The organism is Aquincola agrisoli, from assembly GCF_036621135.1.
GTDB classification, from domain to species: domain Bacteria; phylum Pseudomonadota; class Gammaproteobacteria; order Burkholderiales; family Burkholderiaceae_C; genus Aquincola; species Aquincola agrisoli.
The window spans coordinates 55395-140615 of record NZ_JAZIBG010000008.1 but is presented as its reverse complement, the minus strand read 5'-3'; the positions used below and the strand labels follow the sequence as shown (position 1 = coordinate 140615).

Sequence of the window (85221 nt, the reverse complement as noted above, 5' to 3'; positions counted from 1 at the left end):
TTTCGACCTTCGCCTTGCGGCTTCAGGTACTCGCCTTCAAACGCCCACACTTATCGGCTGTAACTTTTTAAAGAACTCGACCTTCCGGTCGCATCACTAATCTCGTTTACCGTGATCAGCGAAGACAGTGATTATGACTTGATTTTTAAATCCCTGTCAAACACTTGGTCTTCCTGGCTTCTTTCTCTTATTCGCTCCTGTGAAAGCGAAATAACCGGGTCCGACAACATTTCTGCTGACAGGCCAAGCCAGGGGGGCGAACTGTACAGCGCCCGACGGGGAAGTTGCAATAACCGAGTGCATTCGTCCGGATATGAGCTCCGCTGCGCTCCCTGTGTTAATCCTGCGCCGGCCTCACGTTCGCGCGCTGCTACCGCTCCAGCTCCAGCGCGATCTGCTCGGCGAACGCCGCCGGCGCTCCCTCCATCGGCACGTTGTTCACCGCCAGCAGCCGCTGGCGCAGGACCGGCTCGCTCAGCGCCGAGTTGACCTGGCCGTTGATCCGCTCGATCAGCGCGGCGGGGGTCTGCAACGGCGCGAAGAGCCCGAACAACGACCCGAGGTTGGCGCGGGCGAAGCCCAGTTCCGCCAGGGTGGGCACCTCCGGCAGCACCGGCAGGCGGTGCGGGGAGCCGACGGCCAGCGGCTTCAGGCGGCCCGCGCGGATCGCGTCCAGCTGCGGGGCCGCCACGTTGGTCGACAACACTTCGAAATGTCCGCCCAGCGCGTCGTTCACCTGCTGGCCGCCCCCCTTGTAGGGCACGTGCACGATGCGCGCACCGCTGGCATGCCGCACACGGTCCAGCACGCGATGGCCCGTGGTTCCCTCGCCGGTGGTCGCCCACCGTATGCCTTCCGCTCGGCTGCGGCCCTGCCTCAGCATCCCGGCGAACGTGGTGGCCTGCAAGGCGCGCGTGCCCACGATGAGCACCGGCGTGCGCATCACACCGGCAACCGGCGCCACCGGCCACCGCTCGCCGGCGGCACCCCCGTGGCCCGCATCGAGGGCCCAGGCCAATGCCGTGGCGGCGGCGAAGCACAGCGTGTGGCCGTCCGGCAGCGCGCGGGCCACGGCCTGCATTGCCAGGGTGCCGCTGCCCCCCGGGCGGTTCTCGACCACCACCGGCACGCCGATCTGCACGGCCAGGCGGTCCGCCAGCGCGCGGGCCACCATGTCGCTGACACCGCCCGGTGGATAGGCGACCAGGATGCGGACCGGGCGGGCCGGCCAGGTTTCACTGGCCGCCGGCCCGTCAGCCCGCGCGGGAGCGGCCCGCCCCGCGAGCCACGGCAGTGCCGCGAGCATCAGCCACCGGCGCCGTTCGAGCCGTCCTGCGCCCATCGCCATCTCATTGCTTGCGCTTGCGGCCACGGTACTGCGCCGCGATCTCGCGCACCAGCGCCACGAACGTCCCGGTCGGGCCGTCGGCGTCTGCTCCGCGGTACGCCAGCGTGAGCGGCGCGACCAGCTTCATCGACGCCGGCAACGGCCGGTAGACGATCGCGTGCGGATGCGCCCCCTGCATGGACGCGGGCACCACCGAGAGCCCCACGCCCGCTGCCACCAGGTTCAGGTTCGTCATCATCCGGTCGACCTCCGCGGCAAGCTCGACCGCCACCCCGTGCCGCTCGCACGCGGCCAGCAGGTCGGCATACAGGCCCGGGGCGCCGGGCCGGCGCACCAGGATGAGCCGCTCGCCCTGCAGCTCCTTCAACTCGACGGGCCCCGGTTTGCCGCGTGCGAGGCGGTGGTCCAACGGCATGGCCAGCAGCGACGGCTCCTCCAGCAGGCGCTCGAAAACCACCCCGGGCGGACGCGACACCGGGGCCCGCAGGAAGCCGCAATGCAGGCGTGCCGCGGCCACCTCCTCGATGATCTCGGCGGCGTTGTTCTCGCTGATCACCAGTTGGATCTGCGGATGCCGGCCGCGGCACACCCGCAGCACTTCGGGGGTGAAGGCGTGGGCCGCGGCGGAGCTGGTGAAGCCGATGGCCAGGCGGCCTCGGTGTCCCTGCGCGAAGGCCAGCATCCGCTCCTGCATCGCCGTGAAGTCGCCCAGCAGCCGCGCCGCCTCGGTGCGCAGCTGGCGTCCCGCGTCGGTCAGGTCGACGCCCTTGGGATGGCGGCGGAACAGGGTGACGCCCAGCGCCGATTCGAGCGCCTTGATCTGCTGGCTGAGCGGCGGCTGCTGAATGCCCAGGGACTCGGCCGCGCGCGTGATGTGGCCGGCCTCGGCCACGGCCATGAAGTAGCGCAGATGCCGGATCTCGATATTCATAACGTATGAAGTCGAGATTCTAGACATCTTTGTCATCTAGATTGGGTCTTCGCAGAATCCGCCGCACACACACACGACGGAGACATCATCTTGAAGCCCACCCTTGCCCACCGCTGCTCGCCGCTGGCCGCCGCCCTCCTCATCATGGGCTGTGGCGGCGACGACGAGGACCGGACCGAGGCCGCCCCCGTGGCGACCGCATGTCCGCAAGCCGTGCCCGCCACGACCACCTGCCTGGCCGGCGTCGATTCCCGGGGCGCCTATTACCTCATCGCCAAGCCGGCCGACTGGAACGGCCGCCTGGTGCTGCACGCGCACGGCGGCCCCGACCTCGCCACGCCCACCGCGGAGCGCGCCGTCGAAGACCTGACCCGCTGGGCCATCATGGTGAAGGCGGGCTACGCCTGGGCCGGCTCGACGTTCCGCCAGGGCGGCGTCGAGGTCCGCGCGGCGGCCGAAGACACCGAGCGGCTGCGCGGCATCTTCCGCACCCACGTCGGCGTGCCCACGCGCACCATCCTGCACGGCCAGTCCTGGGGCGCCGGCGTGGCCGCCAAGGCGGCCGAGATGTTCACCGCCGAGACGCGCGGATCGAAGCCCTACGACGCGGTGCTGCTCACCGCGGGCGTCCTGGCCGGCGGCACCCGTTCCTACGACATCCGGACCGACCTGCGGGTGGTGTACCAGTACCTGTGCAACAACCACCCGCGCCCTGAAGAACCGCCCTACGCGCTGAACATCGGCCTGCCCGTGGGCACCGAGATGACGCAGGCCCAGCTCGCCATGCGTGTCAACGAATGCCTCGGCCTGGACAAGCCGGCGGCGCAGCGCACCGCCGATCAGCAGGCGCGGGTGCAGACCATCGAGCGGGTCATCAAGATCCCCGCCAGCTCGATCCAGGCGCACCTCAACTGGGGCACCTTCCACTTCCGCGACGTGGTGAGCAAGCGCACCGGCGGTGCCAGCCCGTTCGGCAACATCGGCGCGAACTACACCGGCTCCGCCGACGATGCAGCGCTCAACGCCGGCGTGCTGCGCTACCGGGCCGATCCCGGCGCCGTGCAGCGCTTCGCGGCGGACACCGATCCGACCGGCCGCATCCCGGTGCCGGTGCTCTCAGCCAAGTGGATCAACGACCCGACGGCGTTCGTGGAGCTCGACGCCTACTTCAAGTCCGTGATGCAGCAGGGCGGCAGCGGCGACCGGCTGGTCCAGACCTTCACGACCCGCGCGACCTCCCACAGCTACATCAGCGACGCGACCTACCCCACGCTGCTGTCGGCGCTGCTGCAGTGGGTGGAGCAGGGGACCAAGCCGACGCCAGCGAGCGTGGCGGCGGCCTGCCCCGCCTTCGACGCCACCTTCGGTGGGGGATGCAGCTTCGCGCCCGACTACACGCCGGCGCCGCTGGAGTCCCGGGTGCCGGCGCGCGAGCGGCCCTGAGCGGCCGTCGGCCGCACGCCGCGGTCACACCGCCGCGGCGGCCGGCTCGCACCCTGCGTGGCAGGCGGCCATCCACGCGGCGAACGCCCGGGCATCGAGGGGCCGGCTGAGCAGGTAGCCCTGGATCTCGTCGCAGCCCTTTGCGCGCAGGAAATCGACCTGCGCCTGGTTCTCCACGCCCTCGGCCACCAGCGTCAGGCCCAGGCCATGGCCAAGCGCGATGACGGCGGCGGTAATCGCAGTGTCCTCCGGATCATCCGGGGTGTCCTTGACGAAGGAGCGGTCGATCTTCAGCGTGTCCACGTTGAAGCGCTTGAGATAGCGCAGCGACGACTGGCCGGTGCCGAAGTCGTCGATCGCGACGCGCACCCCCATCGCGCCGAGGCGCACCAGCACCGCCTGCACGGAGTCCGAGTCGTCGATGAGCATGCTCTCCGTCAACTCGATCTCCAGCCGCCGCGGGTCGACCCCGGTCTCTTCGAGCGTCTGGGCAATGGTGTCGATCAGCGCCGCATCGCGGAACTGCCGCGCAGACAGGTTCACCGCCAGGCTGATCGGGGGCATGCCGTCCAACTGCCACGCCGCCATCTGGCGGCAAGCCTCCCGCAGCACCCAGGCGCCCACGGGCACGATCAGGCCGGTCTCCTCCAGGATGGGGATGAACCGGTCGGGCCCGATCATCGCCTCGCCGGCCGGATGCCAGCGCAGCAGCGCCTCCACGCCGGTGACGCGGCCGGTCATCGCATCGGCCTTGGGCTGGTAGTGCAGCAGGAACTCCCCGCGCTCCAGCGCATGGCGCAGCCGGGCCTCGCAGTCGTGCCGCTGCCGCGCCTTCTTGTTCAGCTCCTCGGCGAAGAAGCAGTACGTGTCGCGCCCCAGCTCCTTCGAGCGGTACATCGCCAGGTCGGCCTGTTTGACGAGGCCGTCGAGGTCGGTGCCGTCGTCGGCATACACGGTCACGCCAATGCTGGCCGACATGAACAGCTCGTGTTCGCCGACGGTGACGGGCTGGCTGAGCGCCGCCAGGATGCGCTGGGCCACCACGCCCGCGCTCTGCGCATCGGCCAGATCCTCGGCCAGGATGGTGAACTCGTCGCCCCCGAGCCGGAAGACGCCGCCGGCCGCGCCCTCCTGGCCGCCGCGTGCGACGGCGTCGATGTCCCGCGTGCAGCGCACCAGGATCTTCGATACGGCCACCAGCAGCCGGTCGCCGACGTCGTGGCCGAGGCTGTCGTTGATGTTCTTGAAACGGTCGATGTCCAGGAACATCAGCGCGAACGGCCGGCCCGAGCGCCGTGCACGGCCGATCGCGCCCTGGAGCCGGTCGCGGAACAGCGCGCGATTGGGCAGGCCGGTCAGGCTGTCGTAGTTGGCCAGCATCGACAGGCGCGCCTCGTTCTGCTGCCGGGCGCTGATCTCGCGCAGGTGCGCCTCCCGCAGTTGCAGCCCGAGCGCCTCGATGGCCTCGCGCTGCTGTTGCAGCGAATCGGCCGTGCCGTTGAGGACCGCCATCAACCCGCCCAGCTCCCCGCGCGGATACGGCGGCGCGATGCGCGCGCTCAGGTCGCCCGCGCCCAGGTGGCGCGCCATTTCGGTGATGCGCTCGACCTGGCGGCGGATCCCCCGCTCTGCCAGCGTCCAGACCCCGGCGAACAACAGCAGCGCCGCGCCGGTGACGACCATCAACCCCTGCTTCAGGCGCAGCTTCGACGCCGCCACCAGGGCGGGCTGCGGCAGGCCGAGCATCACCGTCAGGCCGGCCGACTGCAGCATGGGCGAAGCGCCCAAGGCCCACACCTGCGCCCGGTCCTCGTCGCCGTCGGCGCCGGGCAGCTCGCCGATGCCGCCGCTCGGATGGTCATGCACCAGGCTGAAAAGCGGCGTACCGTCGATGGAGGTTCCCGGGTCGGCCAGCGCCTCGCCCGGGCCGGCGATCGCCATCACCATGCCGTCTGCGTTCACGAGCATCAGCATCGCGCCCTGCACCGCGAGCTGCTTGTAGGATTCTTCCGCGAACTTACGCAGGTTGAGGGAGGCCACCAGCATGAAGCGCAGCTCGTTGGCTTCGCCCCGGGCCGGCAGCACGATCTGCAGCACCGAGTTGCCCGTCAGCCTGCCGAAGGCGGGCTCGAGGATGAGCCCCTTGGCGCCCGCCAGGCTGCGCTTGACATAGGCCCGGTCCCGGAGGTCGAGGTTGCGCCCGCTGCTCAGCGAATCGCAATGCAGCCAGCCATTGGGCCGCACGGTCAGGATGCCCGTGTATTGAGGGTAGGCCTCGCGCACGTCGGACAGGTAGGCCGAGCACGCGGCACGGTCGGCGCTGTCCAGCATGCGCGAGTGGGCCAGGCCGTAATGAAGCTGCGCCGTGCCCTGGACACGGTGGTCGAGGTCCGCGGCGATGTTCTCCGCCGAGGCGGCCAACGCGCGGCGCGCCGCGTCGATGTCGGCCTCCGCTTCCCGGAAGAACCGCCATCCCAGCAGCAGGGCCGGCATCAACGTCGCCACCAGCACCAGGCTCAGCAGCCGAGCGCGCAAACTCACTGTGGCCGCTCCCCGTGCCACGCGGGAGGGAAGCCTTTCCCAGACAACCTCATCGCCGCCCCTCGCCGGCCTGGGCTGCCCGATGCAACCCTGCCTGCCGTCCATCTTCACTGCACCTGCAGCGGTCGTCCCTGGTTTTCGGCGCGGCGCGCCGGACATTGAGCAGCGGCGCATCACAGGGGCGTTTCGCTTCCGCTTGGCGACGCGCGCGCCTCGCACGGGCACGTCGATTGCCGCCGGGCAGGCTTCCCCCTCGGAGCACCCCATGGCCAACGACACGCGATCCCCCTCGCCCGCCCCCTGCTGCGCGGGCGCCTCGGCCCCGCCCGGTCCGCCGCTGAAGCCGGCAGCCGACATCGCCATCCCCAGCCGCCGCGTTCCGGGCGAAAGCGAGGCGTACCGCCGCGCCCGGATCGAGCTGCTCGCGCAGGAGATCGAGCTGCGGCGCCACATCGAGCGCGTCGCGGCACAGCGCCGTGCCTTGCCCCCGGGCGGCGTGGTGCCGCAGGACTACCGGTTCCAGAGCGAGGACGGACCCGTCATGTTCTCCGGCCTCTTCGGCAAACACGACACGCTGATCACCTACGTCTGGATGTTCGGCCCGCAGCGGGAGCGTCCCTGCCCGATGTGCACCTCGATGCTCAGCGCGCTGGAAGGCGAGATGCCCGACATCCTGCAGCGCGTGTCCTTCGCGGTCGTCGCGTCGTCGCCGATCGAACGGCTGATCGCGTTCAAGAAGGAACGCGGCTGGCGCCACCTGCGGCTGTATTCGTCCGCGGGGACCGACTTCAACGCCGACTACGCCGGCGACACGCCGGGCAACGACGACAACCCGGCCTTCAACGTCTTCACCCGCCGAGACGGCACCCTGCGCCACTTCTGGGGCGACATGATGGGCATGGAGACGGCTGATCCCGGCCAGGATCCACGCGGCGCGCCCGATCCGATGCCGCTGTGGACCATGCTCGACCTCACCCCGGAGGGCCGTGGCACCGACTGGTACCCGAAGCTCGACTACACGCCCTGACTGCCGCGCCGCGCGGCCCGCCTTCAGCGGCAGAGGCGGTAGGCGCCCCGGTCGAGGTGGAAATGGTCGGCGTGCGCGCGGTTGTAGGCCGGCCCGAGCACCCCGTCGAAGAACAGGCACGCGCCCGCATGCACGCTGCGCAGGAAGCGCGCCTCGGGGGCGTCGCCCTGCCAGTCCCGCGCCACCGTGATGCGGCGGCCGCCTTGCAGCACGAAGCCCGCCACGTCGAGCGCGTTGGCCGTGGCGTGCTCGCTGCGCCTGCCGGCCTCGCGGCCGTACACATTGCGGCAGGCATAGCTGCCGAAGTGCTCCAGCCGCCGCACCGGCGTGCCCAGCAGCGCCAGCGCCTGGGGCTGCACCACGTGGCGCTCCCACAGGGCGAGCGACACGGCGGCCGGACAGGTCAGCGAGAAGGGCTCGCCGACCTCGACGGCGGTGCGCCGTATCCGCACGGCATCGCGGAAGCCGCAGCCGTCCGCCGTGTCCCGATCGGGCAGCGGCTGCGCTTCCAGCGGCGTCGTGCCCAGCAGCGCGCGGCAGGCCTCGGGCTGCGCCTGCAATCGCCCGAGCTTGTAGCGCGTGAGCCAGCCGGGCGCCTCGTCGAAGGCCAGCGGGGCCCAGGGGTTGTGCCGGTCGGGCAGCGTCCACAGCCGCCCGTGCGCGGCCCAGGCGGCCAGGCCACCGGCGAGCAGCAGCCAGGCCAGCACCTTCACGGCGCTCAGGCGATGAAGTCCGCCAGCGACCTGCCGTCCGCCAACGCGGCCTTCAGCCAGCCGGGCTTGGGGCCCATGCCGGACCAGGTGTGGCCGGCTTCGTCCCTGTACTTCACCTTCGCACCTTTGGTCACGGCGCCTCCTCGACGCTCGGGCTGCCTGCCCTGCGCCACGTCCCCTTGCACGAACCCCAGGTCGGCGGCCACCAGGCCATAGGCCTTGATCGCCCGCTTGATCCGGCTGACGACGCCGGCGACCTCCTTCTTCCTGGCGGCTTCGGCCTGCACCTTCAGGCTGGCGATCTCTTTCTGCAGTTGGACGAAGGTCTTGGACATGGGCAGGGTCATTTGGCGCGAGGAGCGGAAAGGCACAGCTTAAGCCATCCCCCCGAGGCGGCCGCCCTGCAGTCGATGAAGGCACTCAGTGCCGCGTCGTTCAGGCGCTGCATCCCGCCTGCATCGCCCTGTCAGCCGGGCACGCACAGGTGGAGGCTGTGCTCGAGGGCGTCGTAGACGCGCCATTCGACGGCCAGCGCGAGCGCCCCGGCCGCCAACATCAGCATCCAGGCGCCCGCGGCACGGGCCAGCCGCCGGGCCGTGGGAAGGCCGCGCTGCAACGGCGTGCCCGCCGTCCGCGGCGGCAGGGGGGTGGAGAGGTTCATCAGTCGCTTTCCAGGGCCAGTGCCTCGGCGTCCAGTGCGGCGCCCGGCGCGCCGCGGTGGACCGATGCTCGGGGCCCCGGATGAATCTGCGCTGAAGCCGCGCCGGCTGCGCAGCCGCGCGGATCGGCTTCAGCCTGCCTTCATCCTGCCGCTGCACGATGCATCACCCCTGCCCTTCGGCGGGACCGAGGGAGATGGCATTGACGATGGCGACCTCCGCGCCCTTCGCGCCGCGGCCTGCGCCGCCCGCGGCACCCGTGCTGCAGGTGCATGACGAGACCGACGCGCGGCGACGCGCGGTGGAGGCCTTCATCCAGGCCGTCTACCACCGCCGCTACGGCGCGCGCATCACGCGCTTCGCCCCCACGCTGGTGGCGCTGTGGCACGAGGGCTGCATCACGGCGGCAGCGGGCTACCGGGCCGCCAGCACCGGCCCACTGTTCCTGGAACGCTACCTGCCCGAGCCGGTGGAGCGCCTGCTGGCGACGCCCGCTCCCCCGCGCCGCGGCATCGTCGAGGTCGGGCACCTGGCGGCCGGCCGGGCCGGCGAGGGGCGGCGGCTGGTGCTGATGCTGGCGGCCCACCTGGCGACACTCGACTGCGAATGGGTGGTGAGCACCTTGACGGCCGAGTTGCGCCAGCTCTTCGTGCGCATCGGCGTCGTGCCGCTCACGCTCGGGGCGGCCGATCCCGCCCGGCTGGGAACGGAGGCGGGCGACTGGGGCAGCTACTACGACCATGCCCCGGTGGTGCTGGCCGGGCACCTGCCCCGGGCGATGCGCCACATCGACCAGTACTCGGCTGCCACGGGGGCGAACCGGTGAGCCCGCCACCGGCTTCGGACGCGCCTTCGGCGCCTGCCCTGGGCGACGGCCTGCGCAGCCTCTCCCGCGCGGCGCTCGACGCCGAGGTGGTTGCGCTGGCCGCCGTGCTGCGCGCGTCCCGCGTGCACGTGCTGGCCAGCCTGATGGACAACTCGCCGGCCTGGGCCGTGGCCGACCTGGCTGCCGCCAGGGCGGGCATCGTGCACATCCCGCTGCCGCTGTTCTTCACCGCCGCGCAGATCGGCCATGCGCTGCAGGCGGCGGGCGCCGACGCGCTGCTCGCGCCGCGCGAGGCGGCAGCCCGCTGGCCCGGCGCGCCGCAACGGCCGTGCAGCGTGGCCGGCGAGGCGCTGTGCCTCGTGCGCCTGGCCGCGGTGCCGGCCGCGATGCCCGCAGGCACGGCGAAGATCACCTTCACCTCCGGCTCCACCGGCACGCCCAAGGGCGTCTGCCTGGGCGGGCCGGCGCTGCAGGCGGTCGCCACCGGGCTGGCGCAGGCGCTGGCGCCGCTTGAGATCCGGCGCCACCTGTGCGCCCTGCCGCTGGCCGTGCTGCTGGAGAACATCGCCGGACTGCTGGCCCCGCTGGCTGCCGGCGCCGAGTGCATCGTGCCGCCGCTGCAGCAGGCCGGCCTGAACGGCTCGTCGGGCTTCGACCCGGCGCAGTTCGATGCGGCCGTGGCACGCCACGCGCCGCACAGCGTCATCCTGCTGCCGCAGATGCTGACGGCCTGGGTCGCCCATCTGGCGCACAGCCGCCGGCGCGCGCCGGTGTCGCTGCGCTTCGTGGCGGTCGGAGGCGCCGCAGTGGGCGCGCCGCTGCTGGCCGCGGCGCGGGCGCTCGGCATCCCGGCCTACGAAGGTTATGGGCTGTCGGAAGGCGCCTCGGTGCAGACGCTGAACCTGCCCGGGGCCGACCTGCCCGGCAGCGCCGGGCGGCCGCTGCCGCATGCCCGCCTGCGCATCTCCAGCAGCGGCGAGATCGAGGCCGCCGGCAGCCTGATGCTCGGCTACCTGGGCGACGACGCCGGCCCGCCGGCCTGGTGGCCGACCGGGGACCTCGGGCGCATCGACGACGACGGCTTCCTGCACGTGCAGGGTCGCCGCAAGAACGTGCTGATCACGGCCTTCGGCCGCAACGTGTCGCCAGAGTGGGTGGAGACCGCGCTGCAGAGCGACCCGGCGGTGGCGGCGGCAGCGGTGTTCGGCGACGGCCAGCCGGTGCTCGGCGCCGTGCTGTGGCCGATGCCGGGCGCCGGCGACGCCGAACTGCAGCGCGCGGTGGACGCCGCCAATGCCACCCTGCCCGACTACGCGCGCGTGGTCCGGTGGACACGGGGCATCGCGCCGTTCAGCGCCACTGCCGGATTCGCGACGGCCAACGGCAGGCCGCAGCGCGCAGCCATCTTCCAAGCCCATGCCGCCGCCCTGCTGCCGGGCGCCGCGGCACAACCTGCATGACACCCGGAACCCCTCCATGAGCTTCTACGAACGACTCGTCAGAGACACCCAGGCCGCACGCGCCGGCATGCTCGCGGCACCCATCATCCAGGGCTGCCTGCGGGGCGTGGTCTCGCTGCCCAGCTACGTGGCCTTCCTGACGCAGGCGTACCACCACGTGCGCCATACCGTGCCGCTGCTGCGCGCCTTCAAGGCCCGCCTCCCGGCAGGACGCGAGTGGCTGGCCGGGCCGCTGCAGGAATACATCGACGAAGAGCAGGGCCACGACGAGTGGATCCTCGACGACCTGCGCGCCTGCGGCGCCGACGCCGATGCGGTGCGCCACGGCCGGCCGGGCACGGCCACGGAGCTGATGGTGGCCTACGCCTACGACCTGATCGCTCGCCGCAATCCGCTGGGCTTCTTCGGCATGGTGCATGTGCTGGAGGGCACCAGCGTTGCGCTGGCGCTGCAGGCAGCCGACCAGATCCAGTACCACCTGGGGCTGCCGGACAGCGCCTTCAGCTACCTGCGCTCCCACGGCACGCTGGACCAGGCGCACGTGGCGCATTTCCAGCTGCTGATGGACCGCATCGACGATACCGGCGACCAGGCGGACATCGTGCATGCCGCCCGGATGTTCTACCACCTGTACGGCGACGTCTTCCGCAGCCTGCCGGTGCCGGCCGACGCGAAGGTGGCCGCATGAAGCCCGGCGACGCAAGGGTGCTGCTGACCGGCGCCGCCGGCGGCATCGGCCAGGCGGTGGCCGGCGCGCTGGTGGAGGCGGGCGCGGCGGTGCTGCTGGCCGGCCGGTCGGCGGCCGCGTTGTCGGCACAGTCCCGGGCGCTGCAGCCACAGCCCGATCCGGCGCGGGTGCACTGGCACCAGGTCGAGCTGGAGGACTTCGGCTCGATCGCCGAACTGGCGCGGGTGGCCTCGGACTGGCGGTGCAACGTGGTGGTGCACGGCGCGGGGCTGCCCGCGTTCGGGCGGCTCGAAGCCATCGACCCGGCCGAGATGCACCGGCTGCTGCAGGTCAACCTGCTGGCGCCGATGGTGCTGACCCAGGCCTTGCTGCCCCATCTGCGCAGCCTGCCGCAGGCGCAGGTGCTGTACGTCGGCTCGGTGCTGGGCGCCCTCGGTCTGCCGGGCTACAGCGTCTACGGAGCCAGCAAGGCCGGCCTGCGCGGCTTTGCGCAGGCCTTGCGCCGCGAGCTGGCCGACGGGCCGGTCCAGGTGCAGTACCTCGGTCCGCGCAGCACCCGCACCCGCTTCAATTCGGCCGCGGCACGGGCCCACGCCGAGCAGACCGGCACGGCATCGGACACCCCGCAGCAGGTGGCCCGCGCCCTGCTGCGGATGCTGGGCGACGGGACGCCCGAGCGTTTTCTCGGTACCTCCGAGCGGGCTGCCGTCCGCATCAACGGCCTGGCCCCGACGCTGCTCGACGCGGCGTTCTCCGGCCACCGCAGGCACCTGCCGCCCGCGGCACCCCCCTCACCCCCGACCCCCGCCACCGCCACTGCGCCGCGAGCCTGACATGTCCAGAGATCCTTTCAAGACCCGCACCCTTGCGAACCCCCTGCGCCGCCGCATGGCCGGCGCCCTGCTCTGCGCCGCCGCCGGGCTGGCCCTGCCCCTGGGCGCCGGTGCTGCGGCCGTCGACGACGGCGTGATGCAGCTCCAGCGCGAGTGGGAGGTGATCCAGTACCAATCGCCCGCACAGGCGCGCGAACGGCAGTTCGAGGCGCTGGCGGCCAAGGCGCACCAGCTGAGCGAGACCTACCCGGCCGCCAGCGCGCCGCTGATCTGGGAAGGCATCATCGTCAGCTCGTGGGCGGGCGCCAAGGGCGGCCTCGGGGCGCTCGGCCTGGCCAAGCAGGCGCGTTCGCTCTACGAGAGGGCGATCCAGATCGACGGCCATGCGCTCGACGGCTCGGCCTACAACAGCCTGGGCGTGCTGTACTACAAGGTGCCCGGCTGGCCGCTGGGCTTCGGCGACAAGGCCAAGGCGGCCGAACTGCTGCAGAAGGCCCTGGCCATCAACCCCGACGGCATCGACCCGAACTACTTCTACGCCGAATACCTGGTCGAGACGCACCAGGCCGACCAGGCCATCCCGTACCTGGAACGCGCGCTGCAGGCGCCGCCGCGCGCGGGCCGGCAGATCGCCGACAGCGGCCGGCGCGAGGAAGCGCGCCAGCTGCTGGCGAAGATCAAGCCGCGTTAGCCTTCGGCGCCAGCACGGCGCGCACGCCGCGGCCGCCCTCGCCGGCACCGATGCGCAAGACCAGGCCGTGCAGGTCGGCGATGCGTTGCACGATGGAGATGCCCAGGCCGCTGCCCGTCTCCAGCTGGCCCGGCGGGCGGTGGAAGCGCTGGCCCAGCGCGGCGAGTTGCGCATCCGGCAGCGGCTCGCCCGCGTTCTCCATCACCAGCTGCGACGCCTCCATGCGCAGCGTCACGGCCGAGCCTTCGGGCGCATAACGCACCGCGTTGTCGAGCAGGTTGCGCAGCACGACGGCGATCAGCTGCGGGTCGCCGCGCAGGGGCATCGCGGGGCGGCCGCCGGCAGGCCACTCGCAGGCCAGTTCGATGCGGCGCCGCTGGGCCAGTGCCAGGCAGTCGTTCATCACCCGCTCGACCACGCCCGGCCAGTCGATCTGCGTGGTGAGCAGCGCGGCATCGGCGCTCTCGGCCCGAGACAGCGCCAGCAGCTGCGTCACCAGACGGTCCATGCGCTCGAGCCCGGCGTCCAGCCGCGCCTCGGCATGGGTGCGCTCGGCCACGTCGCGCGAGCGGCGCACCACCTCCCACTGCGCGCGCAAGGTGGCCAGCGGCGTGCGCAGTTCGTGCGCGGCGTCGGCAACGAAGCGCCGCTCGCGCATCAGCAGCTCGGCCACGCGGCCGAAGGAGCCGTTGATGGCGACGACCAGCGGCGCCAGCTCGACCGGCACCTGCTGCGGCGCGGCCAGCGGCGCCAGGTCGTCGGCAGCACGTGATTTGAGATCGTCGGCCAGCGCATGCACGGGCGCCAGCGCGCGGCGTACCGCCCAGGCCATGACGACCAGCAGCACCGGCATCATCAGCAGCCAGGGCACCAGCTGGCTGAGCGTGAGCCCGGCGACGACCTCGTCGCGCTCGTACACGCGCTGCCCCGCCGCCACCAGCCGGCTCCCGTCGCTCGACTGGAGGTAGTAGATGCGCCAGCGGCTGCCGTCGATCGTCTGGTCGACGAAGCCCACGGCATCGGGCAGGTGCCGCAGCTGCGCGCCTTCGCGGTCGTTGAGGATGCGGGAGCCCTGCCCGTCCCACACCGCGATCGCGAGATCGCCGAGATCGGCGGCGCCCTCGCTGGCGCCGTGCCGCGGCGCCGGCGGCTCCACCGCATGGGTGTCGCCGGCCATCACCAGCGTGGACTGCACCTCGCGCGCCAGGCGGATCAGCTCCGAGTCGTACAACTCGTCGACCTCGTGGCGGGCGCGGTCCACCGACACCAGCATCGCCAACGCCCACACCAGCGGCGCGCACAGGAGCAGCGACAGCAGCAGCCGGCGCTGCAGGCTCATTGGATTCCCCTCCGCACTGCGGCGGTCATGCCGGCTCCGCCGCACCGAGCGAGTAGCCCACGCCGCGCACCGTGCGCACGACGCCCGGATGGATCTTGCGCCGCAGGTGGTAGACGTGCACCTCGAGCGCATTGCTCTCCGGCTCGTTGCCGTTCCAGTCGTAGAGCTTCTCGAGCAGCGCGGCCTTCGACAGGATGCGGTCCGGATCGGTCATCAGCGCCTCCAGCAGCGCCAGTTCGCGTGCCGTGAGGTCGACGGTGCGGCCCTGCCACTGCACACGCTTGGAGGACGGGTCGTAGGTCAGCGCGCCGTGCTGCCACACCGGCTGCGACCGACCGGCCGTGCGCCGCAGCAGCGCACGCAGCCGCGCTGCCAGCTCGTCCACGCCGACGGGCTTGACGAGGTAGTCGTCGGCGCCGGCATCCAGGCCGGCGATGCGCTGCTCGACCGCATCGCGCGCGGTGAGGATCATGATCGGCACCTCGACGCCGCGCGAGCGCCACTGCGCCAGCCAGGCCATGCCGTCGGCGCCCGGCAGGCCCAGGTCGAGCAAGGCGACGTCGTAGGCCGCGCCGGCGATCGCGCCATCGGCCTGCGCGCCCAACTGGAACCAGTCCACCGCATGGCCGGCCTGCCGCAGGCCGGTGGCCAGGGCCTCGCCCAACAGGAAATCGTCTTCGACGATGAGGACCCGCATCGGCCTATCCTACGCGGGTGGTGGCGGGCGTCCGCCTCGGCGAAGCGGCATCCGTCGCAACGGCCCCATCGCCGTTACGATGGGGCGCCCCACCCGCACCGCCAACCCATGACCACACGATGATCCGACTGCAGCTCGACCTGGAGCTCAACTACGAAGTCGACGCCCACGGCGCCGACTTCATCTTCAACATCCACGCGGCGCAAACGCCCTGCCAGAAAGTTTCCAACGAGCGTCTCACGCTCAGCCAGCCGGTCGCCACGCACATGCACACCGACCCCGCCAACGGCACGCGCTACATGCGGCTGCGCGGCGAGCCGGGCCCGCTGAAGGTCTCCTACTCCGCCACCGTGGACATCGCGCACCACCGTGCCGACCCGGCCCAGGTCGCCGAAGTGCCCGTGCGCTCGCTGCCACCGCATGCACTGAGCTATGTCTACCCGAGCCGCTACTGCGAGTCGGACCGGATGGTGCAGTTCGCGATCCAGGAGTTCGGCTCGCTCTGGCAGGGCTACGGCCGGGTCAAGGCGATCGAGGAATGGGTCCGGCGGCGGGTGACCTTCACGTCGAACACCTCCAACTCCAACACCTCGGCCGTGAACACGCTGGTCGATCGCGTCGGGGTCTGCCGGGACTTCGCCCACCTGATGATCGCGCTGTGCCGCGCGGTCAACATCCCCGCGCGCTTCGCCACCGGCACCGACTACGGCGCCGACCCGGCGCTGGGCCCGCCCGATTTCCACGCGTACGTCGAAGCCTACCTCGGCGACCGCTGGTATCTCTTCGACCCGTCGGGCACCGCCATCCCGATGGGGCTGGTGCGCTTCGGCACGGGCCGCGATGCGGCGGACGTGGCCTTCGCGACCATCTTCGGCGCCGTGCGCTCGTCGCCGCCCGTGATCACCACCTTCGCGGTCGAGGACGCCGCCAAGGGCCTGCGGCGGCCGGAACGCTGCACCGACGCGCTCTCCACGCAGTCGTAGGCGGCGCGCAGGTACGGCGCTTGCCCTGGCGGGGCTCCACTCACGGAGGCCGTCCCATGAAGCAGCTTGCAAGCGTCGTCCTGACAGCAACCTTCGCCGCATCCGCGGCGGCGGGCGACTTGTACCTCGGTGCCGGGCTCCCCGGCCTCTCCGTCGGCTACGCCCATCCGCTGAACGACCGCTTTTCGCTGCGGGCCGACCTGACGACGATCGGCCGCCTCAGCAAGGGCAAGACCGAGGACGGCCTGCGCTACGACGGCGACATCCGCGCCGACCGGCTCGGCCTCTTCGCCGACTGGTTCGTGGCCGGCAAGTTCCGGTTGACGGGCGGGCTGACGCTGCACGACGCACGCGCGAGCCTGGCCGGGCGCGGCAACGGCGGCACGATCACCATCGGCGACACCACCTACGTGGCCGGGCCGGACGACCGCCTGCGGGTCAAGGTGAAGTACCCGACGGTGATGCCCTACCTCGGCGTCGGCTTCGGCCGCCCGCCCCGCGCCACCGGCGGCTGGGGCTTCATGTTCGATGCAGGCCTCTCGATGGGCAAGCCGAAGGTCACCGGCCGCGCCACGGGGCCGCTGCTGTCGAACGCGGTGGCGCAGGACGACATCGATCGCGAGCTCGAGGACATCCGCGACGACTTCGAGCGCATCCGCGGCATCCCGCAGTTGAACTTCAGCGTGCACTACCGGTTCTGACGGCCATGGCCCGAACCGCCCAGTCCCCTGTCCGCCGGCATGCTGCGCACGCCGCGCTGGCCGCTCTGCTGGCGGCAGCCGGCCTGGCAGGGGCGCAGCCCACCGCCGACAGCGCCTGGGCTGCGCTGCAGGACGGCACGATCGTGCTGCTGCGCCATGCGCAGGCACCAGGCGTCGGCGATCCCTCGGGCTTCAAGCTCGGCGACTGCAGCACCCAGCGCAACCTCAGCGAGGCCGGACGTGCGCAGGCGCGCGGCATCGGCGAGCGGTTCCGCACGCAGGGCGTGGCCGTCGGTGCGGTCCTCACCTCGCAGTGGTGCCGCACGCGCGACACGGCCGAGCTGGCCTTTCCGGGACAGGCCCGCGACGACCCGGACTTCAACTCGTTCTTCGGCGACGGCGCCCGCGAGGCCGCGCAGAGCGCCGCGGCCGCCGCCACGCTGAGCCGCTGGCGCGGGCCGGGCGTGATGGTCGTCGTCACCCACCAGGTCAACATCACCGCGCTGACCGGCATCGTGCCCGCGTCCGGCGAGGCGGTGGTGGTGCGCCCGAAGGCCGGCGGCATCGAGGTGGTGGGCCGGCTGCACCCTTGAACGCCGGCTAGGGCGTGGTGCAGCTGTAGCTGGCGGCCTGCTTCGGATCGCCCGCGACGTAGCGGGGATACGCCGGGTAGCGGCACATCGGCCTCGTCGCGCCCACCGTGAACGGCGGCAGCCGCTCCATCGTGCTGACGACCGGGGCGTCGGGCGGCACGACGTTCTTCTCCACCCAATCGGTCGACATGCCGATCAGGTCGATGTACTGCGGCTCGGCCGTGCCGGCAGGCAGGCTCTGCACCGTTCCGCCATGATCCCCGTTGGGCAGCACGTAGAAGCGGATGTACCGGTCGACGGTCGGCTGGCCCGATCGCGCCACCACGCGGTCGTACCAGCGCATCACCGTGTTCGGGTGCGACGCATAGTCGGAACCCTGGACCTTGACGATGAGCTTGCCGCCGCGCGCGAAGAAGCGGCTCAGGTCGGTGTTCAGCGAATCGATGATCGCCGATGACGCGACGATCTGCTCCCTGAAGGCAGCGATCGAGAAGTTGACCAGGTTGAACGCCGGGTCCTTGAGGATCCCGTAACTGACCGTGGCGCCCGGCTGGCCCAATGCCGGCTGCACCGACGGCGTGGGTTGCGGCGTGATGTTGAGCCAGCCCCCCTGGGCCTCGCGGCCCACGCCGTAACCCGGGAACTCCGACCAGCCGTTGGCCAGTTCAAAACCGAAGCGCGTCGGTGCGTGCATCTGGTTCAGCGTGGCGATCTGCGCGTCGGAGACGCAGGTGTTGCCGGTGTCGGCGCCACCGTCGCAGCGGATCGCCGCGTAGGGCTGCGCCGCGCGTTGCGGATCGAACAGGGCACCACAGCCGAGATAGTGGTTGATGACGCCATCGGTGAGTCCGTCGAGCCCATCGCACTGGCGCAGCACTTCGGCGCCGATCGCGGCTTGTTTGGCGGGCGGAATCCACCCGCTTCCGGTCTGCACGGTCGCCAACAGCGTCTTGTGGATCACGTGCGCCGAATAGCCGATCAGCGGTGCGGTCGCGACGACGCCGTCGTAATCCTCCGGGTAGCGCTGCGCGACCTCCATCGCTTCCCGGCCGCCCTGCGACTGGCCCATGAAATAGCTGACACGCGGCCGCGAGCCGTACAGCCGCTCGATGATCGCAAACGCCGTGTCATGGGTCTTCTTCAAGGCAGCATGGCCGAAGTTGACCCAGGCTTCCTGGTTCAAGGCCCAGGTCGCCGTGGTGCTCGGGTCCTGGTGGCCGGAGTCGCTGCCGAACATCGCATAGCCGCTGAGCAGCGGGTACGGCGCATTGGGCGGATAAGCGCCGCTGATCGGCGAACCCGAAGCGCCGATCGCCGCGAGGTTCGACGGAATGGAGCCGTTCAGACCCCCGCCGCCGACCTGGATCGCCTTCTGGTTCCACTGGGTCGGGACGTTGAGCTGGAAGTTGATCGGCGGCGCCGCAGGGTCCACGGGACGGATCGAGCCGAGGATGCGGCAGTATTCCGGCAGCGCACGCGTGACGCTGGTGGCCCCGACGGTTTCAGGGGCGGCGGCCACCACGGTGGCCGCCGTGATGGTGGCGCCCGTCGTCGGCAAGCCGATCGACGCCGCATCGATGCCCTGCCCCGTCAACGAGGCGCACGAGGACGAGGGCGTCTTCAGCGGGAGCGCGCTGGTATCGACGAATGCGGCGTCGGGATCCTCGTCGCTACCGCTGCATCCGGCGCCGAGCAGGGCCAGCGTTGCCGGCAGGACGAACAGGGCGAGGCGTGAGCCGGCCGAAGTCCACATGCATGTCTCCTGTCATTGTGATGCGCCGGAATCTAGCGACGCCGGCGGCACCTGCCTACGCCAGACGGGGCAATCCAGATATGGTGTTCCACGCAAGGCCGCGGGCGGCCCGCGACGTGCCGCTGCGCGGCCTACCCGGGCGGCAGCGCCTGCCGGGCCATCGCCAGCCGCCGCCGGCTGACGAAGCGGCGCGGCAGGCCGCTCAACGGATCGGCGAAGGCCATCTCGCGCGCCAGCAGCTGCAGCGGCCGGGCATGGTCGGGCGGCGTGCCCGGGGCGGGCATCGGCCACAGCACGGGGTAGATGCGGTCGCCCACGATGGGCAGGCCGAGCGCGTTGAGCTGCGCGCGCAGCTGGTGTTTGCGGCCGGTCAGCGGCGTGAGCCGGTAGTGCGCGCGCTCGCCGGCCTGCGGTTCGCCGGGCGGCACGCCCAGCCGCTCGATCAGCTCGATGCGGGTGTGGGCGTTGGGCTCGCCGTCGACCACCGCCATCTGCATGAAGGCCTCCCCCGGCCGCTCCTGCAGCCGGCTGCTGGCGGTGAACGGCAGCGCCAGATCGGCGCGCCATGGCGCCACGGCCTCGTAGACCTTGTGCACCTGCCGCTCGCGCAACAGCGACTGGTAGGCGTGCCGCGTGGCGGGCTGCACGGTGAACAGCAGCACGCCGGCGGTCTCCAGATCGAGCCGGTGCATCGGCACCAGCGTGTCGATGCCGAGCTGGCGCTTGAGCCGCACGAGCACCGTCTCCTGCAGGTAGCGGCCGCCGGGCGTCACCGGCAAGAAGTGCGGCTTGTCCGCCACGACGAGGTGCTCGTCCTGGTGCAGCACCTCGACCTCGAACGGAACACGCGGCTCCGGCGGCAGGCTGCGCCAGTACCAGAACACCGCGCCCGGCCTGCAGGGGGCATGCGCCGGCACCGGCTGCCCGTGCAGGTCGAGCACGTCGCCCCGGGCGAGGCGCGCGGGCCAGTCGTCGACGGCGGGCAGCCGCGCGGCCAGGAACGCCGCCACGTCGGGCCACGGCCCGTTGCCCACGGCCACGCGGCTGGGGCTGACGCCATCGCGCGCCGGGGGCGTCCAGTCCGGGCGGGGTCGGCTCATCGGGCGGGCCTGCGTGGGGTCACGAGGCGTCGAGCCGCCGCGCACGCGCGAGCCGCCAGGCTTCGCCAGCGTCGGTGGCGTCGAAGACCTGGTCGGCCGTCGTCGCGGTTTCGCGCAGGCGGCTGTCGAGCGCGAGGCGATTGTCGAAGACGAAGCATTCGCCCTGCCAGTCGCGGTCGGCGTCCGGGAGTTGCTGGAAGTAGTTGAGGATGCCGCCCTCGAGCTGGAACACGTCGAGCCCGAGGCTGCGCAGCCACGGCGCGGTCTTGTCGCAGCGCACGCCGCCGGTGCAGTACATCGCCACCGGCGTGCCCGCGGCCCGCCAGGCGGGCGCGTGCGCCTGCACGTAGGCGACGAAGTCGCGGAAGTTGCGCACCTGCGGATCGGCCGCGCCGCGAAAGTGCCCGAGCCGGAACTCGAAGTGGTTGCGGTTGTCCAGCAGCACCACGTCGTCGCGCGCCAGCAGGGCCCGCCAGGCGGCCGGTGGCAGGTGGCTGGCGTCGCGCTCGTCGGGCGGGGGCAGCGCATCGCCGCCCGGCAGGCCGAGCGCCACGATCTCGGGCTTGACCACCACCTTCAGGCGGCCGAACGGCGCGGTGGTGCAGGCGCTGTGCTTGAAGGCCATGCCCCGCAGCACGCCGCCGAGCGTGCCGGGCTGCTGCAACGCGGCCTCGAAGGCATGCACCGCGGCGGCCGTGCCCGAAACGGCACCGCTGAGGCCTTCGGCGGCCAGCGTGATGCTGCCCTGCAGGCCGGCTGCCAGCCGGCGCACGGCGGCCGCCGCCGCGGCCGGGTCGGCCAGCGGCGTGAAGCGGTAGAAGGCGCTGTGCAGCAGCGCTGCCGGGGCGGTGTCGGGCATGGAGTGCGATTTTCGCAGGCCGGGCGCAGACGGCCGGCCCACCGGGCGCGGCTCAGGGCCGCTTGCGCGGGCCCGGGCTGCCGGCGCTGCCGCTGCCCGCCTGGTCGAGCCACAGCAGCGCGTCGACATAAGGCATGAAGCGGTCCAGGTAGTCCGGCGACAGCGTGCGCATCAGCGTGAGCGCGCGGTGCACCAACTGGTGCGAATGCAGCGGACCCGCGTTCTCGGGGACCTTCGCCAGCGACTGCGTCAGGCGCTGGTCGGCGCTGAGCCGCGACCAGGTGCGCCGGAAGTAGCTGAGCGCCTTCAGCTCGGGCGGCGCGGACGACAGGCCGGGCGCAGCCGGCTCGCCGCCCTGCACCGCGACGGCGGCAGCGGGGGCGTGGCAGGCGATGTGCTCGACCAGTTCGGCGAGCGGCCCGCGGGTGGGCGCGCGTGGCAGGCCGCGCGCCTCGGCCGCGGGGGCACCGGCCTGCCCCCGGTGCTCGCCATACGCCGCCAGCAGCCGCGCCACCCTCTCGTCCAGCAGCCGCCGGGCTTCGCCTTCCTGCGCCGCGGCGCGCCGTGCCAGTGCCTCGATGAAGCGGAAGCGGACCGGGTCGGCGTGCTGCGCACCGCGCGACCGCCAGGCCTCGATCGTCGCGAGGTGGCCGGGAGCGTGTTCGTCACCCACGGGGCTTGGCGCTCTCTGGCTGGCCCGGCCGCGGCATCGGCGCCATCTCCACGCGCCGGTTGCGCGCGCGGCCCTCGGCATCGGCGTTCGAGGCCACCGCCTGCTCCGAGCCGAAGGCCGCGGCGAACACCTCGGACGACGGAATGCCCTCCTCGATCAGGGTGCGCGTGACGGTCAGCGCCCGCTGGGCCGACAGCTCCCAGTTGTCGGCGAAGCGCCGTGCGCCCTCGCGCACCTGGCGGTTGTCGGTGAAGCCGCTGACCATCAGGATCTCGCCGCGGGCGCCCAGGTAGGCCGCGAGCGGCGCGGCCAGGCTCTTCAGCAGCTGCCGGCCCTCGGGCTGCAGCTCGGCGGAATTGAAGGCGAACAGCACGCTGCCGCTGATGCCGATGCGGCCGTCGGTGAGGGTCACGCGGCCCGCCGCCAGCGGACCGGCCAGCGCCTGCTCCAGCGTCTGCAAGCGCTTCGCCTCGGCCTGCCGCTGCGTGACCTCGGCCTCCAGCCGGCCGACGAGGTCCAGCTGCATGCCGAGCGCGCACACCAGGATCAATGCAAATGCACCGACCAGGCCTGCCATCAGGTCGCCGAAGACGGCCCACACGGGCACCGCGGGCTCGGCGCCGGCGTCGATGTCCTCGGTCATCACGCCTCGCTCGGTTCCGGGGCCGGCCTGCGCGCGAACTGCTGCAGGTCTTCCACGATCTGCTTCTGCGACATGATGCTCAGGTCGATCACCTCGCGCGCCTGCGCCACGTAGTAGGCGAGCTGCTCGTCGCTGCGTGCGATGGACTTGCCGAGCGCGCCCTCGATGCGCTGCAGGTGCGCCGCCAGCTTGTCGTTCGACTGGCTGAACAGCTCGACCGCGAGGCCGAACGCCTCGCCCAGGCTCGCGACCTCGGCGGCGCCGCCGGCCACCTGCGCGGCGGCGGCGGCCATCCGGCTCGCCTCCGCCTCGGCCTGCGCGGTGAACCGCGTGCCCGCCCGGTCCAGCGCCTCGGCCGCCGCGGCGACCAGCGTGTCGATCGCCGTCCGTTGCTCCGACGCGGCCTGGTTCACCGCGTCGAGCAGCGTGGCCAGCGTGCCGAGGATGCGGCTGCGTTCGTCCAGCATCGCGTTGTCGCGCGCCATGCCGTCGGAGAGCTGCTGCCGCAGCTCCCCGATCACCTCGGCCGCGGCCTGCGGCGCCTGCGCGGCGGCCTGCATCAGCCCGGCGATCTCGGCGACCGTGCTGCGCGCCTGCGCCTCGGCCTGCGCGCTCATCTCGCGGGCCGTGAGGGCCAGCGTGTCGCAGACCTGCTGCTGCTGGCGTGCGGCCTGGGCGCCGGCCTGCTGCCACTCCTCACGCAGCGAAGCGGCCATCGACGCCAGTGCCGAAGTCCAGGCCGCCAGCCGCTGCTCGTCACGCGACGCGATGGCGGCCTGCAGTTCGCCATGGGCCCGGTCGACGCCGCTCAGCAGCGAGGCCGCCCGCTGCTCGAAGCCCGCCGCGGCGGCGGACAACGCCTGCCGCGTGTCGGCCGTCAGGGCCTGGCTGGACTGCGCATGCTGCGCCAGCGACTCGCGCCACGTGGCCGACACGCCGTCGACCGCCGTCTCCAGCCGCGCGGCCACGCTGGCCACCAGGTCGGCGGAGCGCTGCTCGAAGGTGCCGGCGAAGCCGTCGAGCGAGGTGCGCCACCGCTCGGCCTGCTGCTGCGTGGCACGCTGGTGCTCGTCGAGCGCGGCCTTCCAGGTGACAGCCACCGCGGTGCTGCCGGACTCGATGCGGGCGCTCAGGCCGTCGAGCTGCTGCTGCACGCCGCGCGAGAGCATCTCGTGCAGCGAAGCGGTCTGCTGCACGATGCCGCCCATCGTGGCCTCGACGGCCGGCCGGATCGCCGCGCCGGCCAGGCGGGCACTCTCGGCCAGGCTGTCCTTCAACGAGCGATCGACCGATGCGGCCAGCCCCGCATAGGCCTGCTCGGCCTGGCCGTGGAAGCGGTCCTGGCTGGCGGCGAGCCGCTCGTTCAACACCTGGTGCTGCTGCGCCATCGCTTCCATCATGGACTGCAGGCGATCGACCAGCACCGGCATCGCCTGGGCCTGCTGCTGGAGCAGCCTCAGCGATTCGTCCCGGTGGTGCGCCCGCGAGAAGGCGCGCAGGCGGGTCGCGACGTGCGCATCGAGCCGCTGCGAGGCCTGCAGCCGTTCCCGGCGGCACAGGGCCGAGATGAGGCCCAGCATCGCGGAGGTGGCCACGCCCGCGACCGAGGTGCCGAACGCCAGCCCCAGGCCCTTGACCGGCGCCGACAGCGAGGCGCGGATGCCCTGCATGTCCGTCGCGCTCTCGAGCGCCAGGCCGGTGCCGTTCAGCGTGACCACCATGCCCAGGAAGGTGCCGAGCATGCCCAGCAGCACCAGCAGCCCCGACAGGTACGGCGCCAGGGCCGGGCCGGGCAGGCCCGTGCGCTCCCCTTCGATGCGCAGGCGCACCGCGTTCTGCAGCGACGGGTGCAGCCGGCCGAGCCAGGGGCCGAGGGTGTCGGGGGCCGGGCCCGTGTCGGCCAGCGCCGCCGCCAGCGTGGCGGTCGCCGCCCGGTATCGGTACAGCTCCAGCGCGCCCGCGACGTAGAACGCGCCGATGAGCAGCGTCATCGCCAGCGCCAGCGGATTGGCGCCGACATAGCCCGAGCCCACCCAGCACAAGGCGGCCAGGCCTGCGACGAAGGCGACGTGAGGGAGGTGTCTGGTCATGGCGGACGGCCCGTTCAGGCAGGCTGCTGGCGAAGGGCCGCAAGCAGCCCTTCGATGGGTTGAAATCGAACGTCCAGCTCCGCGAGCAGCACGGCCTGCATGTCCTCGCGGAAGCGGGCCGGCCACGCGGCATCGGGCGGCGCTTCGCCACCGCCTTCGGGCGCCAGACCGGCCTGGCGCAGGCGCTCGAAGTGCTTCGCCAGCATCGCCGGCACGGTGGCCAGCAGGCTGCTCTCGCGCACGGCCAGCACCTGCTCCATCACCGCGTCCACCGCGGCCAGCCGCGCGAGCTCGGGCGACCTGGCGCCCAGTGCCGAGCGCAGGCGGCCGCGCAAGGGCGCGATGCCCGCCTCCATGGCCTGCTGCCGCGCGAGATAGCGCCGGCGGTAGGCCGGGAAGCCGGCCTCGGGGTCGTCGTCCGCGGCGGCGCAGGCCTGCACGATCGCCCTGGCCATCGCGGCACGCACCGCGGTGCAGTCGGCCTCCTCGCGGCCGGCGGCCGGTGCCTCGGGTGCCGCCGCGGCGGGCGTACCGTTCAAGGCCGCCGAGAGCGCGATCGCATCGACCCAGCCGAGCCACTGGCTCAACCGCTCCGCAAACCCTTGTTTGGCGCCAGGAACCTCGACCTCGGTCAGTCGGCCCAGCAAGCGAATGAGCGCCAGGCCGGTCAAGTCCGTGCGCCTCGGCCCCCGCACCATACCGCCAGCAGACATTCGGCTAAAAAAGCCGGGCAGTCTACTACCGATCACTTTTCCGGCCCGGTGGCACCCCGCCCCGCCGGCAGCCGCCACGAGGCCGCCGGCTCACGGCCGTTCGAGCACGGCCATCGCTTCGTCGACGAGCAGGGGGCCTTCGACGGCCACCGCGGGCTGGGCAGCCGCCAGCACCTCGGCGCAGCGCGCACCGAGCGAAGGACCGCCCAGCACCGCCGTCATCTCCGGGGTGGGCGCGCCGTAGACGATGCGCGAGATGCCGGCCCAGAACATCGCGCCCGCGCACATCGCGCAGGGCTCGCCGCTCGCGTACACCGTGGCGCCGCGCAGTGCCTCGGTGCCCAGCGCCTGCGCCGCCTCGCGGATCAACACCACCTCGGCGTGGCCGGTGCAGTCGGCCGTGGTGAGCTGGTTGTTGCGCGAGGTCCAGACCGCCTTGCCGCCGCGCGCCAGCACCGCGCCGAAGGGCATGTCGCCGGCAGCACGGGCCTGGCGCGCCGCATCGATGGCCTGGCGCATGTGCCTCGCGTCCTCGTGGTCGAAGGGCATCTCTTTCTCCATGTAAAGCGGTCGTCGTCAGATCTCGTCGATCGCGGTGCTGCGGGCGGGCGCGCCGCCGATAGCGAAGCGGTCGCGCGAGCGCAGGTAGAAGCTCGCGCCGAAGCGCGCGACGGGGAAGTATTCCTGCAGCCGCACGCGCCAGGCCTCGGTGTCGATGAGGCCGTCGCGCGCATGCAGCCACTGCACGCGGCCAAAGAACACGTAGCGGCTCTCGTTGACGAGCTGCTCGTGCAGCACGCACTCGAAGGCCACCGGCGCCTCGGCGATGCAGGGCACGTCGAGCGTGCGCGCAGGGCGCGTGGTGAAGCCGTTGACCTCCAGCTCGCTCACCTCGGCCGGATGCACCTCCGCGCAGGCATGCATCTGCTCGGCGATGGCCTCGTCGGGCAGGTGCACCACGAACTGGCCGATGCGCAGGATGTTGGCGGCCGTGTCCTTCAGGCGTCCCGGCGCGTGCTGGCGGTTGATGCTCACCATCACCAGCGGTGGGTCCTCGCCGACCATGTTGAACATGGAGAACGGCGCGGCGTTGACCACGCCGGTGGGCCCGAGCGTGGTGACCAGCGCGATCGGCCGCGGCACGATCAGGCTGGCCATCAGCTTGTAGCGCTGGTAGGCGGTGAGCTGGGGGAAATCGATGTCCATGCGGTTCCTCTGCGGCTGGCGGCCCGATCATGCCTTCGTCCGCCAGACCGGCTCCCGCGGACACGCATCGGTCATCATCAGTTTTGCGGTTGCACGGCCCGCGCGCAGCTGCAAGAGTCTGCCGGCAGTGCTCCACTCCGCCAGGCAAGACATACCGCAATGAGACGAAGCGGCTACCTGTTCCGGCAGCTCCTGCGCCTGGCCGTGGTGTGGCGCTGCCGCTGGTGGCGCTGCTGGGCTACAACCTCTGGCGCGAAGCCTCCCATGCACGCCGGGCGGCCTACCAGGCCGTCGAGAGCCATGCCGCCGGCATCGCCCACGACACCGACGCGCTGCTGACGGGCACCGCGCAATACCTGGACTTCCTCGCGATCCGCCCGCAGGTGGTCGCCCTCGACCCGGTCTGCGACCCGGTGCTCGACGACGTCGTACGCCGTCGCCGCCACTTCGCCGACGTGGTCTTGGTCGACCTGGCCGGCAGGCTGGTGTGCTCGGCCGTTGCCGGCCCAGGCGGCCCAGGCGGCCTCGCCGAGGGATACGCGGACCACGCCTGGTTCCAGCAGGCCATGCGGCAGGACCAGCCCGCCCTGGGCAAGCCTTTCCTCGCGTCCATCGTGCGCAGGACCGTGGTGGCCGTCAGCCGCCCGGTAATGGCGCCCGGGCGGGGCCGGATCGGCACCGTGGCCGCGCTGCTGGACCTGGAGAGCCTGCAGGCGGATTGGCAGGCCTACCGTCTGCTGCCGAACACGCGTCTGGCCATCGTCGACGAGACCGCCCGCATCGTCGTCATCCGTCCCGGCTTTGCCCGCTGGGTGGGCGCCGATGCCGGGCCCGCCCTGCGAGCGGCCCTGACCGATAACCCTGCCGGCGTGGGCGTGGCCACCGGCATCGACGGCGTGGCCCGCGCCTTCGCCCGCATGCCGGTGGGCAGTACAGGCTGGTACGCACTGGCCTCGGTGCCCGCGGTCCAGGCCTTTGCCGACTACCACGCCGGGCTGCTGCGCAGCCTGGTGCTCACCGGGGCACTGATGCTGGTGGTGCTGGGCGTGGCCGTGGTGCTGGCGCGCCGGCTCGCCGCGCCCCTGAATGCGCTGGCCGCCACGGCCCGTGCCGTGGCGGGCGGCGACGATTCGGTGCGTGCCGACGAAGCGCTGCCGGGGGAATACGGCGACGTGGCCCGCGAGACCAACGCCATGCTCGAAAGCCGCCAGCGCACCGAGGCCAAGCTCCTGCACCGCGAGCGCCAGCTCGCCGGCCTGGTGGACACCGCGATGGACGCCATCGTGTCGATCGACGCGCAGCACAAGATCAGGCTCTTCAACCGCGCGGCGGCGGAGATGTTCCGCCTGCCGGCCGAACAGGCCATCGGCGAGGACCTCGACCGCTTCATCCCGACGCGCGTGCGCGAAGCCCATCGGCAACACGTCCGCATGTTCGCCCGCACCGGCAGCACGGCGCGACGCATGGGCCTGCTGCAGACGCTCACCGGCCTGCGTGCCGACGGCGAGGAGTTCCCTGTCGAGGCCTCCATCTCGAAGCTGGGTGACGCCGGGCACATGCTCATGACGGTCGTGATACGCGACGCCACCGAACTTCGCCGCGCCGAACGGGCCAGGCTCGCACAGGCGGCCGCCGAATCGGCGAGCCGCGCGAAGACCGACTTCCTCTCGCGCATGAGCCACGAGCTGCGCACGCCGCTCAACGCGATCCTGGGCTTTTCCCAACTGCTGCAGGCCCGTACCATCGACCCGCTGAGCGACGCGCAGCGCCAACAGGTCGAGCACATCCGCCTGGCGGGCTGGCACCTGCTGGCGCTGATCAACGATGTGTTGGACGTGTCGCGCATCGAGGCCGGCCGGCTGACGCTGTCGCCGCGCGCCGTCGATCTGCTCGCGGCACTCGACGAAGCCCTGCGCATCAGCGAAGCCACGGCAGCGCAGCAGCGCATGCGCGTCGAGGCCGACTATCGCGACAGCGGCGGCCTCTGGGTGACGGCCGACCCGGTTCGCCTGCGGCAGGTGCTGCTCAACCTGCTGTCGAACGCCATCAAGTACAACCGGCCCGAAGGCAGTGTGCACCTGCAAGCCAAGCGTGCCGCGCAGCAGGTGCACGTGAGCATCGAGGACACCGGGCTCGGCATGACGGCCGAGCAGCTGGCGCACCTGTACGAGCCCTTCAACCGGCTCGGGCGCGAGCACCACGGCATCGAAGGCACCGGCCTGGGCCTGGCGCTGACCCGGCAGCTGATGGAGCTGATGCACGCCCGCATCGACGTCGAAAGCACCGCGGGCGAAGGCACGCGCGTGACGATCACGCTGGCGGCTGCCGAGGAGCCCACGGCAGCGGCAGGCGCCGCCAGCCCGGCCCCGTCCGTGCCGCAGTTGCCGACGGATGCCGAACCGAACGGCAGCGTGCTCTACATCGAGGACAACCCCTGAACCGCCTGCTGGTGGAACAGCTGCTCCTGCGGTGGCCTCGGGTCACGCTCGCGCAGGCCGACAGCGGCGAGGCCGGTATCGCGCTGGCGCGGTCGATGCGGCCCGACGTGGTGCTGCTCGACCTGCGGCTGCCCGACATGGACGGCCTGGAGGTGCTCGCGGCGCTGAAATCCGACGATTCCACACGAGGGCTGCGCGTCATCGCGCTGTCCGCGAGCGCCATGACCGAGGACGTGAGGGCCGTGCGCGACGCCGGCGCCGCCGACTACTGGACCAAGCCGCTCGACTTCCAGCAGTTCCTCGGCGACATGCAGCGACTGCTGACGTCCGGCGATGCCCGGCCTTAGGCCGCCCGGGCGCGCAGCCGTTCGATGTCGAACCCTGCCACGCGCTTGTAGCGCGCCGCAATCTCCTCCAGCTCGGCGCGCGGCACCACGTCGTCGATGTGCGCGAAGCCGCCCGGCGCGCGCTCGTGCGCGATCTGCATCACCTGCTCGGGCCCGTTGAGCCGGTTGCGCAGCACGATGCCGGTGGTCTTCGGCAGGCGGTCGGCCTCGTATTCCAGCAACGCGTGCGCAGGCGAGCTGAAGCGCCCCTGCTGCAGCAGCCCCATGCATTCGGCGAAGTAGTCGGCATCGAGGATGGCCTGCGCGCTGCCGTTGGAGCCGACGGGATACATCGGGTGCGCGGCGTCGCCCATCAGCGTGACCCGGCCGAAGCTCCAGCGCGGCAGCGTGTCCCGGTCGACCAGCGGGAACTCGTAGATCGCCGGCGCGCCGTCGATGACCGCGGGCACGTCGATCCAGTCCCAGCGCCAGTCCGCGAACCGGCCGGCGAACACCGACTTGTCGACCACCTTGTTCCAGTCGCTGCGCGGCGGCGTGCCGCCGGGCACGCGCAGCTCGGCGATCCAGTTGATGCGCGAGCGGCCTTCGCGGCGCAGCGGCTCCGAGATGGGGTAGCAGACAAACTTCTGGTCCTGGTGGCCGGCCATGAACATCGTGCGGCCGTCGAGGTACGGCGGCGCCTCGGTCACGCCGCGCCACAGCATGCGCTGCGCGAAGCGCGGCGGCGCCTCGTCGGGGTAGTAGAAGCGGCGCACCGCCGAATGGATGCCGTCGGCGCCCACCAGCAGGTCGCCGCGCGCCTGCACCGTGCTGCCGTCGGGGCGCGCGAAGGTGGCGACGACCTCGTCGTCCGACTGCTCGAGCGACACGAAGCTGTGCCCCAGCCGCACGGCCGATTCACCGCACAGGCGCTGCACCTCTTCGAACAGCAGCATCTGGAACTCGCCGCGGTGCACCGAGAACTGCGGCACCGGGTAGCCCGCCGCCAGGCCGCGCGGCTCCTGCCAGATCGGCTGGCCGAAGGCGTTGTAGTAGTGCAGCGCCGAAGTCTCGATGGCCCGCGCCGCCACCGCCTCGCGCAGGCCCAGCGATTCGATCACCGCCACCGCATGCGGCAGCAGGTTGATGCCCACGCCCAGCGGTCGCATGTGCTGCGTGGTCTCGAACACCTCGCTCTCGATGCCCAGGCGCCGCAGCTTCAGCGCCAGCACCAGCCCGGCGATGCCGCCGCCTGCGATCAATACTTTCATGGATCGATCCTTCCAAGCAGCACCCATGGATCTGGCTTCGCCAGTCCATCGGGTGCGCCCCCTCGAGGGGGAGCGCCGAAGGCGCTACGGGGGTGGGCCATCAATCAGCCTTGAAGCCCGTGGCCTTGACGACCGCGGCCCAGCGGGCGGTCTCGCTCTTCAGCATCTGCTCGCTGTCGGCGCGGCTGGTGCCGGTGACGGTGAAGCCCGCGTCCTGCAGCAGCTTCTTCACGTCGGGCGCCTGCAGCGACGCGACCGCGCCGCGCTGCAGCGCATCCAACACCGGCGCGGGCGTGCCGGCCGGGGCGAACAGCGCGAACCAGGCCGAGAAGTCGACCTTCGGCAGGCCGCTCTCGGCGAAGGTGGGCACTTCGGGCAGCAGCGGCGAACGGGCCTGCGCCGTGGTGGCCAGCGCGCGCAGCTTGCCGGCCTTGACCTGCGGCACCGCCAGCGCGGTGGTGACGAAGGCCGCTTGCACGTCGCCCGAGACCAGCGCGGTGATCGCATCGCCGGTCGCGCGGTAGTGCACCGGCTCGATCTTGAAGCCGCCCTGCTCGGCGAACACCTCGGCGCCGAAGTGCCCCGGCGTGCCGGCCCCGAAGGTGGCGAAGTTGACGCGGTCCGGCCTGCCCGCCGCCGTGCCGACGAAGCCCTTCACGTCCTTCGCGGCCGACTGCGCCGGCACCACGAGGATGAAGTCGGAGCGCACCACCTCCGTCACCGGCATCAGTTCCTTCGCCGGGTCGTAGGGCAGCTTGCTGTAGGTGGCCGGCGCGATGCTGATCGAGCCCACCTCGCCCAGCAGCAGCGTGTAGCCGTCGGCCGGGCTCTTGGCCACGGCCTGTGCCGCGATCTGGCCGCCGGCACCGGCGCGGTTGTCGACCACCAGCGTCTGCTTCAGCGTGTCGCCCAGCTTCTGCCCGACGGTGCGGGCGACGATGTCGGGGCCGGTGCCGGGCGGGAAGCCCACCACCAGCTTGAGCTGCCGGTCGGGGAAGCCCTGCGCCGCCGCCGCCAGCGGCACGGCCGACGCGAGCAGCGCCAGCGGCGCCAGGGTGAGGGAACGGCGGCGGACCATGTGTGTCTCCATTGTCGTGATGGCCTCAGTGTGCGCGCGGGCACGGCGGCGGGCTGTCGGCCGAGAAGACGACAACCGCCGCCCGGCCGTGCTGCGCAGCGGCCCGTGATTCTTCGCTACGATCGGCCCCCGCCCCGGAAGGAAGTGATCCTATGACGAAGCTGGCTGAGTTCATGCAGGGAGATTTCGGCACCGACAACGTGGCGGGCTACCTCAGCGGAGGCAAGACCAACCGCAGGTTCAACTACTTCCGCTCCAGCAGCGCCGCGCTGCCGGCCTTCGTCAACGCGCTCGAAGCGGCGGGACGGGCCAAGGTCTACACCAACCTCGATCCCGCCCCCTGGCCCAAGCACATCGTGCAGAACATCAAGGGCAAGGCCTCGCTGCAGCTGCACGAGGGCGACGGCGCGCTGGAGGTCACCCCCGCCGAGCAGGCCGTGCGGAAGTGGCCGTCACGCGTGATCTCGACCAGCGGGGCGGCGCCGGTCGGCGGCGGCGGCCTGCACGCGGCCGCCCGCGGTCTAATGACCAGCGCCACGCTCGCCGCGGAAGGCAGCCGGGAGCGCGGCCTGCAGCGTGCGCTGCGCTACTACATGCTCGCGACCTACGCGCTGGTCGACATCAGCGGGGAGGAATCCTTCAAGGGCCTCAACAACTACATCGGCGCGATGCTGGTCGGCGACGACGGCGCCATCCTGGCGGCGGGCATCAACACCGGCTCCTACCGGCACGCCGAGGTCAGCATGCTGCTGTCCTACTTCCGCAGCCACCCGACCGCCACGGCGCTGCCGGCCAAGAGCGTCGTGTTCTCCACCCTCACGCCCTGCAAGCAGTGCACGGCGTACCTCACCGCCGTCAAGGCCAGCGACACCGTCATCTACTTCGGCCAGAAGGACACCGGCAAGGACGGCCGTGCCGGCGAGAAGATCGGCAAGCAGCTGAGCGAGAAGACGAGCGCGCCGCACGGGCGCAGCAAGACCGCGCTCACCGGCACCGTGCCCGACGAGGGCGGCCTCGGCGTGGTCGCCACCGGCACGGCCAGCGGCATCCACAAGGTGGCGATCGACCAGGGCCTGACGAGCTGCATGGGCTCGGGCTCGATCGCCGGGCAGATCGGCGAGGCCGGCGATTCACGCGAGATCCTGCGCAGCACCAGCGATGCGCTGATCCACAAGACGGTGAAGGACCGCAGCGGCTCGGATGCCGAGGCGCAGCTCAAGCAGGCGGTGCTGACCTACGTCACGGGCTGGCTGGGGCGCGTGACGCTGGCGGCCTGAGCGGCCCCGGGGCGGGGATCACGCGGCGCAGGCCGGCAACATCGGTGTCCGTGTCAGAACCCCGGGGTGGCGACCTCGGGCGTTGCCGGGGCGAGGCCGCCCTGGCGGGCCAGCTCGCCGAGCCATTGCCGATCCACCTCGTCGAGCACGTACTCGGCCATCACGGCCTCGGCATCCGATTCGAAATCGGCGCGCAATCCGGGATCTGCGCGCAGGGTGTTGACAAGGGCCTGGGCACGGGCAGAAGGCATGGCGTACTCCGTCAGTGATTTCGCCCCAATCTAGCCGAGCCGGCGGGCCGCCGCAATTGGCATCGGCGGAGCACCGGCCGGTATACATTTCGGAACGACAGCACACGGACAATGCCTGGAGGGGCAATGGGTATCAACCTCGACGCGCTCGTTTCACTGGCCTGGACGCAGTGGGCAGCCGTCAACTGGGTGGAAATCGGCATCCCCTTGGCCCTCACGGTCATCGCCTGGTGCCTCGGCAGATTCTCGTCGGCGCTGCTGGCAGGCCTCAACCCGCGGCTTTCCAATTACCTCGGCGAATACCACTGCTACCACGTTTCATGGCGGCGCCAGCGAAACATCGTCGAAAGCCGCTTCAGGGTCTACAGGACCATCTTCGGCACGGTACGCGTGAGAGAAAAGTACCTGGACTTGGCCGATGCGTACGTGGGGATGGCCTATGCCGTCGGGAGCTCCGTGCATTTCCGACTGCGCGACAAGAAAAACAAGTTCGAATCGCACTACATCTTCCCCGACCCGATCATCGCGCGCATCAACATCGTCTGCGGGTCGTTCTGCTCCACGACGATGGACAGCCACCCGGTCGCCGGCATCAAGCTCCTGTCGGCAAAGCCGCTGGAAGACAGCGAGATCCGCAGCCTGATCGGCAAATGCCCCGCCCTTCAGGCCGCCAGGTTCCAGGACTGCATCGAGCTCGGCGAGGCCCGGGCCGGGACGAGCCCGATGCCGAGCTGACCCGGCCGGTGCAACGCGCGAGCAACGAAGTTGGCGAACAATTGGGGGTCCATGACCCAGACCCCTGATTCCCCGCGCCGCATGCCGAGCGCATGGTGGCGCCGCCGCCCGCTGCTCTGGGGCGCGGGCGTGCTGAGCCTCCTCGGCATCGCCCTGGCCGCCTACATGCTCGTGCTGGTCCGCAGCACGCCCGACTTCGCCGCGCTGCAAGCCGCGCAGCAGTCGCGGCCCAGCCTGATCGTCGCGTCCGGCGGCGAGCGGATCGGCGACTTCTCGGCCGCCGGGCACCTGCGCACGGTGTCGCTCGACCAGGTGTCACCCGAACTGGTCAACGCGCTCATCGCCACCGAAGACCGCCGTTTTTACGAGCACCACGGCATCGACGCCCGGCGCATCGTCTCGGCCGCGTGGAGCACGCTCACCGGCGAGATCCAGGGCGCTTCCACGCTGACGCAGCAGCTCGCGCGCAACCTCTTCCCGCGCGAGATCGGCAACCGCCGCTCGATCGACCGCAAGCTGCGCGAGGCCATCACCGCGCTGCGCATCGAGCAGGCCTACAGCAAGCGGCAGATCCTCGAGAGCTACCTGAACAGCACGCCGTTCCTCTACAACGTGCGCGGCATCGACATGGCCGCGCGCACGTACTTCAACAAGCCGGCCGCGCAGCTCGACGTGCTCGAGAGCGCCACCCTGGTCGGCATGCTGAAGGGCAACCATCGCTACAACCCGGTGCGGCACCCCGAGCGCGCGCTCGCGCGGCGCAACGTGGTGCTGTCGCTGATGGTGCGCGAAGGCATGCTCGACGAAGCCTCCTACGAGCGGGTGCGCGGCAAGCCGCTGGCGCTCGACTTCAGGCGGCCCGATGCGGCGGGCGGCCTGGCGCGGCACTTCATCGAGCAGGTGCGCGACCAGGTGAACGAATGGGCCGACGCGCAAGGCATCGACCTCGACACCGACGGCCTGACGGTCGAGACCACGCTCGACCTGAACCTGCAGCGCTTCGCCGAGGAAGCCCTGGGCGAGCAGGTGGCGCTCATGCAGCGCGTGGCCGGCCTGGAATGGAGCCAGCGCGCGCTGCAGGTGCCCAGTGCGGCCAAGGTGCCCGAGGCGCGCACGCCGTTTGCATACTTCTGGCAGCAGCACCCGGAGCTGCTCGACGAGCTCGCCCGCAGTTCGGAGGCCTACCGCACGGCGGGCGGCGATGCCGCGGCCCTGGCCCAGGTGCGGTCCGACGCCGCGCTGATGCAGCGGCTGCGCGACGAGAAGACGCGCCTGTCGGCCGGCTTCGTCGCGCTCGAGCCCGTCACCGGCGAGGTCAAGGCGTGGGTCGGCAGCCCCGACTTCGCGCGCGAGCCCTTCGACCACGTGTCGCAGGCTCGCCGCCAGCCGGGCTCGACCTTCAAGCCCTTCGTCTACGGCGCCGCGCTCGCGAAGGGCCTGTCGAGCGGGAACGAGTTCATCGACGAACCGGTGCACGTGGCCCTGCCGGACGGCGGCTCCTGGTCGCCCACCGACGCCGGCGGCCCCACCTACGACGTGTTCACGATGCGCCAGGGCCTCGCGCAATCGCGCAACGGCATCACGGCGCAGGTCGCGCAGATCGTCGGCACGCAGCCGGTGATCGATTTCGCGCAGGCCGTGGGTGTGCGGCAGTCGACGCTCGAGGCCGTGCCCTCGCTCGCGCTGGGCACCAGCCCGGTCACGCTGCTGGAGATGGCCGATGCCTACGCCACGCTGGCCTCGATGGGCGAGCGCCAGCCGCCGCGGCTGCTGCGCCGCATCGTCGACCGCAGCGGCCAGGTGCTGGCGACGTTCGAGCCCGCCGCGCCCGAGCGCGCGGTCGATCGCCGAGTTGCCGAGCAGCTCGTCGACATGATGCGCGGCGTGATCGAGTCGGGCACCGGCAGCCGGCTGCGCACCGAGTTCGGCGTGCGCGGCGACTTCGCCGGCAAGACCGGCACCACGCAGCACGGCACCGACGGATGGTTCCTGGCGATGCAGCCAGGCCTCGTCGCCGGCGCGTGGGTGGGTTTCAACGACCAGCGCGTCACCTGGCGCAGCAACTGGTGGGGCCAGGGCGGCCACAACGCGCTGCGCATCGTGGGCGACTTCTACCGCCGCGCCCAGCGCGCGCAGGCGCTGGACTTCGCCGCACGCTTCCCCGACGTCGAGCGCCCGGAGCCGATGGCGGTCGACGCGAGCTGGCCCGTCGCGGCGACGCAGGCCGAAGCGGGCGAGGCCGCCCTCCCCGTCGACGGCGGCGCCCCCGCCCCGCGCTGACGCCTTTCAGCGCACGCCGTGCGCGGCCCCCGCGGTTCTACCGGTTCCCGCGGCCGCTTTTCGACCGACCGGCGCCCCGCGCCGTGCGCAGAATCGCGGTGCCCGATCCAGCCCATCGGCTCGGGTGCCGCGGCCGCGAGCGGCCTGCTCCGAGACCGAGGTGTGAATGAGTGTTGCGCCGCGTCCGAGTTCCGAGCGTCAGCGCCTGACAGCGCTCGAGCAGCTGGAACTGCTGGATACCGAACCTGAACCGACCTTCGATGCGCTGACCCGCCTCGCCGCACGCCTGCTGCGCGCGCCGATGGCGCTGGTGTCGCTCGTCGGCGAGGACCGCCAGTGGTTCAAGTCGCGCGTCGGGGTCGAGCTGCCGCAGACGCCGCGCGACGAGGCCTTCTGCGCCCATGCCATCCTGCACGAGGCGCCGATGGTGGTGGCCGACGCCACGCTCGACGCCCGCTTCGCCAGCAACCCGCTGGTCCTCGGCCCCCCGGGCATCCGGGCCTACCTGGGCATTCCGCTGCGCACCAGCGCCGGCCATGCGCTGGGCACGCTGTGCGTGCTGGACCGCCGGCCACGATCGTTCTCGGCGCAGGACATCGCCTCGATGGAGGACCTGGCCTGCCTGGTCCGCCGCGAGATCCAGCACCGCGAGGCGATGGTGCGCGCGCGGCGACTGGCCGGCGAAAGCATGAAGGCCGTGTCCGCCAGCGAAACCCTCTACCACGCGACCTTCGACCGCGCGGCGGTCGGCATCGCCGTGGTCGGCCTCGACGGAAGCTGGCTGCGCATCAACCCCTGCCTCGCCCGGATCCTGGGCCGCACGCAGGACGAACTGTCGTCCCTGACCTTCCAGGACCTGACCCACCCCGACGACCTGAACGCCGACCTCGGACTCGTCGAGCAGCTGCTGGCCGGCGAGATCGACCACTACACGCTGGAGAAGCGCTACCTGAAGCCGCACGGCGAGGTCGTCTGGGCGAACCTGACGGTCACGCTGGTGAAGCAGGACGGCGGCACGCCGCTGCATTTCGTCTCCGTCGTCGAGGACATCACGCGCCGGCACCACGGCGAGCAGGCGCTGCACCGCCTGCGGCTGGAACTCGAGCAACGTGTCGTCGAGCGCACGCAGGCGCTGCAGGAGGCCAACGACGGGCTGGCCGCGTCGATCCGCCAGCTGCAGCAGTCGGAGGAGGCGCTGGCGGAGCGCACCGCCGAACTGAACGCGGTGCTGACCAACGCCCACGACGCCTACATCTGCATCGATGGCCAAGGCCTCATTGTCGAGTGGAACCGCCAGGCCGAAGCGACCTTCGGCTGGTCCTGCGGCGAGGCGATGGGCCGGCCGCTCGATGCGCTGATCATCCCGCCGGCGTTCCGTGCCGCGCACCGCGCGGGCGTCCAGCGCCTCGCCAGCACCGGCGACGAGCGCGTCGTGAGCCAGCGCCTGGAAATGACCGCGTTGCGGCGCGACGGCACGGCGTTCACCTGCGAGGCGACGATCGCCGCATCGCCCTCCCGGTCGCGGGGACCGCTCTATGCCGCGTTCCTCCACGACATCTCGGCGCGCAAGGAAGCCGAACGCCGCCTCGCCGACGCCAACGCGCGGCTGGAAGACCTGTACCAGAACGCCCCCTGCGGCTACTACTCGCTCGACCGCCAGGGCGTCTTCGTGCAGATCAACGAACGCTCGCTGGAGCTCTTCGGCTGCGCCCGCGAGGCGCTGATCGGCCGCAAGGGCCCGCGCGACTTCTTCACCGAGGCCGGGCGTGCACGCTTCGCGGAGGTCTACGCCCGCTTCCTCGTCGAGGGCCGCTTCGGCCCGGAAGAATTCGATCTGCTGTCGGGCGACGGATGCCAGCGCCGGCTGAGCGTGATGGCGACGGCGCTGCGCGACGAGCACGGCGCATTCCTGCGCAGCCGCACCGTCGTCTTCGACGTCACCGAGCTGCACCGCGTCCGCCAGGCGCTGCAGGAGGCCAACCGCCAGCAGCACCTGATGCTGGACAACGAGCTGGTGGCCATCGTCAAGCTCAAGGACCGCCGCGCCGTGTGGGTCAACCGGGCGTTCGAGCAGATGTTCGGCTTCGCGCCCGGCGAGTTCGACGGCGGCGCCATGCGCACGCTGTACGACGACGAGGACTCCTTCGAGCAGATCGGCCGCTCGGCCTACGGGGCGCTCGCCCGCGGCGAGACCTACCGCACCCAGGTGGGGATGCTGAAGAAGACCGGCGAGCGGCTCTGGGTCGACATGAGCGGTGCGCTGCTGTCCTCGGACTCCGGCGAATCGCTCTGGATGATGCACGACATCACCCACATGAAGCTGCAGCAGCAGGAGGTGGAGGACCTCGCCTACCACGACGCGCTGACCGGGCTGCCCAACCGCACGCTGCTGAAGAGCCGGCTGGTGCAGGCGCTGGGCGCCGCGCAGCGCGCGGGCAACCACGTCGCGGCCTGCTTCCTCGACCTCGACGGATTCAAGGCCGTCAACGACGTGCACGGCCACGAGGCCGGCGACCGCCTGCTGTGCGAGGTGGCGCGCCGCCTGGCGGGCATCGTGCGAGGCCACGACACCGTCGCGCGGCTCGGCGGCGACGAGTTCGTGCTCGTGCTGACGCAGCTGGCGTCGCCGAACGACGTGCACGTCGTGGTGGAACGCGCCGAGCGCGCCATCGCGGCGCCGGTGGAGATCGGCCCGGGCCTCCAGGCGCGGGTCGGCGGCAGCTTCGGGGTCGCCGTGGCCACCGCGGGCATCGATGCCACCGCCCTGCTCGCGCAGGCCGACGTGGCGATGTACGAGGTCAAGCGCCGCCGCAAGCAGCAGCCCGCCGCAGCGCCGGCGGCCTGAACCGGCGCCGGCGGCGCTTCGACTATTCGACTATTCGACTTTTGTCGTATAGTCGAAACATGAACGAAGACCACGTCATCCGCGCGCTGGCCGCACTGGCCCATCCCGTCCGGCTCAAGGTGTTCAGGGCCCTGGTCGTCACCGGGCCGGGCGGCATGACGCCCGGTGTGATGCAGGAAGGGCTGGGCGTGCCGGCCACCACCCTGTCCTTCCACCTGAAGGAGCTGGCAGCCGCGGGCCTGGTCACGACCGAGCGTGCCAGCCGGAACCTGGTCTACCGGGCCGCCTACGACCAGATGAACGGCGTGGTGGGCTACCTCACCGAGAACTGCTGCGCCGGCGCCGCGTGCGCCGTCGAGCCCGCATCGGCAGCCTGCGGCTGCTGAACCTCACTTCGCAACAGGAGCAAGCCATGAAGCGCTTCCATGTGCACGTCCACGTCGACGATCTCCAGGCCAGCATCGCCTTCTACTCGAAGATGTTCGGCGCGGCGCCGGCACGCGTCGAGGCCGACTACGCCAAGTGGATGGTCGACGACCCCCGGCTCAACTTCGCGATCTCCACGCGCGGCAGCAAGCCGGGCGTGGACCACCTCGGCATCCAGGCCGACACCGAGGAGGAGCTCGCCACGCTGAAGGCGCGCGCGGAAGCGGCGGACCTGGCGCTCGAGCGCGTGGGCGAAACCACCTGCTGCTATGCCCGCAGCGACAAGTACTGGGTCACCGATCCGCAGGGCATCGCATGGGAGCAGTTCCACACGCTCGGCAGCATCCCTGTGTTCTCGCAGGCGCCACGGCCGGTGCAGACCCCGGCCGCGGCATGCTGCGCGCCCCGCGGAAAGCCCGTCGGCATCCCCGTCGAGCCGGCCTCCTCCTGCTGCTGAAGGACGCACCGTGAGCCGCCCCTACAACGTCCTGTTCATCTGCACGGGCAACTCGGCCCGCTCGATCCTGGCCGAGGCCCTGCTGAACGCCGCCGGCCACGGCCGCTTCGTCGCCTTCTCGGCAGGCAGCCATCCCAAGGGGGCCGTGCACCCGATGGCGCTGGCGGAACTGCGGCATCTCCGCATCCCGACCGACGGCCTGCGCAGCAAGGGCTGGGAAGAGTTCGCGGCGCCCGGCGCACCCGAGATGGACTTCGTGTTCACGGTGTGCGACCAGGCGGCCGGCGAGACCTGTCCCGTCTGGCCGGGCCAGCCCATGACCGCGCATTGGGGCATGCCCGACCCGGCCGCGGTCGAAGGGCCCGAGGAGCTGAGGCAGCAGGCCTTCCACGATGCGGCCGTCACGATGAAGCGCCGCCTCGACCTGATGATGGCGCTGCCGCTCGCGAGCCTCGACGCGATGGCCATCCACCGCCAGATCCACGACATCGGAAAGCGCTGACATGACCACCAACGTGCTGATCCTGTGCACCCACAACTCGGCGCGCAGCGTGTTGAGCGAAGCCATGCTCGGCCACTGGGCGAACAAGCTCGGCAAGGACGTCCGGGCCTTCAGCGCCGGCAGCGCCCCGAGCGGCCGCATCAACCCCTACGCCCTCGAGGTGCTGGGCAACGCGGGCATCGCCACCGGCGCCTTCCGTTCGAAGAGCTGGGACGAGTTCACACAGCCGGGCGCGCCGGCCATGCGCGCCGTGATCACCGTGTGCGATGCGGCGGCGGCCGAGGCCTGCCCCTACTGGCCCGGCAGCCCGGTCCAGGTCCACTGGGGCTACGCCGACCCGTCCAACGCCCCCGAACCCGAGCGGGCCGCCGCCTTCGAACTGACCCGCCAGGCCATCGGCTACCGGATGCTGCAGCTGCTGCAGCTGCCCCTCGGCACGATGAGCAACGCCGAGTTGCAGCGGGCCCTCGAAGACATCGCCAAGGCCTGACCGTGACCGCATCCCCACTCGCCCCCGACGCCGCCGCCCGACCCACCGCGCCGGCGATCGGCTTCTTCGAACGCTACCTCACCGTCTGGGTGGCGCTGTGCATCGTCGCAGGCATCGCCCTCGGCCAGTGGCTGCCTACGTTCTTCCAGGCCGTGGCCGCGCTGGAGGTGGCGCAGGTCAACCTCCCGGTGGGCTTGCTCATCTGGGTGATGATCGTGCCGATGCTGCTGAAGGTCGACTTCGGCGCGCTCGGCCAGGTGGCCTCGCACGCCCGGGGCATCGGCGTCACGCTGTTCATCAACTGGGCGGTCAAGCCCTTCTCGATGGCGCTGCTGGGCTGGATCTTCGTGCGGCACGTCTTCGCGCCCTGGCTGCCGGCCGACCAGCTCGACAGCTACGTGGCCGGCCTCATCCTGCTGGCCGCCGCGCCCTGCACGGCGATGGTCTTCGTCTGGTCCCAGCTCTGCAAGGGCGACCCGCTGTTCACCCTGTCGCAGGTGGCGTTGAACGACGCCATCATGGTGGTGGCGTTCGCCCCCATCGTCGCGCTGCTCCTGGGCCTGTCGTCGATCACGGTGCCGTGGGACACGCTGCTCACCTCGGTCGGCCTGTACATCGTGGTGCCGGTGGTGCTGGCGCAGCTGTGGCGGCGGTCGCTGCTCGCCAAGGGGGCCGGGCACTTCCAGTCGGTGGTGGCCCGGCTGGGGCCGTTCTCGATCGGCGCGCTGCTGCTGACGCTGGTGCTGCTGTTCGCCTTCCAGGGCGAGGCCATCCTGCGGCAGCCGCTGGTGATCGCCATGCTGGCGGTGCCCATCCTCATCCAGGTCGTCTTCAACTCGGGCCTGGCCTACCTGCTGAACCGCAGGCTGCGCGTGCCACACTGCGTGGCCGGGCCCTCGGCGCTGATCGGCGCCAGCAACTTCTTCGAGCTGGCCGTGGCCACCGCCATCGCGCTGTTCGGGTTCCAGTCCGGCGCGGCGCTGGCGACCGTCGTCGGCGTGCTCATCGAGGTGCCGGTGATGCTGGCGGTGGTGGCCCTCGTCAACCGCTCGCGGGGCTGGTACGAGCGCGAGCTCGCCGAGGCGCGCTGAGCATGGCGGCCCCCTCACCACCGCGCCCCATGGACACGTTTCCCGCCCTCGACGCCGCGCTGTTCGATGCGCCCACCCTCGAGAAGCTGGCCGTGCGCCAGCCCGCCCGCCACCCGCCCCGCTTCCTGATGCTCTACGGATCGCTGCGCGAGCGGTCCTACAGCCGCTTCGCCACCTTCGAGGCGGCGCGCCTGCTGAAGGCGATGGGCGGCGACGTGGAGGTGTTCGACCCGACAGGCCTGCCCTTGCCCGACGGCGCGCCGGAATCGCATCCGAAGGTGCAGGAGCTGCGCACGCTGGCCGCGTGGTCCGAGGGCATGGTCTGGTGTTCGCCGGAACGCCATGGCGCGATGACCGGCATCATGAAGGCGCAGATCGACTGGATCCCGCTGAGCGTCGGCGCGGTCCGGCCCACGCAGGGCAAGACGCTGGCGGTGATGGAGGTCTCGGGCGGCAGCCAGTCGTTCAACGCCGTCAACCAGATGCGCGTGCTGGGCCGCTGGATGCGGATGGTGACCATCCCCAACCAATCGTCGATCGCCAAGGCCTTCAACGAATTCGACGAGGACGGGCGCATGAAGCCCTCGGCCTACTACAACCGCATCGTCGACGTGATGGAGGAGCTGTTCAAGTTCACGCTGCTGACGAGGGACGCCAGCCCGTACCTTGTCGACCGCTACAGCGAGCGCAAGGAATCGGCCGAGGCGCTGTCGGCGCGCGTGAACCAGCGCGCCCTCTGAAGGCCCGCGGCCGCCGGCCGCTATGGCGCCAGCCAGCGCCGCGCGCGGTCGACGATGGGTTTGTCGACCATGCGGCCGTCGACGATGAGGGCGCCCTGCCCCTGCGCGCGTGCGGCGGCGTCGGCCTCGACGACACGGCGCGCCCAGGCCAGTTCGTCCGCGGTCGGCGAGAAGCCCTCGTTCACCACGGGCACCTGCCGCGGATGGATGCACACGGAGCCGGTGAACCCGATGGCACGTGCATGGCGCACCGTGGCGGCGAAGGCCTCCATGTCGGCCACCTCGGCCACGCTGGCCGCCAGCCCCCAGCAGGGCAGGCCGTAGGCGTGCGCACAGGTGACGACCTGCGACGCCGGCCACGCCAGGGCCTGCGGCGTCGGCGCCACGCCCAGCGCCGCCGCATGGTCTTCGGCACCGAAACCCAGGGCCGCGAGCCTCGGATGCCGCGCGATCTCGGCGCTCGCCAGCACACCCAGCGGGCTCTCGATCAGCGCGGCGACGGGCAGCGCCGCGGCACCCGCCGCATCCAGCGCCTGCGCCAGCGCCGTGACCTGCCCGGGCCGCTCCACCTTCGGCAGCATCACCGCGGCCAGCGCCTGCAACGGCATGGCCGCGATGTCCTGCAGCCAGGCCTCCCGTCCGGCGTTCACCCGCAGCAGCACCGGCAGGCCGCTGCCGGCCAGCTGCGCCAGCGCTTCGGCCGCGAGCACCCGCGCCTCGGCCTTGCGCTCGGCCGGCACCGCATCCTCCAGGTCGAGGATCAGCGCGTCCGCGCCGCGGCCGGCCGCCTTCGCGAGCAGGTGCGTGGCGGTCGCCGGCAGGAACAGCAGCGAGCGCAGCGCCGACAGGCCCCCTGCCCCGTTCGGCGGCGGCCTCATGCAGCCGCCCCGCCCGCGCCGATGCGGCCCAGCGCCGCCGCATCGGCCCCCAGCTCGGCCAGCACCTCGGCGGTGTGTTCGCCCAGCGCGGGCGCTGCGCGGCGCAGGGCGCCCGGCGTGCCGGCCAGGCGCGGCGTCACGTTGTGCATCGTGACAGGCCGGCCGCCGCCGGCGGGCTGCAGCTGCACGTAGACGCCGCGGGCGCGGACGTGCGGATCGGCCAGGATCTCCGCTGGCGACTGGATCGGGCCGATGGTGACGCCCAGGCCGCGAAACCGCGCCAGGCAGTCGGCGAGGTCGAGCTGCGCGATCGCGCCGGACACCAGGCGATCGACCTCCGCGTCGTGGCGCAGCCGCGCGGCATTCGACGAGAAGCGCGGATCGTCGAACAAGGCCCCGTGGCCGAGGGCCTCGAACACACGGCGCGCCATCGTCTGCGTCGAGCCGGACAGCGACACCCAGCCGCCGTCGCGGCAGCGGTAGGCGCCGCGGGGCGACGCGATCTTCTCGTGCGCCGGCGGCGCCGCGCCGGTGGCGGCGTACTGCGTGACGTCCGGACCCATCACCGCCGCCATCGGCTCGAGCAGCGACAGGTCGATGACCTGCCCGCCGCCGCCGCCCACCTCCACCGCGCGCAGCGCCGCCATCACGGCGAAGGCGCCCGTCAGACCGGTGACCATGTCGGCGAGCGCCATGTTCGGCAGGCCCGGTACGCCGTCGCCATCGCGGTGCTTGTGGGCATAGCCGCTGAAGCCCTCGATCAGGCTGCCGAAGCCCGGCAGGCCGCTGTAGGGGCCGTCCTGGCCCCAGCCCGAGATGCGCACGATGACGAGCGAGGGATGGGCCTCGTGCAGGCGCGCCGGTGCCAGGCCCATCGCCTCCAGCGTGCCCGGCCGGAAGCTCTCGACCAGCACCTGCGCGGTGGCCAGCAGCCGGTGCAGCCACGCCATGGCCTCGGCGTCGCGCAGGTCGAGCGCCACGCTGCGCTTGTTGCGGCCGTAGACCTGCCACCAGGCATCGAAGCCTTCCGGATGATCGGCGTCCTGCGCCCGCCAGGCGCGCAGGGTGTCGCCGCGGCCGGCGGCCTCGACCTTGATCACGTCGGCGCCGAAGTCGGCCAGCTGCAGGCTCAGCATGTTCCCGGCCACCAGCCGCGACAGGTCGACGACGCGCAGGCCATGGAGCGGCCCGATGGCGCCCGGGCGCGGCTCCACGAGCGGCACAGCGTGTGTCATCCGCCGCTACTCCACCTTGACGCCGAGGTCGCGCACCAGCGGCGCCCAGACCGCCGCCTCCTTGCCGAGCAGCTTGACGAACTCGTCCGCCGGCATCGTGAGCGGCTCGCTCTCCATGGCCGCGAAGCGCTGCTGCACCTCGGGCATCGCGAGCACCTTGGTCATCGCCGAGGCGATCCGGCCAGCCACGTCCTGCGGCACGCCCTTGGGCGCAAACAGGCCGCCGATGACCGCCACCTGCACGCCGGGCAGGCCGGCTTCGTCGAAGGTGGGTACGTCGGGCAGCGACGGCTTGCGCTGCGCGTCGGCGATCGCCAGCGCCCTCAGCTTGCCCGAGCGGATGTGCGTCATCTCGGCGGTGAGGGAATCGGTGGCGAACAGCGTCTGGCCGCCCATCAGGTCGGTCAGCGCCTGGCCGCTGCCCTTGTAGGGGATGTGCGAGGCGGACACGCCCGCCTTGCGCATCCAGAGTTCGGAGCCCAGGTGCGTCATCGTGCCGATGCCGGCCGAGGCATAGCTCTGCGGGCCGGCACGCAGGCGCTGCAGCAGCTCGTTGAACGACTTGGGCGCACCCGGCTCGTTGGCGACGACCACCGCGAAGGGCGCGCGCAGGATCGGCGCCACGGCGGTGAAGTCGCCCATCGTGTACTTCGCGGCGGGGTTGATGAGCGGCACGACCAGCAACTGCGCGGTCGACGTGAAGAGCAGCGTGTAGCCGTCCGGCGCCGCGCGCGCGACGGCCTGGTGGGCCACGATGCCCGAGCCCCCGGCGCGGTTGTCGACCACGACGGTCTGGCCGAGCACCGGGCCCAGGTAGTTGGCCACCAGGCGCGCGGTGACGTCGCTGCCGGAGCCGGGGCCCTGCGGCACGACCAGGGTGATCGGCTTGGCCGGAAAGGGCTCGGCGACGGCGGGCGCCGCGCCGGCAAGCAGCGCCAGGGCCAGCAGGCCACGTCGCATAGCAGAATGCATCGGTTGTCTCCTTGTTGCAGGTTGCCGCCTTCGGCACGCCAGCATGGTAGGCGCAATCGTGTGCTACAGCAAGTTTTGCCATGACACAGAAAACGAAGAAGATCGCCTCCGCGTCCGAGCTGCGCCATCACGATCCGGAAGACCTGATCACGTTCAGGATGTCCGCGCTGTCGCAGCTGCTGGGCCGCGTGGTCGAGGCGTCGGTGAGCGGCGAGCTCGGCCTGTCGAGCCGCCAGTGGCGCGTGCTGGTGATCCTGAACCGCCTGGGCGAGGCGACCTCGGGCGACGTGGCGCGGGTCTCGCGGCTGGACCACAGCCAGGTCAGCCGCGCCTCGCACGAACTGGTCGGCAAGGGGCTGATCGCGATGCACACCGACGGCGCCGACAAGCGGCGCCAGATGCTGAAGACCACCCCCGAAGGCATCGAGGTGCTGCGGCGCGGCATCGTCGGCTCGCAGCACCGCCAGCAGCGGCTGCGCGCGCGCATCAGCGACGAAGACTACGCCGTGTTCAAGCGCGTGATCGAGGCGCTGACCGACGAATCCCAGCGGCTGCTCGAAGAAGCGAAGGACGGGGGCGGCGCGCCGTGAGCCCTCAGTGCGACATCAGCACCGGCACGGTCATCGAGCCCAGGAGGCGCAGCGTGGCGCCGCCCAGGATGCGCTCGGCCAGGCGGTGGTGGCCGTAGGCGCCCATCACGATCAGGTCGGCGCCCACGTCGCACGCGCGGGACAGCAGCGCGTCCCCGACGCCGATCGTCGTGGTCTCGACCCGCACCTCGGCCGGCACGCCCTGCCAGGCCAGCCAGCGCTGCACGGCATCCAGCCGCGACTGCAGCAAGGCATCGGGCTCGTGGCGCTCCTCGTTCCAGCCGACCACCTGGACCTGCTCGGCGCGGCGCAGCAGCGGCAGCGCATCGGACAGCGCACGCGCCGCCTCGCGGCTGTCGTCCCAGGCCGCCAGCACGCGCCGGCCGTTGATGCCGGGGGTGCCCACATGCGGCAGCAGCAGCGTGGGCCGGGCGCTGTGCAGCACGACCTGCTCGACGACCTCCTGCACCTGCCGGTGGCCGGGGCTCTGCGGGTCGGCCTGCGTCAGGATCGTCAGGTCGCTGCAATGCGCGTGGCGCACCAGCGAGGCCGCCTTGTCGGCCTCGTCGACCACCGCCTCGAAGGACTTCAGCCCGGCCAGCCGGCACGCGTCGCCGAAGCGGTCGGCGGCCTTGCGGGCCTGCTGGCGCAAGGCATCCCAGGCCATCGCGGCCAGGTCGCCGAAGGCGCCGGCTTCCGGCATCGCGGGCACCTCCAGCAGGCCGGTCGGGGCCAGGCCGGCGAGGTGGCAGTCCAGCGCGCGGGCCAGCTGCACGGCGACCTGCGTGCGCGTGTCGCTGCGTGGATCCTGGTCGAGCAGCACGAGCAGGCTTCGGTAAGTCATGGGACGTCTCCTGTAGCGGACGAGGTGAAGGCCTCAGCCGTCGATCGGTACGCCGCCCTGCCACCAGCCCGTCCACTGGCTCCAGGCCGCCTGCTGGCTGGCGGTCAATGCACGCTGCCACGCCATCAGCGTCTCCCATTGCAGGTTCTGCGCACGCAGCAGCATGTCGGAGGCCAGTGCCGCGGGCAGCGTGAACAGCGGCAGCAGGTCCGGTGAACGGTCAGGTGTGGCGGCTTGGGGCATGGCAGTCCTCCGGGGCAGGCTTCGCAATCTAGGCCTCCTGGCCCGGCCGTGTTTGACGCAGCGCAAGCGCGGCTTGCGCCGGCGCACGCGGCTTGACACACCTCAAGGCAATGCCAAGGGCCGTTCCTAGACTTTGGATGTCGGCGCCCCGTTGAGCGGCCGCCCGGCATCCCACTTCTCCCATCACCTTCCCTTCGACGAAAGGCATCGCCATGAACAGCCTGACCCGCCGCGACCGCTTCGACGATCTGCTGCCCGAGTTCTTCCGCCGCTTCGCGCGGATCGCCCCCTTCGGGGACGAAGCACCTGCCGACATCCGGATCGACGTGACCGAGAACGACAAGGACTACGAGGTCCTCGCCCAGATGCCGGGCGTGAAGAAGGAAGACATCCGCATCGCCGTCGACGGCAACTTCGTCTCGATCAGCGCCGAGGTGAAGAAGGACCAGGAAGGTCCGTCGAACGGCGGCCGCGTGCTGCTGAAGGAGACCTACCACGGCAGCACTTCGCGCGGCTTCTCGCTCGGCCACGAGATCGACGACAAGGCGGTCGTCGCGAAGCTCGAGAACGGCGTGCTGCGGCTGACGCTGCCGAAGCGCGAGGGCGCCGGCGCACGCACGATCGCGGTCCAGTGAGGCGGCCGCGGCGGCTCAGGGCACCAGCACCGCGGCGCCCACGAGCCGTCCGCCGCGCAGGTCGTCGAGCGCCTCGTTCGCGCGCTCCAGCGGATAGACGGTGGTCCGCACGTCGAGCGGCATGCCGGCGATCGCGCGGAAGAAGCCGCGGGCGTCGCGCCGCGTGAGGTTGGCGACCGACACCAGCTCGCGCTCCTGCCACAGCAGGGCGTAGGGGAACGACGGGATATCGCTCATGTGGATGCCGCCGCAGACCACCCGCCCGCCCTTGCGCACGGCGCGCAGCGCCTGCGGCACCAGGTCGCCGACGGGCGCGAAGATGATCGCGGCATCGAGCGGCACCGGCGGTGCCTCGTCGGAGCCGCCCGACCAGGCCACGCCGAGCGCATCGGCCCACTGCTGCGCCTGCCGGTCGCCGGGACGGGTGAAGGCATAGACGCGCCGGCCCTCGCGGGCCGCGAGCTGCGCGAGCAGATGCCCTGCCGCCCCGAACCCGTAGAGCCCGAGTTCGCGCGCCGACGCCCCGGCGGCCTGCAGCGCACGCCAGCCGATCAGCCCGGCGCACAGCAGCGGCGCGGTGCGCACCGGATCGAGCGGCGCCTCGGGCAGCGGCACGCAGAAGGCGGCATCGGCGACGAGGTGCGTCGCGAAGCCACCGTCGCGCGTGTAGCCGGTGAACAGGGGCGCATCGCAGAGGTTCTCGCGGCCGCGGGTGCAGAACGCGCAACTGCCGCAGGTGTGCCCGAGCCAGGCGACGCCGACCCGCTCGCCCAGGCGCAGGCCGCACGCGCCGGGGCCCAGGGCCTCGACCACGCCGACGACCTCGTGCCCGGGCACGAGCGGCAGGCTGGGCTGCGGCAGGTCGCCGTCGACGACGTGCAGGTCGGTGCGGCACACGGCGCAGGCCAGCACCGCGAGCCGCACCTGGCCGGGGCCGGGCACCGGCACCGTGCGCGACTCGGGCACCAGCGCACTGCGCTGGCGCCGCAGCACCATGGCCCGCATGGGGCCCCTCAGGCGGCCGGCGCTTCCGGCCGGCGCACGACCAGCACCGGGATGCCGGCGTGCCGGACGACCTGCTCGGCGTCGCTGCCGAGCAGCACCCGGCTGGCACCGCGCCGGCCGTGCGTGCCGATGACGACGAGGTCGGCGGCCCAGGCGCCCACCTGGGCCACGACTGCGTCGCACAGCCTGCCGCCCGGGCTGTCGCCCAGCACGGTGTCGACGGCGATACCCGCTTCGACGACACGCGCCCGCGCCTGCTGCAGGATCTTCTCCCCGGCTTCGCGCAGCAGCGCGATGACGTCGGTCGACATGCCGCCGTAGCCCTCGGCACCGAAGACGAACGGCAGGTTGTCGACGACATGGAGCAGGCGGATCTGGCCGCCGGTGAGCCGCGCCAGGCGGATCGCCTCGGTGAGCGCAGCGTCCGACGGCGGGCTGCCGTCGACGGGAACGAGAAGGCGCTGGTACATGGAAAACTCCTGGTGTCAGTCGATCTTGCGGGGGCAGGTGTTGATGTGCAGCAGCGCATAGAGCGGGCAGATGCCCACGAGGCTGGTCAGCACCGGCACGGCGCCGATGACCCCCCACGTGCCGATGAGCCCGGCCGCCGTGGCCCCCAAGAGCGACATGCCGATGGCAAAGCGAAGCAGGCGATCCAGGCGCCCCATGTTCCTGTTCATGCAACCTCCATGCGGTGATCTCCGCATGGCGAGAGGCTAGGCCTTCGTGCGCACCACGGCTTGACGCCGATCAAGCGGGATGCGTTTGCCGGCGTGCGCGCAGCAGCCGCCGGCCGGCAAGCGCGGCGGGCGGCGCGAGGCACAGGACGACGAGCCGCCAGTCGAGATCGGCCGGCAGGCGCAGCGCGGCGCTGACGGGCGGCATCAGCAGGCTGGCTGCGGCCACGCCGCACACGGCCAGGACGAGCCCGTCGAACAGCCGGTTGCCGGCGGCCGCGCCCGCCGCGCCGGCGCGGAACCACTGCAGCATCGCGAGGTTGCCGGCGACCACCGTGGCCAGGCCGGCCAGGCGCAGCGCATCGTCGCCGAGCCCGGCACGGTGGCCGAGCCACTGCCCCGCGGCGACCGCCGCGAACGCCACGCCGCCCACGCCCAGCGCCTGCGCGACGGCCGCGGGGCCGAACAGCGGCGCCGACGCCGGCCGCGGCGGGCGGCGCATGCCGTCCGGCGGCAGCGGCTCGGCCTCGAAGACCAGCGAACACGCCGGGTCGATGATCAGCTCCAGCAGCACGACGTGCAGCGGCAGCAGCAGCACCGGGCCGCCGAACAGCGGCAGCAAGGACAGGCCGACGATCGGCACATGGACCGCGAACAGGTAGCCGAGCGCCTTCTGCAGGTTGACGAAGATCCGCCGCCCGGCCCGCACCGCATCGACGAGCGACCCGAAGCGGTCGTCGAGCAGCACCAGGCCGGCCGCCTCGCGCGCCACGTCCGTGCCGCGCTGGCCCATCGCGACGCCGATGTCGGCGGCCCGCAGCGCCGGGCCGTCGTTGACGCCGTCGCCGGTCATCGCGACCACCTCGCCGCGCTGCTGCAGCGCCTGCACGATGCGCAGCTTCTGCGCCGGCGTCACCCGGGCGAACACCGCCACCTCCGGCAGCCTGCGGGCGAACGCGGCATCGCCGAGCGTGTCGAGCGCGGCGCCGGTGAGCACGGCGCCGTCGTCGGCGCGGGCGTCGACGAGCCCCGCCCCGCCGGCGATCGCCAGTGCGGTCTCGGGCGCGTCGCCGGTGATCATCACGACGCGCACGCCGGCCGCACGGCACTCCGCCAGCGCGGCCGGCACGTCGGTGCGCAGCGGATCGAGGAAGCCGATCAGCCCGACGGCGGCATGGCCGTGCACCGGCACCGCCTCGCCCTCGCGCCAGGGCGCCTGCGCGACCGCGATCACCCGCAGCCCGCGGCGCGCCCAGACGCGTGCCGCCTGCCGCAGGCCTTCGATGCGGCCATCGCCCGCGTCGGCGCAGAGGGCGAGCACCGCCTCGGGGGCGCCCTTGACGGCCACCGTGCCGATGCCGCCATCGTCCGCCCAGCCGTGCACGACGTACGGACGGCCCGGCCGGGTGCCCTCTCGGAAGCGAAGCGCCGCGCCGCCGCCGCGCGCCGGCGCCAGGCGCGCGATCGCGCTGTCCATCGGCTCGATGCCGCCGTCCACGCTGGCACGCGCCGCAGCCCGCAGCAACGCGTCGAACGCCGGCCCGGGCGGGCTGCCGCCGGCCCGGGCCCATTCGGCGGCGCCGTCGTGCAGCGCGACGACCTCCATGCGGTTGCAGGTGAGCGTGCCGGTCTTGTCGACGCACAGGACGGTGGTGGTGCCGAGCGCCTCGATCGCCTGCGGCTGCCGCGTGAGCACGTTCAGGCGCGCGAGCCGCCAGGCACCGAGCGCGAGCATCACGGTCCACACGACCGCGAATTCCTCCGGCACGACGGCCATCGCGAGGGTCAGCCCGACGAGCAGGCCCGCCGTCCAGGAGCCCGAGCGCGCCGCGAAGAAGACGGCCGCCAGCAGGCAGGTCAGCATCGCCAGCAGCGCGACGATCCGCACCAGGTGGCGCAGCTCGGACTGCAGCCGGCTGGCCGGCGGCCGCAGCCCGGCGATCGAGCCTCCGATGCGGCCCAGGGCGGTCCGCACGCCCGTGGCCGTCACGCAGGCCACGCCGTCGCCCTGCACGACCAGCGTCCCCGCGCGCAGCGCATCGTCGCCGTCGGCCGCGGCCTTCGCGACAGGCGCCGACTCGCCGGTCAGCAGCGACTCGTCGACCTGCATCGCGTGGGCTTCCAGCAGGCGGGCGTCGCAGGCCAGGCGGTCGCCCTCCTGGACGACGAGGCGGTCGCCCTCGACGAGCTCCTGGCTCGCGATGCGCACCGGGGCGCCATCGCGCACCACCGTGCTGCGCGGGCTGGAGAGATCGCGCAGGGCCTCCAGCACGCGCTGCGTGCGCATCTCCTGGTACACCGAGATCGCGACCACCGCCACGATCGAACACGCGAGCACGACGCCGTCGAGCGCCTCGCCCAGCAGGGTGTAGACCGTCGTCGCGGCGAGCAGCAGCAGCACCATCGGCTGCAGGGCGGTGGCGGCGATGGTCGAGCGCAGCGTCTTGTGGTCGGGCGGCGGCAGGCGGTTGGGGCCGTCGCGGGCGAGGCGGCGCCGGGCCTCGTCCGAGCTCAGCCCCTGCGCCGGCTCCGGCGGCGCCTGCGGGAGGTCTGGAGTGATCACGATGGCCCGTCAGCGCACGGTCGGCACCGCGGGGCTACCTCACGCCGGCCGGCGCTGCCCCGCCGCGGTCCGGCGACGTTCGAGCAGCTCGAAGAGGCCCATGCCCAGCAGCATGGCCACGACGAAGACGAGCGCCTTTGCCTCGCCCATCGCGCTGGCCACCAGCCCCGGGCCCGGGCAGAAGCCGGCCAGGCCCCAGCCCAGCCCGAACAGCACGCTGCCGCCGATGAGCCGGCGATCGACCTGGCGCGCGGTCGGCAGCTGCATCGGCGCGCCCAGCCAGGCGGTGCGGCGGCGGCGTGCGAGCGCAAACGCGGGCAGGCCGACCGCGACGGCGCCGCCCATCACCAGGGCGAGCGAAGGATCCCAGCTTCCCGCGAGGTCGAGGAACGCCAGCACCTTGGCCGGGTCGGCCATGCCGGAGACGATGAGGCCCAGGCCGAAGACCAGGCCGGCCAGCAAGGCGGTGAGGTTCATGCCGACTCCTTCAGATGCCGAGCACGTGGCGCAGCAGGAACACGGCCACGAAGCCCGCAGCCATGAAGGTGGCGGTCGCCGCCAGCGAACGGGGCGACAGCCGCGACAGGCCGCACACCCCGTGCCCGCTGGTGCAGCCGGCGGCGTAGCGCGTGCCCACGCCCACCAGCAGCCCGGCCGCCAGCAGGCGGCCCCAGCCCGCGTCGATCACCGGCACCGGCAGCGCCGAGACGAGGCTGAACACCACCGGCGCGGCCAGCAGGCCGGCCAGGAAGGCCAGGCGCCAGGCGACGTCGCCCGCCGAGGGGCGCAGCAGCCCGCCGACGATGCCGCTGATGCCGGCGATGCGCCCGTTGAGCAGCACGAACATCGCCGCGGCCAGGCCGATGAGCAGCCCGCCGGCCAGCGAGGCCCAGGGCGTGAAGGCGTTCCAGTCGATGTCCATGGATCACTCCGCAGGACAGTAGAGCCGGTACAGGACGTCGAGCACCTCCAGCACCTTGGGATCGGCGACGCTGTAGTAGATGCGCTTGCCCTCTCGGCGCGTATCGACCACGCCCTCGGTGCGCAGCACGCCGAGCTGCTGCGACAGCGTGGGCTGGCGGATGTCGAGCTGGGCCTCCAGATCGCCCACGCACATCTCGCCTTGCGACAGCTGGCACAGCAGCAGCAGGCGGTCTTCGTTCGCGAGGACCTTCAGCGCACCGACGGCCTGCCCGGCCGCTTGGCGCAGCGCTGCGGGGTCGATGGGGGGCGGCGTGCGTTTCATCGTTCGTGGTGCTCGTTCGGCTTGACTTCATTATATTTACAAACATAATGTTTTCAAGGATATTGACGAGGACCCCCGATGAGCCGCACCTCCGCCATCCAGCCGTTCTTCGACGAAGCCACGGGCACCGTCACCTATGTCGTGCACGACCTCGCCACACGCAGCGCGGCCGTCATCGACCCGGTGCTGGACTTCGACTTCAAGTCAGGGCGCACCGCCACGCGCTCGGCCGACCGGGTGCTCGCCCACGTGGCCGGGCAGGGTCTGCAGGTCGACTGGATCCTCGAGACACACGCCCACGCGGACCACCTCTCCGCGGCCCGGTACATCCAGGGGAAGCTCGGCGGGCGCATCGCCATCGGCGAGCGCATCCGCGACGTGCAGGCGGTGTTCAAGAAGCTCTACAACCTGGAGCGCAGCTTCCTGCCCGACGGCTCCCAGTTCGACCACCTGTTCCACGACGGCGAAACGTTTCGGATCGGCGAGACAGAGGCCACCGCCCTGCTCGTGCCCGGCCACACCCCGGCGGACATGGCCTACCTGATCGACGGCGCGGCCTTCGTGGGCGACACGCTCTTCATGCCGGATGTGGGCACGGCCCGCGCCGACTTCCCCGGCGGCGACGCCCGCACGCTCTACCGGTCGACCCGGCGCATCCTCGACCTGCCGCCGCAGACGCGGATCTTCGTGTGCCACGACTACCCGCCCGCGCACCGCGGCGCGGCCTGGGAAAGCACAGTGGGCGACCAGCGCGCGAACAACATCCACGTCCGCGACGGCATCACCGAAGAGGCTTTCGTCGCGCTGCGCACGGCCCGCGACGCCACGCTCGACGTGCCGGCGCTGATCCTGCCGTCGCTGCAGGTCAACGTGCGCGCGGGGCAATTGCCACCGGCAGAGGAGAACGGGGTGCGCTACCTCAAGATCCCGCTCGATGCGCTGCCGAGGAAGGCGGAGCCCGCCCCGCGGGCATGAACAGCGCGAACAGCTCGTTCTTGAAATGGATGTCGAGCCGCTCGAAGGCCCGGGCGCGGTAGGTCTTGACCGTGCCCACGCCCAGTTCCATGTCGGCGGCGATGCCGTCATAGGTCATGCCGCGCAGCATGCGCTCCAGCACATCGAGCTCGCGCTCGGTGAGCGCGGGGCAGTGCCGGCGCAGCTGCGCCCGGCGGTCGGGCACCGCAGGCGCGGCTTCATCGCCGTGCCACTGCAGGTGGCGCGCGACGGCGGCGATCAGCGGCAGCGCCAGCGTGCCGAAGGTGCCCACGTCGGCCTCGCCGAAGCAGCCCTCGTCGTCGTGCCGGTAGACGTTGACGGCCAGCACCGAGTCGTCCTGCTCCGCGCGCGCGACCGACAGCCGCTCCAGCATGCCGTGGCGCCGGTAGATGGCGTGGCGGTGGGCGGCCGGCGCGTCGTCGGCATGCATGCGCAGCATCACCGCGCTGCCGGGGCCCGAGCTGCGGGCGGGCTCGAAGCTGCGGTCGCCCAGGTACAGGCCGGCGTCGCGGTAGGTGGCGAAGCAGTGCACGGTGCAGTCCACCGCCGCCCGCGCCGCCGACAGGTGCAGCACCGGGGGCCGGTCGGGCCACACCTGGTACACGGCCCACGAGCCCACGCGCAGGGCCTCGGCCAGGAGGCCCAGCGTGCGCTCCCCGAAACGCTCACGTCCGATCGCCGAGATCACGCCGGCCACGGTGCGCTCGGCCTGCGGCTGCGCCGCGTTCTCCATCAGCCACGACTGCATGGCGGTCTCCTCGATGCAGGCCGGTCATCCTTTCGGCTGACCGGGCGGCGCCGCGGGTGGTCTAAGGTGCGAAGCAACACCCAGACCGGACCGACGACGCCATGGATCCATTGTTTCCCGAACCGCCCCCGCTTCTCGCGATGTGCCGCATCGTCTGCGACGTCGGCGAGCTGGTCTCGCTGGGCGAAGCGCCCGGCGGCGAACGGCGCTACGTGCCCCTGACCGGCGGCACCGTCACCGGCCCCGAGCTGCACGGCACCGTGGTGCCGGGCGGCGTCGACTGGCAGGTGGCCCGCCCCGACGGCGCGCTCGACATCCAGGCGCACTACGTGCTGCGGCTGGACGACGGCGCGCTGGTCGAGGTTCAGAGCAAGGGCCTGCGGCACGGGCCGCCCGAGGTGATGCGCCGGCTCGCCGCCGGCGAGCCCGTCGAGCGCGACGCCTACTTCTTCAGGACCGTGATCCGCTTCGCGACGGGAGCGCCCCATTGGCTTCACTTGAACAAGGTGATCGCGCTCGCGTCGGCGGCCCGGCACGCGCGGCAGGTGGTGCTGGACGTGTACCGCGTCGCCTGAACGCCGCGGGCATCTTACGGAGCCGCCGGCAGCGGCGCGCAGCACGTTTTCCCTCGCTCCCGACGCGGGCGTGTCCGCCTTTCGGCCGACAGCGCACCTGGCCGCCCTTGCCCACACTGCGGCCCAGCAGGCCGGCGGACCGGCCCGACAACCAGGAGACGACATGATGCCCACCCCTTCCCGCCACGCGCTGGCCACGGCCTGCGCCGCCGCGATGCTCGCCGCCTGCGGCGGCTCCGACGGCGACGATGCCGCGACCGCGCAGCAGCAATGCGAGGCCCTGGCCCGCACCGCCGTGCCCGCGACCTCGCTCACCGCCGTCTACCAGGCCGACGGCGCCGTCACCATCCAGAACTACGCCCTGCCCGCCCACTGCCTGGTGGAAGGCAAGACCAACGAGCGCACCGGCGTGGACGGCAAGGCCTACGCGATCGGCTTCCGCCTGCGGCTGCCCGACCAGTGGAACGGGCGCTTCCTCTTCATGGGCGGCGGCGGTAACGACGGCTCGCTGGGCACCACCATCGGGCCCAACGTGGGCCCCATCGGCGGCATGAAGCCCGCCCTGGGCGAGGGCTACGCGATCGTCAGCACCGACGGCGGCCACACCGGCGGCCGGGGCGCCGACTTCGGCTCCGATCCCATCGCCCGCATCGACCACGCCTACAACGCCTTCGACAAGACCGCGGTCAACGCCAAGTCGCTGATCGCCGCCCGCTACGGCCGCGGCCCCGACCATTCGTACTTCAGCGGCTGCTCGGGCGGCGGGCGGCAGGGCATGATGTTCACGCAGCGGTTCCCGGCGTACTTCGACGGCGTGATCGCCCATGCCCCGGCCATGCGCGTGTCCAGCGGCGCCACCATCGCGGCGATGTTCAACAACCTGAAGCTCACGCAGATCGCGCCGGTGGAAAACGGCAGCCCCATCCTCAGCAAGGCGCTCACCGATGCGGACCTGAAGCTCGCCGCCGGCAAGATCCTCGAACGCTGCGACGCGCTCGACGGCGTGGCCGACGGCATGGTCAACCACTTCCAGGCCTGCAACGTCGACCTGGCCGAGCTGCAGTGCACCGGCGCGAAGACCGCCACCTGCCTGAGCGCCGACCAGGTCGGCGCGATGAAGGCGCTCTTCGACGGCCCGCGCAACACGGCGGGCACCCGCCTCTACGCCGGCCAGGTGATGGACCCGGCCATCGACCAGCCCGGCTGGCGTGCCTGGACGCTGGGCAGCTCGACGAGCGCGACGCCCAACTCCGCCTACAACACGCTGATGGCGGACGCGCTGCGCTGGGAGTTCTTCACCCCGCCCGACCCGGACTTCGCCGCGCTGGACTTCGACTTCGACACCGACCCGCTGCGCATGGCGGCCACCTCGTCCGTCTACGACACCTACGCCGACGACAAGCTCACCGCCTACCAGGCCCGCGGCGGCAAGCTGATGTTCCTGCACGGCATGGCCGACCCCATCTTCAGCGCGCACGACACGGTCGACTACTACCAGCGGCTGGCCGCCAACCACGGCGGCATCGGCGCGGCCCGGGCCTTCTCGCGGCTCTACGCCATCCCCGGCGAGAACCATTGCAGCGGCGGCCGCGCGACCGACCAGTTCGATGCCCTCACCGCGATGGTGGACTGGGTGGAAAAAGGCCAGGCGCCCGACCGCCTGCTGGCCGCCGCGAGCAGCACGCACCCGCTGTTCCCGAACCGCACCCGGCCGCTGTGTCCCTATCCCCAGTACGCGAAGTACAACGGCACCGGCAACGTGGAGGACGCGGCGAGCTTCACCTGCACCGCGCCCTGAGCCCGCGGCGGCCGGGCACGGCGGTTGCCGAGCAGCCGGCATGATCCAAGCTCTCCACGCGGGCCCGTCCGGCAGCCGCCGGACGCCCATCCTGGAGCCGACCGCGCCCCGATGATCCGACCCCGCCGCCGACGTACCGTCCTCCTGACGATCGTCGCGGCGTGTGGGCTGCTCGCCTTGCTGGCGCTGGCCTGGGACTGGAACTGGCTGCGCGGCCCGGTGGCGCGCCATGTGGCGGAACGCGCCGGCCGTAGCATCGAGATCGGCCACCTGGACATCCGCTTCGACGGGCTCGACCCCACGGTGCAGCTCACGCAGGTGTCGGTGGCCAACGCCCCGTGGGTCCGCGGCACCGCCGGCCGCCCGCTGCTGGTCGCGCAACGGGTGACGGCCACCATCGCCTGGCGCAGCCTCTTCGCCGACCTGACGGTGGTGACGAAGCTGGTGCTGTCCGGTGCCGACCTCCACCTGGAGCGCCAGGCGGACGGACTGCGCAACTGGCGGCTGCTCGAACCGGACGACCGGGGCCCGCCCCGGGCCCGCATCCTGCGGCTGGAGGCCCATCGCAGCACGCTGCACTTCATCCACGAGGGATTGGCGCTGGACCTGCGTGTGTCGGCCGACGACCTGCCGGCACCCGTGCCGCGCGCGCAGGACGCGCCGCTCACGAGCCGGCTGCGATTCCAGGGCCGCTTCCGAGAAGCCGCCTTCTCCGCCGACGCGCAGGCCTCGAGGGTGCTGACCTTCTTCGACACCGGCGAAGCCTTCTCGGTACGGGGAACGGCCGCGTCGGGCGCGCTGCGGCTGGAGATCGACGGGCTCGTGGGCGACCTGTTCGCGCTGGGCCGCGTCGACGCGGACCTCCGGCTCGCCGGCCCCTCGCTGGCCGACCTGCGCCCGCTGCTGCCGCAGGCCTGGCCACGCACGGCGGCGTTCACCGCCGCAGCCCGTCTCCAGAAGACCGATGCGCACTGGCGTCTCGGCGGCCTGCGCGCCACCGCGGGCCGCTCGGATGCGACGGGTGAGCTGGCCTACACCGAAGCCGCCGGCCGCGGCCGGGTGGACGCGAAGCTGGCGAGCGAGGCGCTGCACCTCGCCGACCTCTGGCGCAGCGGCTCGGCCGCGTCCGGCGGCCAGGGGCTGCGCGCCGTCGACGTGCAGGCGTCTTGGGACATCGGCACGCTGCACCTGCCCGTGCTGCCGCCGCTGTCCGGCGTGCGCACCGCCGCCCGGCTGACGGACGGCGCGCTGGAGATCTCGCCGGCATCGGCCCGGCTGGCGGGCGGCACGGTGCAGGGCGTGCTGAGCATCGACACGCGCCAGCAGCCGCCCGCCGCGGCCGCCGACCTGTCGTGGCGCGGCCTGCGGATCGAGCAGCTGCTGCCGGCGCTGCCGGCCAAGTCGCAGGTCTCCGGCCCCGTCTCGGGCCAGCTGCAGGCGGCGGGCCGGGGCAGCTCCTGGCGCGAGGTGCTGGCCGCGCTGCAGGGGCAGGCCCAGGTGCAGATGACGAGCGGCCTGCTGGCCCCCTACCTCGACGCCCGCCTGGCGCTCAACGGCGACAAGCTGCTGCGCGCCGCCCTGACCGATCCCGGCAAGGTCCCGGTGCGCTGCGCCCGTGCCGACCTCCGCCTGCGCGGCGGCACCGGCGAGATCCGTCCGCTGGTGATCGACACGGCGCAAACGCGCGTCGACGGCCGCGGCACGGTGGACCTGCGCCGCCTGCGGTTCACGCTGCTGCTGACGCCGCAGCCCAAGGAGGCCGCGCTGCTCGCGCTCGAGCGGTCGCTGCGCATCACCGGCTCGTTCGACAATGCCGAGGTCGAACTGGTGCCCGCCGAGGCCATCGCCCGCAGCCCGTGCAACCCCGGCGCCCCGGCCCCGGGCCGCTAGCGCCGTGCCGGGACCGCTCAAGATCGGGCCGGTGCGCGCCGATGTAGCTGGCGAAGCCGAAGACCTCGGTCGCCCATGAACCTGAAGGAAGTCGCTCGGTGCTGCTCGATGTCGGAACGCTGTTTGTCGCGATGTTCGCGGCGTTCTCGATCTTCGGCATCACCCTCGCACTGTCCAGGGGCTCGCTGCAGGACTGCCCCGAGATCGGCCTGCTGACCTGGGGTGCGTGGGTGATGCTGCTGGCCATGGTGGTCAGCGCGGCGCGGGTGGCCGTGCCTGAGTGGATCGCGATCATCGCCGGCAACTCGCTGCTGTTCGTCGGGGTGCACATCAACAGCCAGGCGCTCTACCGGTTCATCACCGGGCAGGGCCCGCCACGCTGGCAGCTGCTGCTCGTGGCGGCGGGCGCCATCCTGATCGCCGTGGTGCACCAGCGGCCCACGGCCGAACGCACCGCGCTCGCGTCGGGCGTGCTCGTGCTGCAAGGCATGCCGATGCTGTGGCTGGTGCTCACCCGGGGCTGGCACGCGGAGCCCGCGTTGCGCACGGTCGCGCTGGCGATCGGCATCGGCGTGGTCGGCCACGTCGCGCGGATCGTCCATGTGCTGCTGGCGCCGGCCGAATATGCGGCGTTCTGGCAGCCCAGCCTCGGCAACGGCCTCACCTACCTGGCCGGGGCGATGTTCCCGCTCGGCGCCGGCATCGGCTTCATCGTCGCCAACCTGGAACGGGTGGCCAAGCAGCTGCGCGAGCAGGCGACCTACGACAGCCTCACCGGCTGCGTGCGGCGAGGCTCCTTCACTGCGATGCTGGACAAGGGCTACGGGCAGGCCCGCCGCGAGCGCAAGCCGCTGTCGCTGCTGCTGATGGACCTGGACCATTTCAAGCTGGTCAACGACACCCACGGCCACCATGCAGGCGACCAGGTGCTCGCCCGGTTCGCCCAGGCCGTGCGCACGCGCATGCGGGCTGCGGACGTCCTCGGCCGCATGGGCGGCGAGGAGTTCGCGCTGATGCTCCCTGGCACCGACGCGGCGGGGGCCCTGCACGTGGCGGAAGAACTGCGGCAAACCATGGCGTCGCTGGACATCCCGGTGGGCGCGGGGGTGCCGATCCGGGTCACGGTGTCGGGAGGCGTGTCGAGCCTCGCACCCGGCGCCGATGGCGATGCCTCGGCGCTCTACCGCCGGGCCGACGAGGCGCTCTATGCATCGAAGCGTGCAGGCAGGAACCGCATGAGCCTGGCCCGCGAGCGGGACGCCGCGGCAGCGGCACGCTGATTGCCCCGCCGGGCCGCCACCCACTCCCATCGTGAGACCGACCATGACGCTTCCTGCCCGCGGCGCCCCCAAGGCGAGCCCTTCCCGTTCCCGCGCCAAGCCGCCGGCACCGCTCGCCGCCGCCGAAGCCGCCCACGCCGACCCGGTGGCGCTGCCGGCAGCACAGGCTCCGGCCCCGGAAGACGCGCCCGTCCGGGAGGAGGCGCAGGCGCAAGCGCCGGGCCGCGAAGAGCGCATCCGCGTCGCCGCCTACGGCCGCTACCTGGCCCGCGGCATGGCGTCCGGCCACGAGGTCGAGGATTGGCTGGACGCCGAGCGCGAGGTGGACGGCCAGCCGCCGCGCGGCTGAGGCCGGTTCGCCCGCCGCGCGAAGGCTCACACCGCGTGGGCCGCGACCACGGCAGCCCGGCTGGCCGGCAGCTCCGGCCAGCCGGGGCGGGTCCATGGCGCGCTGGGCACCCTGAACTGCACCAGCACGCAGCGGCCCCCGTCGCGCCCGATGTCGGCGGTGCCGGCCTCCTCCAGGCCCATGCGCCGGAAGAACGCGAGGGCCGCCTCGTTGTCCTCGTGCACGTCGGCCCCGGTGGCGCCGAGCACGTCCTGGGCGTGCCTGCACAGCTGCGCCCCGACGCCCTGGCCCTGGTAGGCCGGCGCGACGAACAGCATGCCGATGCGCCGGCCCTCGACGGCGACGAAGCCGAGCACCTGCCCTGCCGGGCTGCGGTAGGCACGCACCACGTTCGACGGCAGGAAGGCCGATGTGATGAGCTCGCGGTACATCGCGGACTCGGCCTGCGAGATCCGTGGATGGCGCGGCCGGATGCAGGCCTCCCATACCCTGAGCAAGGCCGGGTAGTCGTCGATGGTCGTCTGCGTGATGCCGTGCCGGCAGAGAGGGGTGTCCATGGGGCGTCACCTGCTGCAAAAGTTTGAGGCGGCGGCACGGGCGTGTGCCGCAACAGGCATCGGTCGGCAAACAGCGTTCCTGCGCTGCGCATGGGGGCGCCTGTAACATCTTCGGCTCACGAGGGATCGCGATGGCAGTGGAGACGACATCCCTACAAGCGCAGCGTCCGTACGGCGCGACACGGGAGCCGCCGGCCCCCGGCGCGGACGCGCCCGGGCCCGCCCCGGGCCGGGCCGACACCCCGCTCGTGCGCTGGCTGCGCACCGTGCTGCTCGCGGCCGTCATCGTGCCCGGCGCGGCCTTCGTCGGCATGGCCGGCTGGGCGCTGGAGCGGGCGCGCACCGATGCCGAAGACACCACGGCCCGGGCCAGCCAGATGGCCCTGTCGCACGTCCAGCGCACCTTCGCCGTCGCCGAGGAGATCGGCCGCCGCGCCGCCGCCGCCACCGCCGGCGACGACGACGAGGTGCGCGCCGACGAGGCGGCCCTGCACCAGCGGCTGAACGACATCGTGGCGGGGGTGCCGGCGCTGGTGAACCTGAATGTCTGGGATGCCGCGGGCCGCGCCGTGGCGCGCAGCGACCAGCGGATCGACCCGGGCGCCTCCGCCGGCGACCGCACCTACTTCACGGAGATGCAGGACCGTTCGATCGACGTCGGCATCAGCGAGGTCATCGTGGGGCGGCAGACCGGCCGCGAGCTGTTCAACGTCACCCTGCGCCGCCCGTCGCCGGACGGCAGCTTCCGCGGCGTCGTCGCGGTGTCGCTCGCGCCGAGCTATTTCCGCAGCTACTACGAATCGATCGCGGCGGACGACCCCCGCCTCGCGAGCTTCGCGCTCATCAAGACCGACGGCAGCATCCTGGCACGCTGGCCCCCCGCCGAGGCGGGCAGGCAGCGGGTGGCGCCCGGCGCGCAGACGCTGGCGCGCATCCAGGCCGGCGAGGACGCCGGCGTGCTCGTGACCCGCGTGGGCACCGGCCGCGAGGCCCGGCTCCTGAGCTTCCGGCGCGTGCCGGGCTACCCGGTGTACGTGGTCGCGGGCTTCAGCCGCGACGCCATGTTCGCCGACTGGCTGCGCCTGCTGTGGCTGCTCGCCGCCGTGCTGCTGCCGGTCTCCGCAGGCCTGGCCGGCGTAGCCTGGGTCGCCATCCGCAAGACGCGCCTGGAGCACGAAGCCTCCGCCGCGCTGCGGGAGGAGAGCCGCCGGCGCTTCCAGGCCGAGCAGGCGGTGATGGAGGCGCAGAAGCTGGAGACGCTGGCCGTGCTCACCGGCGGCGTCGCGCACGACTTCAACAACCTGCTCGCGATCGTGCAGACCAACCTGCACGTGCACCGGCGCAAGCACCCCGCGTTGGCCGAGGCGCCGCAGCTGCAGGCGATGGCGCGCGCCATCCGCGCGGGCGTTCGGCTCACGCGGCAGCTGCTGTCGTTCTCCCGCAAGCAGGCGCTGAAGCCGGAGACCATCCGGCTGCAGGCGTGGCTGCCGCACGCGGCCGAGCTGCTCCAGAGCACGCTGGGGCGCGCGGTGCAGGCGGAGTTCAAGGTCGATGCCGACACCGCGTCGATCCACGTCGACGCCGGCGAGCTCGAACTGGCCCTGATCAACCTCGCGCTCAATGCCCGGCACGCCATGCCGAAGGGCGGCACCTTCCGCGTGAGCGCCTTCAACGACGAGGCGCATCCGATCGCCGGCCGGCCGGCCGTGAACCTGTGCGTGCAGGACGACGGCGCCGGCATCCCGGCGGACATCCTGCCGCGTGTGGTCGAGCCCTTCTTCACCACGCGGGAGCGCGGCGCGGGCTCCGGGCTGGGGCTCAGCCAGGTGCATGGCTTCTGCGTGCAGGCGGGCGGCAGGCTCGACATCGACAGCACCGTGGGCGCCGGCACGCGGGTGTGCATGCGCCTTCCGGCCGTGCCGCCCGCCGACGCGGCGCCGCACGTCGAGGAGCTGCAGGCACCCGTGGCCCAGGCGCTGCGCGGCAGCGTGCTGCTGGTGGAGGACAACGAGGACGTCGCCTCGTCGACGCAGGCGATGCTCACCGACGCGGGGCTGAGCGTCGCCCGGGCGCGCAGTGCGCAGGCGGCGCTCGACTACCTCGCCCAGGCCCCCGCCCCGCCCGACCTCGTGCTCAGCGACATCGCGATGCCGGGCGCCCTCAACGGCATCGGGCTGGCGTTCCGCCTGCGCGAAGAGCGGCCCGACCTGCCGGTGCTGCTCACCACCGGCTATGCCGAGCAGCTGAGCCTGGCCGTCAGCGGCGGCTTCGAGGTGCTGCCCAAGCCGACGGCGCCGGAAGACCTCCTGCGGCGCATCCAGCGCATCCTCCAGCCCTGAGCACCGGCGCGGCGCGGCGGTGGACGCTGCGCCGCGCTGCCTGTATAACGTGGCAAGCCGATCGCACGCCATGGCCGACCCCATCGCCCAGAAGATCATCGACACCGCGCTGGCGCTGCGGGCGTCGCACGCGGGCGTGCCGGCCATCGATGTGCTCGACTTGGCGATGCAGGGCCACCATGGCGCCCACCTCAACACCGACGCCTACGGCAAGCCCTGGGCCGATTGGCTCGACCCGCCCAGCCCGTTCGCTCGCCTGCTGCGCGATGCGCTCGCGCCGCACCTGCCCGACGACCCGTACCTCACGGGCGACCTCTGGCAGGTCAGCGCGACCGGCACGCGCCTGCTGCTCGACGACTGGGACGACGTCGTGCGAGCGTTCGCGGCGCGCTACCGGCTCTGGACCCTTTAAGGCCCTGCGCGTCAGCCGCGGCGGCGGCGCCGTGCCACGAAGCCGACCGCGGCCAGCCCGGCGATCATCAGCGCGTAGGTCTGCGGCTCGGGCACCACCGCGGCGATGGTCAGGCCGAGCAGCGGCGGTGCGATGGCGGTGCTGCCGCCGATGCCGAACGCGCCCGCGAAGGTGGCAGCCCCCGTCGCCAGGTCGATGCTGTACAGCGCGCTCTTGCCGGTGTCGGCATCGGTGAACGCGGCGTAGCCGGTCGATGCGCTGTAGATGTCGAAGCCCGACACCCCGGTGACGTCCATGCCCAGCGAACCCACGGTGGTGATGGTCGGGCTGTTGAAGGCCGTCGGCGCGATCTTCAGCTCGTTGCTGCCGCTGTCGATGTAGTACAGCGCCGTCGACGTGCCGGCATCACGGTCGTTGTTCGAGTACGCCACGGAGGTGAGACCCGTCGGAATCATCCCGGCCGTGTTGGCGGTCGCGCCGGTGTCGACGTTGAAAGCCAGGTTCTGGCCGCCGGACGACACGATGCGCAGCGACGTCATCGCGGTGTTGTCCGCCACCGGGTTGAAGTCGACCCCGATCGCCGAGCCGTTCAGCGGCGTGGCCAGGGTGGCCACGTAGGTCGCAGCGCCGCCCATCGTGAGGCTGTAGACCTTGGAATCGCTGCTCACGCCGTAGAGCACGCCGGTGCTCGTGCGGGTGTCGATGCCGAGGATGCGCTCGTTGGCGCTTTGCAGGCCGGTGATGGTGGACAAGGTCGAGCCGTTGGTCGGCGAGGCGCTGTCGAAGGTGACCAAGGCGTTGGTCGTCGTGAGCCCGATCACGGGCAGCGCGGACGCCGGCAGGCAGAACCCGGCCCCGAGGGCGAGGGCCGCGGCCAGGGACAGGCCGCGGCGCGACGGGGCTTGGAAGCGAAGGTGCATGGGGGAACTCCTGGTACTTGTGTGTGTGCATGCCGCCCGCTGCCGGATTGCGGCGGTGGCGTTCTCTCTACGCAGGCCGATGCCTGGCGGATGCACCTGCGCTCAACTTTTTTTGCAAGGGAGAAATACCGCATTGCGCTGATAGAGTCCGCGCTCGATGCCTGCACCACCCCCGCCCTTCGACTACGACGCCGCCGTGATGGCCTGTGCCCGGGGCGAGCGCTTCGCGTTGCGCGCGCTGTACGAGCGCGAGGCCCGCTGGCTGCTGGGCGTTGCCCAACGCATCGTGCAGGACAAGGCGCGGGCCGAGGACGTGCTGCACGACGCCTTCATCCAGGTCTGGCAGCACGCAGGCAGCTTCCAGCCGGAATTGGGTTCCGCGCGCGGGTGGCTCTACACGATCGTGCGGCACCGGGCGCTCGGCGAGCTGCGCGCCCAGGGCCGCACGCACGTGTTGGAGCCCGAGGAACTGGCGGCGATTTCCGACGCGCAGCAGGCCCCGCACGAGGGCGACGATGACCGCGGCCTCGACATCGACCGCCTCGAGCACTGCCTGCAGCGGCTCGACGAGGCCCGGCGCGCCTGCGTGGTGCATGCCTTCGTCGACGGCTACACGCACGAGCAGATCGCCGCGCGCCTGAAGACGCCGCTGGGCACCGTGAAGTCGTGGATCCGCCGCAGCCTCGCACGGCTCAAGGAGTGCATGGCGTGATCGACCTGCAGGATCCGGAAGGCCGCACGGCCGCCGCTGGCGAATACGTGCTGGGCACGCTGGAGCCGCAGGACGTGGCCGCGTTCGAGGCCGCGCTGGCCCACGACCGGCCGCTGCTGGCCGAGGTCTACGCCTGGCAGGACCGGCTGTTGAGCCTGAGCGCGCAGGCACGCCCGGTGCTGCCGGGGCGGCAGCTGTGGCCCCGCATCGAGGCCAGCCTGCCCGCACCCGCGCCGGCGCGGACCACGCCCACCGCCGCGCCCGCCCGCGGCGTACCGTGGTGGCAGCGCCTGCGCCTGTGGCAGGGCGTGAGCCTGGCGGCGGTCGCCGCGTCGCTGTGGATGGCCGTGCTGCTGGTCGAACGGGCCCCGGACGCGGACGCCGGCCAGCGCTACGTCGCGCTGCTGCAGAGCCCCGGCGACCAGTCCACCGGCTGGGTGGTGGAAGTGGTCGAGGGCCGCACGGTGCGGCTGGTGCCCGCAGCCGATACGGGGCCGGTGCCCGCCGGCCGGTCGCTGCAGTTCTGGACCAAGCCGGAGGGCGCGGCCGGGCCGACGTCGCTGGGCCTGGTGCGGGCCGGCCAGACGCTGGAACTTCCAGTCTCGCGGCTGCCGCCGGGCCTCGGGCCACGGCAGTTGTTCGAGATCACGCTGGAGCCCGAAAACGGCTCGCCGCTGGACCGGCCGACCGGCCCCATCCTCTACGTCGGCCGCACGGTGGGCCTGTAGCAAGTAGGCCCAGTCGTACGCCAGCGCCCGCCCTCCTCCGGCTGCCGGCGGCGCGCCGGGCGTCCATCATCTCCTGGTCGACCCAACCAAGGAGCATGGACATGAACGACCGCGATCTGATCGACCTGTTGAACGACCTCATCGAGACGTCCAAGGACGGTGAATACGGCTTCACCAAGTGCGCCGAACGCGCCAATGCGCCCGCGCTGAAGGAAACGTTGCAGCGCCGCGCCGCCGACTGCGCCCGCGGGGCCGCCGAGTTGCAGACGCTGGTGGTGCAGTACGGCGGCAAGCCGGAAGACAGCGGCACCGCCATGGGCGCACTGCACCGCGGCTGGGTGTCGGTGAAAGATGTGCTCTCGGGCAACAGCGACCATGCGGTGCTGGCCGAATGCGAGCGCGGCGAGGATGCGGCGCTGGCCCGCTACCGCAAGGCCCTGAGGGAAGAGCTGCCGGCCGACGTGCGCCAGGTGCTGGAACGGCAGATGACCGGCGTGCAGGCCAACCACGACCAGATCAAGGCGCTGCGCGACTCGACCCCGGCCTGACCGGCACCACACGCGGGCCGCAGCCGCGGCCCGCCCCCTACTCCACCTTCGCGCCCGACTGCGCCACCGCCTGCCGCCACTTCTCCACCTCGGCACGCACGTAGTCGGCCGACTGCTTCGGCGAGGTCCACGCCGCGGCGAAGCCCTGCGCCGCGAACTTGTCCTTCACCGCGGGGTTCTCCAGCACCTTCTTCATTTCGGCGCTGAGCTTGCTGAGCACCGCCGGCGGCGTGCCTGCCGGTGCCAGCAGCCCGTTCCACGCGAACACCTCGTAGCCCGGCAGGCCGGACTCGGCCACGGTCGGGATGTCGGGTGCCGCCGGCGAGCGCGAGGGGCTGGTGACGGCCAGCGCCTTCAGCTTGCCGCTCTTCACGAAGGGCATCGAGGACAGCATCGTGTCGAAGAACATCGGCACCTGCCCTGCGATCACGTCGGTGAGGGCCGGCGCGCTGCCCTTGTAGGGCACGTGCGTGAGCTTCACGCCGGCCGAGGTGGCGAAGAGCTCGGCCGCCAGGTGCGTCGACTGGCCGTTGCCCGACGACGCGTAGTTCAGCTCGCCCGGCTTCGCCTTGGCCAGCGCGATGACCTCGGCCACGTTCTTCGCCGGGAAGCTGGGCGTGGTGACCAGCACCAGCGGCCCCTGCGTGAGCAGGGAGACCGGTGCGAAGTCGCGCTGCACGTCGTAGTTCAGGTTCTTGAACAGCGACATGTTGATCGCATGCGCCGTGGTCGCCACGAGCAGCGTGTAGCCGTCGGGCGCCGCGCGCGCCACCGCCTCGGCACCCAGGTTGCCGCCGGCGCCGGGCTTGTTGTCGACGATGACGGTCTGCCCCAGCTGCTCGCCGAGCTGCTGCGCCACCACGCGGGCGACGATGTCGGTCGGCCCGCCCGGCGGGTACGGCACGACGATCTTCACCGCCTGGGTGGGATAGGCCTGCGCCCACACGTTGCCGCACGCGGCCAGCAGGCCGCAGGCCACGGCCGCGGCCTGCGCCACGGCGTTCTTCCATCGATGCATCTTCTGTCTCCTGCCGTTGTTCATTCGAGCTTGACGCCGCCGCTCGTGCCCACGCGCGCCCACTTCTCGCCCTCTGCCGCGATGAAGCGGCCAAACGCCTCGGGCGCCATGCCGCCGGGCTCGGCGCCGAGTTCGAAGAACTGCTTCTCCACCTCGGGCAGCTTCAGGATCGCGGCCACCTCGCGCTGCAGCAGTTCGGCCAGCGCCCTGGGCGTGCCGGCGGGCGCGAGCAGCCCGAACCACGCCGACATCTCGTAGCCCGGCACGCCGGCTTCCGCCATCGTCGGGATCTCGGGGGCCCCCGGCCAGCGCTTGGCGGTGGTCACGGCGAGCGCCCGCACCTTGCCGGCGCGCACGTGGGCGATGGCCGACGGCAGGTTGTCGAACGCGATCGGGATCTGTCCGCCCATCAGGTCGATCAGCATCGGCCCGCCGCCCTTGTACGGCACGTGCAGCATGTCGATCTTGGCCTGCACTTTGAGCAGCTCGCCGCTCATGTGGGGTGAGCCGCCCTGGCTGGTCGAGCCGAAGCTCAGCGCGCCCGGCTTGGCCCGCGCCATGGCCAGCAGCTCGGCCAGCGTGCGGGCCTGGAAGTCGTTGTTGGCCAGCAGCACGTTGGGCGTGCCGGCCACCAGCGTGATGGGTGAAAAGTCGCGCACGGGGTCGTACGGCGGCGGCTTCTGCAGCGCCGGGATGATGCCGTGCGAGGCGATCGTCGCGAGCAGCAGCGTGGTGCCGTCGGGCGCCGACTTGGCCACCTGCTGCGAGCCGATCACGCCGCCCGCGCCGGCCTTGTTCTCGACGAACACGGTCTGCCCGATCCGCTCCGCCAGCCGTGCCGCGACGGCACGTGCCAGCAGGTCGCTGGTGCCGCCCGGCGGATAAGGCACGACGAGGCGCACGGGCTTGTCGATGCGCGGCTGCGCCAGCAGCGAAGCGGGATGCAGCGCCGCGGCCGTTGTGGCCGCCAATGCGCCCTGTGTGAAGACGCGGCGGGACAGCAGTGATGAAGGTGTGTTCATGTCATGCAAAAGAAGCGTTGACCCAGCTTCCCGCCACGGATCCGGCTCCGCCGGTCCGTCGGCGGACGGCCCCCTCGGGGGGTAGCGAGCGCGAGCGAGCTTGGGGGCTCCATTCAGCGGGGGAGGAGGCGCGCGGCCTGCATGCGTTCGAGCCAGTAGTGCACGGCGTCTTCCGTGTCGAGGCACGGTGCAAACCCATGCTGCCGCAGCTTGATCGGGCTCAGCGACGAATGCGCCGGCTGCGCCAGGCCCTGGCCGAAGCAGCGGTCGGTGAACTGCCATGAGCTGCCGACCAGCCGCTCCAGGCTCGGCACCTGCAGCCCTTCGCGTTCGGCGATGCGCCGCCATGTGGCCTCGAGCGGCGGCATCGCCTGCGCCAGGGCCACCGGCTCGTCGGGCCCGGTGGCCATGCCGAAGCGCTGCGCGAACGAGCCCCAGATGTCCTGCCAGATCAGCGCGTCGCCGTTGACGACGTTGTAGGTCTCGTTGGCCGCGACCTCGTGCGTGCCCGCGAACTCCGCCGCCTGCGCGATGAGCCGGCTGTCGCTGCCCGCGTTGATGTAGCGCCCGCCGCCCGGCCACGCCAGCGGCAGGCCCTGCTCGCGGCGCAGCGCCGCATAGGCGCCCAGCGCCGCGACGATGTTCATCGGGCTGGCCACCGAATAGCCCAGCACGATCTGCGGCCGCAGCACCGTGAACACCCAGCCGGCGCGCGGCTGCCGCTCGCGCAGCAGGTCTTCCTGCAGCCAGTAGAAGTTCTCGTGGGGGTGCCGGGGCCAGCGCTCCTTGCAGGGCACCGGCGCGGGCTCCACATGGCCGCCGTAGGCCTTGGTGCCCTGCAGCAGCGTGATGTGCCGCAGCCCGCGCGCCTGCGGCTCCAGCGCGTCGAGCAGGTGGCGCAGCATCGCGTCGTTCATCGCCATCTGACGCGGGTCGCGCCAGCCGGCCACCAGCTCGGGCAGCTCGAACAGCGCCGCGTACAGCACGTGCGTCACGTGGCCCAGCGAGCGGGCCGCACCCTCGCACGCGGCGCGGTCGGCCAGGTCCACCGACACGTGCCGCACGCCGTCGGGCAGCGGCACCGGCCGGCGCGACAGCGCGATCACCTCCCAGTCGGGCAGCGAGGCGAAGTGCTCCACTGCCGCGGCGCCCACCAGGCCGGTCGCGCCGGCGATCAATATCGTGTGCTTCTTGCGCATGGCAGGCTCCTCAGGCCTGCGCGGGCAGCAGCGGCTGTCCGCGCAGGTGCACCCGCAGCGCATCGGGCACGTCGAGCTCGAAGCCCAGCACCGCGGCCGACAGCGCCTTGCCGTAGTTGTCCAGGCACAGGCTGCGCGACACGCCGCCGCCCAGCGCGCCTTCGCAGACGAAGTTGAGCGCCTCGATGTTGTCGGCCTCGTAACGCGTCACCCGCCCCTTGATGGCGTCGCCGTAGAAGGCCTTGAAGCGCTCGGCGGTGAGCTGCGCCTTCAGCAGCGGATACAGCTCCGGCGCATAGGCGAAGACGGCGATGTTCGAGGTGTTGCCCTTGTCGCCCGAGCGGGCGTGGGCCACATGCTGCAGCAGGACTTTCATCGGTTCAGCTCTCGAAGTAGTGGATGGAGGCCGGCACCTGTTCGCGCGGCACGAGGGACGACCACACGCCGATCACCTCGCGCGTGCGCTCCTGGTGCGGCACGCGCTTGCCGGTGTGGGCGATGCCCGAGACGGCCATGCCGTCGACCTCGCGGCCGACCTTGGCGGCTTCCTCGCGCGTCCTGGTGCGTGCGGCCACGCGCACGGCGATCTCGTAGGGCTCGGGCGCATCGGCGGGCGTCGCGTCGCCGTGGATCGCGTTCATGCCGAGGAAGTCGAGCCGGTAGTCCTCGGCCTGCAGGCCGACGATCTTGAAGCGCTCTTCCAGGATCTTTCGGGCGAGCTGCGCGCGGCGCAGCGCGCCGGGGCCGGCGTAGAAGAACATGTCCTCGCCGATGAAGCCTTCGGTGCAGCCGATCGACACCTTCAGCGTGGGCGTGCGCGGCTTGCCGCCGATGTTCGTCACCAGCACCCGGTCGGGGCCCGCCTGCTCCAGCCGGGCGGTGGTGAAGTCGACCACCACGTCCGGCGTCAGGTAGTTGGCCGGGTCGTGCACCTCGTAGAGCATCTGCTCCTTGACGGTCTGCAGCGTCACCGCGCCGCCGGTGCCGGCCACCTTGGTGAGGATGGCGCTGCCGTCCTCGCGCACCTCGGCGATCGGGAAGCCGAAGTTCCAGGGCTCGGGCACGTCCTTGAAGCCGGGGTCGCTGAAGTAGCCGCCCGTCACCTGCGCGCCGCATTCCATCAGGTGGCCCAGGCCGTTGCCCTGCGCCACCTTGGCGTGGTCGAGCGGATCCCAGCCGAACTCGTACATCATCGGCGCGAGGAAGAGCGACGGGTCGGCCACGCGGCCGGTGATGACGATCTGCGCACCGGCCTTCAGCGCCTCGACGATGGGCTCGGCGCCCAGGTAGGCCTCGGCCGAGATCAGCGTGGGCTGCAGGCTCGCGGTGGGCTCGCCGTTCTCCAGGATGCGGTCGGTGAGCTCCAGCACGCGGTCGGTGACCAGGCTGCCGTTGACGGCCGCCACCTTCACGCCGGTGTGGCCCAGCTCGCGCAGCCAATGCACCACGCGCTTGGCGGCGGCGTCGGGGTTGATCCAGCCCTGGTTGCTGACGATCTTGGTGCCACGCTTCATGCAGGCCGGCAGCACCGCGCGCATGCGGTCGTCGAGGTAGGTGTCGTAGCCCTCGAAGCCGGGGTCGCGCCGCGCCCTCACCTGCGCGGCCGACACCGTGGCTTCGGCCATGGTCTCGAAGCACAGGTAGTCCAGGTCGCCGCGCTCGGCATTGAGCTGTGCGGGCTCGACGCGGTCGCCCCACCAGGCGGCGCCCGCGCCGATGCGGATGGTCTTGCTCATCGCTGTCCTTTCAACGGGAATGGAAGATCACCGCGTCCACCGCGGCACACCCCTGGCCGCGCTCGCGCACGATCACCGGGTTGACGTCGAGCTGCGTGACGCCCGCGGCGTCGTCGAGCATCAGGGCGCCCACGGCCACCGCCGCGTCGCAGAAGGCGGCCACGTCGAGCGGCGGATCGCCGCGCACGCCGTCGAGCAGCGGCGCGATGCGCAGGCGGCGCAGCGCACGCTCCACCTGCGCGGCATCGAAGGGCGGCAGCAGCACCTCGGCGTCGGGCATCGCCTCGACGTACTTGCCGCCGTCGCCGACCAGCACCACCGGGCCGAAGACGGGGTCGAGCCGCGCGCCGATCATCAGCTCGCGCTCGCCACGCACCATCTCGGCAACGAGCACGCCGCCGAGCCGCACGCCGGCCGCGGAAGCCGCCGCCACCACATCGGCATACGCGGCAGCCACCGCCTCGGCGCTCTGCAGGCCGAGCCGCACCAGGCCCAGCTCCGACTTGTGCGACGCGTCGCCGGTGCAGCCCTTCACCACCACGCGCGCGGCGCCCAGGGTCTCGAATGCCCGGCGCGCCTGCGCCTCGTCGGCGCACAGCATGTGGCGCGCCACCGGCACGCCGCGCCCGGCCAGCCAGGCCAGGCTCTGCGCCTCGTCGAGCATCACGGCCGGCCGCACCGCGCGCGGGGGGCTCGGCAGCGCGGGCCGGCGCGCCTGCGCGGCGGCGATCAGCTCGGCATGCGACAGGTACTGCCCCAGCGCGCCCACGGCCTCGGCCTCGGTGGCGTAGACCGACAGGCCATGCGTCTTGAAGGCCGCGGCCACGCTCGGCTGCGGCGCCGCCACCACGATGGGCTTGCCGGTGGCCTGCGCGAACCTGGCGGTGTCGGCCGCGAAGGTAGGCACGTCGTAGCCCGCGCCCGCCACCGCGATGCCGACGAAGAACGCATCCGCGGCCGGGTCGCGGGCGATGGGCGGCAGGATGTCGCTGAAGAGCCGGCTGTTGGTGAGCAGCGCGGCCGTGATGTCGACCGGGTTGGTCGTCGTCGCAAAGCCCGGCAGGATGGTGCGCAGCTCGGCCTGCGTGCCCGCGGACAGCGGCTCCAGCGGCATGCCGGCGGCACTGGCCGCATCGGCCGTCAGCACGCACACGGCACCCGAGTTGCTGATGGCCACCAGCCGCCGGCCGCGCGGCTTCCAGCCCTTGAGGTACAGCTCGGCCGCGTCGACCAGTTCGCGCATGTCCTGCACGCGCCAGATGCCGTGCTCGCGCAGGAAGGCATCGACCACGCGGTCTTCGCTGGCCAGCGCGCCGGTGTGCGACTGCGCGGCCTCCTGCCCCGCCGCCGAGCGGCCGGACTTGAGCGCGACGATGGGCAGCCCGCGGTCGCGTGCGATGGCCGCGGCCTCGGCCAGGTGCCAGGGATCGGGTACGCCTTCGAGGTACAGCAGCAGCACGCGCAGCGCCGGGTCTTCCACCACCACGGTGGCCAGCTCGCACACCGTCACGTCGCAGTCGTTGCCAGTGGCGTGCGAGTGCCGCACGCCGATGCCGCGCTGGCGCAGCAGGCCGTAGGGGATCACGCTCATCGCCCCGCTCTGGCTGATGATGCCGACCGGCCCGTCCTGCGGCGCCACCTCGGTGAACATGGTCGAGAAGCTCAGCACCGCGCCGGTGCCGAAGTTGGCCAGGCCCTGCGAGTTGGGCCCCACCACGCGCATGCCCAGTGCACGGGCGCGGGCGGCCATCTCGCGTTCGCGCCGCTTGCCTTCGGCATCCACCTCGCCGAAGCCGCTGCTCATCATCACCACGAGCTTGACGCCGGCCTGCGCGCACTGGTCGGCCGCCACGATGGCGCCGTCGCCCGGCACCGCGACGATGGCGACCTCGGGCACCTCGGGCAGCGCCGACAGGTCGGCATAGGTGCGCAGGCCCTGCACCTCGGGCCGGCTCGGGTTGATGGGGTACAGCGCGCCAGCGTACCCGTGGCGGCCCAGGTAGGCGATCGGGCGCCCGCCGATCTTGTGCTCGTTGTCGGAGGCGCCGATCACCGCGATGGAGCGCGGCGACAGCGCCGCACGCAGCGCCTGGCGTGCGGAAGTGGCAGCGTCGGTCATGAAGCGAGGTCCTTGTCGAAGAAGGGAAGCGGCCGGCCGGCGATGCGGCGCACGCTGCCGCGCACGCGGTCGCCGATGGCCACGGCGGGGTCGGCATGCGCCATCAGGCGCACGCCTTCGTCCAGGTCGACCAGCACCAGCCTGTAGGGCGCCAGCGCACGGAACTCGTCGCTCGGCGCCCGGTGCACCAGCGTGCTGGCGCGCACGGTGCCGCCGCCGGCGGCCAGGTGCTCGGTGGGCGACGGCGCGGCGCAGTGCGGACAGAAGCCGCGGCGAAAGAGCCAGCGGCGGCCGCAGGCACCGCACTGCTGGTAGACGAGCGCGTCGCCGCGCCGGCTCCAGCAGCGCAGGCCCGCGTCGTTCTCGTTCATGTCGTTCATGCCGCGCCTTCCAGCACCAGGCTGACGTGCGACGACAGCACACCGCCGTCGCCGTGCAGCAGCGCCACGCCGGCACGCCGCGCCTGGCGCGTCCCGGCGCGGCCGGTCATCTGCCTGTGCGCTTCCACCAGGTGCGCCATCGCGCCCGCCACGCCGCAATGGCCGTACGACAGCAGCCCGCCGTGCAGGTTGAGCGGCATCGCGCCATCGGCCGAGAAGTGCCCTTCCCGCGCGAGCCGGCCCGACCGGCCGCGCGGCGCGAGGCCGATCTCCTCCAGCAGGATGGCCAGCGTCACGGTGAAGCTGTCGTAGATGGCCGCGTACTCCACGTCGGCCAGCCGGCGGCCGGCCTGTTCGAGCGCGCGGGCCGTGCAGGCGCCGGCGCCGAAGTCCGACAGGCTGGGCATCGCGCTCAGGTGCTGCGCGTTGTGGTGCTGCGCGGCACCGGTGATGCGCAGCGGGTGCGGCCCTTCCTCGGTCGCGGAGACGATGACGGCGCAGCCACCGTCCGATACCGGGCAGCAGTCGAGCACTTTCAGCGGCGACGCGATGGCGCGCGAGCCCAGCACCTCCTCCACCGTGATCGGCGTGCGGAACTGCGCGCCTTCGTGCTTGGCCGCATGGCGGCGCATCAGCACCGCCAGCTCGGCGAAGTCGGCCTCGGTGTGGCCGTGCTCGGCCATGCAGTGCGAGGCGATCAGGCCGTAGTACGCGGGGATGGTGGCGCCCAGCGGCACCTCGTACTCGGGGTGGCCCACCTGCGCCAGCACCTGGATCGACGCGTCGCGGCTCTGGCCCGTCATGCGGTTCTCGCCGCCCACCACCAGGATGCGCTTGGCCGCGCCGCCGGCCACCAGCAGGTGCGCCAGCATCACCAGCGCGTAGCCGGTGGCGCCGCCCAGTTGCACCGCATGCGCGTAGCGCGGCGCCAGGCCGAAGTGCTCGGCGAACACGGTGGCCAGCATCAGGTGCGGCATCGTGGTCGAGTAGCCGCAGACCAGGCCGTCGATGTCGCCGCGCTGCAGGCGGGCGTCGTCGAGCGCGAGCTGCGCGGCCTCGCTCATCAGGTCGACCGTGTTGCGGCCGGGGTGGCTGCCGTAGCGCGTGACGCCGGAGCCGACGAGGTATGTCGAAGTCATGCCGCGTCCCTCATGCCGCGTCTTTTTGCGCATAGTGGGCCGAGAGTTCCTCGCCTGCCTTGCGCAGCGCGGGCACCAGCGTGCCCAGGCGCGAGGTGATGCGCGTGGTGAGCGCGGCCAGGCTGATGGCGGCGGCCGGCCGGCCGTCGCTGCCGAACACCGGCACGCCGATGCCGCCCATCTGGTCGACCACCACGTCGAGCAGCAGCGAATAGCCACGCTGCCGCGAGTGGGCCACCTCCTGCTTCAGCAGCGCCGCGCTGATGCGCGGGTAGCGCTTCTTCAGCGCCGGCTCGATCAGGCCGATGACCGCGTCCACCTCGTCGTCGGGCAGCCAGGCCAGCAGCGCCAGGCTGCCGGCGCCCACGCCCAGCGGGCGGCGCATGCCGAGTTCAAGGTAGCTCGCGCGGATCGGGTAGCTGCCGAACTCGCGGTCGATGCACACCGAATCGATGCCGCTGCGGGTCGACAGCAGCAGCGTGTCGCCGGTGAGCGCGGCCAGCCGCAGCAGGCTGGGCCGCGCGCGGTCGCGGATGTGGTCGCGGCCCTGCATCGCGATGCCCAGCGTCACCGCCTCGTCGCCGAGCAGGTAGCGCTTGGTGGCCTCGTCGCGCACCACGAAGCCCTCGGCGATCATGGTGTCGAGCAGGCGCAGCGCGGTGGCCTTGTGGATGCCCGACGCGGCGGCGATGTCGGCCAGCCGCAGCGGCAGCGGCGTGGACATCACGCGCAGGATGCGCAGCACCTTCTGCACGGCGTTGGTATCGGAAGCGTGTCGCAAGATGAGTCCCGGGGTTCAGACGGTGGCGACGGGCGTGGCCGGCGAGCCCACGGCGCCGGGCAGCCGCAGCGGCGGCGCGGTCAGCAGGAAGCGGTGGCGCCCGTGCGCGCGCAGCCATTGCGCCAGCGGCGTCAGGTGCCACAGCTCGCCGAGGTGGATGCCGAGCTTGAACAGGCAGTGCTCGTGCAGCGGCAGCGTCGCGCAGCACACGTCGCGCGCCGCGGCGGGGTGCGCCTCCACCGCGTAGTTGTCGGCGATCAGCACCGAAAGGCCGCTGTCGGTGATCCACTGCAGCAGCCGCTCGTCACGGCCGTCGAGCACGGCGCCGGTGCGCTCCAGCCGCTCGGCGTCGGGCTGGCCGCCCATGCCGATGAGTGCCTGCGCGAAGCCGGTGTGCAGGCACACCATGTCGCCGGGTTCCACCGTCACGCGGTCGGCGTCGATCACGCGCATCAGCCGGTCGTAGCCCACGGCTTCGCGCGCATCGCCGCAGTGGGCGTGCAGGTCGATCATCACCGCCCGGCCCTGCACGCAGCGCTCGGCCATGTGCTCGATGCCCAGCGCCTGGGCGCGCGAGGTGGAGCGCATGCCGCCCGCGGCGGGCACGCCGGCGTCTTCGGCCAGCAGCGGGCCCAGGATGTCGTAGCCCGCGCGGTAGCCGTTGTAGTAGCGCGGCTCGGGCACGCCGTCGCCGTCGGCATCGAACATCTGGCCCACGTGCGCGAAGCTGTCCCACTGCGTGGAGTACTGCAGGTGCAGCACCGCCAGGTCGTCGCTCACCACGTCGTTGTGCAGCGGGTTGTCGCCGATCAGCCGGTAGTTCAGGTTGGGCTTGCCGTTGCGCACCGTGGGCCGCAGCACCGGCGGGTGGCGGCGCGGGTTGAGCACGTTGCCGCCGGGCAGGTCGAGCGGCAGGCTGAGGCAGAAGGCCAGGCCTTCGTGCACCTCGGCCACGCCCTGGCGCACCTTCTCGGGCGTGATGAGGTTGAGCCGGCCGCACTGGTCGTCGGGCCCGAAATCGCCCCAGTTGGAACCGGGCGGGCGATGCGTCCATCTCGTCTGTTCGGTCATGCTGTGGCCTCCTCGCCGTGGTGCGCGTGCCCGCCGAGGAACACGCGCTGCAGCAGGTCGCCCTCGCCGAGGGCGCCCGAAAAGTCTTCCGCCGCGATGCGGCCGGTTTCCACCAGGTAGCCGTAGTGCGCGTGGCGCAGCGCCTTCTCCACCAGCTGCTCGACGAGCAGGATCGCCAGCCCGCTGGCGCAGAGCTGCGAGGCCACGTCGAGGATGCGGTCGATGACGATGGGCGCCAGGCCGCCCGAGGGCTCGTCGAGGATCAGCAGCTTCGGGTCGCCGATCACGCCCTGCGCCACCGCCAGGATCTGCTGCTGCCCGCCCGACAGGCGCGAGGCCATCTGCTGGCGGCGCTCGGCCAGCTCGGGGAACAGCGCGTAGACGCGGTCGAGCTTGCTGCGGTCGCCGCGCGGCGCGCGGGCGTAGGTGCCGATCAGCAAGTTGTCTTCCACCGACAGCGTCTGGAACACGCGGTGGCCTTCGAGCACCTGCACGATGCCGGCCAGCACCGTCTCGCGCGGCGAGGCGGCGCTCAGGTCCTGCCCTGCGAAGGTGACGGTGCCCGAGCGCTTGGGCACCAGGCCGGAGATGGCATGCATCACCGTGCTCTTGCCGGCGCCGTTGCGGCCGAGCACGACGACGAATTCGCCGGCCCGCACCTGCATGGACAAGCCGTGCACCACCTCCGCCTTGCCGTAGGCCACGTGCAGGTCGCTCACCTGCAGCAGCACCTCGGGGGGTCTTTGTCGTTGTGCGGTCATGGCTACGCTCCTAGGTAGACGCGGATGACCTCGGGGTCGTGCCGCACTTCGTCGGGCGTGCCGTGGCGCAGCAGGCGGCCGACGTTGAGCGTGGTCACGCGGTCGGAGATGCGGAACACGAAGTCGGTGTGGTGCTCGACCAGCAGCACGCCGATGCCGGCATCGCGCACCGTGCGGATCACCGCGCCCAGGTGCTCGATCTCGGCGCCGGTGAGGCCGCCGGCGGGCTCGTCGAGCAGCAGGAAGCGGGGCTGCAGGGCCAGGCCGCGGGCGATCTCCAGGAAGCGCTGCTGCGCATGGTCGAGCCCGTTGGCGCGGCGGTGGATCACCGCGCCCAGGCCCACGCCGTGCAGCAGTTCGGTGGCACGTTCGCGCAGCGCGGCTTCTTCGGCCCGGCCGGCAGGCAGCCCCAGCGCGGTGGCCAGGAAGCCGCTGCGTGCATGGCTCCAGGCGCCGAGCATCGTGTTGTCGAGCACCGGCAGCATCGGCAGCAGCCGCGGCTTCTGGAAGGTGCGTGCCACGCCGATCGCCGCGCGCTGCTGCACGCTGGCCGCGCCGAGCGACAGATCGCGGTAGCGGATCTCGCCGGCCGTGGGCTCGTAGTAGCCCGACAGCATGTTGAGCAGCGTCGTCTTGCCGCTGCCGTTGGGGCCGATCAGGCCGTGCACCTCGCCGGGCCGCAGCTCGAGCGACACGTCGTCGAGCGCGGTGAGGCCGCCGAAGCGCTTGGTGATCTTCAGCGCCTGCAGCGGCGCGGCGGCAGTGGCTTCGCGCTGAGAGGCCGCGCCGTGGGCGCGGCCATCGATGACGGCGCTCATGCCCGCGCTCCCTGGTGCTGGCCGGCGGCCGCCTGCGCGGGGGGCGCCTGCGTCGACGCGGCCGGGGCCGCTGCGCCCTGCCCTTCGGCCAACGCCCTTGCCAGCCGCGGCAGTTCGGGCTCGATGGCGGCGTGGGGCACGCGCTTCGGCCTCAGCCTCTCACCGGCCATCTCGACCATGCGGCCGATGCCTTCGGGCACCAGCAGCACCACCGCCAGCAGCAGCAGGCCGTAGAAGAAGTGCCCCAGCTTGGCCAGCGGCGCCACCATCTCGGGCAGCACCGTCAGCACCACCGTGCCCAGGAAGGGCCCGAGGATGCTGCCGCGCCCGCCGACGATGATGCAGACGAAGAAGAAGAGGCTCAGCTCGAACACGAAGGTGTCGGGCGTGATGTAGCTCTGCAGCGACGAGAACAGCGCCCCCGCCACGCCAGCCGTGACGCCGCTGAACACGAACACCACCAGCTTGGCGCGGAACACCGGCACGCCCACCGCCTGCGCGGTGACGGGGTTGTCGCGGATGGCCATCAACCCACGGCCCCACATGCGGCGCGCGATGTTCCAGCTCATCCAGGTGACCGCGCCGGCCACCAGCGCGACGAGCCAGTAGAAGCCGCCGGGCGTGTCGAACGGCGCCGGGAAGGTCGGCCCCGGCAGGCCGATGCCGCCGCCGGTGAGCTCGACCTGCGCGAGCACGATCTCGTTGACGATGAGCGCGAAGGCCATCGTGGCCATCGCGAAGTAGAAGCCCGGCAGCCGCAGCGACGGCAGCCCGAGGCCCAGGCCGCACAGCCCGCCCAGCGCGCCCGCGGCGGCCACGGCCAGCGCGGGGTGCCAGCCCGCCTTGCCGGCCAGGATGGCGAAGGCATACGCGCCGATCGACAGCAGCCCGACGTGGCCGATCGAGAGCTGGCCGCTGTAGCCCACCACCAGGTTGAGCCCGGCGATGAGGATCCAGTACACCGCGATCAGCGCGGCGAGGTGCAGCTGGTACGGGTCGCCGGTGACCAGCGGCAACGCGAAGGCGGCCGCCGCGATCGCCAGCGGGCCCGCGTGGCGCTTGCTGAAGAGGGCATCGGTGGTCATGGTCGTCGTCCTCACACCGGCCGCACGTTGCGCGAGCCGAGCAGGCCTTCGGGCTTGATCAGCAGCACCAGCATCAGCAGCCCGACGGCCACGGTGTTCTGGTATTCGCCGCCGATCCAGTAGCTGGCGAAGGCGTTGAGCAGGCCCAACGCCGCGCCGCCGATCAGCGCCCCCACGTTGCTGCCCAGCCCGCCCACCGCCAGCGCGATGAAGCCGTTGAGCGTGAGCGACAGGCCCACCGCGAAGTACGCGAACGTGAGCTGCCCCGCCGCGAAGCCGGCCAGCCCGCCAAGCGCGCCCGAGAGCACGTACGACATCTCGCGGATGCGGTCGGTCGAGACGCCGCGGGCGCGGGCCGCGAACGCGTCCTCCGACATCGCGACGAAGAGCTTGCCGTACAGCGTGCGGCGGTAGAAGAGATCGAGCCCGATCGCCAGCACCACCGCCAGCACGATGGGCAGCCAGAACTTCTGGTCGGCCAGGCCGGCGCCGAAGTCCTGCGGCAGCAGCCGCGGGAAGGGCTTGGGCTCGGTGCCCCACCACAGCCCCACGGCCTGCTGCACCATGGTGGCCAGCGCCAGCGTGCTGAGCAGCCAGAGGTGCTCGTCGCTGCGCGCCAGCACGCGGCGGATGGCCAGCACGTCGGTGAGCCAGCCGAAGGCCGCGCCTACCGCCATCGCGCCGACGAGGCCGAGGAACCACGGCCACTGCAGCTGCGCCACGAACCAGGCGCCGAACACGCCGCCCAGCATGGCCAGGTGGCCGGTGGTGACCGACAGCACCTTCGAGGTCGAATACATCACGTTGTAGACCAGCGCGACGGCCGCGAAGACCATGCCGATGGCCAGCCCGGACACGATGACGAATCCCATGGCGCCTCCCAGGAGGTGGGGTGGATCGAACGGTAGGGGAGCGGCCCGCGCGTCAGCGCGGCGCGAGCTTGAAGCTGCCGTCCTTGAAGGTGTTGGCGGCGTTCACGGCCATGTTGCTGTCGGGGAAGCCGTTGCGTTCGGTCGGGCTCCAGCCGTAGGTGGCGTACACGCCCTGGAAGCCTTGTGTGCTCTCGAGCACCTTCTGGATCGCGGCCGGGTCGGTGGAGCCGGCGGTCTTCACGGCGTGCTCGATCACCTTCACCGTGTCGTAGCCCATCGCCACCCACCAGAACAGGATCTCGGCCTCACCGCCGCCCAGGCGCGGGCGCACGCGGTCGAGCAGCGCCTGCGTGCGCTCGGGCAGCTTGCCATCGTCGCCGTAGGTGGTGCTCTTGTAGCCGGAGGCGAAGGTGTTCTCCCAGTACGCGGGCTTGTTCAGCAGCTTGCGGATCTGCGGCGCCATCAGCGCCGGGTGGCCGACGACGGGCACGTTCCAGCCCATGTCGCCGCGTGCGTTGAGCAGGCGGCCCAGCAGGCCGGTGGCCGCGGACCAGGGCATCACGATGTCGGCGCCGGCGGTGCGGGCCTTCATCATCTCGTCGGTCAGGTCGGTCTTGTTGGGGTCGACCAGCGCGGTGTAGATCGGCTTGACGCCGGCCTTCTCGAGCAGCTCCTGCGCGGTCTTGGCGCTGGCGGTGCCGTAGCCCGAGGTGTCCGCGATGATCGCGATCTTGGTCTTCTTCAGCGTGCCCAGCGCGTAGTCGTTGGCGGTGGAGATCCACTGCCGGTTGGTGTTGATCACCCGGAAGGCGCGCGGAAACTTCTTCGCGTCGACCAATTCATCGATCGAGCCGATCACGAGGTTCGGGATGCCGGCGCGCGCGATGATGGGCGTGCTGGCCAGGCCCTCGCCGGAGTTCACCGGGCCGATGACGAAGTGCACCTTGTCGCTGAAGGCCAGCTGCTGCGCGAAGTTGACGGCCTTGGTCGGGTCACCCGCCGTGTCGCGCGTCAGCAGCTCGATCGGGCGGCCGTTGATGCCGCCGGCCTTGTTGATCTCTTCCACCGCAAGCTGGACGCCCTGGTTCTCGGCCACCGCGGCCGACGACAGCGGCCCGGTGAGCGACGACAGCCAGCCCACCTTGATCGGTTGGGCCAGCACGGCGGCCGGCAGCAGCGCGCAGACGACGGCCACCTGGGCCGAACGAACCCACTGTCTCATCAGACGAAACTTCATCCGTGTCTCCTTGTGCTGCCGTGAACGGGCTGCGCGGAAGACCGCGGCACTGCCGTCCCGGCTTGTTGTCTCGGGGCGGTTTCATCTTAGGAGCCCCCTCTCCCGAGGAGCGAGCAGGAGAACCCTATCGGCGTTTTATGGATTGAACCTTCTGCACGAGCGACGAATGCGCCCGCGGCGCGGCCGGACTGCAGGCGCAGGGGGTGCGATTCGGCGGGGCGGACGACGCTGGCGCCAGCCGGGCGCTAGGCGGCGGCCCGGGCCTGCGCAGCGGCCCCGTGGCGCAGCGCCCGGTCGCGGCCGCCGCGCTTGGCCTCGTACATCGCTTCGTCGGCCTGCTGGCGCAGGCGCTCGATGTCCGAGGCCGGTCCGGACGCCACGCCCACGCTGAGCGTGATCCGCACGTGGGCGTCCAGCCACTCGAACTGCAGGGCCTTGGCGCGTTCGCGCAGGTGCTCGGCGCGTGCGAAGGCGGCCTCGCCGTCGCAATCGGCCAGCACGATGACGAACTCCTCGCCCCCGAAGCGCGCCAGCAGGTCGACGGGGCGGATCTCGCTGAGCAGCGTGGAGGCGATGCTGCGCAGCACACGGTCGCCCGCCTCGTGGCCGAAGCGGTCGTTGACCTGCTTGAAGTGGTCGACATCGATCACCAGCACGCCGGTGGGAGCCGCCGCGGGGGCGCCCTCCGCGGGGGTGGCGACAGCGGCCTCGAAGCCCCGGCGGTTGAGCGCCCCCGTCAGCGGATCGATGTGGGCCATGTGCCGCATCGCTTCCAGCGCGCGGAAGCTCGCGAGCATGACCATCGAGAAGTTCAGCAGGAACCACAGGCTCAGGTCGGCCGCGATCCAGGTGGCGTCGCCAGCGAGCCGCGCGGCCGATCCACGGACCAGCAAGGTGCCGAGATCGGCGAGGTAGAGCAGCAGCAGCAGCGCGCAGCCCGCGCGCATGAGCTGCGCCGGCGCGTGGTACGGAGCGGACCTCAAGGCCTGCAGGTGGTACGCGAAGGACGCGATGACGCACATCTCGACGCCAGCCAGCGCGACGCTGTCGAGTTCGGTGCCACCCGCCACGCTGCCGTAGGCCACGCACGCCGCCGCCGCCATCAGCGGCAGCGCCAGCAGCCGCCGCTCGGTGGCGGACAGCGGCTGCTGGTGCACGAAGAGGCGCATCGCCACGGCCAGACCGCCCAGCCCCGCAACGGCAAGCAAGGCGCCGGCATGCTGGACCGGCAGCGGCCACAGCGCGGTCGTCTGGATGGCCGAGCCGAGCGTGTAGGCCAGGTGCGACCAGCCCCAGAGCCGGATGCCCCGCACGCCGACGGCAATGCGGGCTGCATAACTGAACAGCCATAGCAACGCGACGGCAAGAACCGTGTCGCTGAAGGTGGCGGCGTAGGACTCGATGCTCAAGACGACTGCCCAATACGGTCTGGCGGGCCCGGAACACCTCGGTCCCTGGACAGGCCGGGCATGTTAGCGCCAGCGCTGCGCCGGTCGCGGACGCGGCGCCGCTTCAAGCCTTGCCGAAGCGGCCGAGCACGAAGAGCACCATCGCCGATGCCAGCTCCTGCTCGCCGATGAAGACACGGCCGATGCGCTGCTCACGCTGCAGCAGGTCGCCCTCGGCTTCATTGTGCGTGCGCACGACGATCTCGATGCCGGGGTTCAGCGTGCGTGCGGTTTCGGCCATCTGCCGCACGTCCAGCGTGTCGGGCGTGGCGATGACGAGCATGCTGGCACGCGCGACGTGCGCCTGGATCAGCACGGCCGGATCGGCCGCATCGCCCGAGACGGCGGGCACGCCGCTCGCACGCAGCGACTCCACCAGTTCGCGGTTCTGTTCCGCCACCACGTAGGGCACGCCCGCGTCGGCGAGCGCGCCGGCGATGCGCCGGCCGACGCGGCCGTAGCCCACCAGCACCACCTGGCCGGAGAGGAAACGCTCCTCGGTCGTGAGCGGCAGCTCGGCCAGCGGATCGTCGATGCGCTCCAGCCGCCGCGCCAGCGCGGAATGCTGGCGGATCCATGCCTGCGCGGGCTTGATCGCGGCGAACACGAGCGGATTGAGCGCCATCGAGATCAGGGCGCCGGCCAGGATCAGGCTTTGCGCCTGCACCGGCAGCAGCCCCAGCGACACCCCGAGCGCCGCGAGGATGAAGGAGAACTCGCCAATCTGCGCCAGCCCGGCCGAGACCGTCAGCGCCGTGTTCAGCGGGTAGCGGAACAGCAGCACGATCAGCGACGCGGCCAGCGACTTGCCGACCACGATGATCAGCACCACCAGCAGCACCCGCAGCGGCTGCTCCACCAGCACGCTCGGATCGAACAGCATGCCCACCGAGACGAAGAACAGCACCGCGAATGCATCGCGCAGCGGCAGCGACTCCTGCGCGGCACGGTGGCTGAACTCCGACTCGCGCATCACCATGCCGGCAAAGAACGCACCGAGGGCGAACGACACGCCGAACAGCGCCGCCGAACCATAGGCGATGCTCACCGCCGCGGCCACGACGCACAGCGTGAAGAG

Annotated in this window: 86 protein-coding genes and 2 pseudogenes (1 of these 88 cut by a window edge); 35 read left to right on the top strand and 53 right to left on the bottom strand. The window is 72.1% G+C overall.

Features of this window, described 5'->3' with window-relative positions:
• Window positions 1-370 precede the first annotated feature (370 nt).
• On the bottom strand, window positions 371-1342 hold the full coding sequence (locus V4F39_RS01875; protein ID WP_332287532.1) for a Bug family tripartite tricarboxylate transporter substrate binding protein: 972 nt from the start codon (window positions 1340-1342) through the stop codon (window positions 371-373).
• 7 nt (window positions 1343-1349) lie between these two features.
• Complete coding sequence (locus V4F39_RS01870; protein WP_332287539.1) at window positions 1350-2273, bottom strand: LysR family transcriptional regulator; 924 nt, start codon at window positions 2271-2273, stop codon at window positions 1350-1352.
• Between the two features lie 150 nt (window positions 2274-2423).
• On the opposite strand from V4F39_RS01870, the gene V4F39_RS01865 reads away from it, so the two are divergent.
• Complete coding sequence (locus tag V4F39_RS01865) at window positions 2424-3722, top strand: alpha/beta hydrolase (RefSeq protein WP_332287538.1); 1299 nt, start codon at window positions 2424-2426, stop codon at window positions 3720-3722.
• A 24-nt stretch (window positions 3723-3746) separates the two neighbouring features.
• On the opposite strand, the gene V4F39_RS01860 is transcribed toward V4F39_RS01865, so the two are convergent.
• Window positions 3747-6263 carry a bifunctional diguanylate cyclase/phosphodiesterase gene (locus tag V4F39_RS01860; protein WP_332287531.1) on the bottom strand — a complete coding sequence of 839 codons (2517 nt, stop codon included), beginning with the start codon at window positions 6261-6263 and terminating at the stop codon, window positions 3747-3749.
• A gap of 265 nt (window positions 6264-6528) precedes the next feature.
• On the opposite strand from V4F39_RS01860, the gene V4F39_RS01855 reads away from it, so the two are divergent.
• Window positions 6529-7290: a DUF899 family protein gene (locus V4F39_RS01855; protein ID WP_332287530.1), complete on the top strand. Its 762-nt coding sequence runs from the start codon at window positions 6529-6531 to the stop codon at window positions 7288-7290.
• Window positions 7291-7313: 23 nt separating this feature from the next.
• Here V4F39_RS01855 and V4F39_RS01850 read toward each other — a convergent pair whose 3' ends face one another.
• The 3 genes from V4F39_RS01850 to V4F39_RS01840 all read right to left on the bottom strand — a co-directional run bounded on the left by V4F39_RS01850 (window position 7314) and on the right by V4F39_RS01840 (window position 8664).
• The gene (locus tag V4F39_RS01850; protein WP_332287529.1) at window positions 7314-8003 is read right to left on the bottom strand and encodes an extensin-like domain-containing protein; all 690 of its coding nucleotides are present in this window, start codon (window positions 8001-8003) and stop codon (window positions 7314-7316) included.
• A gap of 5 nt (window positions 8004-8008) precedes the next feature.
• Window positions 8009-8338 carry an H-NS histone family protein gene (locus V4F39_RS01845; protein ID WP_332287528.1) on the bottom strand — a complete coding sequence of 110 codons (330 nt, stop codon included), beginning with the start codon at window positions 8336-8338 and terminating at the stop codon, window positions 8009-8011.
• Between the two features lie 131 nt (window positions 8339-8469).
• Window positions 8470-8664 (bottom strand): hypothetical protein, encoded by a 195-nt coding sequence (locus tag V4F39_RS01840; RefSeq protein WP_332287527.1) that lies wholly within the window; start codon window positions 8662-8664, stop codon window positions 8470-8472.
• A 206-nt stretch (window positions 8665-8870) separates the two neighbouring features.
• Between V4F39_RS01840 and V4F39_RS01835 the strand changes: the two genes are divergently transcribed.
• The 5 genes from V4F39_RS01835 to V4F39_RS01815 are packed head-to-tail and all read left to right on the top strand — an operon-like array spanning window position 8871 to window position 13160.
• Entirely contained in the window at window positions 8871-9488 is a 618-nt protein-coding gene (locus V4F39_RS01835; protein ID WP_332287526.1) for a thermostable hemolysin, read from the top strand.
• Complete coding sequence (locus tag V4F39_RS01830; protein ID WP_332287525.1) at window positions 9485-10948, top strand: AMP-binding protein; 1464 nt, start codon at window positions 9485-9487, stop codon at window positions 10946-10948. The genes V4F39_RS01835 and V4F39_RS01830 overlap by 4 nt, the downstream gene beginning before the upstream one ends.
• Window positions 10949-10964: 16 nt before the next feature.
• The gene (locus tag V4F39_RS01825; RefSeq protein WP_332287524.1) at window positions 10965-11636 is read left to right on the top strand and encodes an iron-containing redox enzyme family protein; all 672 of its coding nucleotides are present in this window, start codon (window positions 10965-10967) and stop codon (window positions 11634-11636) included.
• Window positions 11633-12469, top strand: a complete 837-nt coding sequence (locus V4F39_RS01820; protein ID WP_332287523.1) for an SDR family oxidoreductase — start codon at window positions 11633-11635, stop codon at window positions 12467-12469. Before V4F39_RS01825 ends, V4F39_RS01820 begins: the two co-directional genes overlap by 4 nt.
• Window position 12470: 1 nt before the next feature.
• Window positions 12471-13160, top strand: coding sequence for a tetratricopeptide repeat protein (locus V4F39_RS01815; protein ID WP_378235134.1), 690 nt, complete (start codon window positions 12471-12473; stop codon window positions 13158-13160).
• Here the strand turns inward: V4F39_RS01815 and V4F39_RS01810 are convergent.
• Both V4F39_RS01810 and V4F39_RS01805 read right to left on the bottom strand, forming a co-directional pair.
• On the bottom strand, window positions 13147-14499 hold the full coding sequence (locus V4F39_RS01810; RefSeq protein WP_332287522.1) for an ATP-binding protein: 1353 nt from the start codon (window positions 14497-14499) through the stop codon (window positions 13147-13149). The two genes, V4F39_RS01815 and V4F39_RS01810, sit on opposite strands and share 14 nt — an antisense overlap.
• Window positions 14500-14524: 25 nt before the next feature.
• Window positions 14525-15196: a response regulator transcription factor gene (locus V4F39_RS01805; RefSeq protein WP_332287521.1), complete on the bottom strand. Its 672-nt coding sequence runs from the start codon at window positions 15194-15196 to the stop codon at window positions 14525-14527.
• Between the two features lie 119 nt (window positions 15197-15315).
• On the opposite strand from V4F39_RS01805, the gene V4F39_RS01800 reads away from it, so the two are divergent.
• Genes V4F39_RS01800 through V4F39_RS01790 form a run of 3 tightly spaced genes read left to right on the top strand, consistent with a single transcriptional unit; the run spans window position 15316 to window position 17473 of the window.
• Entirely contained in the window at window positions 15316-16179 is an 864-nt protein-coding gene (locus tag V4F39_RS01800) for a transglutaminase-like domain-containing protein (protein ID WP_332287520.1), read from the top strand.
• A 56-nt stretch (window positions 16180-16235) separates the two neighbouring features.
• A complete protein-coding gene (locus V4F39_RS01795) occupies window positions 16236-16880 on the top strand; it encodes a hypothetical protein (RefSeq protein WP_332287519.1) in 645 nt (214 codons plus the stop codon).
• Window positions 16881-16885: 5 nt separating this feature from the next.
• On the top strand, window positions 16886-17473 hold the full coding sequence (locus V4F39_RS01790; protein WP_332287518.1) for a histidine phosphatase family protein: 588 nt from the start codon (window positions 16886-16888) through the stop codon (window positions 17471-17473).
• A 7-nt stretch (window positions 17474-17480) separates the two neighbouring features.
• Here the strand turns inward: V4F39_RS01790 and V4F39_RS01785 are convergent, their stop codons facing one another.
• From V4F39_RS01785 to V4F39_RS01745, 9 genes are all read right to left on the bottom strand, one after another.
• Window positions 17481-19226, bottom strand: a complete 1746-nt coding sequence (locus V4F39_RS01785; protein WP_332287517.1) for a tannase/feruloyl esterase family alpha/beta hydrolase — start codon at window positions 19224-19226, stop codon at window positions 17481-17483.
• Window positions 19227-19357: 131 nt separating this feature from the next.
• Window positions 19358-20326 carry a pseudouridine synthase gene (locus V4F39_RS01780; protein WP_332287516.1) on the bottom strand — a complete coding sequence of 323 codons (969 nt, stop codon included), beginning with the start codon at window positions 20324-20326 and terminating at the stop codon, window positions 19358-19360.
• A 19-nt stretch (window positions 20327-20345) separates the two neighbouring features.
• Window positions 20346-21185, bottom strand: coding sequence for an oxygen-dependent tRNA uridine(34) hydroxylase TrhO (gene trhO / locus V4F39_RS01775; protein ID WP_332287515.1), 840 nt, complete (start codon window positions 21183-21185; stop codon window positions 20346-20348).
• 52 nt (window positions 21186-21237) lie between these two features.
• Complete coding sequence (locus tag V4F39_RS01770; RefSeq protein WP_332287514.1) at window positions 21238-21858, bottom strand: DUF2894 domain-containing protein; 621 nt, start codon at window positions 21856-21858, stop codon at window positions 21238-21240.
• Window positions 21851-22501, bottom strand: coding sequence for an OmpA family protein (locus V4F39_RS01765; RefSeq protein WP_332287513.1), 651 nt, complete (start codon window positions 22499-22501; stop codon window positions 21851-21853). The genes V4F39_RS01770 and V4F39_RS01765 overlap by 8 nt, the downstream gene beginning before the upstream one ends.
• Window positions 22501-24591, bottom strand: a complete 2091-nt coding sequence (locus V4F39_RS01760) for a DUF802 domain-containing protein (RefSeq protein WP_332287512.1) — start codon at window positions 24589-24591, stop codon at window positions 22501-22503. Before V4F39_RS01760 ends, V4F39_RS01765 begins: the two co-directional genes overlap by 1 nt.
• Window positions 24592-24605: 14 nt before the next feature.
• Entirely contained in the window at window positions 24606-25289 is a 684-nt protein-coding gene (locus V4F39_RS01755; protein ID WP_332287536.1) for a DUF3348 domain-containing protein, read from the bottom strand.
• Window positions 25290-25394: 105 nt separating this feature from the next.
• On the bottom strand, window positions 25395-25853 hold the full coding sequence (locus tag V4F39_RS01750) for a nucleoside deaminase (protein WP_332287511.1): 459 nt from the start codon (window positions 25851-25853) through the stop codon (window positions 25395-25397).
• Window positions 25854-25880: 27 nt separating this feature from the next.
• Window positions 25881-26510 carry a flavin reductase family protein gene (locus tag V4F39_RS01745; RefSeq protein WP_332287510.1) on the bottom strand — a complete coding sequence of 210 codons (630 nt, stop codon included), beginning with the start codon at window positions 26508-26510 and terminating at the stop codon, window positions 25881-25883.
• Between the two features lie 209 nt (window positions 26511-26719).
• Between V4F39_RS01745 and V4F39_RS01740 the strand changes: the two genes are divergently transcribed.
• Window positions 26720-28948 (top strand): sensor histidine kinase, encoded by a 2229-nt coding sequence (locus V4F39_RS01740; RefSeq protein ID WP_332287509.1) that lies wholly within the window; start codon window positions 26720-26722, stop codon window positions 28946-28948.
• Between the two features lie 11 nt (window positions 28949-28959).
• Complete coding sequence (locus V4F39_RS01735) at window positions 28960-29295, top strand: response regulator (RefSeq protein WP_332287508.1); 336 nt, start codon at window positions 28960-28962, stop codon at window positions 29293-29295.
• Here V4F39_RS01735 and V4F39_RS01730 read toward each other — a convergent pair.
• Together V4F39_RS01730 and V4F39_RS01725 are read right to left on the bottom strand one after the other, a co-directional pair.
• Window positions 29292-30545, bottom strand: a complete 1254-nt coding sequence (locus V4F39_RS01730) for a flavin-dependent oxidoreductase (protein WP_332287507.1) — start codon at window positions 30543-30545, stop codon at window positions 29292-29294. The genes V4F39_RS01735 and V4F39_RS01730 overlap by 4 nt on opposite strands.
• 100 nt (window positions 30546-30645) lie before the next feature.
• On the bottom strand, window positions 30646-31623 hold the full coding sequence (locus tag V4F39_RS01725) for a Bug family tripartite tricarboxylate transporter substrate binding protein (RefSeq protein WP_332287506.1): 978 nt from the start codon (window positions 31621-31623) through the stop codon (window positions 30646-30648).
• 152 nt (window positions 31624-31775) lie between these two features.
• On the opposite strand from V4F39_RS01725, the gene V4F39_RS01720 reads away from it, so the two are divergent.
• Window positions 31776-32900, top strand: a complete 1125-nt coding sequence (locus V4F39_RS01720) for a cytidine/deoxycytidylate deaminase family protein (RefSeq protein WP_332287505.1) — start codon at window positions 31776-31778, stop codon at window positions 32898-32900.
• Between the two features lie 53 nt (window positions 32901-32953).
• Here the strand turns inward: V4F39_RS01720 and V4F39_RS01715 are convergent, their stop codons facing one another.
• On the bottom strand, window positions 32954-33151 hold the full coding sequence (locus V4F39_RS01715) for a hypothetical protein (RefSeq protein ID WP_332287504.1): 198 nt from the start codon (window positions 33149-33151) through the stop codon (window positions 32954-32956).
• Window positions 33152-33277: 126 nt separating this feature from the next.
• Between V4F39_RS01715 and V4F39_RS01710 the strand changes: the two genes are divergently transcribed.
• From V4F39_RS01710 to arsH, 9 genes are all read left to right on the top strand, one after another.
• A complete protein-coding gene (locus V4F39_RS01710; RefSeq protein ID WP_332287503.1) occupies window positions 33278-33886 on the top strand; it encodes a hypothetical protein in 609 nt (202 codons plus the stop codon).
• Window positions 33887-33937: 51 nt separating this feature from the next.
• Complete coding sequence (locus tag V4F39_RS01705) at window positions 33938-36166, top strand: transglycosylase domain-containing protein (RefSeq protein WP_332287502.1); 2229 nt, start codon at window positions 33938-33940, stop codon at window positions 36164-36166.
• Between the two features lie 166 nt (window positions 36167-36332).
• Window positions 36333-39011 (top strand): PAS domain S-box protein, encoded by a 2679-nt coding sequence (locus V4F39_RS01700; protein WP_332287501.1) that lies wholly within the window; start codon window positions 36333-36335, stop codon window positions 39009-39011.
• 59 nt (window positions 39012-39070) lie between these two features.
• Window positions 39071-39397, top strand: a complete 327-nt coding sequence (locus V4F39_RS01695) for an ArsR/SmtB family transcription factor (protein WP_332287500.1) — start codon at window positions 39071-39073, stop codon at window positions 39395-39397.
• 26 nt (window positions 39398-39423) lie between these two features.
• Window positions 39424-39894, top strand: coding sequence for an ArsI/CadI family heavy metal resistance metalloenzyme (locus V4F39_RS01690; RefSeq protein WP_332287499.1), 471 nt, complete (start codon window positions 39424-39426; stop codon window positions 39892-39894).
• Between the two features lie 10 nt (window positions 39895-39904).
• Window positions 39905-40396: an arsenate reductase ArsC gene (locus V4F39_RS01685; protein WP_332287498.1), complete on the top strand. Its 492-nt coding sequence runs from the start codon at window positions 39905-39907 to the stop codon at window positions 40394-40396.
• A gap of 1 nt (window position 40397) precedes the next feature.
• The gene (locus tag V4F39_RS01680; RefSeq protein WP_332287497.1) at window positions 40398-40886 is read left to right on the top strand and encodes an arsenate reductase ArsC; all 489 of its coding nucleotides are present in this window, start codon (window positions 40398-40400) and stop codon (window positions 40884-40886) included.
• A gap of 2 nt (window positions 40887-40888) precedes the next feature.
• On the top strand, window positions 40889-41977 hold the full coding sequence (gene arsB, locus V4F39_RS01675; protein ID WP_332287496.1) for an ACR3 family arsenite efflux transporter: 1089 nt from the start codon (window positions 40889-40891) through the stop codon (window positions 41975-41977).
• Window positions 41978-42006: 29 nt separating this feature from the next.
• Window positions 42007-42717 carry an arsenical resistance protein ArsH gene (gene arsH, locus V4F39_RS01670; protein ID WP_332287495.1) on the top strand — a complete coding sequence of 237 codons (711 nt, stop codon included), beginning with the start codon at window positions 42007-42009 and terminating at the stop codon, window positions 42715-42717.
• A gap of 20 nt (window positions 42718-42737) precedes the next feature.
• Here the strand turns inward: arsH and V4F39_RS01665 are convergent, their stop codons facing one another.
• Genes V4F39_RS01665 through V4F39_RS01655 form a run of 3 tightly spaced genes read right to left on the bottom strand, consistent with a single transcriptional unit; the run spans window position 42738 to window position 45802 of the window.
• Window positions 42738-43595: an HpcH/HpaI aldolase/citrate lyase family protein gene (locus V4F39_RS01665; protein ID WP_332287494.1), complete on the bottom strand. Its 858-nt coding sequence runs from the start codon at window positions 43593-43595 to the stop codon at window positions 42738-42740.
• The gene (locus tag V4F39_RS01660) at window positions 43592-44830 is read right to left on the bottom strand and encodes a CaiB/BaiF CoA transferase family protein (protein WP_332287493.1); all 1239 of its coding nucleotides are present in this window, start codon (window positions 44828-44830) and stop codon (window positions 43592-43594) included. The genes V4F39_RS01665 and V4F39_RS01660 overlap by 4 nt, the downstream gene beginning before the upstream one ends.
• 6 nt (window positions 44831-44836) lie before the next feature.
• The gene (locus tag V4F39_RS01655; RefSeq protein WP_332287492.1) at window positions 44837-45802 is read right to left on the bottom strand and encodes a Bug family tripartite tricarboxylate transporter substrate binding protein; all 966 of its coding nucleotides are present in this window, start codon (window positions 45800-45802) and stop codon (window positions 44837-44839) included.
• 80 nt (window positions 45803-45882) lie between these two features.
• Between V4F39_RS01655 and V4F39_RS01650 the strand changes: the two genes are divergently transcribed.
• On the top strand, window positions 45883-46392 hold the full coding sequence (locus V4F39_RS01650; protein ID WP_332287491.1) for a MarR family winged helix-turn-helix transcriptional regulator: 510 nt from the start codon (window positions 45883-45885) through the stop codon (window positions 46390-46392).
• Window positions 46393-46396: 4 nt separating this feature from the next.
• Here V4F39_RS01650 and V4F39_RS01645 read toward each other — a convergent pair whose 3' ends face one another.
• Window positions 46397-47236 carry a universal stress protein gene (locus V4F39_RS01645; RefSeq protein ID WP_332287490.1) on the bottom strand — a complete coding sequence of 280 codons (840 nt, stop codon included), beginning with the start codon at window positions 47234-47236 and terminating at the stop codon, window positions 46397-46399.
• 33 nt (window positions 47237-47269) lie between these two features.
• Window positions 47270-47479, bottom strand: a complete 210-nt coding sequence (locus V4F39_RS01640; protein WP_332287489.1) for a hypothetical protein — start codon at window positions 47477-47479, stop codon at window positions 47270-47272.
• Window positions 47480-47691: 212 nt separating this feature from the next.
• Here V4F39_RS01640 and V4F39_RS01635 point away from each other — a divergent pair, with 212 nt between their 5' ends.
• Window positions 47692-48114 (top strand): Hsp20/alpha crystallin family protein, encoded by a 423-nt coding sequence (locus V4F39_RS01635; protein WP_332287488.1) that lies wholly within the window; start codon window positions 47692-47694, stop codon window positions 48112-48114.
• A gap of 15 nt (window positions 48115-48129) precedes the next feature.
• Here the strand turns inward: V4F39_RS01635 and V4F39_RS01630 are convergent, their stop codons facing one another.
• From V4F39_RS01630 to V4F39_RS01600, 7 genes are all read right to left on the bottom strand, one after another.
• Window positions 48130-49119, bottom strand: coding sequence for a zinc-dependent alcohol dehydrogenase family protein (locus V4F39_RS01630; protein ID WP_332287487.1), 990 nt, complete (start codon window positions 49117-49119; stop codon window positions 48130-48132).
• An 8-nt stretch (window positions 49120-49127) separates the two neighbouring features.
• Window positions 49128-49589 (bottom strand): universal stress protein, encoded by a 462-nt coding sequence (locus V4F39_RS01625; RefSeq protein ID WP_332287486.1) that lies wholly within the window; start codon window positions 49587-49589, stop codon window positions 49128-49130.
• Between the two features lie 15 nt (window positions 49590-49604).
• On the bottom strand, window positions 49605-49799 hold the full coding sequence (locus tag V4F39_RS01620) for a YgaP family membrane protein (RefSeq protein ID WP_332287485.1): 195 nt from the start codon (window positions 49797-49799) through the stop codon (window positions 49605-49607).
• A 70-nt stretch (window positions 49800-49869) separates the two neighbouring features.
• Complete coding sequence (locus V4F39_RS01615; protein ID WP_332287484.1) at window positions 49870-52359, bottom strand: cation-translocating P-type ATPase; 2490 nt, start codon at window positions 52357-52359, stop codon at window positions 49870-49872.
• 39 nt (window positions 52360-52398) lie between these two features.
• Window positions 52399-52836 carry a YeeE/YedE family protein gene (locus V4F39_RS01610; RefSeq protein WP_332287483.1) on the bottom strand — a complete coding sequence of 146 codons (438 nt, stop codon included), beginning with the start codon at window positions 52834-52836 and terminating at the stop codon, window positions 52399-52401.
• Between the two features lie 10 nt (window positions 52837-52846).
• A complete protein-coding gene (locus tag V4F39_RS01605) occupies window positions 52847-53281 on the bottom strand; it encodes a YeeE/YedE family protein (RefSeq protein WP_332287482.1) in 435 nt (144 codons plus the stop codon).
• 3 nt (window positions 53282-53284) lie between these two features.
• Complete coding sequence (locus V4F39_RS01600) at window positions 53285-53605, bottom strand: ArsR/SmtB family transcription factor (protein WP_332287481.1); 321 nt, start codon at window positions 53603-53605, stop codon at window positions 53285-53287.
• Between the two features lie 78 nt (window positions 53606-53683).
• On the opposite strand from V4F39_RS01600, the gene V4F39_RS01595 reads away from it, so the two are divergent.
• Entirely contained in the window at window positions 53684-54580 is an 897-nt protein-coding gene (locus V4F39_RS01595; RefSeq protein ID WP_332287480.1) for an MBL fold metallo-hydrolase, read from the top strand.
• Here the strand turns inward: V4F39_RS01595 and V4F39_RS01590 are convergent.
• On the bottom strand, window positions 54525-55349 hold the full coding sequence (locus V4F39_RS01590) for a helix-turn-helix transcriptional regulator (protein ID WP_332287479.1): 825 nt from the start codon (window positions 55347-55349) through the stop codon (window positions 54525-54527). The two genes, V4F39_RS01595 and V4F39_RS01590, sit on opposite strands and share 56 nt — an antisense overlap.
• A gap of 101 nt (window positions 55350-55450) precedes the next feature.
• Between V4F39_RS01590 and V4F39_RS01585 the strand changes: the two genes are divergently transcribed.
• From V4F39_RS01585 to V4F39_RS01565, 5 genes are all read left to right on the top strand, one after another.
• Window positions 55451-55924, top strand: coding sequence for a DUF3237 domain-containing protein (locus V4F39_RS01585; protein ID WP_332287478.1), 474 nt, complete (start codon window positions 55451-55453; stop codon window positions 55922-55924).
• 166 nt (window positions 55925-56090) lie between these two features.
• On the top strand, window positions 56091-57722 hold the full coding sequence (locus V4F39_RS01580; protein ID WP_332287477.1) for a tannase/feruloyl esterase family alpha/beta hydrolase: 1632 nt from the start codon (window positions 56091-56093) through the stop codon (window positions 57720-57722).
• 111 nt (window positions 57723-57833) lie between these two features.
• Window positions 57834-59612: an AsmA family protein gene (locus tag V4F39_RS01575; protein WP_332287476.1), complete on the top strand. Its 1779-nt coding sequence runs from the start codon at window positions 57834-57836 to the stop codon at window positions 59610-59612.
• Between the two features lie 98 nt (window positions 59613-59710).
• Window positions 59711-60892, top strand: a complete 1182-nt coding sequence (locus tag V4F39_RS01570) for a GGDEF domain-containing protein (protein ID WP_332287475.1) — start codon at window positions 59711-59713, stop codon at window positions 60890-60892.
• Between the two features lie 43 nt (window positions 60893-60935).
• Window positions 60936-61241 carry a DUF2934 domain-containing protein gene (locus V4F39_RS01565; RefSeq protein ID WP_332287474.1) on the top strand — a complete coding sequence of 102 codons (306 nt, stop codon included), beginning with the start codon at window positions 60936-60938 and terminating at the stop codon, window positions 61239-61241.
• Between the two features lie 26 nt (window positions 61242-61267).
• Here V4F39_RS01565 and V4F39_RS01560 read toward each other — a convergent pair whose 3' ends face one another.
• Complete coding sequence (locus V4F39_RS01560) at window positions 61268-61798, bottom strand: GNAT family N-acetyltransferase (RefSeq protein ID WP_332287473.1); 531 nt, start codon at window positions 61796-61798, stop codon at window positions 61268-61270.
• Between the two features lie 131 nt (window positions 61799-61929).
• On the opposite strand from V4F39_RS01560, the gene V4F39_RS01555 reads away from it, so the two are divergent.
• Both V4F39_RS01555 and V4F39_RS01550 read left to right on the top strand, forming a co-directional pair.
• Window positions 61930-64137, top strand: coding sequence for a hybrid sensor histidine kinase/response regulator (locus tag V4F39_RS01555; RefSeq protein WP_332287472.1), 2208 nt, complete (start codon window positions 61930-61932; stop codon window positions 64135-64137).
• A gap of 70 nt (window positions 64138-64207) precedes the next feature.
• The gene (locus tag V4F39_RS01550; RefSeq protein ID WP_332287471.1) at window positions 64208-64549 is read left to right on the top strand and encodes a hypothetical protein; all 342 of its coding nucleotides are present in this window, start codon (window positions 64208-64210) and stop codon (window positions 64547-64549) included.
• Between the two features lie 11 nt (window positions 64550-64560).
• On the opposite strand, the pseudogene V4F39_RS27170 reads toward V4F39_RS01550, so the two are convergent.
• Window positions 64561-64647 (bottom strand): annotated as a pseudogene (locus tag V4F39_RS27170) (PEPxxWA-CTERM sorting domain-containing protein); the annotation flags it as partial.
• A 60-nt stretch (window positions 64648-64707) separates the two neighbouring features.
• A pseudogene (locus V4F39_RS01545) lies at window positions 64708-65469 on the bottom strand (DUF4394 domain-containing protein); the annotation flags it as partial.
• Window positions 65470-65626: 157 nt separating this feature from the next.
• Here V4F39_RS01545 and V4F39_RS01540 point away from each other — a divergent pair.
• From V4F39_RS01540 to V4F39_RS01530, 3 genes are all read left to right on the top strand, one after another.
• A complete protein-coding gene (locus tag V4F39_RS01540) occupies window positions 65627-66181 on the top strand; it encodes a sigma-70 family RNA polymerase sigma factor (RefSeq protein ID WP_332287469.1) in 555 nt (184 codons plus the stop codon).
• Window positions 66178-66909, top strand: a complete 732-nt coding sequence (locus V4F39_RS01535; protein ID WP_332287468.1) for an anti-sigma factor — start codon at window positions 66178-66180, stop codon at window positions 66907-66909. Before V4F39_RS01540 ends, V4F39_RS01535 begins: the two co-directional genes overlap by 4 nt.
• Before the next feature lie 101 nt (window positions 66910-67010).
• A complete protein-coding gene (locus tag V4F39_RS01530) occupies window positions 67011-67457 on the top strand; it encodes a ferritin-like domain-containing protein (protein ID WP_332287467.1) in 447 nt (148 codons plus the stop codon).
• 37 nt (window positions 67458-67494) lie between these two features.
• Here the strand turns inward: V4F39_RS01530 and V4F39_RS01525 are convergent, their stop codons facing one another.
• From V4F39_RS01525 to V4F39_RS01445, 17 genes are all read right to left on the bottom strand, one after another.
• Window positions 67495-68475: a tripartite tricarboxylate transporter substrate binding protein gene (locus V4F39_RS01525; protein ID WP_332287466.1), complete on the bottom strand. Its 981-nt coding sequence runs from the start codon at window positions 68473-68475 to the stop codon at window positions 67495-67497.
• A 20-nt stretch (window positions 68476-68495) separates the two neighbouring features.
• Window positions 68496-69497: a tripartite tricarboxylate transporter substrate binding protein gene (locus tag V4F39_RS01520; RefSeq protein WP_332287465.1), complete on the bottom strand. Its 1002-nt coding sequence runs from the start codon at window positions 69495-69497 to the stop codon at window positions 68496-68498.
• 113 nt (window positions 69498-69610) lie between these two features.
• Entirely contained in the window at window positions 69611-70696 is a 1086-nt protein-coding gene (locus tag V4F39_RS01515) for an SDR family oxidoreductase (RefSeq protein WP_332287464.1), read from the bottom strand.
• A gap of 10 nt (window positions 70697-70706) precedes the next feature.
• Complete coding sequence (locus V4F39_RS01510) at window positions 70707-71072, bottom strand: AtuA-related protein (RefSeq protein ID WP_332287463.1); 366 nt, start codon at window positions 71070-71072, stop codon at window positions 70707-70709.
• Window positions 71073-71076: 4 nt separating this feature from the next.
• Window positions 71077-72432: an acyclic terpene utilization AtuA family protein gene (locus V4F39_RS01505; protein WP_332287462.1), complete on the bottom strand. Its 1356-nt coding sequence runs from the start codon at window positions 72430-72432 to the stop codon at window positions 71077-71079.
• Window positions 72433-72442: 10 nt separating this feature from the next.
• Complete coding sequence (locus V4F39_RS01500) at window positions 72443-74551, bottom strand: acetate--CoA ligase family protein (RefSeq protein WP_332287461.1); 2109 nt, start codon at window positions 74549-74551, stop codon at window positions 72443-72445.
• Window positions 74548-74931, bottom strand: coding sequence for a Zn-ribbon domain-containing OB-fold protein (locus V4F39_RS01495; protein WP_332287460.1), 384 nt, complete (start codon window positions 74929-74931; stop codon window positions 74548-74550). The genes V4F39_RS01500 and V4F39_RS01495 overlap by 4 nt, the downstream gene beginning before the upstream one ends.
• The gene (locus tag V4F39_RS01490; protein WP_332287459.1) at window positions 74928-76070 is read right to left on the bottom strand and encodes a thiolase family protein; all 1143 of its coding nucleotides are present in this window, start codon (window positions 76068-76070) and stop codon (window positions 74928-74930) included. Before V4F39_RS01490 ends, V4F39_RS01495 begins: the two co-directional genes overlap by 4 nt.
• A 10-nt stretch (window positions 76071-76080) precedes the next feature.
• Window positions 76081-76851, bottom strand: a complete 771-nt coding sequence (locus V4F39_RS01485; protein WP_332287458.1) for an IclR family transcriptional regulator — start codon at window positions 76849-76851, stop codon at window positions 76081-76083.
• A 15-nt stretch (window positions 76852-76866) separates the two neighbouring features.
• Window positions 76867-77922 (bottom strand): cyclase family protein, encoded by a 1056-nt coding sequence (locus V4F39_RS01480; protein ID WP_332287457.1) that lies wholly within the window; start codon window positions 77920-77922, stop codon window positions 76867-76869.
• Window positions 77919-78683 (bottom strand): ABC transporter ATP-binding protein, encoded by a 765-nt coding sequence (locus V4F39_RS01475; protein WP_332287456.1) that lies wholly within the window; start codon window positions 78681-78683, stop codon window positions 77919-77921. Before V4F39_RS01475 ends, V4F39_RS01480 begins: the two co-directional genes overlap by 4 nt.
• 2 nt (window positions 78684-78685) lie before the next feature.
• Window positions 78686-79501: an ABC transporter ATP-binding protein gene (locus V4F39_RS01470; RefSeq protein ID WP_332287455.1), complete on the bottom strand. Its 816-nt coding sequence runs from the start codon at window positions 79499-79501 to the stop codon at window positions 78686-78688.
• Window positions 79498-80586, bottom strand: coding sequence for a branched-chain amino acid ABC transporter permease (locus tag V4F39_RS01465; protein WP_332287454.1), 1089 nt, complete (start codon window positions 80584-80586; stop codon window positions 79498-79500). The genes V4F39_RS01470 and V4F39_RS01465 overlap by 4 nt, the downstream gene beginning before the upstream one ends.
• Before the next feature lie 11 nt (window positions 80587-80597).
• On the bottom strand, window positions 80598-81458 hold the full coding sequence (locus V4F39_RS01460) for a branched-chain amino acid ABC transporter permease (protein WP_332287453.1): 861 nt from the start codon (window positions 81456-81458) through the stop codon (window positions 80598-80600).
• 52 nt (window positions 81459-81510) lie between these two features.
• Window positions 81511-82695 carry an ABC transporter substrate-binding protein gene (locus V4F39_RS01455; protein WP_332287452.1) on the bottom strand — a complete coding sequence of 395 codons (1185 nt, stop codon included), beginning with the start codon at window positions 82693-82695 and terminating at the stop codon, window positions 81511-81513.
• 245 nt (window positions 82696-82940) lie between these two features.
• Complete coding sequence (locus V4F39_RS01450; protein WP_332287451.1) at window positions 82941-84104, bottom strand: GGDEF domain-containing protein; 1164 nt, start codon at window positions 84102-84104, stop codon at window positions 82941-82943.
• A 103-nt stretch (window positions 84105-84207) separates the two neighbouring features.
• Window positions 84208-85221, bottom strand: partial view of a cation:proton antiporter domain-containing protein gene (locus tag V4F39_RS01445; protein ID WP_332287450.1) — the 3' portion only. It continues 675 nt past the right edge of the window; only the last 1014 of its 1689 coding nucleotides appear in the window; the start codon falls outside the window, past its right edge; the stop codon is at window positions 84208-84210.

Coding starts and splice junctions, on each gene's coding strand:
- V4F39_RS01490 (WP_332287459.1), bottom strand. CDS start 76,070: ATGACTTCGACATACCTCGTCGGCTCCGGCGTCACGCGCTACGGCAGC.
- V4F39_RS01625 (WP_332287486.1), bottom strand. CDS start 49,589: ATGTACCAGCGCCTTCTCGTTCCCGTCGACGGCAGCCCGCCGTCGGAC.
- arsH (WP_332287495.1), top strand. CDS start 42,007: ATGGACACGTTTCCCGCCCTCGACGCCGCGCTGTTCGATGCGCCCACC.
- V4F39_RS01695 (WP_332287500.1), top strand. CDS start 39,071: ATGAACGAAGACCACGTCATCCGCGCGCTGGCCGCACTGGCCCATCCC.
- V4F39_RS01865 (WP_332287538.1), top strand. CDS start 2,424: ATGGGCTGTGGCGGCGACGACGAGGACCGGACCGAGGCCGCCCCCGTG.
- V4F39_RS01500 (WP_332287461.1), bottom strand. CDS start 74,551: ATGACCGACGCTGCCACTTCCGCACGCCAGGCGCTGCGTGCGGCGCTG.
- V4F39_RS01810 (WP_332287522.1), bottom strand. CDS start 14,499: ATGAGCCTGCAGCGCCGGCTGCTGCTGTCGCTGCTCCTGTGCGCGCCG.
- V4F39_RS01755 (WP_332287536.1), bottom strand. CDS start 25,289: ATGGTGCGGGGGCCGAGGCGCACGGACTTGACCGGCCTGGCGCTCATT.
- V4F39_RS01590 (WP_332287479.1), bottom strand. CDS start 55,349: ATGCAGTCGTGGCTGATGGAGAACGCGGCGCAGCCGCAGGCCGAGCGC.
- V4F39_RS01690 (WP_332287499.1), top strand. CDS start 39,424: ATGAAGCGCTTCCATGTGCACGTCCACGTCGACGATCTCCAGGCCAGC.
- V4F39_RS01540 (WP_332287469.1), top strand. CDS start 65,627: ATGCCTGCACCACCCCCGCCCTTCGACTACGACGCCGCCGTGATGGCC.
- V4F39_RS01610 (WP_332287483.1), bottom strand. CDS start 52,836: ATGAACCTCACCGCCTTGCTGGCCGGCCTGGTCTTCGGCCTGGGCCTC.
- V4F39_RS01800 (WP_332287520.1), top strand. CDS start 15,316: ATGATCCGACTGCAGCTCGACCTGGAGCTCAACTACGAAGTCGACGCC.
- V4F39_RS01820 (WP_332287523.1), top strand. CDS start 11,633: ATGAAGCCCGGCGACGCAAGGGTGCTGCTGACCGGCGCCGCCGGCGGC.
- V4F39_RS01710 (WP_332287503.1), top strand. CDS start 33,278: ATGGGTATCAACCTCGACGCGCTCGTTTCACTGGCCTGGACGCAGTGG.
- V4F39_RS01715 (WP_332287504.1), bottom strand. CDS start 33,151: ATGCCTTCTGCCCGTGCCCAGGCCCTTGTCAACACCCTGCGCGCAGAT.
- V4F39_RS01550 (WP_332287471.1), top strand. CDS start 64,208: ATGGCCGACCCCATCGCCCAGAAGATCATCGACACCGCGCTGGCGCTG.
- V4F39_RS01825 (WP_332287524.1), top strand. CDS start 10,965: ATGAGCTTCTACGAACGACTCGTCAGAGACACCCAGGCCGCACGCGCC.
- V4F39_RS01520 (WP_332287465.1), bottom strand. CDS start 69,497: ATGAACACACCTTCATCACTGCTGTCCCGCCGCGTCTTCACACAGGGC.
- V4F39_RS01635 (WP_332287488.1), top strand. CDS start 47,692: ATGAACAGCCTGACCCGCCGCGACCGCTTCGACGATCTGCTGCCCGAG.
- V4F39_RS01645 (WP_332287490.1), bottom strand. CDS start 47,236: ATGACTTACCGAAGCCTGCTCGTGCTGCTCGACCAGGATCCACGCAGC.
- V4F39_RS01835 (WP_332287526.1), top strand. CDS start 8,871: ATGGCGACCTCCGCGCCCTTCGCGCCGCGGCCTGCGCCGCCCGCGGCA.
- V4F39_RS01530 (WP_332287467.1), top strand. CDS start 67,011: ATGAACGACCGCGATCTGATCGACCTGTTGAACGACCTCATCGAGACG.
- V4F39_RS01805 (WP_332287521.1), bottom strand. CDS start 15,196: ATGCGGGTCCTCATCGTCGAAGACGATTTCCTGTTGGGCGAGGCCCTG.
- V4F39_RS01785 (WP_332287517.1), bottom strand. CDS start 19,226: ATGTGGACTTCGGCCGGCTCACGCCTCGCCCTGTTCGTCCTGCCGGCA.
- V4F39_RS01495 (WP_332287460.1), bottom strand. CDS start 74,931: ATGAACGACATGAACGAGAACGACGCGGGCCTGCGCTGCTGGAGCCGG.
- V4F39_RS01465 (WP_332287454.1), bottom strand. CDS start 80,586: ATGACCACCGATGCCCTCTTCAGCAAGCGCCACGCGGGCCCGCTGGCG.
- V4F39_RS01455 (WP_332287452.1), bottom strand. CDS start 82,695: ATGAAGTTTCGTCTGATGAGACAGTGGGTTCGTTCGGCCCAGGTGGCC.
- V4F39_RS01650 (WP_332287491.1), top strand. CDS start 45,883: ATGACACAGAAAACGAAGAAGATCGCCTCCGCGTCCGAGCTGCGCCAT.
- V4F39_RS01555 (WP_332287472.1), top strand. CDS start 61,930: ATGGCAGTGGAGACGACATCCCTACAAGCGCAGCGTCCGTACGGCGCG.
- V4F39_RS01595 (WP_332287480.1), top strand. CDS start 53,684: ATGAGCCGCACCTCCGCCATCCAGCCGTTCTTCGACGAAGCCACGGGC.
- V4F39_RS01750 (WP_332287511.1), bottom strand. CDS start 25,853: ATGCCCTTCGACCACGAGGACGCGAGGCACATGCGCCAGGCCATCGAT.
- V4F39_RS01660 (WP_332287493.1), bottom strand. CDS start 44,830: ATGACACACGCTGTGCCGCTCGTGGAGCCGCGCCCGGGCGCCATCGGG.
- V4F39_RS01585 (WP_332287478.1), top strand. CDS start 55,451: ATGGATCCATTGTTTCCCGAACCGCCCCCGCTTCTCGCGATGTGCCGC.
- V4F39_RS01630 (WP_332287487.1), bottom strand. CDS start 49,119: ATGCGGGCCATGGTGCTGCGGCGCCAGCGCAGTGCGCTGGTGCCCGAG.
- V4F39_RS01575 (WP_332287476.1), top strand. CDS start 57,834: ATGATCCGACCCCGCCGCCGACGTACCGTCCTCCTGACGATCGTCGCG.
- V4F39_RS01515 (WP_332287464.1), bottom strand. CDS start 70,696: ATGCGCAAGAAGCACACGATATTGATCGCCGGCGCGACCGGCCTGGTG.
- V4F39_RS01475 (WP_332287456.1), bottom strand. CDS start 78,683: ATGACCGCACAACGACAAAGACCCCCCGAGGTGCTGCTGCAGGTGAGC.
- V4F39_RS01815 (WP_378235134.1), top strand. CDS start 12,471: ATGTCCAGAGATCCTTTCAAGACCCGCACCCTTGCGAACCCCCTGCGC.
- V4F39_RS01760 (WP_332287512.1), bottom strand. CDS start 24,591: ATGACCAGACACCTCCCTCACGTCGCCTTCGTCGCAGGCCTGGCCGCC.
- V4F39_RS01665 (WP_332287494.1), bottom strand. CDS start 43,595: ATGAGGCCGCCGCCGAACGGGGCAGGGGGCCTGTCGGCGCTGCGCTCG.
- V4F39_RS01565 (WP_332287474.1), top strand. CDS start 60,936: ATGACGCTTCCTGCCCGCGGCGCCCCCAAGGCGAGCCCTTCCCGTTCC.
- V4F39_RS01580 (WP_332287477.1), top strand. CDS start 56,091: ATGCCCACCCCTTCCCGCCACGCGCTGGCCACGGCCTGCGCCGCCGCG.
- V4F39_RS01600 (WP_332287481.1), bottom strand. CDS start 53,605: ATGAAACGCACGCCGCCCCCCATCGACCCCGCAGCGCTGCGCCAAGCG.
- V4F39_RS01840 (WP_332287527.1), bottom strand. CDS start 8,664: ATGAACCTCTCCACCCCCCTGCCGCCGCGGACGGCGGGCACGCCGTTG.
- V4F39_RS01725 (WP_332287506.1), bottom strand. CDS start 31,623: ATGGTCCGCCGCCGTTCCCTCACCCTGGCGCCGCTGGCGCTGCTCGCG.
- V4F39_RS01620 (WP_332287485.1), bottom strand. CDS start 49,799: ATGAACAGGAACATGGGGCGCCTGGATCGCCTGCTTCGCTTTGCCATC.
- V4F39_RS01640 (WP_332287489.1), bottom strand. CDS start 47,479: ATGCCCCAAGCCGCCACACCTGACCGTTCACCGGACCTGCTGCCGCTG.
- trhO (WP_332287515.1), bottom strand. CDS start 21,185: ATGCCCGACACCGCCCCGGCAGCGCTGCTGCACAGCGCCTTCTACCGC.
- V4F39_RS01505 (WP_332287462.1), bottom strand. CDS start 72,432: ATGAGCAAGACCATCCGCATCGGCGCGGGCGCCGCCTGGTGGGGCGAC.
- V4F39_RS01560 (WP_332287473.1), bottom strand. CDS start 61,798: ATGGACACCCCTCTCTGCCGGCACGGCATCACGCAGACGACCATCGAC.
- V4F39_RS01460 (WP_332287453.1), bottom strand. CDS start 81,458: ATGGGATTCGTCATCGTGTCCGGGCTGGCCATCGGCATGGTCTTCGCG.
- V4F39_RS01745 (WP_332287510.1), bottom strand. CDS start 26,510: ATGGACATCGATTTCCCCCAGCTCACCGCCTACCAGCGCTACAAGCTG.
- V4F39_RS01720 (WP_332287505.1), top strand. CDS start 31,776: ATGACGAAGCTGGCTGAGTTCATGCAGGGAGATTTCGGCACCGACAAC.
- V4F39_RS01525 (WP_332287466.1), bottom strand. CDS start 68,475: ATGCATCGATGGAAGAACGCCGTGGCGCAGGCCGCGGCCGTGGCCTGC.
- V4F39_RS01680 (WP_332287497.1), top strand. CDS start 40,398: ATGACCACCAACGTGCTGATCCTGTGCACCCACAACTCGGCGCGCAGC.
- V4F39_RS01790 (WP_332287518.1), top strand. CDS start 16,886: ATGGCCCGAACCGCCCAGTCCCCTGTCCGCCGGCATGCTGCGCACGCC.
- V4F39_RS01655 (WP_332287492.1), bottom strand. CDS start 45,802: ATGCATTCTGCTATGCGACGTGGCCTGCTGGCCCTGGCGCTGCTTGCC.
- V4F39_RS01700 (WP_332287501.1), top strand. CDS start 36,333: ATGAGTGTTGCGCCGCGTCCGAGTTCCGAGCGTCAGCGCCTGACAGCG.
- V4F39_RS01855 (WP_332287530.1), top strand. CDS start 6,529: ATGGCCAACGACACGCGATCCCCCTCGCCCGCCCCCTGCTGCGCGGGC.
- V4F39_RS01875 (WP_332287532.1), bottom strand. CDS start 1,342: ATGGGCGCAGGACGGCTCGAACGGCGCCGGTGGCTGATGCTCGCGGCA.
- V4F39_RS01765 (WP_332287513.1), bottom strand. CDS start 22,501: ATGACCGAGGACATCGACGCCGGCGCCGAGCCCGCGGTGCCCGTGTGG.
- V4F39_RS01730 (WP_332287507.1), bottom strand. CDS start 30,545: ATGAAAGTATTGATCGCAGGCGGCGGCATCGCCGGGCTGGTGCTGGCG.
- V4F39_RS01510 (WP_332287463.1), bottom strand. CDS start 71,072: ATGAAAGTCCTGCTGCAGCATGTGGCCCACGCCCGCTCGGGCGACAAG.
- V4F39_RS01480 (WP_332287457.1), bottom strand. CDS start 77,922: ATGACCGAACAGACGAGATGGACGCATCGCCCGCCCGGTTCCAACTGG.
- V4F39_RS01845 (WP_332287528.1), bottom strand. CDS start 8,338: ATGTCCAAGACCTTCGTCCAACTGCAGAAAGAGATCGCCAGCCTGAAG.
- V4F39_RS01470 (WP_332287455.1), bottom strand. CDS start 79,501: ATGAGCGCCGTCATCGATGGCCGCGCCCACGGCGCGGCCTCTCAGCGC.
- V4F39_RS01705 (WP_332287502.1), top strand. CDS start 33,938: ATGACCCAGACCCCTGATTCCCCGCGCCGCATGCCGAGCGCATGGTGG.
- V4F39_RS01780 (WP_332287516.1), bottom strand. CDS start 20,326: ATGAGCCGACCCCGCCCGGACTGGACGCCCCCGGCGCGCGATGGCGTC.
- V4F39_RS01795 (WP_332287519.1), top strand. CDS start 16,236: ATGAAGCAGCTTGCAAGCGTCGTCCTGACAGCAACCTTCGCCGCATCC.
- V4F39_RS01605 (WP_332287482.1), bottom strand. CDS start 53,281: ATGGACATCGACTGGAACGCCTTCACGCCCTGGGCCTCGCTGGCCGGC.